This window comes from Candidatus Pristimantibacillus lignocellulolyticus (assembly GCA_023639215.1).
Taxonomy (GTDB): domain Bacteria; phylum Bacillota; class Bacilli; order Paenibacillales; family Paenibacillaceae; genus Pristimantibacillus; species Pristimantibacillus lignocellulolyticus.
Genome location: CP097899.1, coordinates 4,005,759 through 4,121,101 on the forward strand (window position 1 = coordinate 4,005,759; position 115,343 = coordinate 4,121,101).

Consider the following 115,343-nt stretch of genomic DNA (forward strand, 5'->3'; position numbering starts at 1 on the left):
TTGGAGTGAATTAGTTTTAACGTTGGCAGGTAAAGAACTATTCGAGAGGTTACAATTCTACTTCCGTGCAAAACTATTGGATGATGTCATTGATGTACTTGCTGACTACATTGAAGCAGAGGAAATACCTGAGCTGAAAGAAATAACTCAGAAGCGGGCTAAAGAGATTCATCTTCGTGCCTATTCAGAGTATAAGAAGCTATACTTGTAGCAACATCTTAAGCAAGTGAGATTTACTTTACATTAAATGTAAAAGCTAATTGTATCGCTTCGTCTTGGGGTTGATCATCATAAGTAACTGTTGCTGTAGCCACCCAAAGTCCAGACATAACAGGAATTCCTTCGCCGTGGTAGATACCTTGCTCATCGGGCGTCATCGTGAATTGAATCGTTCCACAATCCATTGTCAACATATTAAGATGAACCGTTACTTTCGTATTTGATGGTAGCGAATTACCGTTTAGTTGGTCTAAACTGTTAAGGGTTGCATCTGAATCTGAATTAAAACCAGAAGCTGAATCTGGCATTAGCTTTAATGTAAACGCACTATTAGTAAGAGCAACAGCGTCATTATGATTTATATTAAACTGTAACGTACCAATTGATGTTTCACTCGTTGTGGTTTGTTTCTGGAGTGATTGATCTAGTACATTCGTACCTTGTGCAACGATATAGCTATACCCTACACCAAATACTAGTACGAATATGAGCAGGATAAACAGTCTAGTTTTCCATTTGTTCACAAGATCCCTCCTAAAATAGTAGGTATGATTCTTTATCATTTTTAGAGATGAACAACGACGTCGAAAGCATTAATTTATTATTCATATGTTACATAGCTTTGGTTGAATCAATATTATAACTAATAAGTTATATGTAGCGGAGCTTGCTCTTTATGTATATAGGTGACATCTTATAGTAAAATCGTGTATAGTAAGACAGTAAAACAATTGAATAGCGTGTACTTAGGTTCTATGATGTAAATGACATCATAGATGAAAAGGGAAGCTGGTGTAATTCCAGCGCGGACCCGCCACTGTAAGAATGGATATACGTTGTATATCGAAGTAATATTAATTGTCACTGGATATCAATGATCTGGGAAGACGATATTACGATTCATTCAAGTCAGGAGACCTGCCTAAGGAAAGAATAAGCATATTCCTACGTGGATTTAGGAGATGTTGGATAGACTTAATTGGTATGTAAAAAATCATTTAAGTACAGGCGTCTCCAACATCGGAGGACGCTTTATTTTGTTGTACACGCTTATGAAATTGAATAAAGAAAAAGGGGATAGGAACAAATGATTTCGAATGTGAAGAAAGTTCTACAAAGCAATAAAGTTGTACTGGTATTGATGCTAGTTATGATGTTGGCACTTACTGCATGTGGTAACAATAATGCAGCAGAAAGTAATAAGCAGAATCAACAAGTTGAAGATACGAATGGCGCAACTACCGCCGAGTCAGCGTACCCGATAACATTAACTGATGCAACGAATACAGAAGTAACTCTTACAGAAAGTCCTAAAGCAATCGTATCGATTGTACCAAGTGAAACAGAAATTCTATTTGCGATCGGCTTAGGTGATAATGTTGTAGGTGTAGATGAATATAGCAATTATCCGGCAGCAACAGCAGATATTGAAAAAGTGGGCGATTTCATTACTAATATAGAAGCTGTAATGGCATTGCAACCGGATATCGTATTAGCTTCATCGGGAATGAATGGTGAAGCTATCACGAAATTACGTGAGCAAGGAGTCTTGGTGTATGCATCTAACCCAGCTACATACGACGAAGTAGTTGCTCATATTAATCAACTAGGCGTATTATTAGATGCACAGACTCAAGCTGGAGAAGTTACTGCTGAGATGAACAAAGTGAAAGAGGATATCGTTGCTAAAGTAGCAAATGTTGACCCGCGTAAAGTGTACTTAGAATTTGACGCAGGATATACTATGGGTTCTGGCACATTTCTAGATGATCTTGTAACGATTGCGGGTGGTATTAATGTAGTAAATAGCCAACCAGGTTGGTTCGAGGTTGATGCTGAAGCAGTTATTACTGAAAATCCAGCAGTTATTATTTATCCTGATTTTGGAGAGGAGCAAAGCTCTATTCTAGCAGGTATTCAGGCACGCCCTGGTTGGGATGCGATTGATGCTGTGAAAAATAATGAGATGGTTATGGTTACTAATGATCCTTTAGTTCGTGTAGGTCCACGTGTAGCGCAAGGATTATCTGAAATTGCCGCAGCCATTCATCCAGAGCTATTTCAATAATATGAATAAGAAATTAATCGGATACGGAGGAGCAGCAATGCTCCTTCTTTTTATAACGATCATTACAGCGATTTCCCTCGGCTCATCAAACATCTCGTTTGCCGATGTATGGGGGATTTTGTGGCATTCACTTCCATTTAATGCTGATGCGCAAGATTTCTATTCCAAAGGCGAGATAGCGATTGTCACGCAAGTTAGGCTTTCTCGTGTACTACTAGCAACGTTAGTAGGAGCATGCTTAGCATTGGCAGGTGTCGGCTTCCAAGGGGTTCTTCGTAACCCACTAGCTGATCCTTATACACTTGGTGTCGCTTCAGGAAGTTCAGTAGGTGCTGCATTTATTATTTTAATGGGTTATCAGATGTTACTTGGTCTATGGACAATCCCACTTGTTGCTTTTGGGACGGGGATTGTAACTCTATTTGGTGTCATTGCATTAGCCAAATCTCAAGGCGCAATGCAGATTCAGACACTGGTTCTAGCAGGAGTTATTATACAATCGTTCCTTGGCTCATTTGTCTCATTAATGGTGTCGATGTCTAACGGCGTCGTGAATGAAATCCTGTTTTGGATTATGGGTTCTATTTCTATGAAAAGCTGGGAGCATGTCTACATACTATTCCCATTTTTAATTATTACTTTGCCGATTATTATGTACTTTGGGCAAATTTTGAATTTATTAGCTCTTGGCGAACGTGAAGCTGCATATATGGGCGTCAATGTTGAACGAAGTAAGATTATTGTGCTTATTGTATGTACATTATTAACTGCTGCGGCTGTATCTGTGTCAGGCGTTATAGGATTTGTAGGGCTTGTTGTGCCGCATCTCATAAGATTGATGGTTGGTCCAGATTATCGGATTCTTATTCCACTATCTGCTATCGGCGGTGGAATTTATATGATTATGGCAGATACGATCGCTAGATTAGCGCTAAGTCCGAAGGAATTGCCTTTAGGCGTTGTTACGGCATTACTTGGAGCGCCAATCTTCGCATATTTATTAACTAAGAAAAACCATAAGCAAGGCGGTGTTCAATCCTTATGATTAAAGCACATTCACTAAGCTACTCTTATGAATCGATTGATATTTTTCAAGATTTAAACTTTTCTTTTGAAATGAATCAATTTTATGGCATTATTGGTCCTAATGGAGCTGGTAAATCAACATTACTTCAACTTTTAGCTGGAATTAGAAAGCCAACAACGGGTTCTGTTCTGTTTCAAGATCAACCTATTCATCGCTTTCCACGTAAAACGATTGCTCAGAAAATTGCTGTGTTACAGCAGGGAGGTCTTCCGCCGCTTGGTTTTACAGTGCGCGAAGTGCTTGAGATGGGGCGATTCCCATATCAAAGTTGGCTTGGTGGTGAAAAGACTAATATAGATGGTATTATTGAAGAAGCGATTCAATTAACGGGATTAACTAATCTTGTTTGTCGTACATTAGATCAATTGAGCGGTGGAGAACGTCAGCGTGTAGCTCTGGCCAAATTAATTGTACAGCAACCGGAGATTATATTACTTGACGAGCCTACAACCTATCTGGATATTGGTTATCAGCAAATCATTATGGATGTCGTGAAAAGTTGGCAGCAACAAAAGCAGTTATTAGTTATCGCGGTTATGCATGATCTGAATTTATCTGCTCTATACTGCGATCATTTATTAGCTTTGTACGATGGACAAATTATAGCATCAGGTAAAGCTGAGCTTGTGCTAACTTCAGAAAGATTAAAAGAAATGTACAATGCATCTACCGTTATCATTCAGCATCCAATCAACCAATCACCACAGTTATTGTTAACGCAAACAAAAGGAGAATGATTATTATGGAAAAGTGGACAGAGCAACAACTACAACAATATATTTCACATATTGAGTTACCTGAGGAACATTATGCAGAGCAAGCAAGACAACATTCAGATCAATTAACGAAACCACCAGGAAGTCTAGGAAAGCTAGAAGTTATTACGGCACAACTAGCCGCTATAACTGGACAGTTATGGCCAGATCTTAGTAAACGAACGGTCATTATTATGGCTGGTGATCATGGTGTGTGTGACGAAGGAGTTAGCGCATTTCCACAATCGGTTACTCCGCAAATGGTACATAACTTCTTAAGTGGTGGAGCTGCAGTTAATGTGCTTGCAAGAGGCGCTCATGCTAATGTTGTATGTGTAGATATTGGTGTAGCAGCTGAGCTTGAACATCCTCAATTACGTTCTCACAAAATCAGGTATGGAACAGCAAACATGGCAATAGGTGCTGCAATGTCGCGTGAGGAAGCAATTCAGGCTATTCAAGTAGGAATCGACGTAGTAGAAGAACAATATGGACAAGGCGTCCGCATGTTTGCTACTGGTGAGATGGGAATTGGTAATACGACGGCCAGTGCTGCGATCGTAAGTGTACTAGCTAATATTGATGCTACCGCAGCAGCAGGTAGAGGGACAGGCATTAATGATGCGATGCTAATGCACAAAATTAATATTATTGAACGTTCTATAGCAGTGAATGCACCTAATGAGCAGGATCCTCTAGATGTACTCGCTAAAATAGGAGGTTTAGAAATAGCCGGCTTAGTTGGTGTAATGATCGGAGCAGCTAAACACCGTTGTCCAGTCATTATTGATGGTTATATTTCAACGGCAGCAGCATTAATTGCTGCGAAGTTAAGTGGAAATACTGCTCGATATATGATTGCTTCACATCAATCCCAAGAGCAAGGTCATGTTCATGCGCTTGCTTCGATAGGCTTGCAACCGATGATTCAATTAGATCTTCGAGTTGGTGAAGGAACAGGAGCTGTATTATGTTTTCACTTCATCGATGCTGCTTTAAGCTTAATGCAAGAGATGGCAACATTCGCGAGTGCTGGAATTGATGGTCGGGAGGACTAAGCAGATGATCACACTCGTAACAGGCGGCGCGCGTAGTGGCAAAAGTCAATTTGCAGAACAATTTGCAAGATCGTTATCAACACATGGCATCTATATTGCAACCGCGCAAGCATTTGATCAAGAGATGGTTGATCGTATCGCATTACATCGCAAACAACGCAACAATGAATCTTTTCAATGGGCAACTTGGGAAGCACCATTACAACTTACACAATGTCTAGAAAGCATTCGTAATCATACGGTAGATAGTAATCCAGTTCAAGAGCCCGTCATATTGATTGATTGTATGACATTATGGCTAAGTAATTGGTTTATGGAGTTAGATGTGGAACATGAGGGAAATGATAAGTTACTCGAAGTGATCCATTCATTTCTTCAATATTTACAAGATTATCCTTACGCTGTTGTTATTGTTAGTAATGAGGTTGGTAATGGCATTGTACCGATGAATAAATTAAGCAGAATGTACCGCGATGAAGCAGGTCGCCTTAATCAACGGATTGCTGCATTAGCAGATAAAGTATTTCTCGTTACTGCAGGTATTCCGATTGATTTGAAAACGTTGGCTTACAAGCTGGAGGAATAGTCATGTGGTATAGCTTGCAAGAATGGCTACTTATTATTATTGCCGCCATTGTCATTGATTGGGTAATCGGAGATCCGAAATGGCCAACTCACCCTGTTATTTGGATGGGAAGATGGATTAAGTGGCTACAAGGGAAACTATATCATCCTGAGCGCAACTATAGTAATCGCTCTCTTCTGTATAGAGGGATGTTACTTACTGGTAGTACAGTAGTACTCGTGGCAAGTATAATGGTCAGCATTCATGTAATCACTTATGCAGTACATCCTTGGCTAGCTTATATTGTGTCAGCGTGGTTATTATCAACAACGATTGCAGTGAAAGGTTTAAGGGATGCAGGTCATCTAGTCTATGAACCATTGATAAGTGGAGATATGGACAATGCTCGCAAATATGTTGGTTACATTGTTAGTCGAGATAGTGAAGTAATGGATGAAAGCGATATGACGAGAGCAACTGTTGAAACGATTGCAGAAAATATTGTAGATGCTTTTATTTCCCCTATCTTTTGGGCGTTAATTGGTGGTGCACCTCTTGCGATGGTCTACCGTGCATGTAATACGCTAGATTCCATGGTTGGTTACCGAAATGAGAAGTATGAATATTTTGGAAAGTGTTCTGCACGACTAGATGATATACTTAATTATATTCCAGCTCGAATAACGGGACTAATTATTGTTACGATTGCATGGTTGCATCCAAAGCTTGATGGAAGAAAAAGCTATCAGGCAATTGTTACTTTTGCAAAAAAACATCCTAGTCCTAACAGTGGTATTCCTGAATCAGCGGTTGCGGGAGCACTTCATATTGAATTAGGTGGACGCAATCGTTACTTTGGAGAGTGGCATGAACGTGCTCGACTAGGTTGGCCAACTCGGCAACTACAAGCGATTCATATTAAGATGAGTATTAACGTATTATACGGTGTACGGATTTGGATTTTAATAGGAGTGATCGCAGTTTGGTTAATGATGAGCGTGAACAAGTAAAACAATATGTATATGGATGTGTAGCAGCAATACAGTTTCTCACGATATTGCCTATTCGTATGCAAATCGAATTCGAAAAAAACATTCTACATAAAAGTGTTATCTTTTTCCCTGTTGTTGGTGCATTGATAGGGTTAATCGTTAGTATTTGTGGATGGGGAATCGGCTATGTAGCTCCGCCAATGCTGGGTGCGTTATTGTTAGTCATATTATGGATTGCTTTGACCGGCGGATTGCATTTAGATGGGCTTATGGATAGTGCGGATGGATTATTAAGTCGTAGAAGTAAAGATCAGATGTTAGAGATTATGAAAGATAGTAGAGTAGGAGCATTTGGCGTCATAAGTGCAATTATCAATATAGCGCTAAAATGGGCAGCTCTAGTTTATCTGTTGCAAGAAGTTGCAAATAAGCAACTTTCTATCGTTTGGTTAGTATTAATTATAGTAGGGACATCGATGTGGAGCAGATGGTGGATGGTCATAGCAGTTTCGAGTTGGAAGCCTGCGCGCAGCAATGGGTTAGCATCTATGTTTCATGGCATAAAGCGTCAGTATGTTAGTGCAGCCACGACAACGTCTTTATTTTTATATTTAATGCCATTAATGTTTTATGTTATTAACATTTCTGGTTACAAAGACTTTCTCTGGTTAGCGCTACTATTACCAATGATATCTGCAATTGTCGGCTGGGTCGTAGCGAAGTGGATGAAAGCTAAATTGGATGGATTAACAGGGGATACGTATGGAGCGATGACAGAGATTATTGAAAGTATTAATTTAGTGATCGCTGTTATGTTTATCTACACCATTATATAATTGCATTTGATTATGATCATTGTCATTCAATATCGAAATAGATAGAAAAAGTCAGAAACGATATCACATAGTATGTTTACGTAACGACTAGGAAATAAAGGGAGGAGGAATACAATTGCTTGAAAGATACGGACACGGTGGTGATTTGCAATCTGCTTCCGAACTATATGATATTGAACAAGATCAATTATTAGATTTCAGCTCCAATATGAATCCGTTAGGACCACCTCAAGTCGTAGCTGATATCTTATCGCAGTATATGCAACATATTACGAACTATCCTGATCCAGCCAACCGCCAGCTTAGAGAAACAATTGCAAAAAAGCATCTAGTTCACACTGATCAAGTGATCGTAGGTAATGGAGCAGCAGAATTAATTGATCTTATCATTCGTTATATTAAGCCGAAAACTGCAGCAATTGTTGCGCCTTCTTTCATCGAATATGAACAAGCATTACAGAAGATTGATTGCAAAATCACTTATATCGAAAGTCATGCAGATCATGGATTTTCTCCGAATGAACAACAAGTAGAACAATTAATTGAACAACAAATGGTTGAACTCTACATGCTAGGCCATCCAAATAATCCTACAGGGCAATTACTTAGTGAAAAGATGGTAACGAATTTACTTCAATCAGGTGCTATTGTTGTACTAGACGAAGCATTTTTAGATTTTCATCTAGATGAAGATGGGCTGAGCTGGATTTCCAAAGTTAACACATACCGTAATCTCTTTGTTATTCGTTCGATGACGAAATTTTACTCGATACCAGGTATACGACTAGGCTATATGATTGGCGCGGCAGAGCAATTGGAACTTATGAAGCAAATGCAGTATCCATGGAGTGTAAACTCATTAGCCCAATTTATTGGTCATGCTGTTTTACAAGATCATTCATTTGCTAACCAATCAAAATCTTGGCTAGTTGAAGAAGTAAATTGGATGTACGAGCAACTTGTCGCCTTACATGTTAAACCTTTTCGAACGGTCACCAATTATATATTAGTTGATCTCTCCTACGGTTACGATATCTCCGCGTCTGAGTTGCAACAGTTAATGGGTATGCAAGGTGTACTAATTCGTGATGCAAGCACATTCAAAGGATTAGAATCTTCATATATACGTTTAGCGATTAAGTCGCGGCAACAAAACATCCAATGTCTAACTGTTTTATCCACAATTCTATCAAAGTATAGAAAGGATGTTGTTGATGAATTGTAATGATATGGAAAGTAACACGTTGCAGTATACGATTACTCAGCCGTTCAGACAGGGCATTCATCAGTTTTCTTCACAGTTTCAGCAACATTTGTCCGCTAAATATCGTCATAATAGTGTTGTGATCGAAAGTGACCTGCCTTTGAAAGTGATCAGTAGTAGTGTATGGAATGGTGGAGTACATATCGCTAATGCCTTTGTCAATTACCGAGTACCACTTTATTATGAAAGCAATGATCCTATCAATGACATGCTTGAATTCATTGCTAGTGAGCAACTTTCAAAAGAATATACGATAGGTTTAATGACAGCGGCGAATTTAGCTGATGCAGTAATTGGAGAATGGCGTCAAGAGGATTATAGTTTATTTGTTCTCGTAACATCTGGTACGTCCAATGCGGCACGAGCAGGAACACCTCGTCAAACTTATCCAGCATATCATGCGGGTACGATTAACATATTTGTCATAATTGATGGGCGATTAAGTGAATCTGCAATCATTAATAGTCTCATAACGGCAACAGAAGCCAAATGTGCCGCGCTTGCTGACTATGGAATTATAGAGCAAAGCAATGGACTAATTGCTACAGGAACAACTACGGATGCTTTAGTCATTGCTTCATCACAACAACAAAGTTATGTTCACGAGCATTTGTATGCAGGAACAGCTACAGATATAGGCTGTCAGCTTGCAGAGCTTGTGTACAATTCGGTTTACAAGGCAGTTTCATCACAACATGAGCAATAACAAAACATAATTTACTTCAAATACGACTTTCACATATGTGAAGAGTGTAGCGAAGTTAAAGGAAAGCATCAGGAGGCTAACAATGCGTAAAAAATGGGTAGCATTAGTTCTTAGTACTAGTATTCTAGCAAGTTCGGCATTTGTCATTCCACAGCAAAATATCGCAAGTGCCATCGCAACAAGTACAGCTCAAGTCGTTCTCTATTTGGACAAGAAGGAAGCTTTTCGTAATGGCCAGCAAGTAACTTTAGATTCACCTGCTACGGCAATCTCAGGAAAAACATATTTACCTGCCAAATTTTTAGGTGATACATTTGGGATGGATGTAACTTATAATGCAGCGTCTCGTTCTGTCAAAATGGTTACAGAAGACCATGTTATTGTTCTAGATACTAATAAAAATATTATTACGCTTGATGGTGTGAAGCAGCCTAACAATAATATCGCTCGTATGATTAATGGTAGAATAATGGTGCAATTAACTTGGCTTTGCGATGTTATGGGGGCAACGTATACTTATAATAATGAGCAGAAAAAAGTTACAGTAACTTATGTACCTAAAGCTAAAGATAATTATGATAAAGAACTTGGTTCAACTCCAGTTGCGAAGTTCGCTGTAGATAAAGAAAAGTATGAGATTGGTGAAACGATTAATTATACGAATCTAAGCTACGATCCAGATTCAGAGTCTGTTGCTTTATCTTGGACAGGGAAAAAAGATGCTTTCTTTGAAGCGGGTACGTATGAAGTTTCTCTTGTAGCTACTGATAAAAGCGGAAATAAAAGCAAACCATATACAAGAAAAATCGTTGTAACGGATAGCGTCATGTTTGATGAGTTTGAATACGGTGTATACACTGGTAAAGCAGGTTCATACATTAAAGCAACAGATTCCGAATTTAATTCGCAAATTTTAAAATTCCCACAAACTTCTAAAAAATCAACATATGATACTTCTCGTAAATTGCTTGTAAGCGATAGTCCGGAGAATATTAGAACTTCAGGGATTTTATATCAAGATAATATTAATGGTAAAGCTCGTTTGTATGCTAACCATGTTAATAAATCAGGGAAAAACATGCAGTTCGCGATTTTAGCGACGAATAATGGATCTGAGCCAGTAACATTGAAAACGACAAATGCTGGCGAAGTATTCCCATCGAAATATGCAATGCTACTAGGCAGTGAAGCTCCGATTGATTTCTTAATGAATAATAAGATCACTGAAGAATTTGTTGTAAAACCAGGTGAGACAATCATTTACCGTCAGTTCCCTACATTTTTCCCTGAGTACGGAATTAATACGATGTATGATGTTGAAGCGACAGGTCCGCTACAAATTACATTTGCGGCAGATACAACAGCTAGTTCCAAAATGCTTTCACTTAATAAATTAGCTTATGATGGTCATGTTAGAGGAACATTTGAAGCTTCTGATATTCAATTAGATCTTGATTTGTCTAAAGTAGGCACGAATAAATTACAAAGACTTGTTATCGGTGATGGTAATGCTGATCCGTTCATTAGTGGATATGATGTGCAACGTGATGTTCCGACTACTTTATCCGGTAATTATGGTGCAGTTTATCGCATTACGATCAATAATCCAGGCAATATGACGGTATTATTAAATGCAAGAGGAGGCTCTTTCAAAGGTGCTTTCAAAGTGAACGGACAGTTTGTTCGTGTACCATCGTCTGGTGTGTTAACACCATTTGACGGATTTGTATCACTTGGACAAACATCGACGAAAGATAAAAAACTAACGATTGAATTTAGTCCTCCAGCAGGATCTTCATTCCCGATTAATCTTATCTTCTATCCGTTAGATTCAAGAATTGATCAATTGAAGTAGCTTTACTAGACGATTTGATTTAACGAAATAATTTTTTACAACAAGAAACACCTTTAAGTAGGTAGCGAGTGGGTAAACCAATCGTCCAACGTAAAGGTGTTTTTACTTTTTATAAATCTGCAGTGATTAGAATGATAGCAATCGTCTAATATATGGTGAGGAGGAGAACAACATAGTTTGCAGCAATGGATGATTAATATTGCGGCAATTATTAATATCCAGACAACAGGAAATAAGATGTTATTCTACGATCTTCTATTCCAGGAGCATAAGTAGGTTCCTGACCTATAACTAAGTCGGACACAAATGATCCTTTGTCATCGATGTAAAGTCTATACAATCGATCACCTATAGTTGCAGACGCACCAAATTCTTTATTATAACTTTCTAAAATATTAAATTTATCTCCTTCAAAAATACCAATCGAAAGTGACTCATTATTAATCTCTTGGTGAGTGGCACAGTGAATTTCATTATGACTTAGGAAGTTCCAATGGTCAGATATTCGGATAACGCCTTCAGGTTTGTATCCCCAATCTACTTCTTTGTTATAGAAGCTTTTGCTATAAGGTGACTTATGTACTTCCTTAAAGTTCAGATTAATGAATTCACATAATGCAAAAATATCTTCTTTATTTGCATTTTTCATAGTTCATCAATCTCCTTCAGTATATAAATTCATTTTTTGAATAAGCCCATCATCGCGGTGCTGAAATTCAGCATTATTTAACTTGTTCATATAATAAATTATACCTTATTACTAACTATAATCCTAATGTCCGAACGGTCAGAACAGCATCCATATCTATTTAGCAGTAATGGAAGAGAGGATCAGTTTCAATTTAGGTGCAAATTGAGTATGGACTGTAGTAGAATATAGATACTGTCGTCTAATTGTAATTAATAGATGACAGGTTGCTAAGTTGATACTACTGATTTTTTTATATACATATCTAGTTAGGTCTGTTTATAGATTTTTTGAAAAATCGTAGCGCTAATTTAATAGAATGGGGAGGCAACAAAGTGGATACTATATACTGGATCGTAGGTTATATTCTATTTTTAAATGTGTACTTATATTGGGTTATGGGTAAGGATAAAGAAAATGCTCGTCGCAATCAACCACGCATTCCAGAGCGTCATATTTTTCTGTTTAGCGCTTTAGGAGGAGCAGTAGGTACTTATACAGCCATGTATCATTTTCGTCATAAAACAAAACATCGTAGCTTTAAAATAGGTATTCCAGTTATAATCATAATTCATTTCATACTTGCTATTTTAGTCGTAGGAGCGTTGAACTAATGGATTTTCGAATGAATTACTTATCATTTTTCGTCATACAATCGGAAAGTGATAAAGGCTCTGTTGGTAGCTATAAAGCTTTCAAACATTATCAAACAATGGACGGTGACGAATACTCAGATAGTGCTCTGAAACAATTTCTTGACGAGGAATTTATAAAAATTGTTAAGCGTAAAGTAGAACGTCATCCCAACACACCTAATGCTCCAACGAAGGTCGGAATGTTTATGGTGGAGCCAGGATATGAGTTAGCCAGCAATGGAAACTACAATTTGTTTCAACGTATTCGTGAAGCCGATCATAAAGAAAGATTTCATAGTTTATCTGATGAGCTTGTGCGCGTCTATATGGATACTTCAGCTGTTCGAGGCGGTGCATTTATCGTTGCATCATGTACTTTGAATACGTTTTTTGATGAGCCTTTTCTATTCATTTTAAAATGTGACTTCGAACCCAAAATTGCTCGCATCTCCGATGAGAAAAGTTTGATTGCACAAGTGGAGATGGCATTTAGTGCGCGTAGCATTAAGTCAATCCAGTATCCGCATATGGAGCAAGAGGGTATTCTTGAGCGCTGGGAACTGAAAATTCATCAAGCATCGCATGCCAGATATTTTGAAGATTTTTTGAAGTATGTGAGTTATGAAAAGCCTATTCCAGAAGTTGTTAGTGAGCAAGTCGTTGAGATGGTTCATCAGTATATTGAAGAGAAATGGCAAGATAATGTAAGCAGTGAACGTTCTCAGGAAGAAAATGCGGTAGAGGTATGGGCTGCAAGTGAGAAGCGGGAATTACAAGAATGGTGGACACCACAACAAGTAGAAGAAGCTAATTATTCCCTCATTCAACAGAAGGAAGATTTAACGATGGCTTTTAAAGTAGGTAATGTATCTATTAAAGGGCTATTAGCAGATTATGGGGTTAGCGTACATATCGCCAAGCACAATGGGCGTTATGTAGCAGTGATTGAGGGTGATGCGTTACAATTCGAGAAAGGAATGTCTCCTGTTGAATTACTTGCGCCACCACCACTTGAAGACATTATGGAGATCATTGGTACAAAAGTAACAGACACAGCCAGTGAGACTGATTCATTCGATTCATCTGATGCATTTGCAGAAAATGTTCAGCCGATTCAATCTAATGATGATACTCCGCCTTGGTAATGACATCAGAATGCATAATAACTCATCTCTAAGGAGAATCTATTTCGGTATATTGTAATCGAGAGGAGTCCTGCATAGATGATTGTGAACATAATTGTTTTTCTTATATTATTGATTCTAACTGCATTTTTCGTTGCTACGGAATTTTCCATTATTCGTGTCCGGCCGAGCCGAGTTCAGCAAATGGTTGCTGAAAACGTCAAAAATGCAAAAGCAGTGGAAATTGTAACGAAAGAGCTTGATGGATATCTTTCAGCATGCCAACTTGGAATTACTATTACTGCATTAGGACTAGGATGGTTAGGTGAACCAACGGTAGCAAAATTACTGCACCCTTTATTTGTTCATTTGCCACTATCTACTGAGATTAGTGATATTATTGCATTCATTGTTGCTTTTCTATTTGTAACTTTTCTACATGTGGTTTTTGGAGAACTTGCACCGAAAAGTGTAGCGATTATTAAATCAGAAGAGATGGCGATAAAGCTTTCACCGCCAATTATTTGGTTTCATAAAATCGCGTACCCATTTATATGGGTGCTCAATGGATCTGCTAATGCGCTTGTTAAGCTAATGGGATATAAGATGATGAGCGAAACTGATGCTCATAGTGAAGAAGAGATTCGCCTAATATTGAACGATAGCTATGAGAATGGCAAGATCAATAAAAGCGAGTTAGGGTTTATGACTAATATTTTTGACTTTGAAGATACATTAGCAAGAGATATTATGGTACCTCGGACTGATATGGTATGTGTTTTTGTAGAGAATAGTACAGAAGCTAACATTGAAACAATTATGCAGGAACGATATACTCGTTTCCCAGTTGCTCAAGGTGATAAAGATAATATTATTGGGTTACTTAATACAAAAGTTTATTTATTCCAACATATTACTAAAGCAGAAGAGCATCCCGATCTTACGAAATTGATGCAAACGGTATTGTCTGTACCAGATACGATGCCAATCCGAAAATTACTTACGATGATGCAACGTGATCAGATTCATATGGCGATTTTGCTTGATGAATATGGTGGTACATCAGGATTAATTACGATTGAAGACATTATCGAAGAAATCGTTGGGGAAATACGCGATGAGTTCGATACGGATGAACGAGAAGAAATTGTTCGCATCGACGATAGACGTTTTCTTGTGGAAGGTCGCGCACTAATTACAGATGTGAATGAGATGACAGGCTTGGATTTGGATGTAGGAGAAACGCATACCATTGGAGGTTGGTTGTATCAATTACAACCTAATCTAGATGAAAATATTGAGTGGAAGTATGCAGACGCTACTTTTATTGTTCGTGAGCGAGATGAAAATCGAATTCGCAGTTTAGAAATTATTGTTGAGGCACAAGAACCAGAAATGTCTGGACTCGGTCATGCATAGAATAGAGAATGTACAAGCAGATGGTGTGTGCAGATTCTCATTCTAAAGACGAGAAGGAGTGTGTCAAAGTGTTAGATTTATTAAAAGCAATGATAATGGGTATTGTGGAGGGACTGACGGAGTTTTTACCGGTTTCCTCCACAGGCCATTTGATTTTAGTTGGTCATTTGTTAGGATTCGAGGGAGAGCGTGCTAAGACGTTTGAAGTTGTCATTCAATTCGGTGCCGTATTGGCAGTACTCGTACTATATTTCAAAACATTTATGAAAATATTGCAATTTAAATTAAATAAAGGTATGAACTTCATACATATACTACTTGCGATGTTACCTGCAAGCATTATTGGCTTGGTACTACATTCCGTCATTAAGCAATATTTGTTCGGACCATCAACGGTATTAATTGGTCTAGTGCTTGGTGGGATTTTGATGATTGTCGCAGAAAGAAGCAAGCGAGAAGTAACAGCAGAAGAATTAGATGATATTAGCTACAAACAAGCTTTCATTATCGGATGTTTTCAAATCTTAGCGTTATGGCCTGGATTTTCACGTTCTGGATCTACGATTTCAGGTGGTATTTTAGCAGGTACAAGTCAAAAAGCAGCTGCAGAATTTACTTTTATCGTATCAGTACCAATTATGGGTGCAGCGAGCTTACTTGATCTAATTGACAATCGTGCGGGTCTGACAACGACAGATTTGCCTTTATTTTTAGTTGGATTATGTGCATCATTCATCGTAGGTATGTTAGCAGTAGTAACATTCGTTAACTTGATGAAAAAATTAAAACTATCCTATTTTGCTTACTATCGTTTCGTACTAGCAGCAGTATTCGCCATTATCATTTTATAAGTTGAGTTCGCATCATCTTTGATGTCGAACATACTACGAAGCCAATCATCGCTATCAAAATCTGCAAAAGAGGGACAATCTTTGGGTCTATTACATAGACCCATCAGATTGTCCCTCTTTTTGTATGCCCATCCACAGTATATCAATCATCTGCGCTACTAGTTGTTCCACAGGAATTTCTTGCTGTTTAAGATTAAGATGGTTTTTCATTGTCAATAATGCGACAAAGGTATGTGCTAATACGACTGGTGAGTGATGATTCGTTATTTCACCATTAGCAATACCATTTTGAAAAGCATCATGGACGATATCATGAAGTTTTTTCTCAGCTTTTCGAATATTTTCGGTTTGTTCATCACATAATTCAACAGCGGCATCACGCATCATCGATTCAAAATCAAGATGTGCGTTACTCATTTGACGAATAGCAATTTTAATTAATTTATCTTTCAAAGATATGGGTTCGCTTAATATTTTGGCGGTTGCTTGATAAGCGATCGTCATCACCGCTACTAGACACTCCGTAAAAAGTTCCGATTTATTGTTGAAGTAGTAATAGACACTTGCTTTCGTAATCCCACATGCTTTCGCAACGGATTCTAATGATACTTTTTCATATCCGACCTCCATAAATAAAAAAGCACCAGTTCTTAAAATGCTCATTTTCGTAGGTGAATGTTCGACTTTTGGTCTACCTGGTTTTCGCTTTGGTATCGAGTTAGGTTGGTTTTCGTTCATAACGAGCTTCCCTTCATCAAAAATTCATAAATAACATATTGATTTATTTACTATCTAGTATATATAATTAATTAACTGAACGGTATAGTAAATTAATTGGTGAATACGAAATGGAGGAAAATTTCATGATTCAACGTATTGCAGCTTGCTTTACTGGCAAGATCAGCAAATGGGTTACACTAGTAGTATGGATATTAATTGCACTTATCTTAACCTTAACATTACCTAGTGTAGGGGACAAGGAGCAAAATAATGCTGCTAACTTGCCGAGTGATGCACAATCGGTGTTAGCAGATCAAGTTATTCAACAATATTTCCCTAATTCCACAGGTGTTCCAGCTTTATTAGTATGGCATCGCGACGCAGGATTAACCGAGGAAGACTTCTCTATTGTACGTCAATTATCTGAGGAACTAACGAACAACCCATTACCTTCACAGGAATCCATTATTCCTTTGCACATGGGTATTCCGATAGAAGTGTTAACATCTGAAGATGGCAGTACACTTATTTTACCGATTACATTTACAGATGAGACAGAAACAGAAGTGTTGAAAGAAAATCTAGTTCAGATGAAAGAATTCATTAATGAAAAAGCTGGTGCTAATATATTCGAAGGTGAGCTAACCGATGGCTTGTCAGCACGATTCACAGGGCCAGTAGGGATTTCTGTTGATGCTACGGATCTGTTCTTAGACGCAGACATAGTGTTGTTAATTGCAACGGTGTTACTTGTGCTCGTTCTATTATTAGTAATCTATCGTTCGCCGATTCTGGCGATCATTCCGTTAGTTGGTGTAGGATTTGCATACCTTGTAACAAGTCCGATACTTGGTTGGTTAGCAGGAAATGGTTGGATTACTGTAGATTCCCAAGCAATAAGCATTATGACTGTGCTATTGTTTGGTGCTGGTACCGATTATTGTCTATTCCTAATTACTCGCTATCGCGATGATTTACGACATGAGAAAAATCCGAGAACCGCATTAATTCATGCTTTCCAAAATGCTTCAGGTGCAATTGCGATGAGTGGATTTACTGTAGTAATGGCATTACTTGTATTGTTATTTGCACAGTATGGTTCATCACACCGTTTTGCTATTCCATTCTCACTTTCGATTTTAATTATGGGAATTGCTAGCTTAACGCTTGTTCCGGCTATACTAGCCATTTTAGGCCGATCTTCATTCTACCCATTTATCCCAAGAACTGTGGAGATGGAAGAAGAAAGAGCAATAAAACGGAATAAACCAGTGAAGAAACAAAAAGATCAACATCGCCTATGGGGTAAGATCGGTAGTTTCGTGACTGAAAAACCATGGTTAGTTATCTCCATTACAATGATTATATTAATTGTTCTTGCTTCATTCTCAACACAATTGAAATATAAATACGATCTGTTATCTTCATTCCCTGACGACATGGAATCTAGAGAAGGATTTACTATTATCGGACAGACGTATACTCCAGGTGAACTTGCTCCCATTACAGTTATTGTAAAAGATAATAGTGATGTTAATGCATTAGCTAATAAAGTTGCATCACATGAACTTGTTAACAATGTGACTGAAGCAGTTGTCAGTGAAGTAGATTCATCATATAGCTCATTCGAAGTGGTCCTTGATATTGATCCTTATTCTAATGATGCGATGGACTATATCCCTGTATTGGAAGAGCAGTTAACTGCAGAGTTAGGAAATACTGAGAGCTTCTGGATTGCAGGTCAGACAGCAGGTCAATATGATACCCAACAAATTAATGATCGAGATAATAGTGTCATAATGCCAATTGTCATTTTGTTGATTGTTATTTTACTATTAGTTTATCTTCGTTCTATCATTGCCACCATATATCTTGTTGTGACCGTTCTAGTGTCATTCTTAGCGGCTCTTGGACTTGGTTGGATTATTCTTCACTATGGACTTGGTATTGATGCAATACAAGCGGCAATTCCGTTGTACGCTTTCGTATTCTTAATCGCACTTGGTGAAGATTATAATATCTTTATGATCTCAGGTATTTGGAAAAAAGCGAAAACAATGCCGCTTAAACAAGCTGTCAAAGAAGGAGTAGCTGAGACAGGTGAAGTCATTTCATCTGCTGGACTAATTCTTGCAGGAACATTCTTTGTCTTAACCCAAGTGCCGATTACAATACTATTGCAGTTCGGAGTAATTACAGCAATTGGAGTACTACTAGATACATTTATCGTTCGACCGTTCCTTGTACCAGCGCTTACGGTGGTGTGTGGGAAGTGGGCTTTCTGGCCAAGCAAGCATACTACTAAGAAGTAGTTCAAACAGCAGAATTTGATAACGATGAGTATGCTAAAGAAGTATAATCAACATATCGAATATGAATAATAACTCTTCTTAACAGTTATAAATTTATATGGAAATGTAACATTTTTCCTCTTAATACCGTTCTATTTATTAGAGAACGGTGTTAGGGGGATTTTTCATGTTAATCAATCGAAAGTCAATCATCCAGATTGTGATTGTATTTTGTTTGTTTCTTAGTATGATTATGCTCACTGAATCTAAAACTACATTTGCTTGCGATTGTGCGATGCCAAGTAACTTTACGGAAAGTTTAGATAATAAAGATGTCGTTTTTGACGGCGTAGTAATCGAATCATCTAAGGACAAGCGTACATCGATCAGTAAAAAATTGGAAATAAACTCAGCCGATCAAGTGGAATGGACATTTCTAGTAAATGGAGCGTGGAAGGGCAAGGTTACTGAAGTAATAACCATTGTGTCCAAAGCAAGTTCTGTAAGCTGTGGCTATGAATTCGAGGTTGGTAAGAGGTATGCTGTATTCGCAACAAGCAACGTTAACGATATTACTGTCTCATCGTGTAGTGGAACGACTACGATCGCAGATAATTCTAAAATTTTCGAAGAGCTGGGCGATTATACCGTTAAGTTGACAGCCGTTACAGATAATCTAGAGACAACAGATAATGAGGGAGCTACTCAAATAGAACCTCTACAAAGCGATGGAACTAATCCAATTGATTCAGTAGAGAAATCCAACACCACTGTAATAAATATAATCGTTATTGTAATGATTGTGGTCGTTTTATTTATTGTTGTTGCTGGACTACTAGCAAATAAAAAAACTAGGAAATAAATTAATGAACTGTAGATTAAGGAAGTAGAAGAATAGATTCGATTAAAGAAGATCAGGTGATGATTAAAAGATGGAGGCTTTAATTATGAAACGAAGACAGGTTGTGCATCTGTTTATAATTGTAATAATACTGCTAAGTGGATTGATGGTTGGTGAGCAAAAAAGTGCATATGCATGTAGTTGTGCTATGGCCCCTGGGAGTTATGAAAAAGAACTAGCCGATAGCGACTATGTATTTGATGGAGTTGTTACGAACAAGAAAGAAAAAAAATCGTTACTAGGAACAATAAGTTCAGATGATCCAGTGGAATGGACATTTCAAGTGAATGGATCATGGAAAGGTGAAGTTACTGAGGTGGCGACTGTTTATTCAGCGTTATCTTCTGTTAGTTGTGGTTATGAGTTTAAAGTGGGAAAACGATATGCAGTATTTGCAAATGGCACAAACGATCTAATCAAAGTCTCCTTATGTAGTAAAACGATGCAAATTGCAGATAACTCAGATATATTCACCGAGTTAGGATTATACAAAGATGAAAACAGTGTGCGACCAATAGATGAGGTTACAGATGACAAAGTGAATAATCCGGTTTCATCTATCGAGGACAATTCAACAAAAATTAAAGAATTAAGTGAAAATCGGGGGACAGTTATTATGGTTACCGATCAATACGGGTCATCTTCTAGCAAGATTACTATTCAAGAAGATTCTATAGAAAAAGTAAGCCCAAACGGTATAGTTGCAGTTGTTATTATCTTTATTCTATTATTTCTTTTTAGTGCAATGCTAATTTACAAGAGAAGAAGGAAAACGTAATACGATTATTTTTTTTGAAAATAATTTGAAAGAACTAATCATGTGAGGAGTAGCAATTGGAGGAGTTTGAAAGTGAATAAGAAAAATAGTGTACATGTATTTGTCATTGTAGTGTTACTGCTAAGTGGATTAATGGTTAGTGAACAAAAAAGTGCATATGCATGTACTTGTATAGAATCTGGAAGCTATGAAGAGGCTTTAGAATTAAATGATTGGGTATTTGACGGTGTTGTTATAAATAAGAAAGTAAAGACCTCACTACTAGGATTACAAAAATCATCTAACTCAGTTGAATGGACTTTCCAAGTGAATGGTTCTTGGAAAGGCGAAGTGACCGAATCTATTACAGTCTCTTCATCCCAATCATCCGCTAGCTGTGGTTTTGAATTTAAGGATGGAAAACGTTACGCAGTATTTGCAAGAGATGTGGACGGCTTAATAGTAGTCTCCTTATGTAGCAATACATCTATTATTGCTGATAACTCTGACATTTTCACAGAATTAGGTCCATATAAATTCGAAGTTAATGTCCCACCTGCAGCTGATCTCGTAGATAATGTAATAATTGATCCTAGTTCACCAGATGCTATCGTGAATCTTACATCAGAAGAAGAACTAAAGAAAAATATTCAGGATAGAAAAAATATACTATTATTTGTGTTCATATGTATTGGATTATTATCTATCATTGGTGCTATTGTGCTTATGTTTAGAATTAGAAGGAGATAATGAATAGTATGTACTAATTAAGCTACTATTCTTGCTATTCTTGTGTATATAACAGTTGAAATATACATTGAAGTAAGTGTATGCTGTTGTATACAGTGTTATCTACTGCAGAAACAAAAAGTTTAGCTCATGCTTCCGAAGTGACTTTTTGTTACTTAGAAGTAAAGTAATCAGCTACAAAAAGTTTAGGAGGATTAATAATGAACGTACAAATATTACATGCAAAAATGACACACACGAAAGAAGATGGACATGTAGGGGCTGTTCACTTTCAAGTAGAGGGTCATCCCAAACCATATGAGATGGCATTACATAAAAGTAGAAAAGCTAAAGAGTGGGGCTATGGACTGTTCTTCTTAGCTGGTTCAGGCGATGAAGATCTATTGCTTGAAGTGGAAGATGAAATCGAAGATAATGATGAATTGTATGAGCAATTAGTCGAAGCGGCTTTAGCTGCTTTAGAACAAGAATAACGGTGTAGGCAATGTTACAAAAAAGAAGCCGTATCAAAGGATTACCTTTTGATACGGCTTCTTATTGTCAAAACTATAGATGCTGTTCTTTACTAAAATGATAGGTCGTTATTTCGATTCATTTCCATTTGATTGCTTCAATTTGTATCGACGGAACCCACGTAATAAAAGTATACTTAAAATAATGGCACCTAGAGTGAAAAATAAAGCCTCATATTGACTAATAAGTACAATAAATTCGGGAATACGGTCACCAACGAAATGTCCAACTGTGTAATAAATTGATGTCCATAATGTCGCAGCAGGAAAAGCAATAAGTGAAAATTTCGAAAATCTCATTTTGTTCATTCCCATAACATAAGGCGTTGCATGTCTAACAAATGGGAAAAACACACTTATGGGAATTGCATATAAACCATATTTATCAATGAGATCATCCGATTTCTGAATAAATTTTCCGAATTGTTGTTTCTTTGAAAACCATTTCCCTAGTCGACTACTTGTAAAGCGGCCTAAGCTATAGTTGAAAGTCATCGCTGAGCAAATACCGAGTGTCACCATGGCAAAGGCAATCGTTGAATCTATTACTTTTGCTTCAGAAAGTGCCCCTGCCGTTAACACAACAGCTTCATTTGGTATTGGTAAACCGATTAATCCGAGACAAAGAACTAGAAAAAGTGCGATAGGTCCTATGGTCTCGATAATCTCTAGTAGTAAATCATAACCCACATTCATTCTCCTTGATTCAAAATCTATATCAATTAATTGTATCATATCCATCAATTTAAAAGCTTAATCTAACATTAAAGTTTCGTGACGAAAGGGAGTTTGATGCTTTGAAATCGTCTAGCCTAAAAGTAGTATTAGCTCTGTATCTCACTACTTTCTTAGCAGCTATAGAAGGTACAATAGTCTCAACAGCAATGCCTATTATTATTAATAATTTAGAAGGTGCCGAATTGTATAGTTGGGTCAATACGATCTATTTGTTAGCAATGGTCGTTGCTACACCGCTTTATGGTAAGCTCTCTGATATTTATGGTCGTAAGTTATTAATTAGTATAGGTATTATTATCTTCATTATCGGATCAGCTTTATCAGGAATTGCTTGGAGTATGCCAAGTCTAATCGTGTTCAGAGCTATACAAGGTATAGGTGGAGCGAGTTTGCTAACATTACCAATGGTTATCATTACAGACCTGTTTCAAGATCAACAACGTTATAAGATTCAAGGTTGGCTCTCGAGTATATGGGGGGTAGCGGGAATATTAGGTCCATTAACAGGTGGTTTATTAGTTGATTATGTATCGTGGCGTTCTATCTTCTATTTGAACGTACCATTTGCTTTCATAGCGCTTGTACTTATCTATAAATTTCTGCCTAATCACTATAAGAAAACAGCACGTAGCATTGATGCTAAAGGGATTACAACGTTTTCTGTCGGTATCTTATTGCTACTCTACGGATTAAACGGATTTGTTGAGAATGATGAGATTACTGCAAAATGGATTTATACACTGTTGATGGTTATAGCGATTATTTGTCTTTATGCATTTGTGAGAGTAGAGAAGCACGCGAATGATCCTTTCATTCCGTTAGAGATTTTCACGAACAGAATGTTCAGATTTACACTCATCTCAGGATTTGTATTATCCGCAATTACGGTAGCTATTATTTTCTATATTCCTTTGTGGATGCAACATGTAAAAGGACTCTCTGCAACGGGATCAGGTTTAGTAATGATTCCTTTGTCCATTACATGGCCACTTGGTTCAATACTTGCTGGTCAATTTGCGTTTCGCTATGGTATGAGAACAATGGGGTTCATAGGTTCGATATGTTTATTACTAGGTAGCGGGGCTATGGCGACGATTACAGTAGATACTTCACCAATCCTAATTATGTTCTATATCTTAATTTCGGGAATGGCATTTGGTATTTTACTATCTTCATTCTCGTTCCTTGCTTCAGCCGTTGCTAGTGAAAAGGTTAGGGGAGCTGGATTATCAGCGGTGCAGCTGTTCCGTTCGCTTGGACAGGCTGTAGGTCTTGTACTTTTTGGAATGTTGCTTTATAGTCAGACCAATTCGCCACAATATGTCAGCTTACTTGAAATTAGCATACGTCAAATTTTTGGAGCAATTGCTTTTATATCACTCTTGTTAGTAATCTATATTATATGGGCTTTACGTAACAAGGCATTATTAGCGTCATATAATTTTGCAGGGGAATCAAAATCAACTAAAGTTAAGCAGGTAGCTCAAGTATCAGCAGATGGAAGTTGAGGGTATTAGGTTGATATGTTAATCTGATAGATAACAGTAATAGCGGAAGTTCAAAATATCCGCATGTGATCACGATGTAACGCCTAGTAGCTTAGTCGACGGCGAATATGGAGCGAACATACATACTATAGATATAGAATAGGAGAATATAACTTGAAATTCAGACCTTGTATTGATTTGCATGATGGAAAAGTGAAACAAATCGTGGGAGAAACATTAAACAATCAACTTGTTGAAAATTTTGTATCTGAATATTCCTCTAGCTACTATGCAAAGTTATTCCAGAAGGATCAGTTACGCGGAGGGCATGTTATTATGCTCGGCCCTAATAATGAAGCAGCAGCTAAGGAGGCGTTAAGTGCTTATCCGGGCGGCTTACAAGTTGGTGGAGGAATTACTTCAAGTAATGCACTACAATACTTGGAGGCAGGAGCTTCTCATATTATCGTTACTTCTTATATTTTCAAAGATGGTGCTTTGAATTGGGATCACTTACATGCAATCGTTGACGTAGTAGGCAAAGATCGTTTAGTCATCGATTTGAGTTGTAAATCTAAAGACGGTAAGTGGTACGTCGTTACGAATCAGTGGCAGCAATTCAGTGACTTTGAAGTGAATCAACAAAATATTACTGAGCTTGAGAAGTACTGTGATGAATTTTTAGTTCATGCGGTTGATGTTGAAGGTAAGCAGTCAGGTATTCAACAAAGTCTAGTTCGCGATCTTGCGGAGTGGACGACAATACCAACTACTTATGCTGGTGGTGCTAGATCACTCGAAGATATCCAGTTATTTGAGCAAATCAGTCAGTCCAAACTAGATTTGACGATTGGAAGTGCATTATCAATCTTTGGAGGCGCTTTGCCTTATGAATCGGCACTTGCAGCATTCAAATAATTATGAATCTAAGTAAGTAGCTATAATATAGTAATTAGAAAGCCATGATTGTCATTTCAGCGATATGAATATGACAATCATGGCTTTTATTGTTGACAAATTTAATCGTAATGATTACTATTAAATTAAACGTAAGTATTACGAATAAGAAAAGAGGATGTTTGTGGGCAAATTACCTGTTACCGTATTGAGTGGTTATCTTGGTTCTGGGAAGACGACGATATTAAATCATGTGTTAAATAACCGTGAGGGATTAAGAGTTGCAGTTATAGTAAATGATCTGAGTGAAGTGAACATAGATGCAACATTAGTTCGCGATGGTGGAGGATTATCTCGCACAGAGGAAACTCTAATTGAAATGTCTAATGGATGCATATGCTGTACATTACGGGAAGATTTATTGCGTGAAGTAGAGATACTGGCAAAAGAAGATAGGTTTGATTACATACTAATTGAATCTACAGGTGTGGGTGAGCCAGTGCCAGTAGCGCAAACTTTCTGTTACATTGACGATGAACTTGGAATTGATCTAACAAAGCTATGTACATTAGATACGATGGTAACAGTTGTTGATGCATATAGATTCTGGAAGGATTTATCTTCGGGTGAATCATTACTAGATCGCAAGCAAGAGGTTGATGAGACAGATCATAGAGAAATAGCAGATTTGTTAATTGACCAGATAGAGTGTTGCGATGTGTTAATTCTAAATAAATGTGATCTTGTATCGGAAGTTGAGGTAGAGAAATTAAAGCATATGTTACATCATCTTCAGCCTAAAGCTAAAATCATCCAGTCGATTCATGGGGAAATTGACGCAAATGAAATATTGAATACGGGTCTATTCAACTTTGATGAAGCTAGCCAGTCTACGACTTGGCAGTTCGAACTTGCCGATGAACATCATACGCCTGAAACAGAAGAATATGGAATAAGTTCTTTTGTGTATAATCGTTCAAAGCCTTTTCATCCAGAACGACTAATGTATTGGATGGAATGTTGGAGAGAAGAGATTGTTAGAGCAAAAGGGATTATATGGTTAGCCTCAAGAAATGATATGGCACAAAGTATTAGTCAAGCGGGACCATCAATTGCTTTTGGAGGAGCGGGAAAGTGGCTTGCCACACTTTCTGAACAAGAGAGAGAAGATATATACAAAGAAGAACCCGAGCTCCTTCAGCAGTGGATAGAACCTTACGGAGACCGTGTGAATAACATTGTATTTATTGGATTATCGCTTGATGTTGCGACTATTACGAATGAACTAGATGAATGTTTACTTACTGATGAAGAGATGATGCAAGATTGGGATAAATGGATAGATAACTTTCCAGCTGAAGTAGTACATTGATAAGCTGTGATTACAGTAGCCGCTATGCATAGCAAGTTAATATGTCTATACATTAAAAATGCATCCGATAAGGGTGCATTTTGTTTTTAATGTGAAAAATTATAGTGCAACACTACTGTTATTTTAATGAGTTTATAGTAAACAATATTGACAAACTTAATGATTTGCTACAACATAATAAGATATATTTATTTAGTAAGTGTACATAATAAACAATATTTATAATAATCGTTATGAGTTACATAAAGGAGATCACGTATTATGCTCAGTGCATTGATAGGAAGTTTCATATCTGCAATGGCGACAGTACTAGGTGCAGTGCCGTTATTATTCGTCAAAAAATTATCTGAAAAGTGGAAAGATATATTAATTGCATTTACAGCAGGTATTATGGTTTCAGCAACAACTTTTGGCTTAATCCCACAAGCTTTAAAAGAATCGAATTTGCTCGTTATAACATTAGGTTTGCTATTCGGTATTGTTGTACTTGATTTATTGGAAAAAAATATACCGCATATCGATGTCGAGCGAGGAAAAAGTGTTAAATCATTTGATTCTAAATCTTTACTTATCATTATAGCGTTAATGTTACACAACATTCCTGAAGGACTAAGTACAGGTTTTAGTTATGCTAGTTTGAATGAAGGACTTGGACCGTTAATAGCTATTGCCATTGGGGCGCAGAATGTTCCTGAAGGGCTAATACTGGGAGTCTTCCTGATGCGATCTAACGTTAGCAAGTGGAAGACATTAGCCATTGTAACGATTACCGGATTAGTTGAAGTAGTGTCTGCTATTATTGGTTATTTCACAGCAACGTACATTCAATGGTTAATAGGATTTGGGTTATCATTTGCAGCCGGTGCGATGTTATTTATCGTGTATAAAGAATTGATACCTGAAACACATGGTCATGGGTACGAAAGACCAGCTACATATTCTTTTATTATTGGACTTCTTGTTATGATATATCTTAGTTATTTCGTTGGCTAAATACATCTGTTCATTATAAGCATCTTATCCAAAAGAGGCGTTAAAAAGCCTACAGGATAAGATGTTTTTTTGTGTAAATATAACAATTACGTAAATATAGTTATGTAAAATTATTTCATATGAAAACATATGGTCATAACAGCAAAACATAAACCCAAAATAATTAAACCTAAAATACTAAATCTTAGTGCATGAAATCTTAAACTCTAAGTCAAGAAATAGGCACAACCTTTAATAGAAAAAGTGATACAATTTCGCAAATAATACTTACCTTAGATCGTTGCACATTTAATTTATGTATTATTATTTTGTTGGAGAAAGATAATAAGTGAGAGCAACGTTGAGAACAAGTCATATGCAGTTTACGGTCTAAAATACTGATAAAAATGTAAGTTCTACTACAATATTTCGATAAAAAATTATTGACGCTTACAAAAAAGGATGATATATTTCTGTTAATTAGTTTACTAAACTAATTAATTAACGAGGAATAATAAGTTTATTTTTTATTTCTCAATATTCATCAGGGGGAATGAAAATGTCTGCACAGCATGATCAGTCAATTAGTCAAAACAGACAACATCGGGCGTTTGGCATGAAAGACAAACTCGGATATATGTTTGGTGATTTTGGAAACGATTTCTTTTTTCTTTTTGTTTCATCTTTCCTTATGGTGTATTACACCGATATTTTTCATCTTAATGCAGCTCATGTAGGTATCCTATTCCTAATTGCGAGAGTGTGGGATGCATTTGCTGATGTAGCATGGGGAAGATTTATTGATTCTCGGAAAGCAGGAAAGCATGGCAAGTTCAAACCATGGATTTTAAGAATGTCCTTTCCGTTAGTTCTATCTGGCGTATTAATGTTTATTCATATCCCTGGCATGGGAAACACATTTTATCTTGTGTATGCATTTGTTACTTATCTATTGTGGGGAACATTATATAGTACTGTAAATATTCCTTACGGATCTATGGCATCCGTTATTACCGGTGATATTATGGAACGAACAACACTTTCAACTTATCGTACAATGGGCTCCATGCTTGCGAGTCTAATTATTACAGTAGGCGGACCATTTATTATTTTTGTTGATAATCAAGCGGTAGCAGGGCGATTTACACTTGCTGCAATATTATTTGGTATATTATCAATCGCTTGTTACATTGGTTGTTACAGTCTATCCACAGAACGTATTACGCAAGAGAAAAATCCAGAGGTAAAAGCTGATTTCAAAAAAACATTAAAAAGTTTCTTGAAAAATAAGCCATTGCTCTCAATGCTAGCTGCTTCATTATTATTTATGATGTGTGCAATGTTACTAAGCGCGGTTAACGTATATTTATTCAAAGATTATTTCAACAGTGCTGCTAAAGCGTTGAGTATAAGCGGATTTATGCAAGTAGCGACTGTATTTATAGCAATACCTATATCCAAGCCATTAATCCATCGTTTTGGTAAAAAAGAAGTTGCATCGGTAGGGATGTTACTTGCATCAATTGTATACTTTATTTTGTTCCTGTTGCCTGATATATCTGTAATGCAGTACATTGGAATTGCAGCAATTGGTATGTTCGGATATTCTTTCTTCAACTTAGTGGTATGGGCGTTTGTAACAGATGTCATTGATTATCATGAATATCTAATGGATATGAGGGAAGATGGCACAGTTTATTCGGTATATTCTTTCTCAAGAAAAATTGGTCAAGCCATTGCTGGTGGTATTGGTGGATTTGCATTAACGTATGTTGGATATCAGTCTGACGCCGCTGTTCAAAGTGAAGAAGCACTGAAAGGTATTCATAATCTTGCAACTTTGGTTCCGTCGATAATATATTTTGTTATTTTCTTAGTCATGTTATCTTTGTACCCTCTAACTAAACAGCGTACAAAGAAATTAGCTGAGGATCTAGCAGAGCGGAGAAAAAACAAGAGAAACATATAGCACAGCAAAAAACAGTAGCACATCAACATTGTTGAAGGTGCTACTGTTTTTTTACAATCGTGATAATATATTTTAGTTGACTTACAGGGTGGCTTCAGCACCGAAACATCTACATTGGTACAACCGCGTTCGTTAAGTAACGAGGTCCATTTAGCCCATCTGAACAGCAAACTTCGGTAGACCAACAGAGCTTAGAGGACGACTAGCTCTGCGAAATTCGTCGCATCCAATATAAAATTTCCATAGTCTACCACATAAAATTTCCATAGTCTATTACGACAATTCTTCCTTCGTACATTGCTGAATTGGCACGTTTCATATCATAAGGCAGAATTCCTGCTTTCCTAAACTTCTTACTAAGTAGCTTCAGCTTAAGATGTTTGCCTGTACCAGCGACTTTCATTTTTTTCATAATGATCCAACCATGTCCGAATCCGGCAACCGGACAGAGATGCTGTTTTATATGCTTCGTACACGAAGCATACAGCCTATATTCCAATTCATTGCACCTCATTCCGCTCGAGGAGATCGCTACCTTAAGGACATATCCGTTACCCAGATCGTACACGAGGCGATAGAAGCCATGTCCCAAGCTACGGTATGGCAGTCGCAGCTCGGCTCTCGCTATTTTTGCTCTACGATTAGGCGTCAGTCGGTCATATTGTCCCAACCAGTTATATCGTTCCAGCTTAGCTATCCAACGACTGATCGATCTCCGAACATCGCCGGAGACTCTTTTAACCATAAGCACCCCCCTTTCCTCATCCTTCTAACGTTACATCAGGTCACGCCGATACGGCTGAAAATAAGCGATCGTAAGACCCGTACCTGTAAACCAGACACAGTAGTAAAGTAGAAAAAGTAATAGAAGCATCTGTTACAGGGGAAAAGGTGTTGCCTAATGCATTTATACTAAATAATTGTGACCACTACTTTCACCTAACCCTTTTGGTTTTATACTATGTGTATTCACTATTAACTGTGTGGGTATATGCTTACCTAAATTCACGAACTAAGCATAATCATATTCTTCACGAGGCTACCACGGAAACGCTCGTCGGCCCCGTTACACAAAAAGGAAAAAGATAGACTAACGATCAGTTTAACGCATTCTAAATATGTAGCGTTTCTGGTTCAAGTACCCGCAAGGATTTGCCAATCCATACTATAATTGCGATATATTGTAATGGAATACATACTTGTACGTAACAATAGTTATGTAAACTAAGTATATTTAAAAACAAATCGGTAAAAGAGAAAAAACAGAAATTCAAAAAATAATCAACCCAAAAATGATAAAAAAAAGGAGCGACTCCAATAATAATGAAGTTGCTCCTGTAAACATCTATTCTGTTTGTTTATTTAGTAATCGTCTCGTAGGGTAAGTTCAACACAGGTACATCTAAAAATTGTTGAATAGCAAGAGCACAGGCACCTAACACACATGATTTTCTGCCGATCAATGAAATGGATAATTCATTGCAATGACTAATTTTTGAATGTAAATTGTCTTGAATGGCTTTGGTAGCATTAGGGTATAGCTGTAATAACTCGCTATCAATAACAATGACTTCTGGGTTGTAGATATTAATCATATTATTTAACCCGATGGATACATAAAGTATAAATTGCTGCAATATTTCCATCACTTGATCATCATCATCCGCAATCCACTCGGCTACTTGTCCATAAGTAACGTTAGAAATTTCTTTGACCTTTGCAAGTCGATCCAAAATAATTAGATCGGAAGCATATCGTTCAAAGCAACCATGATTTCCACAGGCACATTCGTTACCCTGCGGAACAATAATCATATGACCGATTTCACCTGCAAACCCATCATGACCTCGAACGAATTTGTTATTCATAATCATGCCAAGACCTATACCAGAGTAGAACGTTGCAGACAACAAATTCTCAGTATCATGATGTGTAAAGATCCGTTCGGCAAAAGCACTTAAATTCGCATTGTTCTCAATATGGATAGATAAATTGATTAATTTCTCCAAATCATGTTTAAGCCCAACATCATTCCATCCGAATTGAGGGACGAAGTGAACAATTTCTTCATTGCTCACAAGACCGTGCACAGCTATACAAACGCCAACAATGCCATATCGAGCATCATCATATTGATTAGCGTAGCGATTAATGTTTTCAGCAAGTAGTACTACAATTTCATCATAGTTGGTAGTATGAAGAGCAATTTCTTCATGTGCAATAATCGCACCTAATAAATTCGTAAGCGTATAAGTAATTTGTTTATTATCTAGATCGATACCAAGTGCATAGCCAGCATCTGCATTAAGCGATAGCATAATTGGTTTACGGCCGACGGCATTATGCTCAAGATGAGTTTCAATGACTAATCCCTCATCTAACAAATCAGCAACTTGCACAGATATGGTCGCTCTAGTCAAATCAACTTCTTTGGCAAGATCTGCTCGAGAGATCATTCCTTTATTAACGATTTCTTTAATAATTAAAGAACGATTAATTTTTTTAATATACGAAGCATCGCCTGTAATCATGAATAGCCCCCTAATTGATTTACATATGCCGTTCAAGTGTATAGATATCAATCATTATACAGTTGAAACATTCATTTGACAAAAAGAAATAGAATTGATAAATTGATTATATAATTAATTAGGTTACTAAACAAACTAATTATCTTCACCTCTGCATTATATATTAAATTACTTAAGGGGGATACAAAAATGGAGAAATTTATGAACGATTATTTTATGTTATCTAACGAAACTGCAAAACAATTGTACGATGACGCTGCAAAAAACGCTCCGATTTTCGACTTTCATTGTCATCTTGATCCTGAGCAGGTTTGGGAAAATAAATCATATAGCAATATGACTGAGGTATGGCTAGCTGGTGATCATTACAAATGGCGTGCTATGCGTATGCATGGTATCGGTGAAAGATATATTACAGGTGATGCTTCTGACTGGGAAAAATTCCAAGCATGGGCTGAGACAGTTCCATATTTGTTAGGAAACCCGTTGTATCATTGGACGCATTTAGAATTGAAAAAATATTTTGATATTGAATTGTTGCTTAGCCCTGAAACCGCAGAGCAAATTTGGAACGATTGTAATGCAAAACTTCAACAAGATGATTATCGCGCAAGATCATTTATTGAAAAATCCAACGTGAAGTTTATTGGAACTACTGATGATCCATTATCAGATCTTAAGTATCATAAATTGTTAGCTGCAGATGCTTCATTTGATACGATTATTGCCCCAACATTCAGACCCGATGGCGCTTTGAATATTGATGCTCCTACATTCTCTACATGGGTTGAGCAACTAGAGCAATTGACAGGCGATGCGATTACTTCATTAAAAGACTTTGTGAATGCCTTAAAAGAACGTGTGAATTATTTCCATGAAAATGGTGGGAGAGCATCAGATCACGATATGCCATTTTTAATCTATCGTGCTGTCGAGGAAACAGAAGCTGAAGCTATTTTCTTGAAAAGATTGCAAGGGTTAACTTTAGATGAACAGGAAATTATCTCATATCGCGCTTACTTGATCACTGAACTTGGCAAGATGTATGCAGAGAAACAATGGGTTATGCAACTTCATATGGGTGCTATTCGCAATAATAACACGAAGTTATTCCGTCAAATTGGTAAGGACGCTGGATTCGATTCTGTAGGTGAAAGCAATTTTGCTGAGGGAGTATCTAAATTACTCGACGGCTTAGAATTACAAGATGCATTGCCTAGAACGATTCTATATAACTTAAATCCGAAAGATAATGCCGTTCTAACAGGAATGTTAGGTAATTTCTATGAGGAAGGTGTTCCAGGAAAGCTTCAATTTGGTTCAGGCTGGTGGTTTAACGATCATATTGATGGTATGGAGAAACAAATGCGAGATCTAGCAAATGTTGGTCTATTAGCTCACTTTGTCGGAATGTTGACTGATTCTCGTAGCTTCCTATCGTATACCAGACATGAGTATTTCCGTAGAATATTGTGTAATATGTTTGGACAATGGGTGGAGAGTGGATTAATCCCTAATAATAAGGAATTTAACAATAAAATCATAGCTGATATATGCTACGGTAATGCTCATCGTTATTTCCTAAACAGATAGATAAAAAGCACAAATAGATATGAAGTATGATTCGATAAGCGGCATACATCGCTACGCAGCATTAATCGAAATAAATATGGTTTAAGGAGAGAAAGATGATGTCAAAACAACAAATTGGTGTAATTGGATTAGCAGTGATGGGGAAAAATTTAGCGTTAAATATTGAGAGCAGAGGATATACTGTTGCTGTATTTAATCGTTCATACGATAAAACAGAGCAATTTTTACAAGAAGAAGCAAAAGGCAAACAATTTATTGGTGCAAAAACAATGGAAGAGTTTGTTGCGTCATTAGAATCGCCACGTAAGATTCTTTTAATGGTGCAAGCTGGTAAAGCGACAGATGCAACCATTGATGCATTGAAGCCATTACTTGATAAAGGTGATATTATTATCGATGGTGGTAATACTTATTTCCAAGATACAATTAGACGTAACGCGGAATTGCAAGAACTAGGATTCAACTTTATCGGAACAGGGGTTTCTGGCGGTGAAGAAGGTGCATTGAAAGGTCCTTCTATTATGCCAGGGGGTAAGGAAGAAGCTTATGAATTGGTACGTCCGATTCTAGAAGCGATTTCTGCTAAAGTAGGTTCTGATGCTTGTTGTACGTATATCGGACCTAATGGTGCTGGTCATTATGTGAAAATGGTGCATAACGGAATTGAGTACGGCGATATGCAGCTTATTTCTGAAGCCTATTACATTTTGAAAAATGTGCTGAACTTGAATGCTGATGAACTTGCAGAAGTGTTTCAAGAGTGGAACAAAGGTGAACTAGACAGCTATCTTATTGAAATTACAGCTGATATCTTCCGCAAAAAAGATGAAGAGACAGGACAACCGTTGGTGGATGTTATTCTTGATAAGGCTGGACAAAAAGGAACAGGTAAATGGACAAGTCAAAATGCGCTTGATCTAGGTGTCCCGCTTCCGATTATTACGGAGTCCGTATTTGCTCGTTACATTTCAGCCCTTAAAGATGAGCGTATTGTAGCTAGTCAAAAACTTACTGGACCAGAAGCTACTCCATTTGACGGAGATCGCAATTCATTGATTGAACAAGTTCGTAAAGCATTGTTCTTAAGTAAAATTTGTTCCTATGCACAAGGTTTTGCTCAAATGCGCACAGCGTCTGAAGAATATGATTGGAACCTTCGTTATGGGGATATTGCGATGATCTTCCGTGGTGGATGTATTATTCGTGCACAATTCTTGCAACAAATCAAAGATGCGTATGATGTTGAGCCAGAACTAGCAAACTTGCTTCTTGATCCGTACTTCAATAATATCGCGGCAAATTATCAATCAGCTTTGCGTGATGTTGTTTCAATTGCAATCCAAAAAGGTATTCCAGTACCAGGATTCGCTAGTGCGATCAACTACTATGATAGTTACCGTGCAGAGACATTACCAGCAAACTTAATTCAAGCACAACGTGATTACTTTGGTGCTCATACGTATGAGCGTACAGATAAAGCAGGTACTTTCCATACGCAATGGATGGTATAAAAATTATATAAAGATACATTTGGATTGATAGTGAGAAATCTTTATCAGTACGGGAAGAAACATAAATTTAAATAAAGTAATAGAGCCGTCTCATAAGATTGTCAAAAATCTTGAGATGGCTCTATTTTTGTAAACAGTCTACCTTCATTGCCGATATTGGTGTGGTGTAACGCCATGGTGCTTCTTAAATACTTTAATAAAGTAATTCACATCATTATAGCCAACCAGGTGCGAGATATCTGTAATATTGAGATTCTCATTGTTCATCAAAATTAGTGCTTCCTTCAGTCTTATATGGTGAATGTAATCAGGGAAAGTTAGACCGGTTTCCTTCTTAAATGATCTAGAAAGTTCATACTTGTTGATTCCTATCTCCTGAGCAACGTTATCAAGTGTTAATTCCTCGGCAAGATTCCATCTTATAAATTCAAGTGCCTTCCGTATATATGTAGAATATGTGATTAGTGATAATTGTTTAACTAATTTGCAGTATTCGATACACATCTCATTTTGAAGTAATTCGAGTTGTTTAATGGTCGTTGTTTTTTCAATTTGAATAGCAAATTTTTCTGAAATGCTATCGATATATATTGGATGTACCCCACCGTTTTCGGTTGCTTTGCGAAGTAGAGTATTCCTCACAAAACTTAAGTTCTTCCTTGATCGAAGAGGATCATTAGGAAATCGATCAGGCAATGGATATTTGGGATGTTTGCCGTTAATCAATAATTGCTCCACTAATGTTAAATTACCTTGTTGGACAGCACTAATCAATTTATTCTCATTGCGGTATCGCTCTTCCACCATATGTTTTTTCTCGATGTTTTCAATTGGTGGTGATAATGAATGATTGAATTGTTTATAGTTTTTGTTGTCGATCGTGATATGTGTATTAGAAAACAGCGTTGAATGCTGGAACATGTATAGGATGAACTCGATAATATGATTAAGTTTTTCCATGCTTATTAAAGGTAAAGACAAATAATATTGCTGAACGAGTGGTAATAACGAAAGTGGCCACTGATGCTGGAACAGTATGTCTTGTACTTGAATCATCGAGGGATCTGTTTGTAAAAAAGGACCGACGATCATCGTACCTTCTTCGTGATCATTAAGGTGTATGGATACTGTAATATATAGCAATTGCTGTGTGGTTGTATGTACTTGAATCTGATGCTTAGTTTGATCCAATTGAAGCAATATATTGGAACGTACAGCTTCAAATAGATGCTGTAGCGGTTCAGGTACATGCATAGGTCCATAAGCAAATAACATATTATGAACGGTATTCATATAGATTGTTTCCATACCGGAAAATGTATATGTAAATTTAAGTATTTGTGTTAATTGTTGTTCTTGATCATAGTTCATTAGCAACAATCCTTTCAAAGTATTTTTTATTTATATCAATATATTACTATTTTCCGCAATAATATGCGAGTAATAGAAAGCGTTTTCTTTTATACTGAACTTGTTCAACAAAAAAGTTAGCTAATGCTTTCGAAGTACTTTTTATTTTGAAGTACATCCAGTCGCAGTTTCAATAAAAATAAAAAGTTAGCTAATGCTTTCGAAGTTACTTTTTATTTTGATGTACATCCAGTAGCAATTTCAATAAAAATAAAAAGTTTTAGGAGAGATGGAGTTGTATAATGACAAGCTACACATATCTGGTTTCTCGGATGAAATCTCATCTGACTTTGTAACTCAATTGCAAGCTGTTAGAAAGCTTAATATGAATTATTTATCATTACGTGGTATTGATGGACGAAATATTGGTGATTACTCGCTTGAAGAGATTGAAGAAAAAGTGTTACCGCTATTAAAGGAATATCAAATCACTGTATCTTCAATAGGGTCACCTATTGGGAAAATCTTTATTAATGATGATATAGGATTTTTGAAACAACTTAATTTATTAGATCGTTTATGTCAAATTGCGAATTTGCTAGAGTGTAAATACATTCGTATTTTCAGCTTCTACATTCCTAAAGGTGACGAAGTAGATCAATACAATCATAGAGTTATTTCGCAAATCTGCCAGTTTACGGAGATTGCCGCTAAGTATAATGTAATCTTGCTTCATGAGAATGAAAAAGATATTTTTGGTGACATCGCTAGACGTTGCAACGAGATGTTTGAGGCAGTTCGTTCACCTTATTTCAAAGCGATTTTTGATTTTGCGAACTTTGTGCAATGTGGCGAAGATACATGGGATTGTTATCAGTTATTAAAACCACATATTGAGTACATTCATATTAAAGACGCAGTCTCAACTAGTCAACAGAACGTATTATGTGGTACTGGGGAGGGGAAGATTAAAACTATTTTAGCTGATCTTATTAATAACGGCTATGAAGGATTCCTAACGTTAGAGCCGCATCTCGTATTATTCGATTCATTAAAAGACTTAGAGCTAGAAGCTGCTGAACATATCATTAAAGAAGACAAAGGTTTAACTGGGGAAGAAGCTTACGCATTACAGTTCCATGCTTTAGTTGAATTATTACAATCCATTGAGAGAGAGGCTGTATAACATGACAAATGTAAGAATGGGAATTATCGGTATCGGTGCGCAAGGTGCATTTTATGCTAAATTTATTACTGAAGGCAAAGTGAAAAACATGGTGGTAGGTGCAATAAGTGATGCTGACCCTGCGAGAAAGCAATGGGCAGCTGAAAACTACCCAGATGTTCCATTTTTCGATAATTATATCGATATGCTCGATAGCGGCACAGTTGATGCAGTCGTTACATGTGTACCTCATTACTTACATCCTGAGATCGGAATTGCCGCATTGCAACGTGATATTCATGCATTACTCGAGAAACCTGCAGGCGTATATACGAAGCAAGTAAGAGAATTGAATGAATATGCAAAAACTAAACCAGAAGTTGCATTTGGAATTGTGTTCAACCAACGTACTAATCCTTTATATCAAAAATTAAAACAATTAATTGATGATGGTGAGATTGGAGATATCCGTCGTACGAACTGGATGATCACTACTTGGTGGAGACCACAAGGTTATTATGATCAAAGTGCATGGAGAGCAACGTGGAAAGGTGAAGGTGGTGGAGTACTTGTGAATCAAGCACCACATCAACTTGATCTCCTTCAATGGATTACTGGTATGCCTGCAAAAGTATACTCTAATGTGAAGTATGGCTACCAACGTAATATATCCGTTGAAGATGAAGTAACCGTTATGATGGAATATGCTAATGGTGCAACTGGTGTATTCGTAACATGTACACATGATATTGTCGGAACGGATCGTTTCGAGATTTTAGGCGACAAAGGTAAAATTGTTGTTGACGATAGTAAGAAAATTACGATTAAACGTCTAACTAAACCAGAGCGCGAGATGAGTGATACGATGAGTATGGCTGACGTGATGAACATCTTTATGGGTGGGAAGTCCGATGATATCTACTCTGAGGAAGTTATTGAATTTGAAAGTGTATGGGGAGCACAGCATATCGCTGTATTCGAAAACTTTGCTGCACATATTGTTGAAGGTGCACCACTGTTAGCTCCAGGTAGCGATGGTATTCATGGTGTGGCATTAGCTAATGCTATTCATCTTTCTAGCTGGCTGAATAAAGAAATAGAGTTACCTATCGATGAAGAATTGTATTTGTCAGAATTGAATAAGAAGATCGCAGCTGAACAATAATCAGAATGGAGTGAGTATGTGATGACGAAACAATCAAAGATCGGTGTGCAAATGTTCAATTTGAAACAAAAAGTTGCAGAGCTAGGTGCATATGCGACACTTGAGAAGTTACATGAATTAGGATTTCATTCTGTTGAAGTGACGCAAATTGCGATGACATCAGAAAATGTAGCACAATTGAAAAAAGCTAGCGAAGATTTTGGTATTCAAATCGCAGCAGTATCTGCTCCATTGAACAAAGGTGTCAATGATCCCGGAGAGTCATTAGAAACTCATTTTGATAAAATAGTCAACGATTGTAAGGAATTAGACTGTAAATATATTCGAATTGGTATGATGCCACTTGCGATTATGGGTCATAAAGATCAAGTGATGCAATATATCGCTGAAGCAGAAGCGATGGCTAATCGTCTAGCAGAACACGGATTGGAACTTTATTATCATAATCATCATGTTGAGTTTGAAAAATATGATGGAGAGTATCTAATTGATATGATGCGTAATCATACAACTAAGCTAGGGTTTGAACTTGATGTTCATTGGATTCAGCGTGGAGGAGAAAACCCAGTTGCAGTGATTAATCGCTTTAAAGGTCGTATCGGATTATTGCATTTGAAAGATTATCGTATCGGAAGACTAGAAGTAGGAGAAGATGATCTTAAAGATATGTCTAAATTCATGCGAAAATTCACAAACATCATTCAGTTCGCTGAGTTGGGACAAGGGTCTTTAGATATACCAGCAATAATCGATGCGGGACTAGATAGTGGTGTCAAACACTTCTTCATCGAACAAGATGATACGAACGGTAGAGATCCATTTGATTGTCTTCAAGATTCTAAACTATATTTAGTTAGACAAGGGTATGGAGATTGGATTTAATAGATAGTAAAGCATAAAAGTATGTGGGAGCTGATAAACTAGCTCTCATATACTTTTTGCTATATGGACACGAAAAAAATAATTAAAACGAGTAATTATCGCGTTGACGTATAAGGTATCCAATGATATTATTTAATTAATTAGTTTACTAAACTAATTAATATAGATAGTCATTATTTGCTTTCTCACATGAAATCTAATTATTTGGTAAAATACTATACAAAATATACGAATTGGAGTGATATGTTAATGGGTATTCTTCAAGAGCTTGTAAAAAATATTCCCGTTCCAAAAATGGCAAAAGTAAAGGTTACTTTTGATAATAGTCATATTGAGCATTTGAGTGAACAATTGTTACTAAAATTAGATCGTCCTGAAATAGTTGATCAGATTAAACCTGGCATGGAAATTGCTATTGCAGTTGGTAGTCGTGGTCTTGATCGTCTAGTGGAATTAACGAAATGCACGGTGCAATTTCTACAAGATCATGGAGCAAAACCTTTCATCGTTCCTAGTATGGGAAGTCATGGCGGTGCTACAGCTGAAGGTCAAAGCGAGGTTCTTGCACACCTAGGCGTAACAGAAGAGAGCGTTGGTTGTGAAATCCGATCTTCAATGGAAGTTGTGAAGTTAGGCGAATTGCCTAATGGACTTCCTGTCTATGTAGACCAATATGCTGCTAATGCCGATGGAATTGTTGTTATCAATCGTATTAAACCACATACTGCTTTCCGTGGTCCAGTTGAGAGCGGCATTATGAAAATGATTAGTATCGGACTTGGAAAACAAAAAGGTGCCGAAGCTTGTCATCAACTTGGCTTCAAGTATATGGCTGAAAATGTTCCTGCAATGGCGAAAATGATTATGGCAGAAAAACCTATTCTCTTTGGGGTTGCTACAGTTGAAAATGCTTTCGATAAAGTGGCGGTTGTTGAAACGTTAACTCCTTCTGAAATTATCGAGAAAGAAGCTAGCTTGCAAGAACAAGCGAAAGCATTATTACCAAAACTGTTTTTCGAACAATTAGAAGTGCTAGTCATTGATCAAATTGGTAAAAACATCAGTGGTGATGGAATGGACCCTAATATTACAGGTCGCTATCCTACTCCTTATGCCCATGGCGGTCCTGACGTTAATAAAATGGTTGTACTTGATCTTACACATGAGACAGAAGGTAATGCAAATGGTGTAGGTACTGCAGATTTCACAACGCAACGCCTAGTAGACAAGATGAATCTTGAAGTAACGTATGCCAATGGACTTACTTCTACTGTAGTGGCGCCTACTAAGATTGCTACTACATTAGCCAATGACAAAGAAACAATTCAAGCTGCGATTAAAACTAGTAACATTCTTGATTTTACAGAAGTGAAAATGGTTCGCATCAAAAATACATTAGTATTAAGTGAAATTGAAGTATCTGAAGCACTGATTGAATATGTAAATCAACATCCACAGATGGAAGTAGTATCGCCATTGTTTGACTTACCTTTCGATGATAACGGGAATTTGTGGTAGTAAATATAACAATCAAAGTTCAAAAAGCGGGCTTTCAGAACCAAGAAGATGGAGCGCTACTTAAGAAAGATGGAAGCGCAAGTGTACATGATTACGTACACGCGAACCGTACTTTCCAAGTTCACTTCATATTCGATGCCGACTGAGCTACGTTAGCATTACATCGTTATCAAAGTTTGCATAATGAAATATCATTACAACTAAGGGAGAGATAATTATGAGTAAATTATTCGACTTAACAGGTAAAACAGCAGTAGCTATTGGTGGTAATAGTGTATTAGGTTCATCAATCGCTCATGGATTGGCAGAGCATGGAGCTAAAGTAGCTATCGTTGGTCGTAATATGGAAAAAGCTGAAGAAGTAGTAAAAGCTATCGTTGACAATGGTGGAGAAGCGAAAGCTTTCCAAGCAAATGTTAGTCAGCGTGAATCATTACTGCAAGTAGCTACTGATATTGAAGCTTGGTCTGGCGGTTGGGATATTTTATTGAATGCACCAGGTAAGAACAGTAGTACACCATTTCTTGAACTAGAAATGGATGAATACGATGATATAATGGATGTAAATTTGAAAGGTATCGTTCAAGCTTGTCAAATTTTTGCGCAGAAGAATATTGAGCAGCAACGTTCAGGTAGCATTATCAATATTTCATCTGTATCATCAACAACACCGCTTTCTAGAGTGTTTACGTATTCCGTTTCTAAAGCAGCATTGAACAGTGCTACACAATATTTGGCAAGAGAGTTTGCACTTCATAATATTCGTGTTAATGCCATTATTCCTGGTTTCTTCCCAGCGGAACAAAATCGTAAAATTTTGAGCCCTGACCGCATAGAATCAATCATGAAGCACACTCCAATGCAACGCTTTGGAACACCTGAAGAATTACAAGGTGCAGCAATATGGCTTGCTTCAGAACAAGCATCTAGCTTTGTTACAGGGGCATTGATTCGAGTAGATGGCGGTTTTGGAAGCATGACCATTTAAGATTGTTAGAAATAAATGAAAAGTTTGAGATTATGCTTTCGAAGTACTTTTCATTGCATAGTCACTATTCAAGAAGTATATGAAAAGTTTGGGGAGGATGACAAATGATGCTGACAGCGAAATATGAAAAGCTACAATCTATTTTAAGAGAAATGCAAAGTGTTGTAGTTGCTTTTTCTGGTGGAGTAGATAGTACATTTTTGTTAAAGGCAGCCGTAGACACTTTAGGTAGCGATCATGTTATTGCTGTTACGGCGGATTCAGAGACATATCCTTCGAGTGAATTAGAAGAAGCGAGAGAACTAGCGTCTCTTATTGGTGCTACACATGTAGTTATTGAAACTTCCGAGTTAGCGATTCCAGGGTATTCAGAGAACAATAAAAATAGATGTTACTTCTGTAAAAGTAGTCTATTCGATCATATATTGCCAATTCTTGAAGAGAAAAATTACAAAAATATTATATACGGCGTAATCGCTGATGATCAGAATGAACATCGTCCAGGTATGCAAGCTGCGAAGGAACGTGGCGTCAGAGGTCCACTTCTGGAAGCAGAACTTTATAAAACAGAAATAAGAGAGTTATCTCAATCCGTTAATCTTCCTACTTGGTCGAAGCCTTCATTTGCTTGCTTATCATCACGTATCGCATATGGTGAACAGATTACGAATGAGAAGTTACAAAAAATTGATGCATCTGAACGTTATCTAAAATCATTAGGTATTCGTCAAGTAAGAGTTCGTACTCATGGAGAAATCGCAAGGATTGAAGTTGAATTATCGGATATGCCAATTCTTCTAGAAAATCATGAGGTAATTGTTGCACAATTACAGTATTATGGATATAAATATGTCACAATGGATCTATTAGGATACCAAAGTGGCAGTATGAACAAAGTACTTGCTCTTTAATGTTAAAATAAGTATTGAATAATAAAAACCACTGTTCGCTGTGGTTTTTATTATTCATGTTCATAAACATATATCTGAAGGGAAGATCAGCAATGGGTAGGCAACTTGTAATAGGAATTGATCTAGGAACAACGAGTGTAAAAGCATGTGCATTTCAAACCGACGGTCATGTTATAGCCGAAGTGGAAGAGATGAATAAGACGGAGTACCCAAAGCAAGGTTATGCAGAGCAAGATGTTGAACGTATTGAACGCTCTTCTGTGTTAGCACTTAAACGATTGATCGAGGAGGCTAATATTGTTGAAGGGGAGCTTTTAGCTATTTCTTTCTCTGCAGCAATGCACTCTCTAGTATGTATTAATGAAACAGGTGTACCGATTTCACCACTGCTTACATGGGCAGATGGTCGTAGCACAGATCAAGTTAATGCTTTAACAGATGAGGACAAACGACATTACTATGAAATAACAGGTACTCCTGTACACCCTATGACTCCATTTACTAAGTTACTTTGGATGAAAGAAACTAACTATGCTCCTTATCTTGCAGCAACTTACTTCATGTCTGCAAAGGAATATATTATTTATAAATGGTTTGGTAAGCGCTTGATTGATTATGCAATGGCTTCGGCGACAGGTCTTTTTAATCCTAATACGATGCAATGGGAACCAACATTACTACAACTAACTAATATCGTTAGTGATCAATTATCATCGATCGTTGAACCGACAACTATTCTTACTGAATTGTGTGCAGATGTTGCGAAAGAAGTTGGAATCTCAGCATCAGTTCCTTTTGTTATTGGCTCAGCAGATGGTCAACTTGCTAATCTAGGTAGTGGCGCGATATTACCTGGCGAAGTTGCAATTTCTGTAGGTACGAGTGGTGCTATTCGTCAATTCACTTCATCTTTCCAAGTAAGTGAGACACAATCTACTTTCTGTTATTCATTTAGTAGTGATTCTTTCATTGTAGGTGGTCCGACAAACAATGGTGGCGTTGTCTTACAATGGGCAAAAGATCTATTGCAATATGACGGTGATTTCGCTGCATTTATATCCGAGTCTGAGAAATCAGAGATTGGTTCAGAAGGTCTTGTATTTCTGCCTTATTTGAATGGAGAACGAGCACCATTATGGGATCAAGCTGCGAAAGGTAATTTCTATGGTTTATCAATATCGCATCGTCGTGAACATCTCATTAGAGCGGTATTAGAAGGGATTACTCTAAATCTATATCAAATAGGTAACGCTCTTGAACAATCGATTGGGCCAGCTCATAAAGTATTTGTTAATGGTGGATTATCGAGATCACCAGTATGGTTGCAAATGTTAGCAGATATATTTAATGCAGAGATATACGTTTCTGAAAGTCACAATGGTGCTGCTTGGGGAGCTTCATGGACAGCTCTAGTTGCCCTTGGATATGCATCATCTTTCGAAGATATTAAAAACTATACACCTATGAACAAACCAGTGATTCCGATTGCTGAAAATAGTGAGAAATATAGAGCGATTTATGAAAAATACATTTCTGTACAGCAAGTCGTTGCGCAACTATTTTAATGTCAATACTATGGTAATGCTTCCGAAGTACTTTTCATTAACACGAAGTATCATTGAAAGCGATATGAAAAGTTTTAGGAGTGATGATGATGTTAGAAGATATATTGAAACAAGTACAAAATGGACAATTAACTGTAGATGCAGCTAAGCAACAATTAAGTGCATTTGAAGATTTGGGTTTTGCTAAAGTTGATCATGACCGCAAGAAGAGACAAGGGTTTCCGGAAATCATTTATGGGGAGGGCAAAACTTCAGAGCAGATTATTGCAATAGCTAATGCGATGCTGCTTAGAAAAGATCAAGTGCTTATAACGCGCATTCCAGCAGATAAAGCAAATGAAGTTCAGCAATCCATTCCTCATCTGGTCTATCATGCTCAGGCACGAATTTTATATTGGGTGCAAGATTTCAGTAAAAAAGATCAATCCAAACAATATATTGCTATAGTAGCAGCTGGTACATCTGATATAGCTGTAGCAGAAGAAGCAGCGGTTACTGCTGAGGTACTAGGATGCCGTGTACATCGGATATATGATGTAGGCGTTGCAGGCATTCATCGCTTATTATTCCATGCAGAAGAAATTCAAAATGCGGTAGCCTCAGTTGTTGTTGCAGGTATGGAAGGTGCTTTACCTAGTGTTGTTGGAGGACTAGTGTCTCATCCAGTTATAGCTGTACCAACAAGTGTTGGCTATGGTGCTAATTTTAATGGTTTATCAGCATTGTTAACGATGTTAAATTCTTGCGCTTCTGGTATTAGCGTAGTAAATATAGATAACGGGTTTGGCGGAGGATATAATGCCGCGTTAATTCATAAACTCAGCGAGAGAGGTCAACATAATGAAAACACTTTATCTTGATTGTATAAATGGCATAAGTGGCGATATGTTTATCGGAGCATTAATTGATGCTGGCGCTGATGCAACCCTAATGCAAGAAGAATTGAAAAAACTTAATATACATGAAGAGTATACCTTATCGTGGGTAAAAGTTATTAAGAACGGTATTTCTAGCACGAAATTTGATGTTCATTTGGCAAATGGGCATAGTCATGATCACTCACACGGACATAGTCATGATCATGGACATAGCCACAGTCACGATTACGATCATTCACATGGACATAGTCATGAGCATAGTCATGATCACGACCACGGACATAATCACAGTCATGAGCATGCGGAAGGTCAAAGTCACTCACATGAACATGCTCATAGCCACAGCCATGATCATGAACACGGTCACAGTCACTCACATATGCATGAACATGAGCACAGCCATGAGCACGATCATGTTCATAGCCACAGTCATACACACGATCATGGACTCGATCACGAACATACGCATGAACATGAGCATAGTCATAGTCACAGTCATACACATGATCACGATCATGGTCATAGTCACTCTCATACGCATGATCATTCTCATGACCATCGATCATACAAAGATATTGTAAGTATGATTGAAAACTCACAATTGTCTGAAGGCGTTAAAGATACGTCGTTGCGTTTGTTCCGCAAAATTGGCGAGGCGGAGGGATTAATTCATGGTCTTCCTCTAGACAAAGTTCATTTTCATGAAGTAGGGGCTGTCGATTCGATCATTGATATCGTTGGAGCAGCAATTTTACTTGAACAACTTCAAATTGATGTTATCAAATCATCATCAGTTCCGGTTGGCAATGGAAAGATTCATATCGATCATGGTATTTATCCTGTTCCTGCTCCCGCTACATTAGAGATTATGCGAGGCGTTCCTATCGAACAGTCAGAACTTCGTTCTGAATTGACGACTCCGACTGGTGCTGCTTTTGTTGCCGTTCTTGTCAAAGAGTTCGGTAATCTACCATCAATGAAAGTTCAATCTATTGGTTATGGAGCGGGTACAAAAACATTCCCTAAACATCCTAATGTAATTAGAGTCATTATTGGTGAGTAATGTTTTAATAGGAGGGAGTGAAACGGATGGAGAAAAATCATCCACCATCGCATGAGCATGTCGATGATCAAATGTATAAGTTAGAAGTTAACCTAGATGATATTCCAGGTGAATGGCTAGGCTATGTGATGGATTTACTTCTGAATAGTGGAGCGAATGATGTATATTATACGCCGATATATATGAAGAAAAATAGGCCGGGGACATTATTGCAATTACTTTGTTCTATAGACAAATTAGAAGCTGTAAAAGCTATTTTGTTCCGTGAAACAACAACTCTTGGCATCAGATATTACCCATTGACAGTTCATCGCTTAGAACGTGAGTATGAACAAGTGGAAACGGAATGGGGAATAGTTACGGTGAAGAAAGGATTCCATAATGGACAACTTGTTCAGTGGGCTCCTGAGTACGAAGATTGTAAAGCAATCGCGACATCATATCAAATTCCGCTTAAAGAAGTATACTCAGCTGTTAGAAGGTATGAAACTCGTTAAAAGGTAAAGCATGAGTATTCATCATATGCTTGAAAAATTTGACTAAATAAAAAAATTAGAGTGAAGTAAACCACTATTTCAAACTCATCTTGTTGAGGAAAAAATAGTGGTTTTTTCTATATTTACCAATGCGTAAATATGATGGTACGGTAATTTTGAGTTATCTTACATACTCTTCTCTTTATTAATGAGATTTCTTCCAATAAAATTTGAGTTAGCTGGTGTTACGCCAAGTTCCCTTGCCCAAATTGATAATTGGCCAATATGGTGAATTTCATGAACTAATAAATGTTTGAATATTTCCTCTTTGCTATACGACTCTTGCATCCAGGTAGGATAAATTTTTTCATCAATGTCTTCATACTTCCACTGATTTAAATATCCTTTTATTTCTTCTCTCAAATGATTAGATAAGATTGAAATTGATTGAAGATCAATATAATTATTAAAATCTAGTGGTATATCGGGTTTATTAAATATCGCTCTAAACCAACTATATTCAACATCGATGATATGAAGGAATGTCTTTAGTATTGAGCCTATTCCTGCATCACGATCTTTAATAAGCTCATCATTTGACACTAATTCAAAATTCTTAATACATTCATCTCGAACTTCCCAGTTGTATAGGATAAGACTTATCATCATTTCATTCCTTTCAAAATTGTTTGTAATGTACTTCCGAAATTTGACTTAACCTAATGTTATCGAAGTGGCTTATACAATTGACGAATGCGTTCTTCATCTATAGGAAGATGTAATGATAAGTCTAAGAAATAGGGCAATTGCCATTTCTGTGTATTACGTGCATGACGACTAGTAGGAACATCCCAAGGTGGATAGATCCGTATTGCTCTTTTACCACCGACTCCTTGATCTGCTAATATGTCCTGATCACGTAATACAGATGATGGAAACACAAATTGACCAAAATTGTTGCCTTCGCGAGCACAAATGACATAATAATCTATTGGTTCTGATATGTCATACGGCTGTATTGCTCCATTTTCATTACGCTCCCATATCGTTACAAATTGACCAACCTTAGTAGGCGTAATTTTCGCTACACGAAATCTAATGTTATATAAGTTAAGTTTAACGAAATACGAGCCATAATCGGCGTTATGTGGTTCTTCTAGGAGTAGAGTACAATGTCGTTCAGGTGTTGAGTAAATACGTTTTATCACTTCAATAAGATCACCTTGCAATGGAGTAGGAGAAGTTTCGATAATATGAACGTAAGTGTTAGGATTAGATAATGTTGAGTCTTGCTTAATCATTTGATGCATTCCTCCAAATGTACATATCAATTGATTTGTAAATGTTTAAAAATAACTATATTAAACATTATAGAATGTATGTTCGCGGTTTTCAATTCAATATAATAATAAGAAAATTCAATATCGTAGTGAAAATTCAGATGATTACTAAGTAGGGATTGACAAACGAATAAAGTTATATTAATATTATCTTAAAGTTAAGATAATAACTTGATGAAAGTTACACCGCAGTAGTAGCCAGATGAATGATAAACACATTAACATCGATTGTTCATTAATATATTTAATTTTCAATAAGTAATGAACAGCATGAATCGTTAAACAGACCATATATCTTAAAATTAAGATTAATGGCATCTACTTATACTTAGAAGAAATATTTTTAACAAGACTCAACAAAATTAAATTATTGGAGGAATTAATTATGAATCATCTAAAAGGGATCCACCACGTAACGGCAATTACAAGCAGCGCTGAGAAAAACTACGAGTTTTTCACTTATGTATTAGGAATGAGACTTGTTAAAAAAACAGTTAACCAAGATGATATTCAAACGTACCATCTATTCTTTGCTGACGATAAAGGATCTGCTGGTACTGATATGACTTTCTTTGATTTTCCAAACATTCAAAAGGGAGTTCACGGTAACAATGAAATTTTTAAAACATCTTTTCGTGTCCCAACAGATGCAGCGATTGACTATTGGGTGAAACGTTTTGATCGGTTGAATGTGAAACACACCGGAATTTCTGAACAATTTGGCAAAAAGACTTTATCATTTGTAGATTTTGATGATCAACAGTATCAATTGATCTCAGATGAGCATAATAGCGGAGTTGAGTCTGGCACTCCTTGGTTAAAGGGACCAATTCCTTTAGAATTCGCAATCACAGGATTAGGACCAATCTTCGTGAGAATTAACGATTTCGATTACTTTAAGCAAATGTTAGAAAAAGTTATGTTGTTTGAGGAAATTGCTTCAGAGGAATCCAATCACTTATTTGAAGTAGGCGAGGGTGGTAATGGAGCTCAAGTTATTGTTGAGCATAACGTAATGCTTCCACCATCTCGTCAAGGTTTTGGTACAGTCCATCATGCTGCTTTCCGTGTGGCGGATCGTGATGTGCTTGATGAATGGACAGAACGTTTTGCTGATTTCAATTTCCACACATCCGGATATGTTGATCGTCATTTCTTCGAATCATTGTACGTACGTGTAGCACCGCAAATCTTGTTCGAATTTGCGACAGATGGTCCTGGATTTATGGGGGATGAAGAGTATGAAACAGTAGGAGAGAAACTATCTCTACCACCATTCCTTGAAGGTAGACGTGAGCAGATTGAAGGTTTGGTAAGACCGATCAATACAGTAAGAAGCACTATTGAATTTACGAAAGAATATGAGGGCTAATGGAGCATATCTTCTCGTTGTAACACAATTTAATCTATCGTTCACAATATAGAGGAGTGTAAGTATGATTTCTATACATCCGCATGATCAAACTGAGCGTGACAACTATAAACTGTTAGTTGGCACGATTATACCAAGACCTATCGCATTTGTAACGACCATCTCAGATCAAGGGATAATCAATGGAGCTCCATTTAGCTATTTCAATATCGTATCATCCAATCCTCCAATGGTGTCTTTATCTGTACAAAGACCTGAAGGAAGAATGAAAGATACTGCTCGAAATATTTATGATAGTAAAGAGTTTGTCGTTCATATTGTCGATGAAGACAATGTAGCGTCAATCAATAAGACGGCAGCTTCTTTACCTCCAGATGAGAGTGAAATAGAACTTGCTGGATTATGTAAGATGGATAGTGCAGTCATCCAAGTTCCAGGCATTAAGGAAGCAAAAGTTCGTATGGAGTGTAAGCTCGTTCATGCAATTCCACTTGGAGGTACTCAAGAAGGGCTAGCAGGTTCTGATCTATTCATTGGGGAAGTCGTTATGTTCCATATCGATGAATCAATTTATGAGGAAGGTCGAATCGATGCTAGTGAGTTAAAGGCTGTTAGTCGATTAGCAGGCAATAACTACGCAAAAATCGGAGAAACCTTCACGATAGAACGACCGAAGTGATCAATTAAATCAGATAATGATTCATAATTTTACCCAAGAACTAATGTAACATTAATAAAGAAGCTCTTACTATTCGCGAGAGCTTCTTTTTTGCAAACTAATAGGCAATATAACTAATACTAATTGATATCCTTATTACCGAGATGTAAATGGTTCATAAACGTTTCTGCGGCAAGAGATAACTTCGTATGTTCACGTACAGCAAAACCAATACTACGAGAAGGTAATATACTATTGATGTTAAGCTCGAATAACGTACCATTTTTCAACTCATCTTGAACAAATGAACGACTAATAAAGGTAGCGCCATAACCTAATCTTGCAAATTCAGATAATAACTCAATACTACCTAATTCAATATCTGGTGTTACAGAAATACCCTTAGCGGCAAACCACTGATCAATAAATACTCTAGTGCTACTTCCAGGGGAAAGCAGTATTAAAGGAATTTCAGCCAGCTCTTGTATTGTGATTGAGCGAGTCGACCATTGACGATAAGCTTCGCCAACTACAAAAATATCCTCAAGTTCCACCAATGTTTGAATATTCAAGTCAGGATCATCGATCGGCATATGTACGAGCGCAAAATCAATCTCACCTTCTTTTACCCGCTTCGTGATTTCAGGAGTTTTACCACGTGACAATCGAATTCTAATTGAAGGATGTTCACTATGAAACGTATTCAGTTGTGGTAGGAGAAGGTGCTTAATAAGGGAATCACTTGCACCAATGCGAATTTCACCTACATTAAGCTGTTTTAGATTTTGTAAATGTTTTTGACCAGAATCAAGCATATCGAATGATTGCTCTACATACTTCAGTAAAGCTTGACCTTCTTCGGTTAACTCTACTCCTTTAGAAAGCCGATGAAACAATTGAACATCTAATGCCTCTTCCATCTGCTTTATTGCATAGCTAACTGATGGTTGCGTAATATGAAGTTGCTGTGCAGCTTTCGTTAGATTTTTATGCTGTGCAGTGTACATGAAAATTCGATACCATTCTAAATTAATCATTTGATATAGAACACCTCTATGGCAAATTAGTAAAATTTCAATTTCACTTATTGCAAGTATCTCATTATAATAAGGATATATCAACATAACTTAAGCTAATTTAAGTAGATACAAAAGATGTCAACCAAGAAGCTATACACAAGAAATTTTAGTACATGCTTTCGAAGTGACTTTTTGATTTCGCAGAAAGTCAATCTAGAAATTAATCAAAAAGTTAAGTGAATGCTTTCGAAGTGACTTTTTGATATCACAGAAAGTCAATCAAGTTGTTAATCAAAAAGTTTTAGGAGGAATAAAAATGGCAGGTAACACATTTGGAGAAAATTTTAGAATTACAACTTTTGGTGAATCACATGGTAAATCAGTAGGGGTAATCGTAGACGGCGTAACGCCAGGCGTTGAAATAGACGAAGCATATATTCAAAAACAAATGGATAGAAGAAAGCCAGGTCAATCTTCAGTAACAACTCCACGCAAAGAATACGATATTATTCAAATTCAATCGGGTGTTTTTGAAGGTAAAACAACAGGCGCTCCACTTGCAATTATGCTTCACAATCATGATATGAAATCAGAAGCATACAGTGAGATTCAACATTCATTCCGTCCAGGACACGCAGACTTTACATACTTGCAAAAGTACGGGATTCGTGATCATCGTGGAAGCGGGAGAGCATCGGGTAGAGAAACAGCTGGTCGCGTAGCGGGTGGTGCAGTGGCTCGTAAACTACTTGAAAATCGTGGTGTACAAGTTGTAGCATTCACCAAGCAAATTGGTGATATTAAAGCAAATTCATTCCATGAAGAGTTTATCGAACAAAACCCAGTACGTACTTGTGATCCTGAAGCAGCTCAGCAAATGATTAGTAAAATTGAGCATCTTGCTTCAGTTGGAGATAGCTGTGGTGGTATCGTAGAATGTCGTATCCGCGGTGTAGATCCAGGACTTGGTGAGCCTGCATTTGATAAATTAGATGCAGAACTAGCTAAAGCAATGCTTTCTATCGGTGCTGTTAAAGGAATCGAGTTCGGTGCAGGTTTTGCTGCTGCCAGCATGTTAGGTAGTCAACATAACGATGCAATGAACAAAGATGGTTTCTTGTCTAACAATGCCGGAGGTATTGTCGGAGGAATTAGCACTGGCCAAGAAATAGTTTTCCGTATTAGTGTTAAGCCGACATCATCTATCTCTGTAGCACAACAAACAATGAATGAACGTGGTGAAGAGATCGAGATTAAAACTGAAGGTAGACATGATCCATGTATTTGTCCGAGAATCGTACCTGTCGTTGAAGCTATGGCTTGTCTAGTAGTAGAAGATCTTTACAAACGACATGCAGCAGTACGCTTCTAGGTTATTAGTAATAGTTAAGTATAGAAGTTACAATTAGAATTTAAGAAGAATCCTTTCCTCAATTTATGGGTGAAGGATTCTTTTTTGTACATATACATAAGAATAAATGAGGGGGTTAAGATCAATGGATGCGATTTTGGCGAGTAATTAATTGATGGGCCTACTATCAAAAAATAGAATAAGACACAAGGAATTTTGCGGGTGGTCATTGTCACGATTAGTCCTGCAATTGAATCAAGACGGCTTTCATACGAAGATAGGTAAAGCTTTTACTGATGTACAAGTGAAGCGCATGCTAGATACGAATGTGTTTAATAATCCGTTGAGGTATGTTGACCCTAGTGGAAATTATTGTGTGTTATTGATGGAGATGGCATTATTGGTTCACCGGAAACTACTAGTTATCAACAAGGAAAATCAAAGACGGAATAGACAATATACTTTAATAATTAGGATAGTGCAAAATTTCTTGGCTTGTTGAAGATCTAGTTTCACATGGATTAATGGTATCGAATTGGAGGGAATAAATTACTCTTCGATATATTTTTGCGTCAACACTATTAAACGAAATGGTTAGTAATGGGTTTTTGGTATACTGTTATAAGGATGGGAAGTTAACACATAATTTATCGAAAAATGATACTGATTCCATTAATGATGCGATGCTTAATTTTATGATGAAAACTGGTGCATATGAAAATAAAGGAGACTATTAAGGAGGAAAGAATGGATCAGACGTTCACCATTATTTTTGTTTGGATTATTGCTAACTTTTTAGCCGTTTTTCGATTCGTAATGTTTTCTGGTATGAATAAAAAAATAGTGATTTTTACATTGATTATGATAAATTTAATTTTGGGCGGGATCTATACTGTTTATCAAGTAGGCATAGAAAATGTAAATAAATCGAGTTTGATTGTAATTGCTGTTATTGTTTCTGTTGTTATGCTTTTTGTATATTATAAGCACCATACTAGAAAATGAGGTAATAAGGAAGAGCGACTACAGGTTTACTTTCTAAATTGATGGATAATTATAATATTCTGATGTAGATACCTTCATTTATGCTAGTTTAGCCACATGCGAGTGAAAAACCTCCATGTGGTTTTCTTAATAATAATGATTATTGACATAAACATTATTAATATAAAAGTAAGAAAGGGAATCGAGCATTACATTACAGGTTATGGGCATATTGGGAGGAGTTTAAGTATGGTGTGCGACATCAGCTTCGGTGGTGGGGACTATGTTAGAGGTGTTCCGCCTCGTTATATAGAATATGTGCTAAGTAGTGTTTCAGGTGTTAAGCAAGCAAACGGAAATTACTCGTATATTTCATGCACACTAGAGGTAGTAATTAATGTTTTTGGAGCGTAGTGACAGTAATAACAAAGTAGGTGAAGTATGGACAATATAAAGAGGATGATTGAACGGTGTGAGTTTTTTCTGGAAGGAAAATGTTCAATTGAAGAATTTCAACAAAGATTACTAACCTTTACTATGAGCGAACTATCAAGCGATCTTTATGAGTTTATTCCTACTCTGGAAAATGAATTGGCAGAAATTAGGTTTTGTTATGATGAAATCGAACATCTGAGATTATCAACACCTTATGTTATAGGATTTCGTGAAATCTTGTTTAACTATGCTTCTAGATCTTAATTATTTCAAGCCACATGCGAGTGTAATAACTCCAAGTGGTTTCTTTTGAGTAACCTTAGTATTGCATTCGTGACTTGGGTCGGTGGTAATGCAGTACTTGGTCAAACGCTAGAATTTGGTGTGTTATATGCATTCATTACATATATCCGCCAGTTCTTCCAACCTATCAATGGCATTACTCAACAGTGGAATACATTGCAATCTGCAACGGTTGCTGTGAATAGGATATGGGGAGTGCTTGAACTGAAGCCAGAAATAATGGATCATACAAAGTCTAAAAAAGTTGAAGTTGAATCAGTACAAGGTCGTATTGATTTCAATCATATCACTTTTGCATATGGAAACGGTTCGCCGGTCTTTAGAGGGCTTGATCTACACATTAGACCGAGCGAGATGATAGGCATCGTTGGTACAACCGGTGCGAGGGAGTGGATTGTCAGCAGGTGAACGGCAATTATTATCATTTACTCGTATTATTGTTTTTCGTCCGAAGATCCTTATTCTGGATGAAGCGACAGCCAATCTTGATTCACAGACAGAGCAACTGATTCAACGTGCATTGCATATTGTCTCTGAAGGGCGAACAACGATGGTTATAGCACATCGTTTATTTACGATTATGCATGCTGATCGGATTATCGTTATGCATCATGGCGAGATCGTTGAGTCAAGGACACATTCTCAGCTACTTGAGCTAAATGGTTTCTATGAGGAATATCGTCATTCACAAAGTGAAACGACGGAGCGGGATGTTAATAATGCAACTAAAGAGCTTATAGAAGTTGTTAGATAGGGAGATGGACAAGTAAAGATGTTAACACTAGAAATCCTTTTGTCAGTATATTGATGAAAGGATTTTTTCATATGGAGGTATCTACTAAGTAATTAAAATACAACATCTATTAATGTGAATCATTAATTCTAAGTGAATCGATACAGAACATATGTTCTGTATGGTTAAAAGTGGCACTTTTCTTGAAGCTAAAATCGAAAAAGTCATCGAAAATATACGGTGATAGAATGAAAATGATGTAATATTAAGGTTATTTGGTGTATTATGGTAATAATGCGATAAATGTAGAAGTTAGAAATTTGAGAACATACGTTCTATTCTGGTGTATATAATTGCATCAGAGATAGATTGTATATCTATAATAAAGGTGGAATAATATTTGCAAAAGAACTGGAATGACGCGAGTATTCATTTATCTGACTTATTAAAGCGTGAAAAAATACATAGTTGCCTAATAAGTAAAGACGACACACTCGTATTTCAATATTATAAAAATAATAAATTAGAGAAGAAGATGCATAAGATTAATTCATGCACAAAAAGCATAACTTCAAGTCTTGTTGGCATAGCACTAGAGCAGCACTTAATACCTGACCTTTCAACTCCAATATCTGAGTACTTTCCTTCAATAATTCGTGATACCGACTCAAGAAAGCAGAGCATAACTATTAATCATTTACTTTCAATGAGTGCAGGTTTCAATTGGCCAGAGATGAGCGAATGGGGAGGGTGGCCACAAATGATACATAGTCCTAATTGGGTTAAGTATGTATTAGAGCGACCCCTTATAAGTTCTCCAGGTGAATCAATGAATTATAACTCTGGTTGTAGTCAGTTATTATCAGCTATCATTCAAATAACAGCTAACATGAGTGCAAAAGAATTTGCTGATCAATACTTATTCAACCACTTGAAATTTAACGATTATATTTGGCATGAAGATCCACAAGGAATCAATATCGGTGGATTCGGAATACATCTAACAACTCAAGACATGCATAAATTTGGTGAGTTACATTTAAAGAATGGCAAATGGGAAAAAAAACAGTTAATAAGCGAGCAGTGGATTGCTTATATTTCTGAGCCTCAATATCTAACTTATGAGCACTTTGGACATTATGGGGGACATTGGTGGATTTCTGAAACATCTAATTCAGAAAGGTTTTATTATGCAATGGGGATGGGTGGTAACTATATTTGTGTAGCACCCACTAAAGGAATGGTAATTACAATAACGAATGATACATACGGAGACACACTTAAGCCTCTTCAATTTATTAGAAGTATATTGGGGTAAACAAACGTTGATTCAAAAAGAAATATACATGTAGTGAAACCACCTACCATTCGACCACCTAAGAATGTCTACTGATTAACATTTGTTAGGTATCGGGGTAGGTGGCAGTACACTACTGACTGATATGTATTGAGTTATTAATTTTACTCAATAGAAGTACGTATCGAAAGTGTACCCGTTTTTCCCGTAGAATGTTACATTACCGAATGTAACTTCCTCAGGAATGTCAAAAAACATGCCTTGTTTACCTGTGATATCATAGGTAACTTTGACTCTCTCTCCATCAGCGATGTAATCTACCTCAAAATGTGTGTATTCCATATCAAGTCCTTGTTCAAACATACCAACACTAACGTGATGTCCAAACCTTTGGACGGCTACGTCTGGTCCGTCATACTCATCTATGACCATTGACATGCTCGAGTCCAGTTTTCCGTTTTTCAAACGGTCGATGTAATTCCTACAGAGAAATTTTTTGTCATCTTCCTCTTCGATAAGTAGCACTACTGCTGTATATTTATCGAGTATAATCTTGTCTAAAACATGAAGGCCATTCGAAGTGATATAATCAGACAATTCTTCTTCGGTTATTACTTTTCCTGAGGGGTCATCATACTCGAGAGGTTGCTCGCCTAGCCACATTTCCCATTCCTCTGGTGATTGGAGTTCAGCGCGATAGTGATCATCTGTTGTGAGGATCGCTGTTCGAGTCGCTACATCCCAATCAATGGAAATCCCAATTCGTTCTGCAGTGGCACGCAACGGAACCATGATATCATCCTCTAAGAGATAAGGCGGGGGACTTTGCCAATCGATCATGATATCAGCAACATCTACGCTAGAATCAATGAACATGTAATTACTTTTATCTGCATAAATTTTAAGATTGCCATTGAAATGTGAAATAAGAACGCTCGAATCATCTTCATATAGAAACTCTGTAATATCTGCTTGAATGTCTGGATGCTCAAAAAGTTGGGCGGGAACGTAAGTTTTTCCTTTTACTAGCGTCGGTTGAGGACCTTGAAGCGTAATTAACTGTCCATTAATTGTAACGGAAGGTTGACTGACTGTACGTTGACTAAAATCGAAAGGATTAGGTGATGCAGAAGCAGCATAGAACGGAGTCGAATAAGAAGCCAATAGCAACAGAATAAGCAATGAGTATGTATAGCAACTTTTGGGCATGTGTTAACTCTCCTTTTATTGTTTCTTATTGTAACAATTAACTAGATTAATAACCTGATAATACCATATCGACGTAGATATACTAAAAAAATTAAGAATTGAAGCGGGAATAAATTGAGGTAGATAGGATTCAAAATAAAAGTATTTTTAAAAAGGAGTCAATGAAACTATGCAGTTATTTAAGAAATTAAGAAACGATTATGTAATCTGGCATGCAAATAAGGTTAAGATACCCCAATTCACGCCAAACTGTATCATTAGACAAAAGATCACTTTTTCTGGAAGAGTACAAAAGGTAGGGTTTCGCTTAGAAATATATTGTATTGCTAGAAGAATGAACTTAACCGGATGGGTGAAAAATTTAATAGATGGAAGTGTAGAGGCAGAATTCCAAGGAGAAGCGTCCCAAATAGATTTTCTGGTCAATAGCATGAAGTCATTGAAGCGGGCCTCAATAAAGAATATAACTACTATTGATCTCTCTATTAGAGAGGATAATGAAGGCTTTACAATAGTAGAATAAGTGAAACAATTATGTAAAGTAAAATAAAGTTCAACAATCATGTAAACCCAAAGGAGATGAGATTGTAGTGAAGAAAATAATTGTTGGAGGCATCTTATTATTCTGTGGTGTTATTTTGTATTTAGGCATACATATCCCAGCATCACACCATGCTTTAAAGTTAAGTGGATGGACAACTCCACCTGGAAGAATAGGAACTGCATTAAATGAAATGGGACTAGCTTCAGCTGCAAACTATTCAGTAATCCTAATAATTGTTGGCATTATTTTATTACTATGGGGTTGTTTTGTTGATGAGATCATTAGTAGATATAAGAAATATAAAAAATAAACCTATCAACCTAACAACCCTTTACATTTAATTCAATCTAGGAGGAATATGCAAGTCGATAATAACAAAGAGCGAGTGGAGAGGGAAGGCTGGCAATACAAGCAGCTTTACCATCCCTATTTCCAGCCCTTTAACCCTTATTATTTACTATTCATTTGAGCGATCCAATCCTCTATAGATTGAACAACCTTTTGTAATTGCTCCTCATCATCAATATCTGGATTATTATCACCTTTTTGCTTTCCATATGATCCAAATTGTCCATGATTTGCTCCGTCTATACTGACATACAAAGTGTCTGCAGGTAGGTTGTTTTTGGCAGTTTCCCAATCTTCTCTATTGAGAACTCCATCTGCTGTACCTGTAATTTGCAAAACAGATAGATCAGTATCTTTTATTGATCCAGTCTTATCGGCATAAGAAGCCAAGAAATATACACCTTTAAGCTTCTCACTGTGTTCAGAAGCATATCTGGCAGCAAATGAACCTCCTAATGAGTGTCCCCCAATAACAAATGATTCGTCTGGGTGTTCGTTAATAAAGGAGTCAGCTTTATTTTGACCGAAAATCGCTAAATTCAGCGGCATTTCTGCAATATATACACGATGTCCTAGTTTGGCTAGTTCTCTCGCAAAGAGGGAGTAGCTTTCCGGTTCTACAAGACCTCCAGGATAAAAAATAATATTCGGTTCGATTACCGTCCCATTTTGAGGTTCATATTTGTAACCGTCTTTAACCGCTGTTACTGTTACCTGATTATTGTTCTGAAAAGCGAGTTCCGCTTGACTGGAAGGACTGTAGGTCATCGAATTGAGGAATATCCATAAGCCAATTGCAACAATTACAATAAATGAACATCCCCATAATAGTATTTTAGTCCATTTGTTTTTTTTCTTTGTTTTTGCCATAGTAAAATCTCCTTCTCAATAATTTACTTTTATATTGAATATTTAATACTTTTCAGGCTTTGTTAGTCTCCAAACGATATAGCTCATGTATGATAGGAGTCCGAAAAGAACAGCGATGCTCGTCATATGAGCAAGTACAACAAACATATACACCTCAGGGCGATGAATTGTAAGCATTAAACCAGCGCCGGAAAGGACTTGAAACAGAATAAGGATAACTGAGATATTTCCTAAAATTTTCAGCTCTCTATTATTATTGTATTTTCTGAAAATTATAAACGAAAGAACCACGATAAGAAAAACAAGAATAAATCCTGCTAAGCGGTGAATGAATACGATCCACTCTCCGGATAGATCTGGTAGCAGCGATCCATTGCACAGAGGGAATCCAGAGCATGCGCCTGCTGAATCGGTATGACTTACAAATGCTCCACTATAAACAACCACATATGAGTAAATCGTCACTATCCATACGAAATTACGAAACTTTCTACTCGTTCTTGGCATTCTGCGAAACTCCTCAAGACCACCCAGCTTTTCCTCCGCCCTCGCTCCAAGACTCGTCATCAAAGAACTGGCAAGAGAAATGAAGGCAAAACCTAGATGCAGCGCCATAACTGGAGGAGACTGCGAGAATACAACTGCTAACGCACCCATTACACCTTGAATACTTACAAATATGAACGTAAGTAAAGAGAAGAATTGTAAATCTCTCCGTTTTTGACTGTACAAAATAAATAACAAGAGAGTAGCTACTGCTAAAATTCCCGCAGTCGTACTCACCAGTCGATGCGTGTATTCAATGACCGAAGCAATGGTATGAGCAGGAACGAATTTACCGTGACATAACGGCCATTCGGTTCCACAACCCAGCCCGGACTCAGTTCGTGTAACAATTCCTCCGCCAAAGGTGGCAAAGAACATAAAAATTGTGGTTACATAACTGAACCTTTTCAAAAGTGTACTATTTTTCAACTCAAATTCACCTGCTCGCTTTATTATTTATATTGAATAACTGCTTCAATTCTAGTAAATTATATATACCGGTAAGTAAAATAACAAGGTTAGTTTGTTCAAATGGATAACTTGTCACAAAATATTCACGGAGGTAATGAAGATGAATAAAGATTTACAACGCTCACCAGGAAGACCGAAACAAGCTGAGAATGATTTACCCATACAAGATATAATTCTTCGAACGGCCGCCAAACTGTTTATGGAGCATGGATATGAACCCGTGTCGCTCCAGCAAATCGCTAAAGCTTGCAATGTAACTAAACCTTCGATATATTATCATTTCACTAGTAAACCGGAACTTTTTAAAATCGCGGTCACGACAATGTTTAAGAATGTACAACAAGCTACGTCACGATTATTAAGAGAAGCAGACCATCTAGAGGCAGGACTGCTAAATGTGGCAAAAGTAAGATTGGCTAATCCTCATTCGGACATTGAGACAATTCTAAGAGATGCGGAGAGATATTTGAGTGAGATACAGATACAGGAAATTAGAGAAGCTGAAAATAAGATTTACGAAGAGCTGGCTAATTATTTTGAAGCTGCAATGGATAAAAACATTCTTCGTAGGAATAATTCGATGCTTCTTGCCCAAATTTTCTCGACTATGATGGTAATTGGTAATAAGGGAGATATAATAAGAAAATCTGATCCAACATTAGATTTATCAAAGGAGATTGTCGGATTATTTTTGAGAGGTACTTTGGTAAAGTAAATGGTCATTAGCGTATTGAAAAAGGGAGCAGCTGCAGCTTCGATATACTGCTCCTAGATGCTGATCTAACTTTTCCCATTAGCTATACAATTATTTGATTCATCTTTTTGAGTAAATAGTAAATATACCAAAACACAGAACGTTTTGGTAAATAATAAGCTATCTAGAAGAAGGAGATGAGCAACTACATTTAAAAACGCTTTCATAAATAATCCATTGTTAAGTGTGAAAGCAACATGTGACTATATGATAATGAAGTCTAGGCGATGAAAATTATGTGATTATTGAGGAATATTAAAGTACATTATGAGGAATTATGCGGCTTATTATTAATGAATAGAATTTATAAAATTTAGATTATGACGATTAATTTTTTTCATCATATTAGAACCGCGCTATGAAGATGTGTGACATACATGATTACATAACATAAGCAAAACCTAACAACTTGTTATTAACTTAATTCAATATATTATTAATAGAACAAGAGACAAATAACAAAGTTGATCATTAACAATCTGAGATCATATTTGTTATACAAACAGAACAAGACTAACGTATTCAAATTATTTAGTAGAATATATGAAATTTGTGTCTAAGGACACAAAAATACCAACATAACTTAACCAAGAAAAGCCTGCTAACTCTGGCTTTTCCTTTTTTATGTAGGAACATTTGTGTCACTAAAAAATGCACAAATGTCCCTACATAATCGTGTTTTGACACAAAGTTACCTACATTGTTGTAGGAGAACAATAAAATATGTAGATAACAATACGTCCCTAGCACGTTTTTTTATTTTAACTATATAAGTTGTTGTCTTTTGTTCGGGACAAGAACTTATATTGCTAACCGAAAATGGACAAGAACTTGTATTATTAGCGCTGAGTTTGTTTCTTAAGCCATTAATGGTGATTGTGGGGCTGAATGAAAGGTTGTTCGAATTACTCAATTGATAAAATATTATGTTTAATCAACATATCTGTAGCTGCATTCAGCTACAGTCCTTCTAGATCTCAAAAATAAAAAGATTGTTCTTCTCTCATAAGATCCCAAAACATTAGACGATACAACCCTTAATCATTGTCCATTGTACTTGGAATTGTTCATCTAACAAGACAAGATCTGCATCATAACCTTTGGAGATACTACCTATAGTATCAAGACCTAGTATTCGTGCAGGCGATTTTGAAGCCATTTTCACAGCGTCTTCTAAAGAAATTCCAGTTTTTACTGTTAGATGCAGTGCCTCATTCATCGTAACCGTACTGGAGGCCAAAGTCCCATCCTGTAGACGTGCGACACCTTTGGAAACCGTAACATGCTGGCCACCAAACATATAATTTCCGTCTCCAAGCCCCATGGCTTGCAAAGCATCTGTGATAAGTACCATGCCATCAGCTCCTTTCAGACGATGCATCATTCGAACGATCGCAGGATGCAAATGAATTCCATCTACAATCGCTTGGAGACTTACATTTTCTTCTTCAAAAGCAGCTACAACTAATCCGGGATCTCGATGATGAATCGGACGCATTCCATTAAAACAATGCGTAACATGACTTGCTCCTGCTGCAAAGGCTTGCTTAGCCACCTCATATGTGGCATCAGAATGTGCGACGGCTATAACTATTCCCATTTCCTTCAGAAATGAGATGAGTTCCATACCACCAGGTAATTCGGGGGCTATTGTAACCATCTTAATCAATCCATCTGCTTCGTTGAAAATTTCTTTCATTTCAGTTAGATTCGGATGTCGTAAAAAGCGTTCATTTTGCATGCCTTTACGTTTCGGATTCAGGTAAGGACCCTCTAAATGAATCCCTGCAATTCTGGCGCCGACTTCATGCCCTATGACATTTTTCACACTACGAATCATGGTTAATAATTCTTCAATTGAAGAGCTGACAGAAGTGACTAGAAACGAAGTGCAGCCAGTTTTTGCACAAGCCCGCGAAACCTCCTGAATACTTACCTGACTCCCATCCATCATATCGAACCCGTTAGCACCGTGAATATGGACATCAATCATGCCTGGTATTATTAAATGTCCTTGACCATCGATAAATTCATATTCGCCCTCAGGAAGAGAAGGTAGATCACTTTCTATCTTTTCAATAATTCCGTCTCTTATCCAGAGTCTGGCAGATAGACCAGGGTTATCTTCTTGAATCACTTTTACATTGTGTAAAATTTTAAGACCCATCACTGTGTTCCTCCTCGTATTTATCTTTCTCCTCATATTGAATAATCGTTATATTTTTATTATGAAGTACTTCTCTTATTTCGATAGGCACCTCTTGATCGGTAATCAAAATATCTACAAAGTCAAAATCTAAACGATAAGCCGACTTGCTTGTAAATTTCGTGAAATCTGCCACAACAATTACCTGATCCGATCTGCGGGCCATCTCTTTTTTAACAGAAACATCATCTTCGTAAGGAAAGTAAAGCCCATCGGCTCGTATAGCTGTAGCTCCGATAAATGCCTTATCAGCTCTTAATTCTTTTAGCTTATCGATGACGGAGGGACCAAATAATAACCGACTTTTTGTATTTAAGTAACCTCCGAGCACATAAACCTGCAGATCTTCCCGACCTGACAGAATCCCTACAATGTCTATGGAGTGTGTGATTGCCATAATATTTTTAGCTGATATTTGCTCTGCTACAAACAGTACCGTAGTTGATACGTCCAATATGACTGTTTCCCGATCTCGAACTAGTTTAGCAGCTAACTTTCCGATTTTTCTTTTACTGTCTGTTTCGTCAATTAATCGTTCCCGATAGGTGAGTATTTCCTTCTGCAATTGAGGTAGAGCAACCCCACCATGTGTACGAATAACGCCCCCTTCTTGAACTAATTTAACAATATCTCTTCGGGCTGTGTCCCTAGATACATGAAGTAGAGAACATATATCCATTACACTCATTGAGTGATGTTTATTAATATAGTCTAGTATTTTCAGCAATCGGTCTTCTTGATACATCCACATCACCTCTAGTAAGTAATTTTATCATAAATGTAAGTAATTATCAGTAATATTAAGTATTTATAAGTATTTAGTTGAATTTCCTTAACAAAAAATATCGTCATTCGAACAAGACCAGTGCGTGGGAGAGAAGATACCTTCGAAACGTAAGTTATTGGTTGCAGTAGATTAACAAATATTTCATCGTGAAAGCAGAAGGCACTCAAGTGTTTCGTCAACTTATTCTGCTTAACGTAAGCCATAATTATCACAGCAAAGTGTAATAAACAAAGATCGGAATCTATCCGATTTAAGTTCAACACTAAGATTGTATAAAAAAATATGATTCGCTACTTGAATACGCTACATTATTTATACGATGTGATTCGATGGATGAAGCAGAGGAAATTATAAATCAATTAAGAAATAAAATAACTGAATTAAAGACTCGGTATTCAAATCCACTTCTTTAGACAATTTCAATATTCCTTTGGATATTACATGAGATTTTTAAAAAAAGAACACCACAATAAGGTAGCTAATGAACCAATTGGAGTGATTTTAGGACCTAATTCAGAACCAATCACATTTGCATAAATTAGTGCTTCTCTTATCACGCCACTTGTGTTTGTGCCCTGAATAGCTAAAGCATCAATCATAACCGTAGGCATATTGTTCATAAGAGAAGAGATTAGGGCAGCAAGGAACCCCGTTCCAATGGTTGCCACGAATAAACCTTGATCCGCTGTCCATTGAAACACTTTTTCAAGATTATCCGTAAGACCAACATTTCGAAGCCCATAAACCACAACATGCCTACCGATCTTAGCTCTATATATTCCACACCATCATCTACTAGTTCTTGTAAAGGGTTTAATCCTTTCGCTGTTTTTAAACGAACAGGACAGTAGAACTCCTTCGCACTCAGTAGTTCTTCCTGCTTAATCAACATGCTTAAATCTTGTACATAGTTATATGTTTTGATTGATCTAAACCCACTTTATAAGATTGGGATCAGCAAGGATACCTTGCATTTTATTCACTTATTCATCCTATATATGTTTCTAAAAGAAGATGAGCCCTTTAATAAAGAAGAACAGAAGATTGCTGATTCCAATTGATCAGATGATTACGCAGGGCATAGATGGCGTCATAAAAGATTCTAAGGGCGTCAGTGGAACAATGAGGGAGAAGGCGCTTGCTTGTATCGACGAGATGAAAGCAATGGTGAAGCTCTTGATGCCGCATAAAGAATCGTTGAGATTCCTATAGCACGGTATTAATTATGGAAAATAAAATTGTAACAAAAGTAGTCTTGAAAGATCATGGCATTCGCGTAACGACTGGGGAGGCTTTTCCGAATTTGGAGGAGGCAATGCTTGCTTACGAATTGTATCAAGACAAAGCTATCGTGATTAAACCGAAATCCACAAACTTTGGACTCGGTATTACTATCTTTAATCGCACATTCTCAAGAGAGGATTATCAAAAGGCTTTTGAGATGGCGTTTAGGCATGACCAGACAGTTCTCCTTGAGGAATTTATGACAGGGAAGGAATATCGTTTTCTAGTCATGGGGGAAGAGGTTGTGGGAGTCCTGCATCGTGTTCCTGCTAATATAGTGGGTGACGGTATCCACACCATCGAATAGCTTGTACATGAGAAAAATAAAGATCCTCCTCGAGGTCGTGGCTATAAGACACCTCTAGAAAAAATACTTTTAGGCGAAGCAGAGGCAATGTTTTTGAAAAATCATGATCATCATTGGGGAGAGATCCCTTCAGTAGGTCAAGTCGTTTATTTAAGGGAAAACTCTAATATTAGTACAGGTGGTGATAGTCTTGACTTTACTGACAATATTCCAGAAAGCTATAAGAAATTAGCCATTGAATCGGCTAAAGCTGCAAGAGCTACTATTTGCGGAGTAGACATGATGATTGATGACTTAGCAGTAGAGGCTTCTGATTCCAACTATAGCATTATAGAGATTAACTTTAATCCTGCAATTCATATTCACTGCTATCCATACAAAGGGAGAAATCGTAAGGCAGATGAGAAAATTCTTGACTTATTGTTTGGTGAATTGAGTTCATAATGAAGAATAGCCGATCTATTTGTAGTAGGATCGGCTATTTCTGTTTTAGGAGATTATCTTGTTATGAAGTATTCCATTATTTATAGTTGCAAAATGTAAGTATATAGCATGAAATAAGCTTTTGAGGTATAAATGTGAAGGATACAAGAGAGTCATCTAATCTTAAAGAAATAGCTACTATACTAAGAAAAGTTGCTAATACTAACGAAGCTCCGTAAAGCCATATCTGATTAGGTTCAAGGTTCTCTCTATTGGAAAAATTATGTTTTTATAAAATATCGAAAAGAAGGTAAATTGATATCTTATTCATTAAACGATGAACATATCAAACAGTTATCTACCATTGCATTTGTAAATAAGAAGGAGGTAAAAGTAGATGATAGATTGGTAAAACGAATTATTCAAAGATGATATGAAAACCTACAGAGTACAGGGGTTTATCTTAACAAATTGCGGACCGATATTTGAAAATAATATAAAGAGAATTTCAGGTGTTAAGCTTGCTATTTCGTTACTTTATTCTTGAGGGTTTGACGGTTTGTAAATCAAAAAACCGAGCGGATGTAATACAATCAGTCTAATAATTTATTTTCATTCAACACTAAACTATAAGCCGCTAAAGAAAAGAACATTACTCATATTTGAGTAATGTTCTTTTCTTTATTAACTTTAATTAGAAAGTTGAAAATAATTTCAGTTTAATATGAGATGGAGAGCACTTATAAAATACAAATATAATTCAGACATATATATTGTGTAACAATATATATGTCGGAGGACAACAACATATATAGATACAGATCCGTGCCCAGCACGGTTTTTTTATTTTAACGATATAAGTTCTTGTCTTTTGCTCAGGACAAGAACTTATATCGTTAGCCAAAGATGGACAAGAACATGTATGGTTAACCTATTTGTTCAATTTTATCACCTCCGGTAACCACATTTTAATAAAATCTCATTTTTTAAGACAAATATAATAAACCTCTAAAAATGTCACAAATGATGTGGTTATTTCGTTATAAGGTAAAGGAGGCAGAAAAATGAAACATATTGTTGTATTGGGTGGAGGCTTCGCAGGAATCAATTTGGTAAATGGCCTAATAAAAGAATTTGGTCATTCGATTGGAAAAGATGTGAAAATAACTTTAGTGGATAAAAACTCATTCCATTTTCGAAAAGTGTTACTATTTAAAATGATTATTGAGGATGTCGATTTAAAAGTACCTTTAACAAGGTATTGTACAAATGGTGTGGAATTTTTAAGGGGAGAAGTTACTACATTTCATTACACCGAGAAAGAAATTATACTAAAAATGGAGAGTGAACAAAACATCACCTTACATTATGACTATCTTGTGGTAGCACTCGGTAGTGTTGTTCAGGAGGTTCCTAGTAGACTTGGCGGGATCACTTTAAGTGGAATGAAGGACGCGCTAGATATCAGACAAAAATTACAATCGCTCATTCTACTAGCTAAAGCCGAAGAAAACAATGAAGTGAGGAAAGCTTTATTGTGCGTTGCTATTGTCGGTGGAGGCATTACAGGTATTGAAACAGCTGCAGAACTAACTGCTTGGTTTAAAGAAGAAGTTTGAGAAGCAGGACTCGATTCTAATGAGGTAGAGGTCATATTATTTGATTCAAAGGAGCATTTATTGCTTGAGGTTCCAGTAAAGGTAAGTGAAAAACTAGTAAAAGAACTTAATAGACTAGGAATTACAATTTGTGCTAAAACAAAAGTAAAGAAGTTTGAAGATGGTCAAATCCTGTGCGCTGATGGAACTACTTATAAAGTAGGAGAGTGCATTTGGACACCAGGTGTTAGAGTAAATCCATTGATTCAAGCACTCCAATTTACTTTGACTAAAGAGCATCAGATAATAGTGACTGATACTTATAGTATACAAGGCTATCCAAATATATTTGCAATCGGTGATTGTGCAAGTATTATTGATAGAAAGACAAATCAAGTGGACGGCATGACTTGCAAGGAAGCGATTCCTCAGGCATCAAGATTAAGCAAGATACTAAAAAATGAGGTATATGGCAATTCCCATTCTATAACGCACAAAGCATTTCCGATAAAATTGTATTGTATTAGTCTCGGTCCTGATAATGGTTTTATTTGGGCTCAGAAGTGGGGATTAGATTTTACAATATCGGGGAAGATGGGTGCACGTATTCGAGAAAAAACATGGAATCAAGCGAGTTTACTTGTGTAATAGTGTAATGTGCAAAAGAAAGTGAGGGTCTTTACTATGGAACAAACTGAACTAAGCCGGCTATATGTCGAATACAAATCACTTTTATTTTCGCTTGCTTATAAGATGACAGGCAGTGTAGCTGATGCAGAAGATGTGATTCAAGATGTGTTTATCAAACTAAATGGATATGAGGTAAAGCACAACCGAAATATCAAAGCATTTCTATGTAAAATGGTGACTAACCAATGTTTAGATTTGTTGAGATCATCTAAAAATAAAAGAGAACAATATGTTGGAGCGTGGCTACCAGAACCGATAGCTTATATAGAAAAGGATCCATTACATGAAATGATGGTGAAAAGTGACGTTACTTATGCTTTAATGGTATTATTCGAACAACTAAATCCAATTGAAAGAGCGATCTTTATCCTTCGTGTAGTATTGAAATATGATTATGAAATAATTTCTGAAATTGTACAAAAGAAGGAAGACAATTGCCGGAAAATTTTAAGCAGGATAAAAAAGATGCTTCCTGAGCTTGAAAAGAAAATGGCGATTGAACAAGTGAAAACAGTTCATGAACAGGTGATTACTAGTTTTATTCGTGCATTTCAGCAAGGTAACACAGCGCAGGTGATAGAATTTCTTCAAGAAGACGTAGTTTATTATGCAGATGGAGGCGGTAAAGTAACTGCTGCAGTAAAACCTATCTACGGTGCTTCACGCGTAAAACAACTTCTTATTTCATTAGCAACTAAATTTCTTGCGAATCAAGAAATTTACTCCATTAAGCAAGTAGAGGTCAATGGTAGTACTGGTGTTGCGATCATGAATGAGGAAAAAGTTAGTGCTGTCATGAGTTTCGAAATTGAAGAGAATAAAATCAAATCCATATTTTCTATTCTAAATCCTGATAAGTTGAGTTTTTATCATACACATGCTAGTTATAAGAAGTAAAATAGGTCAACTAAAGGAAATTCAATATTGTTATCAGATAGAAACGGAATATGTTCTGAGTAACACTAAGCTATCGGATACTTTAGTATAATAATCGAACAAGCATGGAGGAAGAGGTAAGCGAATGATTCATTTGTCTAGAGAATATTTGTAGCAGATAGTTCAAAACCGTTTTGAAATTATACCTAAAGTTAATAATTATCAGATTCTTCAGATGCCGATGAATAAAGACTTTTCGTATTTCCATTAAAAGAGTGGAAAGTTGGTTGGAATTTGAAAGCCAATGAGATATGCAAGAATATTACAAAAAGACTTGTAAAATATAACAAAGGCTGATGTTCAGATTGTTGATGATTGGCCTTTGTTATATGATAAATGAAGGGAGGATTCGGTTAACTATATAAGTTCTCGTCTTTTAACCATATAAGTTGTTGTCCTTCGACAATATTGAGACAGAGAATTTAATAGTTTACTATTTAGCGACACTACTTTTACACAAAACTCGTATTTTGTACATATGTCATAGAGATTGTATAATGCTCCTGTTTTATGGATTATATTAATATGGTGTTGTATATCATATAAAGGTTTTTATCTGATATCTAATTATAAGTTTGTTATTCATCCCTCCGATTAATAGTACATATATGTTTTTATATGGTGTATAACACATATATAAAGTGCGTGAAAATTGTATTAAAGCAACTGCTCCAATATGCACGGTCATTTGCGATACTGAAGCTGCCCTTATCGTTATTTTGAATAACATACACATAGTAGCCTTGTATGATGAATTTCCAATAAAATGAACGTTTAAATTAATAGATGATTAAGTTAATGCTCCACTTTGTTTTGTATGGATCTGACCATACGTGTCACCATCTTGCGTGGCATTAACCTCGGTATGAACGCCATGAATCGATTACGAGCACCTGGCATGATAACGTCTTACGTTTAACACTATCAGGTAAGAACAACTTCGTCATAAAAGTCAATGCTTTGATGTTGACATCACTCATATTCGTCTCTATCTCCAACTTTGTTTCCAATAACACGCCGTACAATCCAAAGCCAGCATTATTGACAAGATAATCGACGATGATCCCCTTCTTCTTCAGCTCCGCAAAGATCTCTTCTGGCACACCTGGGGAAGCGACATCCTTGGCTATAACAGTTGCTTGAATGCCATACTTCTTTCGATATTCCTTCGCGAGATCCAATAGCTTAACCTCGCTACACGCCACGAGTACAAAATTATGACCACCCTTGGCGAAACGATCCGCTAACTCTTTACCAATGCCACCTGATGCTCCTGTGATAAGAACAGTCTTCCCCATCTTATTACGCACCCCTATGTTTAAGGTAATCTGTAATATATTATACTTTTAAGCCCTTCTCGTTCAATTGAATAGCATACATTCAATGTGCGTTTTCTATATCAATTAACTAAATACGAAATGTACTCTGCTTTCGCATCTTCGTGTTGTAAACAGCAGCTTGCGTTCACTTCCGGTGATCTCTGGTTCGCATCTACTCTTATGAAAATCTACTTAAAAGGTTACAATAACTTTACCTTGGGAGTGACCAGTAGCTACTTTTTTTAATGCCTTGTTTATGTCAGTAAATGTATAAGTTGAGTCTATAGAGGGTTTAATATCTTGTTTTTCAACAAGTGTAGTGATTTCTTGTAATTGACTTCTATTGGCTTGCACAAATAAAAAATGATATTCATTTTTATTTTTACGTGCTAAAGAATCAATACGTGCACCGACCAAACCAAACATTGTTTTTTTCCACATGGGAAAATTATTGTCGACCGCAAAGCGATAATTAGGTACTGCTTTCAATGAAACTAATTTCCCATGGGGTTTTAAAATACCTAGTTCAGCTTTTATTTCTTTCGTTCCCAAGGTATCGATCACATAATCTATATCAGATAAAATATCAGCATAGTTTTCCTCATGATAATTGATGAATTGATCTGCACCTATTGACAATGTACGTGATCTACCTCGTTCACTTCCACTTGTAATGACATATAACCCCATTGATTTAGCGATAGGGATTGCCATAGCACCAAAGCCGCCAGTACCTCCGGGAATAAATAGCTTTTGGTTAGGCTGAGCATGGAGTACCTCATTTAATGCTTGATACGCAGTCAGAGCAGTGAGTGGTACAGCAGCAGCTTCATTAAACGATAGATTTTTAGGCATGATGGATATCGCATCTTCATTGACCGCCGTATATTCAGCAAAAGCACCTATTTGATTAACTGGTAACCTCGTATATATGTTGTCACCAACTTGAAAATTAACAACATCTTTTCCAACAGCCGCAATAACACCAGATAGTTCATTCCCTAAGGTTAATGGGAAATCATAATCAGTTAACATTCGAATACTGCCATTTAGAATAAGAATATCTAATGGATTTACACCAGCAGCTTTTACTTTTACGAGAACCTGATGCTTTTTGATTTCCGGAATTTTAACCTCATTTATTTCCAATTGTATTCCTTTGGAGTATTTTATTATTTGAGCTGCTTTCATGTTTTCATCCTCTTTCACTACAGTTTTGTGTTCTCGCTTTATAAAGTATAATGATTATTCCAGATAAATTTATGGCGTACAATCATTTAGATGTACGCCAACTTTTCCATACAAGCTATTTATTCTCTTGATTTTTCAAATCTATCATCGTCGGATAATCCGTATAACCTTTGCTTCCGCCACCGAAGAATGTTGTAGGATCTACTAAATTTAATGGAGTACCTATTTTAAGTCGTTCTACTAAATCCGGATTAGCTAATGACCAGGCACCGACAGGTACTAGGTCAGCAAGACCATTATCAAGATCGATACTTAAATCTTCTAGAGCTCGTCCAGCACGATTGACTAACATAGGATTCGTCCAGATTAAGCGGATGTCTTGGAGCAACTCTTCGTTCCCGAGATGCATGATATGGAGGTAAGCTAAATTCAAATGAGCTAGTTCTTTTACAAGATAACGATAAAGTTCAGGACCATGTTCACCATCTTGTATCCCACCAAGAGGTGTTCCTGGTGAGATACGGAAACCTGTTCTATCTGCTCCAATTTCTTCGACGATTGCTTTCGTTACTTCAATCGCGAAGCGAGTACGATTTTCTATAGATCCGCCATATTCATCTGTCCGTGTATTCGAATTTTCACCGATAAATTGATTAATCAAATAACCATTTGCTCCATGAATTTCAACGCCATCCGCACCTGCTTTAATTGCTGCAGCTGCTGCTTTTCGGAAGTCGGCAATGGTCGTTTGAATATCCCCTTTACTTAACTCACGCGGAACAGGGATTTCCTGCATACCTTTAGCGGTAAACATTTCAGTACCTGGCGCGATTGCGGATGGCGCAACAGGTTGACGATGATGTGGTGTATTGTCTGGGTGCGACATGCGACCAGCATGCATTAATTGAATATATATATATCCACCTGCTTCATGCACTGCATTGGTAACCTTTTTCCATCCTTCAATATGCTTATCCGTATAAATTCCAGGTGACCATAAGTAACCTTGACCATCATCAGAAGGTTGTGTACCTTCTGTAATTATGAGTCCCATTGACGCTCGTTGAGCATAGTAAAGGGCTGTTAATTCTCCCGGTGTACCATCTTCATTCGATCTACTACGTGTCATTGGTGCCATTGCTAGGCGATGAGATAATTCCAAATTCCCAACTTTTGTTTTGCTCCATATTTTATCCATTTATTACACTCCTCTTTTAAATTTGTTGTCCGTGGTGTGGATTTTTCTATTACGGATTGGTTTGATGTCATGGGCGAATTGTTTGTCATTTGTATTAAGATAAATGTGGGTATATCGCAGAAACACCACCTGCAAGTGCGCTTTGTATGTGACGGCTTAAGTCATCAGCAATAATTTCAAAGCGATCAGCTTCTATGCCATCAATAGCTATTTTGGCGATATCCGTTGGATTGGATTTGGAAGCTACTAACCCCTTCGTCATATCTGTGTCCATATAGCCCACATGTAATCCAATTACTTTCACATTTTGAGGATACAGATTTAAACGCAGGTCGTTCGTCAATGCCCATTCAGCCGCTTTTGCAGCAGCATATGCTCCAACAGTTCCGGAACTAACCCAAGATAACGCGGAAAGAATATTGAGAATTGATCCCCCACCGTTATTCGCAAGAATTGGTGCGAAGGAACGAACCATGGAAAGCGTGCCAAAGAAATGAGTATTAAACTCCAATTGTATTTTTTCAAGATCACCATCTAGTAAAGATACGCCTGTAGACGATCCTGCATTGTTGATTAAAAGTGTAGTATCCTTAGCAATCTTAGCCGCAGCAACTACTTCTTGAGGGTTCGTAATGTCTAGCTTCACAGGTATTACACCTGGAATGTCAATGGTTTCCGGATTTCTTGCACCACCATAAACCTTAGCCCCTCTTGCTAGAAGTTCAAGAGCTAGTTGGCGGCCTAAGCCGCGGTTTGCTCCAGTGACAAATGCGACTTGTTCAGAAATTTTCAATGTTATCATCTCCTATTATTCATTTATAATTTTTTGTGCAACACCTATTTGGGAATGATCATTCTAATATGCGTAATAGAATGGGTCACATGGTGAAAACTTTAAGCGAGATCAGAAACAAATTCGAGAACGATCATTCTAAAATGTACATAGTAAACAATATCCTTATGTCTTTTTTAAGATAAGTCACTATAGGCTCAAGCTTGCTAATAAAAGAATTGGAACAGTCATTCTAAATAAATAATAACTATTTAACTATAAGTTGGATAGACAAACTGGCTATCTGATGTAATTTTTCCTTGGGCATCGAGGTTCTTGCCATTACCCTCAACCCAACACCTACAGCATGTAATTGTTCCGCAAGTTTGTTCGCATTGCAATCTGAGTTAAATTCCCCATTCTGCTGTCCCCACAGAATAATATCAGTGAATAGTTGCTCTGATAATGTGAACGATTCAGTTAACTTTGAATCTACATCGGTATCGCGCATTGCCAACTCCACCGCTGAATTCACCATTAAACAGCCTGAAGGTGAGTCCCCTTCACCATTTATCATGAAATCAAAAATAAATTGAAGTGCCTCTGTTGCAGTCTTGGAGCGTTTAACTTGTCCAGTAATCTCGGCATTCACCTTATCGCGGAATCGATCCATAGCTTTCAAAAACAGCGTATGTTTGTCTCCAAATGTGTCATACAAACTTCTGCGATGGATACCCATATGCTCAACCAAATCTGTCATAGATGACTTCTCATATCCTTGTTCCCAAAAGAGTTTCATCGCTTTATCTAATACTACGTTTTCTTCGAATTCTTTGCTTCTTGCCATTATGTTTTCCTCCTCCCATCGATAATATAACATATTGAGAACGATCAGTAAAGAAACTGAAATCATTATATATATTTCAGTTGTTATCCATTACGCATCCATTACGCTATACCAATTAGTGAAATGGATTACAGTTATCGAGATTTAATCTGTTCCATGATTACGGAAAACTATACATGTTCTTGTCCATTTTCGGCTACAGATATAAGTTCTTGTCTTTTGCTCGGGACAAGAACTTATATCGTTAAAATAAAAAAAGCCGCGTTGGGCGCTTGTTGTCCTTCGACATTTATATTTTTCTTGATCCAGCGTCCGTGAGACTACGTACTTAACAAGATGTAGCCAGCAAACATTTATCGGCTGCTGCTTTTTAATTATAAAGAGTTGATTGGTTGTTATCATTCATGTACTGATACTGCTCGCCATAATGATAAGCAATGAACTGTACAACCTCTTCCCACCGCAATATGTCTCGTACTTTTACCTCTGTTACATCCATTCCGCTCTCTCGGTCTAAAACCCGCCCCAAGACGGGGGCTAAATATTCAGTTTTACCTTATACTTGTCAAAGTGCTTTCTGGTAATAAATTGAAATTAAAAGGCGGATCATCCATGAAAAAAAACAGTTCAAATACTCAAACGGAAGTTATAAGTAGAGCGTTATCTAGGCTTCCTCTATTGCGCGTGCCCTCCCTTCATGCAGGTTGGAAGGGAGCTATTCTCGTGTTATCTTTTGTTACGATATGCTTAGTATTTGTGCAAGCATACTATTATCTTGGGTCGCGGGGTAGCATAATGGACTACTTCGCTGGGACTGTCCTGTCCGTTGTTGCAATTTTAATGATAACGGGTATCATTGCGGGATTATTGCATTGGGCGAAAAAAATGCCTTCCCGATATATTTGGTTCATGCTTGCCTCATTTTGTTTACTACTAATCAGTTTTTTGGGAGCGGTCCAGCTAGCGTTAATTGTTACGTTCTCCATCATCCTTTCTTCTTCGTTATTTGGAGCCTTGCTTTATTTCTTTATCAAGGGAGGCTACCGCAAGGCTACAACATGGGTGAAAGTAACGGTAGGCACAAGCACTGCTGCAGTCTTTATTTTTATCTGCGTGTTGGGATACTGGATTACCAGCAACGGTCAAGCGCAATTAGAGGTACCTCACCCCCTGCAAAAGACTAAGACAGCGGAGCAATACCAAACGACGATGGTTAATCCCGCAGAAATCGGGACATTCCGCGTAAACTCTATAACCTATGCTAGCGAATCAACTTATCGCCACGACCTTGACGTTGAAGGACGACTGATAACACAGTCCGTCGACGGATCGGATTTTGTCGGCAACTGGAGTTCCCGGCGCACAAACACTTTCGGGTTTGGATCTGAAGCCATGCCTTTAAACGGTACGGTTTGGTATCCTGAAGGAGATGGTCCCTTCCCACTCATTCTAATCGTGCACGGTAACCATATGGCGACGGATTTTTCCGATCCAGGGTATGCCTATTTGGGAAAATTGCTGGCAAGTCGCGGATATATTTTGGCTTCCATCGATGAGAACTTCCTGAATAGTTCACCTTACGATGACCTTTTCGTTATTGATGGTTTAAAAGATGAGAATCGTGCAAGAGGTTGGTTAATGCTGGAGCATTTGAAGACGTGGGACACATGGAACATCACAGAAGGAAATCCGTTCTATGGCAAAGTGGACATGCAGAATATTGCGTTGATTGGACATTCACGGGGAGGCGAAGCCATAACTGTGGCTGCAACTTATAATGAGTTAACGGCTTACCCTGAGGACGCCAACATCAAGTTTGATTACGACTTCAACATTCGTTCCCTCATCTCGATTGCAGGAACCGACATGCAATATAAACCGAGCGGGCAGCCCATTGAACTGCAGAATATCAACTATTTGGCCCTGCACGGCTCCCACGATATGGATGTTTCTTCTTTTGCCGGAGCCAATCAATACTATCGTACGCAATTTACAGAGAACAGCAATTTTTTCAAATCACAGGTATATATCTATGGGGCAAATCACGGACAGTTCAACACAGCATGGGGTAGACACGATTCTGTAGGCATTGGCAATCTTCTGTTGAACAACACCGAACTTCTGTCTGGTGAAGAACAATCCCGTGCGGCAGAAGTTCTAATCTCAGCGTTTTTAGAAGCTACACTCAAGGGTAATGGCCAGTACCGTATGATGTTTGAAGATTTGGGATACGCCAGAGAATGGCTCCCAGAAACGATGTATATTAGTAATTATTGGGATGGGAACACAACCTTGATCAGTAACTATGAAGAGGATCACGATCCGGGGACAACGACATTGCCTGGTGGACGAATGGAAGGCGAGTCTCTTAAGGTCTGGAAGGAAGGCAAGGTGCAAATGGAATTTAAAGATGACCAGTACAGCGCGGTTTCATTGGAATGGGATCATGCAGTTGCTCCATCAACTCCTATATACGAAGTCATATTGCCTGAGTCCGGGATCGAAACGTCCGAAGATAGTACCATCTTATTTTCCATTGCAAATAATGATGCAGGTGGTAAGATAGCGGAAACGAATGCATTGGTGGACTTAACCATAGCTATAGAAGATGAGAGTGGAAATGTCAGTCGATTACCGCTTAGTCATGTCTCTCCACTTCTACCCATGTTTGAAGGAGTTCTTGCCAAACGGCCGCTTGGTTTCCTTCGAACGATCAAGGAACCGGTTTTCCAAAATTTTTCCTTCGAAATGGCTGACTTTATAGATGTTAATTCCAATCTTATGCCTCAGCGGATCAGGAAAATCAGCTTTATATTTGATCAAACCACGCAGGGCAGCATCTTGATAAAAGACTTTGGCATTCGCAGTAACAAGTTCTAACAGTTTAGAAAAATAAAATCATATTCTAAATCTTATTCGCTTAAAAGCCAATTTAAATCGACGCGTGAAGGTTTCATTGGGAAGTAGATCTATAGCGGTATGACCATTGATTTGACTCTCATTTTCGCTATGATCTTCGGTTTCCTGTTTTGGAGGAGATTTTGAACGAGGTTGGCCAATATGTTTATTCGTACTTCCCATATTATACATTGTAAAACTGTACCACACATAAATTTCCGTAAGCAGGGAATTAAATTGTGCACATATTGGAATTGGGTAACGATATACAAAGGCTGATCTTCAACAATCTCAAGATCAGCCACATATCCTTCTGAAATATTCTAGCGTATTTCATTGGCATTTCTGAAGTTACGTTCGCAATTCTACTGTCGACATTTGTTAACTCAAAAGTAACGCTGATAGTAACATCACTTCTTTTTCTGATTGAATTACGATTTCAATCCCAAACACCTTCTGCCCTACTTGAAAACGTGAGAGTTTCTACTTAATTGAAAAAACTACTGATTATCCTTATTCGACCTTTGGGTTTAAATGTTGTAATTTATCCGGATTTACAATCAGATAAACCCTTTGAATGGTCATCGTCTGAATCTCCCAATCAAAACTAATGATCCCAGTTGAAATCCCATCTTTGGTTATCAATATACCAGGCTGACAATTGACCTCGACAATCTGTGCTTTTGATGCAGGAAATTGGCTTGACGAAAAAGCGTTCAATATGGTGAGCACTCGCTCCTTATTGTATACAGCATTAATCGCGGCAGATACTTTCCCTCCGCCATCAGCAATGAAAATGACATCCTCAGTTAACATGTTCACTAGGGATTGAATGTTACCGTTCGAAAGAGCAGTAACGAAACGGATTACCATTTCCTTTTCCACGTGAAGATGCGATGAAAGCGTTTCATCTTTATTATTTGATGCGTCTAATTTTTTCTTGACGCGGCTGTAGATCTTGCGGCAATTGACTTCTGTTTTGTTGACCATTTCTCCAATTTCACGATGTTCATAGGCAAACACTTCTTTTAATATGAACACAGCTCGCTCCAGTGGCGTAAGTTTATCCATAAGAATAAGAACCGCATATGAAATTGTATGTCGCTCAACGCTATCTAACGGACTATGTTCTTCAAATTGCACTGTTGGTTCTGGTAGCCAATTACCTACGTAGCTTATTCGCTTTTTTCGTGCAGATTTTAATTCGTTTAAACATCTATTAATTATCATTTTGTTTAAGTACGATTTGATATTATTAATATTGTCAATTTGATATCCATACATGCTAATAAACAAATCTTGAACCATATCCTCAGCATCTGAACTTGAACCAAGCATATTATGAGCAATTGAAAATAAATGAGGCTTGTAGGTTTTATATAAATCTTCAATGTTATCAGATGATGGATCAATTGTATAACTTTGCATAATTTACATCCTTTCTGTTCGAACGCCTGATTACTGAGTACGTTTCCTATTACAACATAGAACGGTTCCAAAAAAAAATTGGCGAGCGATTCCCCGGTTTAATTAAGGAAAAAGCTCGCCGTTTAAGTTAACACTTTTTTAGCTTTATACTTGACAGAAATATGACTAGGTCTACTTCTCTGTTCATAAAGTATTTATGAACATGTAGGTAATTATATCTGACTCGTGGAGCGGTCCAACCAATCCGCAAAACGAGTTGGGGCAATGCGTGCTTTACCGCGAGGGACTAGAGAATGATCTTTATCGTCTATCTCAACACCATAGTATCGTGCTTTGTCGTCTGTAACTACCTGTCTTGTGTCTTTTTTGGCGGTCAGGTATTGGCGAACGATTTCATCGAGACCAAGACGTTCTGGACCAGCCAAATCAACGATACCATTCACAGGCGCCTCAACAGTGAAATCCACTAGTATTGCGGCGACATCATCCGATACGATCGGTTGTATAGGGGCAGATGGCATACGAACGATTTGCCCTTCTGTGGAGGATTGTGCAATGATTTCAATGAACTCGAAGAACTGTGTCGCTCGAACGATTGTATAGGGAACAGTGGAAGCTTTAATCAATTCTTCTTGTGCCATCTTCGCTCGGAAATAACCACTTTCAAACAGACCATCCGTACCAACAATCGACAACGCTACGTGATGGTTTACGCCAGCGGCAACTTCAGCCTCAAGTAGATTTCGAGTAGATGTTTCAAAGAATTCTAGAACTTCTTTGTCTTCCCACGTAGGAGCGTTCGTAACATCTACAACCACTAGTGCTCCACTAATCGCCAATCCCTCTCCCGTAACGGAGTTTATACCTAAAGAAGGTGATGCTGCCACAACCTCATGTCCTAGCTCACGAAGGTTGTTTCCTAGTTTTTTTCCAATGAGCCCACTACCGCCAATAACTACAATTTTCATATTAATCATCCTAGTTTTATAGCCTCTTATTTAAGGCTTTTGTTGTTGTTTATAACACTATTAAGACAATTGGCGACTACAATACGTGACATCAATCGTTTATTATTTTTAATTTGATTGCAATAGTTGCACTTTGATTTCAAAATTTCCAATATAGTGTGCTCTTGGCCGTAATAAATAATCCAGCGACTTCTATAAATTACCGATGAAATTATCTCCTTAAGTGTTTACATTTATGGCTAACTATACATGTTCTTGTCCATTTTCGGCTAACGATATAAGTTCTTTTCCCGAGCAAAGGTCAAGAACTTATATCGTTAAAATAAAAAGCCGTGCTAGGCACGGATTAATATCTATATATATTGTTGTCCTCCGACAATTTGCCCTGCAATTCTAAGAGTATCAAGATTATCTTGATACTCTTTTCTTTTCTATAGAAGATTTGTAGGTTTTATTTCATTGTAATCTCTTTGTGATACGATTGGTTCGCAGTACCTACACAGCTAATCGTTAATGTAAGATTTTGTGCATCACTTTTAAAGGTAACGGTACCTACTGCTTCTGTTGAGTCTACTGAATGATCTGAAGTTCTGACAGAGATGTTAAACCCATTAGATATAGTCCAGTTTAACAGATAGACGTTTCCGTTAGGTATAATTTTATATTCAACTAAAAGAAGATCTGTGCAAGTAATAGCAATAGATTCGGAAATAAGTCCCTCCTTTGTCTTACACATCAAATCATATTTCGTGATTTCTAAGATAGGTGAAAATATATGTTCTATCACGTTACTATTGGTTAACCCTATTCCTTGATTCATATAAACTTGATCAGTGCCACTGACATCATATTTGAACGTAATAGTGTCCCCGAATTTATATTCACCTGAATCTGTTGGATTTGTAGTAAACGAATGGATAGTTGGCTTATTGACTTCAATATTAATAGGCTGTGACACTTGTTTATTATCACCTATCGCATACAACCGAATAGTAGTATCATTATAGATTTCCATTGATAATTCTCCATTAGAAGTTCTTAATTCAAAATCTCCTGGTGTAAGCAAAAGCCTTTGAGGCTGCCCTACGACTTTCCACTGTAGGACAATCGTGTCCCCGTAACTAACAATGGTCTTATTACTTGAGAAGTCAACAATGCGATATTCCCCTTTAGTTTTAAAATAGGGTAAGAAATCTGTATCGTTAGTGTAGCCTACCGTTAAGCGATCGGATAATGAGCTTGATTCGGGGGTGATGTTTATAAACTTAACTGCCACATAGACTAACTTTTCAGAAGTTCCAGTTGCAATAATGTTATTTAAACCGATAAATGTACACTCCCGAGCTTTTAAGTAATCATCTGATATTGGAGCAAGCTTAAAATATGTGCCATATTCCGGGTGGAATGCTTTTTTTACTTTCCAATTGAATGGAGGATAACACTCAATCAACTTTGCATAAGCTTCAGTCGTTAAGTGCGCTTCAGTATCACCAATAGGATAATAAATATAAATAACGGAGACTTTAGTTTGCTCTTCATCTATGTCAGGAATTTCTTCGTCTTCTTCCAAGTTATTGTATATGAGAAGATTGTTATTATTACTTACGTTGTTGATTTGAATTTGTATCTGGTTTACTTGCTCAAGTATAACCTTTGATACTCTTTTCTCACTTAAGTTAATAAATTTATTTCCATATACCGATGCTTGTATAAATCGCTCCACTAGTACTCCCCCCTTATGCTCTCCAAATCTAACTTAAACGCTCCTTCTTTTGACTCGCAAAAAAGGGATGAATTGAGAAGGAGGTTTTTTGAAACATATTCAAAAGAGCCGTTTAAGTCAGTTGAAGCACAGTACAAAGTCGTAAACGAATCGGTTTCTTCAGAAAATTGAAAAGTAAGACTATTTACTGCAGTAGTATGCCAGTTCCAAGCCGTAATGACGAACCTTTCAAACGTCTTAATGTTCATTTCAAATGAACATTGATTAAACTTTAATAACCCCTCAAGCTGGATGACAACATATTCAGAATATTCATATCCCGTAACCTTTAAAGCTATTTGCTTATTAGCTGGTATAGTAATGATTTTTGTGCCTGATTGCTCTAGTAATACTTCCTTTTTATCTGTATACAAAGTAATAGTCGATGCATATTTGGTCGACCAACTTACATTGCTCGTTTTAGGATCATAGCTAAATCCTTCAATCTTTGGTGGGGAAATATATACATTTACACTGGCACTATCGTGATTCATCCCACTATATACTGATAGTTGATACTCAGTATTTTTGTTGACATCAACAGTTAATTGATTTAATTTAGCACGCTCAGATACATATATATTGCCAGGTTGAAGCACAGCATAGTTATCGTTTGATATTTTCCATGCTAACTCAGTTTGCTGATCTGGCTTAAACGTCGTTTTTTCGCTTAAAAACTTATGAACCTTTGGTAAAGAAACTCTTTTGCTTATAGAAAATACTTTTGTTGTTTCAGTTATACCAATAACATTTACAATATTCACATAAACACAGGTTTGACCGATTTTTGCATATGAGATAATATTGTCAAATCTAAAATATACACTAAGCAATTCATTGAGCTCTGTTTTATCTAAGCAGCTTACTACTATATTAAAGAAACCTGCAGTTACGGTACCTTGGGATACCGACCATTTATCATTCTCAGTATGAACGTTAATTTTCTTTGCGTTACTCATATCAATAAAATCCTGTTCATTCTCCCCTATTGGAAAAAAAAAGTTTATATATGAGGTTCCTTTTACCTTCTCTTTCTTTTGAAGCAGCTCTAGAATCTTCACTGAATCATAATTATTTATATTTTCAAAAACGATTTTATTAAATCTCGACGGGTTTAATAATTGAAATGAAAAATTACTCTCTGTTACATTAATTTGATCGATTTGATTTCTTTCATTGACAGAAATTTCATTATGATCTAAATCCAATACAAATTGGTGATCCTCACTCATCTCTTTTCTCCTCATTCAAATTAATTTTAAACCAACCTTCCACGATTGATATAGGATATTTCGCTAGAAAAGCATTTCCATTTGCAGGTTCAATATTGTTTGTTTCAACCCATTCTTGCTTCTCATTAGAATGGATATAGGACCACGTTCTATTCTCGATAATAGAAATGGGTGTAACAAAATTTTCAACACCAATAAGTAAAGGTCCAGCAAAAAAGGTTAAATAAAGCTTGTTCAGCTGCTTCTCAACCAACTGTTGCGGTAAACTCACGTCATATATAGGAAGCATGCCGCTAATAAAATGAACTGATGATAGAGGATTTGAAAGGATTGAAATCGTACAGCCTTCTGATACTTCTTCTACTTGTAAAAGCACTTGATTATTACTTTTAAAATAATCTGAGGTTAAATTATCTTCTTCAACACAGATGTGTAAGGTTGAATAAGTATCCTTTTCGTTGTTAATAAAAAATCCGACAGTTCCATCATTAAGATGACTGTTCTCCCCAATTATTAATGGCATATTAAAGTGCTTCACTGGAGAAGGCTTAATAGGATTAGGTTTTTTTATATTATGATCAATTGAAATATACGCTGACATAGCTCCTGCTTGTTGTAATGCAATATGAGCACGAGTTAAAACTAGTGGCTGACCAATAAATAAACTTAACCCGCTACTTTCAACTGCTTCATAGGGGTGTTCATATCCGTTAGCCTTGTCCATTATTTTTAGCAAGGGTGTAAGGACATCTTCTTTACTTTCGATATTTCTTTTTAATATTTCTTGGATAAATTTTTTCATTTCTTTATCCATCTCAGCTGGCAGCGCTTCAGCGTGTACACCATAATATTTTTGACTATGTTCAGATGAACCTGGTCGATTACGCCACTGGATTTTTTCATCCTCGAAACCTGTTACGACTAAAGAACCAAGCATCTCTCCATTTTTGTCATAGATTAATAAGCTTTGGTCTAAATAATTTGGAATAATCCATCCACAAACAGGTGAATCTGATAGATTAAAGTTACAGTGTTCACCCGTGATAGCATCGAGCCAATTAATATCTAATTTTGTAGGCTGTATAAATCTCGGAGGCATCATAATTAAATTTGCTTCTGCAAATTTCTTGCAATACATATTCTCAGCTATTGCAACCTTATTGATATCAATATCAAAACATTGTCCATAGGTATCAATCAATCTAAGTTCATCTAAACGCATAAAGCCCGCACGTATAGGTGAATAAAATTCATTAAATAAAGGTCTCCTGTAGTGAAAATGGTCTAATTGCTTGGCAACCTTTTCTGCAAGCCGTGGATCACCTTCATTAATAACAAACGGAGGAAACCTAATACTTAACTCATTCATTAAGAAGATCTCATTAAAACTATTGATAGATTGTGAAATAATATTCAAATCGTTTATTTCACCTAAATGATCTAATGTATCATCTCCTAATTGTGTTTTAATCATGAATTGTAAGTGGTCAGTTATTAATGGAGTTGTAATTATTTTACTAGTTATAATAGCCTTGTTTGAATCAGTATACATCTCTCCAATGTATTCATAATCAATATAACTAAGCTTCCAATTATCAAGTGAAGGATATTCATCGAGAAGGTGTTCGTCAGGATAGAATGCTACTTCACAGGCTAAAACAAGTGGATTCCAAGGGTATTCATATGAAGTAAAAGTAGTAGGTGCTGGGTAATTAAGTTCATTTTCAGTACAACTTTGACGTATAGTTAGATGAAATGCTGTAACTTGATCTTTAATTGATTGATACGCAGTCGGTGAAATGTCTGATAGATTAAGCTCTGCAATTACAAATTGAGTTATAGCGTGTATAGATAACGATGAAAACAGGAGTGCCTCTAGCAATATATCCAAATAGAGCGTATTTTTATCTATACTTGGAATAATTGAACTTAGATTGATAGGGAAAGTATAATCGATATCTTTATACTTTATTCTAAAATCGATTGATGTTAATACATCGCTCAGAACTCGGGTTTTTAGTCGGTCCTCATCTTGAAACGTTTGTAGTGTTTTAAATTGAGCACCTTTACTCACATTTTTCAGTAAGACAACAGGTTCATTTGGTTCATAATAATGGTCGCTAACCGTTTGGAAAATCTCATACTGATCACTTAGTTTATCCTTGAGCTCAGTTTCAGTTTGCTTCCATACTTGCTCAACATGATGAAACGATTCGATGATAGCATCAATATCAGAAAAGCTTGCTTCAATATCTAATCGATATCGCTCTATTAATTTTTCTCGATCAACAGGTTTAATTATGACTTTATTTACTATGGTTAACATGTATTTATTCCAGTTTATATATAAATTTTTTCGAATGTCCTCTAGCTTGAAGAACAGCTGTTTTAGCTCGTTATGATGATGCTGTAACGCACGAAATAAGTGCTGTTCATTTTGAGAAAGATCTTTTTGATCGGACACAGCTAATAATGCTTTAAGCTCGTAACGCTTCTGCTCAATCGACTTTTCAAATCTCAGCTCATGTTTTTTATATTCGCTATTCAACACACCATTAATTTGAGTCCAATCATATATTTGATTATGTAATAGAATGGTGAATAGGTCTTCACTATTTGGAATGGATTGGTTCGATATGGCCGCTAAAGCCTCTGCTGATGTATTGCCAACTGCAATTTTAGGCTGTGTTAATTTATTGTAAGTTGATTCACTGTAATCCGTGTCGAAATTAATCCACTTAATTGATTCAAGTAAGCCATGAAGTACAATTGTAGCAGGAAAAACGGCATCCTTTGGTGCGAGCCAGCCAAATCTATCTATGCATTCATCAACTGAATCTAGAAGTAAGTTCTGGTCGGCATAATATCCCCGAACAACATAATTTATACTTGCATTTTCAAGCTTTGTACCATCATCTAATACCAAATTATCGTAAAATCCAAAGACATTTCGATGATAAGGGTACATCACTGGGAATAAGGGGTCACCATAACCTATTGCAGTTAAATCTTCTACATATTCATTCGCTTTCTCAACTGCGGTTCCAACGGCATATGAACGTCCAAGAAAACGATACGGCGTTAAAGGGTCTTCCTTATATGGAAATGTTAAGCTTTGTTGATTGTGTGATTCTTTATCACATTCCTCTAGTAATACATTACTTTCGACAATCCATTGCTTCATATTAACAGCTGTATCTGCATGAAGTGAACTCCAAAGACGCGTGACAACCCAACGATTAGGAACCTTGGGATAAACAGGCTCTTCGTTTTGATTCTTTTGAATGCCCTTCCTCAAGCTATGAGGCAATAACCAATTTAGGTGAATACCAGCACTTATCGTATCGCTAGTAGCGAAAATGTCTCCTTGTACTTTATCACCTAATGGATTATTTTCTATAAGAGCAAAATTATCATTTATGTTTGAGAATTTAGCTTTACTTGTAGGGCTACCTACAAGTAAAGCTTGGGTGAATATAGGAACACATAGAACGTTGTCAGTTTGTATCGTTTTTATATTCAAACAAAATCCTCACCTTTACTCATTAACTATATATTTTATACTCACATGTTTATCTGGTCCTGAAATATTTATTGTGCGATACCCTTCTTCTTTTTCTGAATACACATTTAGAGTAAGATCATATTTTAATTCAAAAATGGAATCAAGGCATTTAACTGGAATTTGATTTTTCCATTCATCAGATGTCTTCAAACTTACGGTACCCGTTCTTTTATCTTGTGAAATTGTAGTGTATCTATCGTTGTTAGAATATGAATAGTTAGTAGTTTTATCTGAGGATACGATATATAAATTAAATTTATAATCGTTTAAAAGCTTTACTTCTTTGTCGAGATCGATATTTAAATGAAACGGTGTAAAAATATCTAAATATTTCCCTTTTAATTGCTCAGAAATATATACTGCATTCAAAGGATAGCTATAATTGAGAGAGTTTGATCCATTATAAATATTGATGATCTTATCATCAGCATGTGGGGCAATAAGTGTAGTATCCTTGATAAGTGAGTTATTTCCAATGAGTTCGACGCTAAAGTTAATATTAAAATGTGTAGCACTATCTGGACTTTTTATATAAAACTCTAGTTGTGAATCGTTATCTATTGTTTCTAACACAATAGATTGCTGTATATCCTTTATATTAATATATCTATAAAAATCTTCCCGTAGCAAAATATCTTCCTGATAGATTGAAATAATGACTGAATCATCACCAATATTCTTTTGGATATTATCAATACTTAATATAAATTCAACTTTAGATCCAAAATAACAAGGCGTAGACAAACGGCAAAAGTTATTTTCGTTATCTTTAATCTCTAAATCTGAAATAGGCTTTAATACTGGTTTTGGGTTTGGGTTTGTAATAATTATAGAATTAGCTTTTTTCCTCACATCATCAATAAACAGAATATAATCAAAAATAGCATCTTTATCAGTTATCTCTTGAACGACTTGTATAAAGTCATATTCATACCTTAAACTGGTTTGCTCATTCCAATGTTTACATATTGCTTCTTGGTCATTACTGTCTATAGACCAGCAAAGACGTAAGTTGGGCAAATAGTTTTCTTTCCAGTCGGCATATGCAGGTTGTTTACCAAAAAAAGAACAAGTGAAATCATATATCGCTTCAGCAATCACTTCAAACTGAAGCGCGGTAACTTGGTTATAGTTAACATTTTCTGTTTTATTTAGCTTTAGGTAAAATTGTCGATTATAGTCTTCAGTTAGAGTGCCAACCTTATATTTCCCTACATTTGGCATACTTGCTCCCTGGTCACTATAAAATTTAGTTAGATCACTATAATTTTTACTGTTTTGAGCTGAAACGATAGTCCAATCATTATATTTTGATTCATAACCATTAAATCTTTGATAGCTAATACTATCAGTTACGATATGAAGTAATACACCAAATTTTCTTAATGCTTGCTTAATTGCTACATCATTTTTGGCTCCTACAGCTTCTGAATATTGTGTTCGTATGTGGTCAAGAAATTCTTCGATGTCTTTATGAGAATTTATTTTTGTGATAGGTTTCACTTCATATTCATTTTTAATACCCGAATATTCAGCGGGAAAATAAGAAAAAGGAATTAATCGACTCTCTTGAACTTTTGTATCTAATAGTAGATCGTTAATATCTGGACTATTTATGTCTACACTAGTAGGTGTGATTGATACTTGTGCCTCATTTCCATTAATTTTACATAGTTTACGGCTTTTAATAACTTCTGGTACTTGATTGAGGGGATAAGTGCATGTAACCTGTTCAAAAATATCGTTCATAAGTTGACAGTTAGTTGCAAGGGTTTGAGCATATGAGTCATTCTGAATTACCTTTGTTGCTATATATTTGATCGTTGCATAGTGTACATTAAACTTCAAGTAATTCGACCTCCTTATTTTGTAGAGAATAATCTCCTACAATAAATCCATCACCGATAATTAATGAATCCGTATCAAACTTGAAATTATAAACAGTATCATGATAGTCAATTGAAGCTACATGAATGACTTCCTCTAACCCATCTACAGTTTGCATCATCATTCCCTTTTTAATTTGATATGCTCGCTTAATCCCATCATTTGTTGACATCGTATGTCCTGGAGATAAGCGTGTAGTTTTTGTAGACGTTTTTATTTCTATCAGATTAGACTGATATCCTGAGTAAATATTTTCAACTTTTTTACTACTACCATCATGAAGGAGTATTTCATCACCAATACTAATCTCGTCTGCACGTTTTAAGCTCTTATCAGCCATTAATAACATTGAATCCTTAGAGAAACAGCCCCATTGAATTTTTATTTTTTTTACGAGAATACTATTAATGCCTCCTGCTTGTGCATAGCTTTTGGCTGCAAACGTTAAGGAATTAACTGATATACCAGTGTAAACCCGTAAATTAAACTGCAAATAAATATCTAACTTAACATTAGGACTATAGCCTACTTCTTCCATATTAATAATGGTATTCCAAAACTCTGGAAATGTAAGCTTAAGCTTGGTGCATCTACCCTCTGTATCCGTTTCTAACACTTTTTGTTTTATATCCTCAATTCTTCCATAATGATATACTGACCCTTTTCTTGGACTCGTATCTCGATCATATATAAAATTTGTTATCCATAATTTGTACCCGTTATATGGATCAATAGCCCCAAAAGGAGTATCAGTCATATCAATATACTTACCTTTTTTTACTGTTATAGTGGCTGATACTGGAATATTGACTTTTACTTTTTCTTTTTTATTATCAATAAAAGGATATTCGGTTATAGAGTAATCATAGTCAGGTAAATTACCGTCTCGAAGATAGGAAATAAATACCTCATCATGAGTATGTCCGTTTTTAATTATTGGATCATCTAAAGTGAACTTTTCGACAATATCTTCAGGCTTGATCGTTACAAATGATACATTAGCAATAGCTATTGGCCTTGGTTCAAATAGTCCATTCACATTTTGAGATACAGGAGTAATGGTAGAGTAAATAGAGTATTCATAAATAGTATTGTTCACATACTCGATGGGGTATGTATCGCTTCTTTCGTTAATTTCATTTGTATCTTGCACTTCTACATAACTACTGCCGATATATACATCATCTTCTCTATAGAGATTAATAGTTGCGAATATTGAATGTTGCTTTTCTGCAAATTGACATTTTAGTAACACTGACGGAATTACGGCACATTCGCCATTTTCGTTAAGTTTAAGTACGTTTGGCTCATTAGGTGAAATAAACTCTAAGTCATTTAACGAATATAGGTTTGAAAAGCCTTCTTTTACCTCGCCTCTTAATTGACTATTTGATTGTTGTGGATTAGCCTGTAGCGCTTGAATGGATTCCACTAGGTGTGGAAACCTCTGGAAATATTGTTGTTCTCCACCGAATCCATCCATATAGTAGGCATAGTGATCGGGGTTGTTAAGATTTAACTCCAAATAATGTTGATTGTCCCTAATTTCGGTTAATACTCTCTTTCTCGCTTCAGCTGAACAATTACTCATTAAATAACACCTCGTTTTCTTTTTCTGCAATAATTGATATTTCCGCTTTATAAGGAGACTTAATCATTTGTAAAGCAAATTCAGCCGATGTAATTTTTTGTGATTTTTTATCGAATTCAAAACATTTTTCAATATTAGTAGCTGTAGCTACGACGTCAATTGTTCTATATGTGTTATTTTTCATCGGTACAACAATCATTTTTTGTGGCATAAATATTTTTCCGTCTTCAAAATTCCGCATAGCCTTTTCATTGTGATCTTTACCGAGATTTATGCCAAAATGCATGCCTTCTGGAGGCTGAGCGATTTCTAATTTAGATGGCATCTCTTCATATATACCTATAAGAACATCGTCTGCAATCGTTTCAATTCGAAGTGCTGTGATAACTTTATCATTCTGGTTTTCGTCACTTGATTTGGCAATAAATTCTAGTCCTCTCCATCCTCTTACAAGAGGAGAACGCAATAAAAAACCACCATAGTGCTCTATTTGCTTAGATAAATCTTCTGAATGGATTTTTTTGCTTTGCAATAAAGGTCTAATGGATTGACTTGATTTATTTGCTCTATCAAATAAATCATTAATCATAGCTTTATCATGTGTTAAATCCATACTACTCGTTCTCCCCAAGCTGTATGCTCCATCAATTAATGCCATTAACCAATTAGGATTTATGTGAAAAAAACGAATGGTGTTTTCAGGTAGCATATTAGGTGATGGAATTAAGTACTGAAAAGGTATATTTACGAGTAGTAGACGCTGACTCAACCATTTTGCAATAGCATCGTCAGAATCATAGGGATCAATTTCTTCCTTGTTATAGAGTGTTGAGAGTTCGTCGAAGATTAAGGGCTCTTGCTGCTTTATTTTTTTTATATGCTCCTTCCACATTTCAATAGCTTTTATTTTTCATCATCTCCTTTATAAGCATTTTAAAGTTATCTTGAATCTTTCGATTATGTTGAGGGTTTTGTTGTAATACGCTATTTTGCTTAGAAGGATAATGTTTCTTAATATACTCAAGTAAAGGTGCAATTTTGTCATCTTGATTCATATCTTTATCTCTAGTAAGTAACTGTACTTGATACAACTGATTTTGAATAAAGCTAGTGTGAAGAGATTTGAAATATAGCTCTTGATGCATTTTCCTCCAAGCCATAATTTGAGTAGCAAATGCTAAATCAGCTAATGCCAGTGAACGTCCAAGCTGCCAAGCACCAGCATAGGTTATATCCATCATGCCTATTTTTGGATCATAGCTTAATAGTTGATCGGAAAACATCGCACATTCATAAGTGGCTCTAACTTCAATATATGGAATGAATGGCGATTGATACCATGAGACAAGCCTACTGCCATCTCGAAAATGGTGGTTCATTGGAAAATATGCTAGCTTTCTTAATGCTTCAACTCGTTGCTCTGCTTCATTTGATAATACATCTTCTTTTAATCTCATCTGGAATGTAGAAATCACATCTACATCTAATTTCTCGACTGTGCTTTTAAAGTCAAATGTTTTCTTAGCTATATAGTAGTTCCAGCTACTGAGTACAATAAATCTAATCTGTTTAAATGCAGCTAGATGTTTCTCACGTGATGAAGAGTCAATGATTAAATTGTCATATCCCTCTAATGAAACTAAACAAGCCAGATGTTTAATAGAATCCTCCTCGTCAACAGGTGTGCGACTTAAACGATTGGTTACTACCGTAGAAAAGTAACTGTCTGTTACATTTGAATCTGTTACTTTATCATCCAAACTTACTCCCTTTACATGTGTAAGCAAAGAGAGCTCGTCCTGATAAGGGAGAATGTGTAATGCTAATTCCACTGGTATGTCTATAACATTGCATGAAAGGTTAAGTTGTTCTTTGTAAATGTTTTTCAGCTTAGGTGTTAACGTCGTTTCATCGCTAATGTTTAAATTATTTACGGTCTGTTGAATAACTTCAATTCCTTCACTTTGATCGAATACAAGTAATGCCATCCAAGGCACTGAGCTATCTGTTTGAAGGACATCTATTTCCCACGGCAAGGTCCGTCGATTTAGTACGATATGAGGTAAGCTTTCGTTATACTCTCCTATTGCATTTTGTTGAGGATACACACTATACACATCATCAGGTTTTAGCTGAAAACGATTGGATGTTACAACAATCTCTTTTGATATTGCTTTAAATTGTGCAGGAATTGTACTACTAGTATTCACGTTAATGGTATATTTGCCCGCTTTAATTGAAGGTTGAGATTGCTGCGAAAAGGTGATTTTGTTATCCATAGCTATATCTCCTACTAGGCATAAGTTTGTTTGCTACCAATTGTTCTAAGTTTAGGAACTGCAAATAAAACAGATTTAGCGTTTTTATCCAATGAAGTTAGCTTCATCGTTGATTCTGTATCAAATATGTCATGTGTTAACAATAGTATATTTTTTTGATAATCATTATTTATAATCGTCTCTTCTAATGCTTCAATTATACGTTTTGGATCATCAGGAAAAGTTTCTTCTGGAATATGGTCAGGAACGGTATAGTTACAGCCACGTGGTATTATTTCATGATCAAGTAGATCACTTTCACTATATTTCCCTTCTTTTGGTATCGTATTTTTATTTGATTTATCGGTATTTGAAGAGATGGTTATTCCAAAAGGTAGGTTCATTAAAGATGAATTAAGTGTAATGGGAGAATTTCCCCATAATGCGGCTGGTGCATTTTTTACTATGGGCTGAATAATAAAATTACTGCTTGTATCCTCCTCTTTGCTATCTAATGAAATCACATCATTTGAATCAGCTTTACTGAGCGTAACCTCTAACTCTATATTGACATCCTGCAATCCCATTGGTGGTATTCCAAATTTATTTCCTTCTAATCCATATGAATCATCCTCATGAACAAAGGACATTTTTGAAAATGGAAGCTGTGATTCAATATTAATGAGTAAGCGAAAACCATCTACAATATCAATAATATGTTGATCAGCATCATGTTCCTCTAATATCTGCATAATTAATCCATTTGAAATGGATATTTTGTTTACATCTGCACTAAATTGATTATGAATAGATGTAGAATTTGACTGTACATTCTTCTTATCTACTGCGTCTGGAATAAAGCTTTCTACAAACTCATTCCACTGGATATTAGGTCTAGTTTGTGAGCTATTAGCACCGAAACTAATAGTAAATGAAATAATAAACCAACTAATTCTTGCAGTGCCAGAAAACTCAGGTCCCCAAATATGTAGATTTGCACCAAGTTCAATTTTAAAGGTAACTCTAGACCATAATATCTTTAGTGAATAAGATGCACCGACACTCACGTATAAATTTACATCGTAAAAGAAGGGTTTCCAAGCTATTAAAAATTGAGCCCCTGCCGATAACCAGGCTCTAAGATTTCCCAGCTCAAATGTCAATGCGATATCAATACCAGCCATAATACAGGAAGGAGTTAATGCAAAATAGCCTGAACCTTTTACCGAAGTATTATTATTAATAATCCAAGATATGCCGAGCTTAGGTATTGTTGGGTAATGTATATTGATAAAATCAGGATGATGTACTCCACCTATCGTAACGATGAAGTCTCCACTATAATCGCCCTTATACCAAAAACCTACTGCAAACCCTCCTGTTAGCTTACAGTCTGGATGAAATAAGAATGAACGATCGGTCAAAGCAGCCATTATTAGTAACTCACCTTGTTCAGGATCAAATGTCGCTTTTAGTGCTAATTCTGCAAAAATAATAGATTGATCATATTTTGACAGTGGTGGCATGGTAGCAGTAGATAATCCTAATAATGAAACCTTAGTAGAGTTACCAAACTCAATGCTAAGTAAGGCAAAACTTTCTAATATCCCAAAAGTTAGAAACTTTATCCCTGCTGTTGCAAAATATTGACCTGATTCAGGTTTAATATATTGATTTAGTGTCGTTAACACTTTATTAGGCTCTGATTTAGCTGATATTTCCTTGCTTTCACCTCTAGCTGCAGCTACAAGTGGGAATTGTGCAATTTTGTTTAACTCTGGTAGCACGATAGAGCGATTAATCCCAAAACCTAACGCGAATCCGTTCACATAAAAAAATGGTGGTCCACCAATTGGAACTGAAATCATACAAAAGGCAAAGAAAGATTTCTCGTTACTTCCCTTTAGTTCACCGTAAGATGCTAAAGCATCTAAACTAAATGTACCTATTTTTAATGATAACGTACCATTATAGAAATCATCATTCGTTTTATATAATCCACCTGATAAGCTAAAAGCTGAGGTATTAAGCGAAACTAATAAGCCACTTAGACCAAAGCTAATATCCTTAAGATTTTTTAAAGAGGTTGATATGTATAATTCATAAAAGTCAAAGCGTACCTTAGAGATGGAAAAACTAGCATCTAAAAATAAATAAATACGTGAATCACCATCAGAGCCGTCTAGCATTACTCCAATTCTTGACAAATACAAAACACTAAAGGCTTTATTTACATCAAGCCAACATATTGTTTTGTCTTGTTGTTCATTCATAAGCCTCTCAGTAAGTCTCTTCTCATATTTTGCATTGATCGGAAGTTCAGTATTCATAATTATCAACTTTGAGAGAAACTTAAACACTACATTTTGATGAGGTAGATAATCCAAAGCTATCGATTCAAAATGAAAACCGTCAGTATCATAACAAAACTGACCTATAATTGGAATCTGTTTCAAATATAACGTTTGATTAAAATCTAATGAAATAGAGTAACGACGTTGATTGATGTCACTTAAGAGGGATGAATCTAACTTTAAATCACCAAAGCCTTTTATTCGGGCGAAAAATGCTAATTCACTTTGATTACTGGCATAGCTTAATTCAACTTTTTTAATAAATAACTCAAAATCGAAAAACTTAGGAAGCTCAATATCAAAATAACGTGCTAGTTTACTAAATACAAAGGTATAGTCCGTATTGACCCAATGTCCAGATACTTTTACGCCAACTTCTTTATTCTTTTGAAGCACGATTCGGAATCGTGCTTCATAAACTTCAAACTCTGCAAACAGCTCTACTTTATTTTCAAGTGCAGATTCAGCATCATTTTTCATAGTTATTCTCCTGTTTTTACGCTATATTAAGGAGTCAATATCTTCAAGTTCCATTTTGTCGATTACAAATTTGCGGTTTGTTTTATAGATGGCTATACCGAATCTCGTAATACGAAAGATTTGAAGGTCAGCAGGTGTTTCAACATTATTTGTAATAACTAGATTAAATGCATATTCCAGTTTCTTTGTTGAATCATCAGCTTCTGATTTAGGTATTTTTGTTGTCTTATCCATGTACAGAAATAATTGTTTAATTTCGATTTTAATATTCTTTAAATCTAGACCAAACTCTTTCAATTTGGCTGTAACTGCTACAACATCAATATTTACTCCACTAAATGACTTAATTAAGTTATTCGCTTCAATGAGAAAATCTTCGATTGAAAATTCATTAGATTTAGGACTAGTTGGCATGACTAAAATTGATTTTTGTGTTTCAGTTGTCGTTTCTTTTGATGAGTAAATCCCCTTTAGTTCACAATTAAATAGCGTTAATTCAACAAACGCCTGCAGATTATAGTCGATATTTTCATCTTTCAAAACAACTTCATTACTCATTTAATCTCCTCCATTATATAAAATAAAAGCTGCGACGCTGAATCGCTAATGGCGACATGAACATAGGTGTCTGAAAGTCTTTGTGGAATACAAGCTAAGTTGATTAAAACTGACGAAGAGAATTTGAGGTAGGAGTAAAACTGTAGGGTTATATTTGTGGATGGGCTTATCATACCCTTACTTACATAAAATGACAATAGCGAATAATGTCGATTATACCCAATCTACATTACCTTCTAATAAACCTTTAAGTGGAATATTGGTATCGCGAGTCTTGCATGGTAGGAGCATCGGCGATTGGGGCTATTTAATGTAAATATTGTATCAATGTTCTTGTCCAGAGCAAATGACAAGAACTTGTATAGTTAAATAAAAAAAGCCTTGCTATGCAAGACTTCTAAACTATATATGTTGTTGTCCTCCGACACATATCTGCATTAATATTACCCATAACGTGTGGTAGTCTCATGTTGTTTTCGTTAGGGCTTCTGACATAGTCATATAGAACATATAAATAAGGCTCTGTTATACGTTTTTATGGTTTTTGCTCATTGAGTTAACTGGCAGAATAGTTTAGTTATACCTGTTATTTACCTTACACAATAGAAGTTTTTAGTGGTAAATTTGTTTGAAGGTGTAAGAAATAAACTCCAACGGATCAATATTATGTTACTATGTAAAAAGATTCAATTATTCAAATGCTTGAACGAGATAATATAAAGACCAAACAAAATTAGTCGATTAACATAGTAATCTGAAAGGAACTCAAACATGAAAAATCATAATACACCAACTATAGAAACAGAAAGATTGATATTGCGAAAATTCAATGAAAATGACATAGAAGCTCTATTTGCTATCTACAAAGATGAAGCTGTGAATACCTATTTGCCGTGGTTTCCTTTGAAATCATTGGAGGAGGCGGGAAATTTCCTCAAAGACAAATATATCGAAGCCTATAAGCAGTCAAGAGGATATGAATATGCAATCTGCTTAAAAACTGATAATATCCCAATAGGTTATGTAAAAGTAAGCATTGAGGAGAACCACGATTTAGGGTATGGGTTGAGAAAAGAATTTTGGCATAAAGGAATTGTAACAGAAGCAAGCAGAGCCATTGTTGAACAGGTAAAAAAAGATGGTTTTCTTTATATCACTGCTACACACGATATTAATAATCCTCGCAGTGGCGGAGTAATGAAGCAGTTAGGCATGAGCTATAAATATTCGTTTGAAGAACAATGGCAACCTAAAGATATACTGGTTACTTTCCGAATGTATCAATTAAACTTTGACGGGCAAAATAATCGGGTGTATAAAGAATACTGGAATAAATATGCTGTTCATTTTATAGAAAATGATATATAGCTAGAAATAAAAGCGTTAAATTGATACAAAGTGGACAACGGACATTCAACTAACGGAAAACGATAGTTCAAAGAACATAGTACTTGTCGGAGGACAACAACATTTACGGTTAAAAGACAAAAACATATATGGTTAACCGTATCGTATCTTCCTCATTCCTCTCAATGACTAGGTACATCTTCTGGTGTATAGAAGATCGTTCCAATGGAGTTAAAAAATTATATAAACTACTACTTTTCTATTAATAAACATACAAAAAAAGCAACAATTATCATGTTTGAACTGAACCCCGAATAGTAGACACTTTGAAAAGTGTCTACTATTCGGGGTTCAGTTCGAAGTTACCCTTTCTTACCTTTTCCCTTTTTTAACCTATACCCTTGATAAACGAGATACAATACAAGTGCAATTACAGCCATCCAGATACAAGCGGACTGAAATATCCCTATGGAAAGCGAATTGGATCGATAGGAGGAAGCTGTGAAAGATAAACACGTCAAACCCATTATCATAAAAGTCAAAGCAATTAGCCAATCTGATCTCTTCACGAACATTCCTCCTTCTTCGTTGGAAGAAGGAATGCAACGCTAAAACAAGAACCATTTCCCATTTGACTACTTACCTGAATAGAGCCTCCTTGCAACTCCACCAGCTTCTTTACAATCGAAAGTCCAAGTCCTGTACCGCCAGTTTGACGGGATCTTGATTTTTCTATCCGATAAAAACGGTCAAAGATGTATAGGAGTTCCTCTTCTGGGATTCCGATCCCAGTATCCTCGATGGATAGAATTAGCGTCTTGGATGTACAATTCAGTCGAACATCAATACGTCCAACTTCTGTATAGCGAACGGCGTTCTCTACAAGATTCATCACAATTTGCTCTAACCTCATCGCGTCGCCGCGAATAAGTGGAAGGGATTCCGAGGGATGAACAACGAGATCTAACCCTTTCTCCTTCGCTTTAAGTGCAGCGGTCTGTACCGCCTGATTGACCACATCTAGCAAGTCTACCCATTCCATCGATAAATTGAATTTCACTTCTTCCATCTTCGCAAGTTCAAATAAGTCATCCACCAAGTTGTGCATACGCAATCCCTCTTGATAAATGATGTCCAAGTAACGATCCCTTTCTTCTTCGGTTGTATATAATCGGTTCTTTACAACCTTTGCATATCCTTCTAAGTAAGTGATAGGTGTTCGCAATTCATGAGAGATATTCGCGAAGAACTCCTGTCGTGTATCTCTGTAGCGCTGCAAATCCTCTGCTAAATTATTGATCGCCACTGCTAAATCACCGATTTCATCCTTACTCTGAATTTTAAGTCGTGTCTCTAACTCCCCAATTGCGATTCTTTTTGTTGCTTGCTGCATTATAATAAGCGGACGAGAAAAGAACAAAGCGATCATCCATATAATCCCCATCGCAAGTAGGAAAGCTCCTACAACAGAGAGAATCAATAAATTTCTAACAGCATCAAGAGACTGATCCATCCCTTGTGTCGATGCCATCACATAGATTGCTGAAGAAATTTGGTTATCTTGATAGATCGGTTGGCCAATGATCAGATAACGATTCCCCAGCGGATCTTTATGTTCTATGTTAATGGTATTCCCTGCAAATATACGCTTTAAGTCCTCGGATCGAATAAACGACTGATCGGTCGAATCATGTATACCCGAATGATTCGTAACCTTCCCAGCTATATCTATATAAAATAGACTAACGTTCGAAAAATCAGCGAACGTCTTAATCATTTCTTCGGAAGAAACATCAGTGGTTTCCGCCATGGAAATAAAATGAGAGGTCATCTCTGTGACCTCTGTCCTCATCTTGGCTTGAAAGAAGTTTGAGAACATCTGATACAGGCTTACCCCGAGAAAGAGAAGGACAATAATGAACATGGCTGCGATGATCGATCCCAGCTTTATCCCAATTCGATTGTTCCTCATCCTTCTTCTCCTTGGGCGATAAATTTATAGCCTACACCCCAAACCGTTTGAATCGGGTCATAGCCGAGTTCTGCACGTTGCATCTTTTCCCGTATATTCTTGATATGAGTATCCACGACACGAGCATCGCCTGCATACTCATATCCCCATAATCGTACAACCAACTCTTCTCTTGCAAATGAGCGCTGAGAATGTTGTGCCAAACACAGTAGCACTTCAAATTCTTTAGGTGTAAATTCAATCGCTTTATTATGAATACGAACTTCTCGTGTATCGGTATGGATATGAAGATGCTGAAAGAAGATAACCTGTTCCTGATCTTTCTGAAAGTGACTGATCATAGAGCGCCTTAACAATGAAAAAACACGCGCGAGTAATTCCTCAGGTTCAAACGGTTTTGTTAAATAATCGTCAGCTCCAATACCTAGCCCATGGACTTTATCTTTCGTTTCTGAACGAGCAGTGAGCATTAGGATGGGGAGGTTATTTGTTTCGCGAATGGTTTTGCAAACCTGCCATCCATCCATTCCAGGCATCATCACATCCAGTATCAATAGATCAAATGGTTGTTGTTTAATCATCGCTAATGCTTCGTAACCTGACGATGCTTCCTTTATTTCAAAGCCTTCTTTCATCAGATAAATACGAAGCAAGTTCCGCATATTCCATTCGTCATCCACTACTAATACGTTAATTTTTGCCATGACTTCACCTTCTTTACTGCAGTACTATCTTCAATATATACGATTCAATTATTCCTTTCAAGAATACGGACTTAGCGAGAAAGGTTTTGCTTTTGTTTAAGCTGTTCCAATAAGTCTTGCATCGCATTTTTTTGTTCTTTAAGCATATCCATTTCCATCTTCATTTTCTATTCTTGCTCACCCGAATCCAGCTTACTTCCTTTCATTATCAAGCAGAACAACGATAACTTCATGAGTGGGCACATCAGTGCAATTAACCATTCCATTGATGGAGAACCTTTGGTGGGCTACAGGCTACAACATCGTTGCGATCCCTCTTGCTGCAGATATCTTGTATCCGATTGGCATCGTACTAAATTCCGCGGTCGGTACAATTTTGATGTCGTTAAGCACCGTTATTGTAGCCATCAGCACCAAGTTATTACGACTTTAAATCTTCAAAAAAACTCCTGCAGATTGCTAGACCTCAGGAGTTTCTGTTTTATTCAGGTTTATTACCTACATGTGGATCTGGGGTGTAGCCATTCTTATAACCATTGTACATCACATCAGTGACCATTCCAGCAGAAGCATGGTGCAAGTCGTGGCAGTGGAACATCCAATCGCCTGGATTGTCCGCCTCGAACGCGATAATAAAGGTTTCACCTGGTCTTACATTCAGGGTATCCTTGATTACGGGTGCTCCATCTAGCGATTTGCCATTCTTGCTTAATACTTGGAAGAAGTGACCGTGTAAATGCATCGGGTGATCATCGGTTTTGGATTGATTTACAAAGGTGACTTTCACCTTTTCGCCTTTATCCACTTTTATGGTTTCGGTATCAGGGAATACCTTCCCATTTATGGTGTAAACCATTTTGCCGTCCTTCATCTCGGTATTCAGATTCATCAACACATCTTGGTCATAGGCTTGATTCACTGAAAATTTGGTCTTTGCTTGCTTTCCATATTTCATAAGGTCGAACTGTGGCAATTCCTCGGAAGTATTCGAAGCTACCGCTTGATCCGTGACACCCTCGTATTGAATAACCGCTCTCATGTTTTTCACACGCTCATCAGATCCATGCTCTTCAAGTAACCATGTTCCAGGATTATTTGCCGTAAATTCAATGTCGTAGCGCTCTCCAGGTGCAATAGCAATGCCTTGATCGGTGATCACCGCTGGACTATTCACGGGCTGACCATCGGATGCTATGATTTTGAATTCATGCCCATGTAGATGCATCGTATGCGTCAGATAGCCTGCATTGATGAGGCGAAGGCGAACTTTCTCTCCCTCTTTTACGACTAGTTTATCTATCGCTTCACCTGTCTTGCCATTCATAGTATACACATCATACATGCTCATGTCGTGACCTTCCATGCCTTCCATACCACCCATGTCCATTTGGCTGTGGTCCATGCCACTCATTTCGCCCATATCCATATTGCTATGATCCATGCCTGCCATATTGTTATCGGACTCACCTGAATCACTTTCATTAGTTTTCATATCCACACTGCCTGAACTCATCCACTCATCCATCATTAACGTGTAATCACGATCATAGCTATCCTTCGGATCTTCCACGATTAGCGAACCATAGAGCCCCTTATCCAACTGATTCACACTATCTTGGTGAGAATGATACCAGTACGTGCCTGGAATCGTAGCTTTGAACTCATACGTAAAGGACTTGCCTGCCACTACAGCATCCTGTGTTACGCCTGGAATCCCATCCATATCGTTAGGAACAGGGTAACCATGCCAATGAATCGAGACAGGATCTTCGAGCTCATTCTTTAAATTGATCTTGACGGTATCACCAACTTTAACACGAATCTCTGGACCGGGTACGGAATTATTAAATGTCCAAACAGGCAAGGTGAGCTGATCCGACACCTTCAAATTGCTTGCTTGTGCAGTAATAGTGAACTCCTTACCATCCACAATTGACATTTGCTTCGTCAGCACGAGTTCACCAGATAATACGTCATTACTACTTGAACAACCTGCAACCACAAGGCTAAGTATACCCATCGCAAGTAAAAGCTTATATTTACCTTTCATCCTCTGAACCCTCCACTTCATTTTTGATACTCTCTTACACTACACAAAAATTGTGTGGAAACGATGAAGAAATCTAAAATTTTAATTATCGATGTTTAATTATTTTACTTGGAGTAGTACATGAATTGAGGCTGCTTAGCTACTTTTATCGAGAGAAAGCACGCTACTACTATGCTGTTGAAATGTCTGAGCGTACAACTTTATCGATATAAAAAGCTATCGCTATGGTTCTAGAAGAACTAACTTTGCTTATGCTTACAGCTACCATTGATTGCGGAAAAGAGTTCGCTTGTCACCAAGCATTGTTTGAGGAACACGGTCTTCCCCTTTATTTTCTGATCCTTATTCTTCACAAATCGGCTAACGATATATGTTCTTGTCTATTTTCGGTTAACCTTACAAGTTCTTGTCTTTTACTCAGGACAAGGACTTGTATGGTTAAATAAAAAACCTGCGCTGGGCGCGAATTGTTATCTATATATGTTGTTGTCCTCCGACTTTTGTGTAATTGTTGGGGCTATTTCATAAATTGTTTTTTCCTCAAACTAATAAGTTTGTTATTACCAATTCTTTATTCACTTCTATGTTTTAATTTATTATTGTGATGAATTTGTTATGTTAGACACACTAGTTCTTGTAAATATCCACTGTAAGGCTAGCAACAATATTGATGCTGCTACGAGATCCGAAATCAACACCTAACTTATAATCGTCCCTGCTTTATTGTTTTGGGCTGCAAAATCAGAACCATTGATGTGTTACTGGTAACTTTAGCTCCACCTTCTCTGCTGCACTCCAGTCACATATCTTCTATACTGAATCCATAACATCGATGAGTCAGTTCAACGTTTAGTAGCCTTTTGCGTATTTTTTAATTAATGCATTCATTAAGATTAGACTTTCGTCACTTATTCGCTACAAAACTGGATCTCTTTAGGATATACCTCCCCCACCACTTGGACCGCACCGTCTAGACACTGACAGACGCTCCTCTTAAAGATGAAAAAGACGAAGAAAGAGATGATTTTATATGAAAACCATCCCAATATTCTACATTCATATTCATAAAGCTTTTTTGATTTAAGATTTTGTTTACAGTATTATTCACTAAACAACGATATTAGCCCTCGGTTAAAATATTTATTAAACTAAGCCTGCAACCCATGGAGATAACTCTAAACTTACATCACTTGTGTTTATGAGGTCACCAACCGTAATCCCTGTGAGATTTTGAGCTCTAAAATTGATTGGAAAGGCATCAGATACTGAGGCAGAACCAGTATTTCGACCACCTACTGATGTCCCATTTACTTGATTATACACAACGAAATAATATACTAAGTTACCCGAAAGAGTAACAGGTGCAGTTAACGGTAATATAAATAAACCTGCTGTCAAACTGTTTGATACAGTAGTTACAGCAATAACTGTAGATATAGTCATACTGATGGGTTGTAATACTGCCATCTGAAAAGTACCAGTGTTAATACTGGTTTGTGTAACATAGGTTGCAAGCCTACTAATCGTTGAATCTTGCCCATTAAAGGCAAGAGCTCCAATGGCTTGGTTATTTCCACTCCCAGCATTAAAATCGATAAATGTATCTATATCTCCCAATTTTAAGGTTTCAATAAATGGTGAACCATTACCCGTCGCCCCAGCTGTTCCGGTCGCTCCGGTTGCTCCATCTGCTCCATCTGCTCCAGTAGCGCCAGTTGCTCCAGTAACACCAGTCGCTCCAGTTGCGCCGGTTGCGCCAGTCGCTCCAGTAACGCCAGTCGCTCCAGTAACGCCGGTCGCGCCAGTTGCACCGGTTGCACCATCAGCTCCAGTTGCGCCGGTAACGCCAGTCGCGCCAGTTGTACCAGTAACGCCAGTCGCTCCAGTTGGGCCGGTAACGCCGGTCGCCCCGGTTGCGCCGGTTGCGCCAGTAACGCCAGTCGCTCCAGTAACGCCAGTTGCGCCGGTAACGCCGGTTGCTCCAGTTGTTCCAGTAACGCCAATCGCTCCGGTTGCGCCAGTAACGCCGGTTGCACCATCAGCGCCAGTAACTCCAGTTGGGCCGGTTGCTCCAATTGCTCCAGTTGTACCAGTAACGCCAGTCGCGCCAGTAGCGCCAGTTGGGCCGGTTGCGCCCGTCGCGCCAGCTGCCCCAGTTATTCCAGTAACGCCGGTCGCTCCAGTAACGCCAGTCGCTCCAGTAGCGCCAGTAGCGCCAGTAACGCCGGTTGCTCCAATTGCTCCAATTGCTCCAGTTGTTCCAGTAACGCCAGTTGGGCCGGTTGCGCCAGTCGCGCCAGCTGCCCCAGTTATTCCAGTAACGCCGGTCGCTCCAGTAACGCCAGTAGCGCCGGTTGCGCCAGTAACACCAGTAGCGCCGGTTGCGCCAGTAGCGCCGGTAGCGCCGGTAGCGCCGGTTGCGCCAGTTGTTCCAGTAACGCCAATCGCTCCGGTTGCGCCAGTAGCGCCGGTTGCTCCAATTGCTCCAGTTGTTCCAGTAACGCCAGTCGCTCCAGTAGCACCTTTTTCTCCTCTATACCCCCGAGGGCCTCTTTTGCCAGTAAATCCTCTTCTACAACACTTCTTGTGTTTCTTCTGATTATTTTTTTTGCATGAGATATCCCTATTACAACAACAATGAGTTCTTTTTTTACACTGGGTTATTTTATTATGTTTCCTATATGGTTTATATTTCCTCAGTTTCTTCTTACATGAACTACGATAAGGAAGTTTTTTTGATTGCTGACATGTACAGCATTTCATGCTATTATTCTTTTTTTTGATTAAAATAAAAGCCAACGTGTAACACCTCCGTATACCTATGATATGTTGTTGTATATAACTTGGATTGGGTAAAAAAAATAAATGCTGATCATCAACTTTCTGATAATCAGCATTTATTGCACTTCATAAGTTATTGATAGAGCCTCACTTGTTATTCATGAGTCAATTGGGCTATTGCTTTCGTTTCGTGAACAGTACCAAATGGATGCTTAGGCGGTGCATAGATTACGTATATTTTAAGTGGTGTATTACCTGTATTTGTTACATTATGCCATTTGCCAGCAGGTATCATGATCGCATAGTCATCATAAGCCATCTCTTGAAAATTTAATTCATCTTTACTATCCCCCATTTGAACAAGTCCCTGTCCTTCTTCGATTCGGATGAATTGATCAGTTGTGGGATGAACTTCTAAACCAATGTCTTCTCCAACATTAATACTCATAAGGGTCAACTGAAGATTCTCTCCTGTCCATAAAGCGGTACGATAATTATTGTTTTGCTTAGCGGCTTGGTCAATATTAACTACAAATGGTCTTGGTCCATAATCAGTTAACTTTATGCTTCTAATATAAGGATGCAAACTGTTTTGGCTATAATTATAATAGGTATGAATCCAATTAACCCATGATTGATCAATAAAAGAATTTCGATAATGATAACATGTATGACAGTACATATTATTTATTCTCCCTCATGATTTTATTGCTTACCTTATAACCTATGCAGTGCCTAAGTAAATGATTGCAAAATAGGCTATAGTGTGTTGAGCTTATTGCTTTACCCATATGTTAGAAGAAATAAGTGGAATGTATATAATTAAGAAGATGCCCTACCTCAAAAAATGAAGTAGGGCATCAATTATTCATACTGAAGATTATAATTATAGTTATGACATAAATTAGATTAAGTCAATCCATATTTTAATAGCCGTTGCCAAAATCAATACTGCTAAAATGGCTTGTAAAGCTTTCGTATTCAATGTTTTGCCGACTTTTGCTCCAAGTGGTGCTGCAAGAAGACTTGCAATAATCATAATAATTGCTGGTAAGTAATCAACTTGCCCAGTCATTAATTTACCAACACTTCCCCCGATTGAGGAGATAAATGTAATAGCTAAACTCGTAGCAATGGTCATTCGCGTTGGGATTTTAAGTACAACAAGCATAATGGGAACTAATAGAAATCCACCTGCAGCTCCAACAATGCCTGACCCTACACCAACAATGAGCGCCAGTACTACTGCTATCGTTTTATTAAAAGTAACTTTATCTAATGGAATATCATCGATTTGTTTTTTTGGTACAAACATCATAATAGCTGCTATTGTAGCTAGTATTCCATATACAACATTTACAGACTGCTCTGATAAATACGACGAGCCAAAGCTACCAATAAAGCTTCCGAGTAATATAGATCCACCCATGTAGATAATTAGTGACTTATTGAGGTAGCCACCTTTACGATAAGCCCAGACGCCCGCTATCGAGGCAAACAATACTTGTACAGCACTAATACCTGAAACCTGATGGGCTGTAAAGGCTGCTAGTCCAAATAGTGGCGGGATATATAAGAGCATGGGGTATTTTATAATTGATCCACCAACCCCAAGCATTCCTGATACGAAAGAACCGATAAAACCAATTAAAAATATTACGACAATAAATGTGATATCCATACTTTTCCCTTCTTTCTAATAACGATGGCGGGCTTCGATGATCGAAAACCCGCCAAATGAATGACATTAAGCTTTTTTAATATAGAATTTAAATACGCCAGCTTCTTCTGTTTGTTCTATAATGGTATGTCCACCTGCATTTGCCCACGCTGGAAAATCTGCACATGCACCTTTATCAGTCGCATGAATCTCTACGATTTCACCCGAAGCAACAGTATCCATTGCCTTTTTTGTTCTAACAATTGGCATAGGACATGCCAGTCCTTTTGCGTCTACAACTTTTTCTATTTTCATTATGAATAACCTCATTTCGTTTTTTGGATGTTATTTATTTCATATAAATCAATTAACGTACTGCACAACGGTTTGGACCAATTTCCATTTCGGTTTGTTCATCATGATCTGGAGTGATTTTCCCCATATTCACTTGACGTATTTGTTGATAAGCATTCGGTTGTGGTGGTAAATGATCAGTAACTATACTGCGGAATTCAAGCTCATCTTCAATATTCAAACCATGATTTTCAGCGAGTAAATCACCTAAACGTTTGGCAACAGTACCGTCTTCATTCAATTCATCGATGATCATAAAATGTGCGGGTAGAACAATTAAGTCCTCTGCAAGCTCTCTATAGCGACGATATAATGTTTCACGAAGATCGCCTACCCAATCCTCCGCAAGACCTGCTAAGTCAGGACGACCAATCGAATCGATGAATAGAATATCACCTGTTAATAGATACTTACCGTCTACTACAAATGAAGTTGACCCAATCGTATGACCCGGTGAGTAAAGTGCACCTACATCAATGTTAGATGCACCTATTTGAACGGTTAATCCATCCTCAAGTGGTGTATAATCGAATACCACTTCTGCCGCATCCTTCGAAGGCAAGTAGTATGTTGCACCTGTAGCCTCTGCAATAGAGCGTCCACCTGAAATATGATCGGCATGTAGATGCGTATCAAATACGTGTTTAATTTCCACATTTTTCTCTTTGGCAAAGCTTGTGAATACTTCAGTAAATCTTACCGCATCAATGAGTGCTGCCTCACCCTCAGAAATCACCATATAGGAAAGACATCCTTTTCCTAATCGAACAAATTGATATAATTCACCGTTGCCAGAAAGATCAGCTACTTTTATTGGCTCTAAATAACTGCTCCAAGATTTCATGCCACCTACTAAATAGCTTACAGATAGGGTCGCATCAGCTTCACTCAACATATCAGCCACCATGATCGAGGAACCTTCTTTAGCACAGACAACTAATATATCTTTGTCCTTTGGAAGTTGAGGTAATATTCCCTCAACACCATCTAATAATTCAAAATAAGGAATATTTACATAGTCGAATTGATGACCTTCAATTTTCCAGTCTTCAAATGCATCTGCATTACGTACATCCAAAATGAATAATGATTGATTGTCAATTACTTTACGAGCAACATCAGCTGCTGTCCATTTCGTTACTGTCATTCCTAATTACCCCCATAGGTATATTTTTATTATTTTTTTAGTGAGAGAATTAGCTCTCTCACTACATTTTTTGCTTATTGTCTAAAAAGTTAAGGTTGGAGCAGCATCTTTGGCAAATTCAAGGAATGTAACAGCTCCTCCAACTTCAATTCCTTCTACAAAGTCATCCTTAGTCAGACTCATAACATCCATAGTCATTTGGCATGCAATAAATTTCACACCCAACTCTTGTGCCATTTCAACCAATTGAGGAATCGCTGGAATATTAGCTTTTGCAAATCCTTCTGCCATAAATTCTTTTCCTGCTGGCATAGGAAGTCCATGCATACCTTGCTTATGAATTAAATTTAATCCTTCAAATGTAAAGAAAATAGCTACTTCTTTTTCAGAAGCTGCTGCTGCTGTTGCAATGTTAAAAACTTTATATGCATCGAACAGACCACCGTTACTTGCGATAATTGCTACTTTGTTTGACATGATGTACCCTCCATATATTAAATCGATTTTGTTAATTCGCCATTCCAGTTTGTCATACCTGGTAAGACGTTATACACTTTATTAAACCCATGGTTCGCAAGTTTTTGTGCAACAAGATCACTACGTTTGCCAGTACGACAAATGACATAAATTTCTTGATTTTTATCTAGCTCATTCATGCGTGATTCTAGTTCACCCATTGGTATTGATTTTGCACCTTCGATATGCCCAAATGCATATTCCGCCTCTTCACGTACATCTAGAATAAATCCACCATTTGCAGCACGCGAAACAATCTCTTGATTATCGATAGTCTGCTCATGTGTCTTTTCTACCATGGTGTCATTTGAACATTTACGAATGTAATGATATAACACATCACCATCTTCTGTTGTACCAATGTATTGATGACCAACTGTTTCTGACCAAGCTGCAAGATCGGCTTTTGATCCTTTATCTGTTGCTTGTACCTCTAAGATTTGACCTTCTTCTAATTCGTTCATTGCTTTTTTCGTTTTTACGATAGGCATTGGACAAGCTAGCCCTTTTGCATCTAACATAACATCTGCTTTAACTGCCATTTTTAAACCCTCCTAATACCCTATGGTGTATTATTTTCTGTAAATTTTTTTACTGTTCAACTTTACCTTCAAAGGCCAACATACCACCGACCATATTGGTAGCGTCATAGCCTTGGTAAGTTAAAAATTCAGTAGCTTGACCACTGCGTCCACCTGAACGACATATGATAATATATGGTGTGTTTTTATCTAGCTCATGTAATCGAAACTCGAGTAAGCCTAACGGAATATTCATCGCTCCAGCAATGTGACCTTCTTGTACTTCAGCCACCTCACGAACATCAATTAGATTTAGCTTTTTACCGTGTTCTATGCTTTGTTGAACTTCTTGAACGGTAATCTCTTTCATTGTTATCATCCTCTCCATGCATTCATGCCACCACGAACGTTAGTGACCTTATCATATCCTAATTTCTTTAATTGTTTACATGCTTGATTGCTTCGCATTCCACTTTGGCAAATGACGACGATTTCCTTACCTGTAGGTACCTTTGACAAGTCAGAACCGAGTGGAAGATTTTTGAACTGAGCAATATGACGACCATTGTATTCACCTGGAGTTCGAACATCGATAAATACTTTATTTTTGTCAGTTAACATCGTCTTCAGCTCATGGGCTGAAATCACCTTCACACCTTTTGTTGGTAACTTGCGCCAAATGATAAATAAAATGAGGATACCAATAACAATTGCCGCCTCCATATTTCTCCTCCTAAAACTTTTAGTTACTTCTTGATAGACTTCTACAATACAAAAAGTCTATTCGGAAGCAATGACTTATTAGATAAATAGATTGACATTACCATTTTCTGCGTCAGCAAGATAAGCTGCTACTCCTGCATAATGAACACCATCTAATAACTCATCTTTTTGTAAGCCTAATAAATCCATCGTCATCGTACAAGTTATTAACTTAATATCTTGCTCCTGTGCCATTTCAATAAGCTGTGTTAATGACAAGGCATTATGTTTCTTCATGACATGCTTTATCATCTTCGGACCCATACCAAGCATTTGCATATTGGAAAGACCTAGCTTTTCAGCACCACGTGGCATCATCTTACCAAACATTTTTTCTAAAAATCCCTTTTTCACTTCAACTGGAGCTTGTTTACGCACTGCATTAATTCCCCAGAAAGTGTGGAAGATGGTAACCTCATGATCATAAGCCGCAGCACCATTGGCAATAATATAAGCAGCCATCGCCTTATCATAGTCCCCACTGAATAATACAATCGTCGTTCTTTTCTTTTCCATTTCATTCTCCTTTTACCCATACCGGTAGGGGTATAATTTTATTAAAAATATAAAGCCGAAGATTATCGGCTTTTAACAAGTAGATTGACTGCTTCTTGGATGGACTCATTCATTTTTGATTGATCGCCTTCCGCATTTTTCACGCATTCTACTAGATTCTCACTAACAATGACCCCAATCGTACGATCTAAACCTGATCTTACAGCAGAAAGTTGTGTAATGACTTCTTTACAATTTTCTCCTACCTCCATCATACGTAAAATGCCTCTTAATTGACCTTCCATACGTTTGACACGATTTATGACTTTACTATCGTATGTCATACACATACTCCCTTCTTCAATGAGATTTGTTATTTTCCTTACAAACTCATAATATACCCATAGGGGTATAAAGTCAACAATTATTTTACTTAAAGTTGTATTTTGTCACAATTGGTTTACGCCCGGTAGTAGTATCATTGAAATACTCATACAAACAAATCCCAAGGAAAGAGCCTGAAACATTAATAACATTTTTGTATCCATTATTTCTTAAAGCCATTACTGCGTTATAGCTTCTTTGTGAGGAGCGACAGTGAACATATACCGGAACATCCGATGGGATTTCATTGATTCGATCGCGAAGTTCACTTAATGGAATGTTTTTCGCATTTCTTAAATGTCCATTAGCAAATTCTTGCTTTTCACGAACATCAATAAATACCGCATTGTTTTCAACTAATTCACGAACCTCTGAAACATGAATTTGCTCAAACCGATCGTACAGTACATTTAAAGCAACTAGTGCAGCCAAATTAACAACATCTTTTGCTGTACTGAACATAGGAGAGTACGTTAACTCTAGCTCTTTCAAATCTTCTAGTGTCCCACCCATCGTGATCATCGTTGCAATAACGTCGATGCGTTTGTCAGCATTTCCTTTTCCGATGGCTTGTGCTCCAAGTATTCTCCCCGTAGGTATTTCAAACACTAATTTAAAATGAAGTGGATTACTATTTGGCATAAGACCTACTTTATCAGGAGCAATAATATAGACACTATCTACTGCAATACCAGCTTGTCTTGCTGTTTTTTCATTGATTCCTGTAGAAGCACATACTAAATCAAAAATTTGAATACTTGATGAGCCTATGACTCCTTTATTTTGGTGTGGAATACCATATAGATGATCTGCTGCAGCTCGTGCTTGACGTTGAGCTGGACCTGCAAGCGCAAGCCTTGTCGGTTTTCGAAGCAATTGATGATACACCTCAATAGCATCACCTACTGCATATATAGAGGGATCACTTGTCACATAGTTAGCATTGACTTTTATTCCTCCGAGCTCACCCAATTCAAGTCCAGCTTCTTCTGCTAGGCTGGTTTCTGGACGAACACCTATAGCAAGCACAACTACTTGTGCCTGTACTTGTTTACCAGAATGTAACTCAACATAGCCCTCTGTTATTCTCTTTAGTCCATCACTAACAATGAGTTCTATCCCTTTATCAATCATTTCTTTATGTAAGATTTGCACCATATCATAATCGAACGGCATCATTATTTGGTCTGCGAATTCAACTAAAGATACGTTGCGACCTGCAATTCGTAGATTCTCTGCTACTTCTACACCTATAAAACCTCCACCAATGACTGCTATGTTTTCAATGTGACTTTTTTGTATATATTCATTCAAACGCTCTATATCCACAACGTTTCGTACTGTAAACACATGTGGCAGTTGGACCCCATCTAAATTCGGTACAATTGGACGTGCCCCAGGTGATAAAATTAGATGATCATAGCTTTCTTCGTAAATTTCACCGGTAGCTAGATGCTGAACGGTAATCGTTTTGTCCATACGATTAATCAAAATGACTTCTTGTTGCACTCGAGCTTCTATATTATATTTTGATTCAAAGCTATCCGGATTCATAAGTACGAGCTTGCTGCTATCTTCTACAATTCCACTCAAATGAAATGGTAGTGAACAATTAGAAAATGAAACGTGAGGCCCTTTTTCAAACATAATGATTTCTGCCGTTTCATCGATCCGACGAATACGTGCTGCTGCAGATGCCCCTCCTGCAACTCCACCAATGATTAATATTTTTTTCGCCATACGCCACATCTCCTTATTCTATAATTTAAAATATTTTTAATAATATAATACCTGAATACACATTATACCCTATAGGGTATAATGTCAAGTGAATTATTGAACTCTAGCCTGTCTTGCAATTCTAGATTTCAAAACACGATTATGCAGGCACATTTGTGCATTTTTTAGTGACACAAATGTGCCTACATAAAAAAGAAAAGCCAGAGTTATCAGGCTTTTCTTCGTTAAGTTATGAAAGAAAACCGAATCGTGCACTTTTAATAGTAGCTACAATTCGGAGTTAAGTTCAGATCACTATGCATCTGAAAAATTAAGCAGTACTTCATCCTTATAGAGCAACTTACCGTCTACATCAAAAAACTCTAATGAATGGCTATGCTTCATAATATTCTCATGTTCAAGAATATAATATTTTTCATTAAATGAGTATTCCATACTAGTACTATCGATCTTTAATATAAATGTTGTTGCTTGCTCCAATAGGTTCTTATTTGTAATGTATAGTGCAGTAGAACCGGGGTAACTACCTCCGTAATAAATACCATGATCATTTTTAGTAAGTGTTGTGTGTGAGGTGAGATTACCACCATTATCTTTACCATATAACACATAAAATTGAACGTTGTCTTCTGTTTCTAAGATAAAGTAATAATGCCCGTTTTTTTGGATTTGATAACTTGAATTAAGGTTGTTTTCCTGGATGTAAGTAGCTTTGTCTTGTTCGGTTAGCTGTTCATTTGAACATCCAGCTAAAAGAAGAATTAAGAAGGTTAGTGTAAAAATAATAAACTTTGGGAGATAAATGTTTGTAGCCTCCTATTCATAGTTATTAAGGTGATTATTGATATTTCTAATTGTATTTCAGTGAGTTTACTACATGTTCTTATCCATTATCGGCTAACCATATAAGTTCTTGTCCTCCGACATTTCACATAATTTGTCATTCAGCGATTACTCATTTAACAATAGGTAATAATCGATTCCATCACTGTCTTTACTATTGCTGCTATAAATACTCTTTGCTACCTTTTCAAAGGTCAATGTGTTGTCATTCGTTAAAATAGTATATTTTGATTCTTGAGAAGCGTTAGGCAATGTGCCAGTTAATTCTAATTTATATTTATATTCTTTTCCGTCAAGGACTGTATAGCTACTATTCTTTATATTACATGCTGTAAGTGTAACTAATAGTATTAATATCCCAAATGTCATCGTTATTTTTTTCATATACATTATCTCCTTTTAATATTAATACAGAACTAAATCCACCTTAACCAACACTAATAAGATAATTCAATAATATGGTGTGGTCAACAATTTTTTACATTATATATTGTTAACAAAACATGAATAAATCGTTTATCGAATCCTCCCTTATGTTGTAAAACAAATCAAAAGGTTGACCTTCTCCTTTGGAGATCAACCTTTTGTTAGGCGCTTTTCAGGATCGTAGTTAGATGGTATTAATCCATATTACTTTATTAACTACAATATATTGTACTAGTTTAATTACCATATAAATTAGTATGGAATTAGTTATTTCTATATCTCGTCTTATTAATCTATCCACATCGCGATTAATTCTTATAACCCCATTTATTCTGAAATGGAGCAATAAATAGCTACTTAGAGTCATTCAATCTTCTTTAGGGGGTATTTATAATAAATCAGTAGTAATTATTTCAGGAACGGAGTCGAAATTAATGAGTGCTGCACCTAATGTAAGTTCGAAGGATTCACTTGCTAGTAAGCGGAAGCCAACCAGATCTAGTTTACGTCAAGCGATTTATCAATCTATGTGGAGATGGCATTTCTACGCAGGGATCATCTTTGCCCCATTTTTAATCATTCTGGCTTTCAGTGGCGGAGTATATTTATTTAAACCGCAGATTGAAGGCTATCTGTACAAGGATATGCTGACTGTCCGAGAGGTCGGTGATTCTGCATTATCACCATCAAAGATTATGGAGAAAACTACACTTGCCTATCCTGGAACAACAATTTCATCAATAACACTTAGTGACTTACCCGAAGCTACGATTACAATGTCCGTCACCAACAATGGAACCCCGAGGATTATGTATGCTGATCCATATACAGGAAACATTCTCGGAATTATGAACAGTGATGAAACCTTCTCTGCTTTTTTCAAAAAAATGCACAGTGAACTTGTAATTGGCGGTACTTGGGCAAATAGACTCGTCGAGCTTGCTGCTTGCTGGGCTATTATCTTGCTCATTACAGGATTATTTCTGTGGTTGCCTCGCAATAAAGCTTCTATATGGGGAACGATTTTACCTAGATTAAGCAAGCCAGGTAGTCGGATATTTTGGCGAGACCTTCATGCGGTTCCAGCTTTCTGGTTATCTTTACTTCTTGTGATTGTGATTGCGACTGGTTTACCGTGGTCTGGTGTACTAGGCGGAAAGATTGATAGTTTAGCAAATTCAACAAATACAAATACTCCCCCCTATGCTTATAGCTTCGGAGATAAACCAGAATCGATTAAAGTAGCGAAAGATCTTGCTGAAGATTTGCCTTGGGCTACCCAGAATCTTCCTGTTCCAATCTCAGCAAGTAGTGACTATTTGCCATTAGACATTGATAACATCGTCAATACTGCAGCAAAACATAACGTATTATTGCCTTATACCATAACATTACCACAAGGGGAAACTGGTGTGTACACACTCTCCACCGCTCATATCAAGCCTGGTAAAAATGCAACACTACATATCGATCAATATAGTGGTGCAATTCTAACCGACGTACGTTATGCAGATTATGGTATTATGGCCAAAGCGATTTCGTTAGGCATTGCTTTTCATGAAGGGAAATTGTTTGGATTAGCCAATCAACTTCTAGGATTAATCGCTTGCATAGGCCTAATATTGGTAGCAATTAGCTCATATATGATGTGGAAAAAGAGAAAACCTGAAGGCAAGCTTGGGGCTCCTTCTCAGCCCAAAAATAAGAAAGTAACTTTGGGAATATTAATTATCATGTTAATCTGTGGAGTACTCATGCCGCTTGTTGGCTTGTCTATACTAATT

101 protein-coding genes, 5 pseudogenes and 1 riboswitch (2 of these 107 cut by a window edge) are annotated in these 115,343 nt (G+C 36.9%); of the genes and pseudogenes, 56 read left to right on the forward strand and 50 right to left on the reverse strand.

The features are described 5' to 3' along the window. Positions 1 to 211: the 3' portion of an aminoglycoside phosphotransferase family protein gene (locus NAG76_17080; protein ID URN93531.1), read on the forward strand. 833 nt of this gene lie to the left of the window's left edge; only the last 211 of its 1,044 coding nucleotides appear in the window; its start codon lies off the left edge, out of view; its stop codon occupies positions 209 to 211. A gap of 22 nt (positions 212 to 233) precedes the next feature. Here the strand turns inward: NAG76_17080 and NAG76_17085 are convergent, their stop codons facing one another. After that, a complete protein-coding gene (locus NAG76_17085; GenBank protein URN93532.1) occupies positions 234 to 743 on the reverse strand; it encodes a hypothetical protein in 510 nt (169 codons plus the stop codon). A gap of 207 nt (positions 744 to 950) precedes the next feature. Next, a riboswitch (cobalamin riboswitch) is annotated at positions 951 to 1,160 on the forward strand. Between the two features lie 146 nt (positions 1,161 to 1,306). Here NAG76_17085 and NAG76_17090 point away from each other — a divergent pair. The 10 genes from NAG76_17090 to NAG76_17135 all read left to right on the forward strand — a co-directional run bounded on the left by NAG76_17090 (position 1,307) and on the right by NAG76_17135 (position 11,405). Next, on the forward strand, positions 1,307 to 2,287 hold the full coding sequence (locus tag NAG76_17090; GenBank protein ID URN93533.1) for an ABC transporter substrate-binding protein: 981 nt from the start codon (positions 1,307 to 1,309) through the stop codon (positions 2,285 to 2,287). Between the two features lies 1 nt (position 2,288). Next, a complete protein-coding gene (locus tag NAG76_17095) occupies positions 2,289 to 3,332 on the forward strand; it encodes an iron ABC transporter permease (GenBank protein URN93534.1) in 1,044 nt (347 codons plus the stop codon). Beyond that, positions 3,329 to 4,111 (forward strand): ABC transporter ATP-binding protein, encoded by a 783-nt coding sequence (locus NAG76_17100; protein URN93535.1) that lies wholly within the window; start codon positions 3,329 to 3,331, stop codon positions 4,109 to 4,111. The genes NAG76_17095 and NAG76_17100 overlap by 4 nt, the downstream gene beginning before the upstream one ends. A 5-nt stretch (positions 4,112 to 4,116) precedes the next feature. After that, a complete protein-coding gene (cobT, locus tag NAG76_17105) occupies positions 4,117 to 5,187 on the forward strand; it encodes a nicotinate-nucleotide--dimethylbenzimidazole phosphoribosyltransferase (GenBank protein ID URN93536.1) in 1,071 nt (356 codons plus the stop codon). A gap of 4 nt (positions 5,188 to 5,191) precedes the next feature. Then, positions 5,192 to 5,773: a bifunctional adenosylcobinamide kinase/adenosylcobinamide-phosphate guanylyltransferase gene (cobU, locus tag NAG76_17110; protein ID URN93537.1), complete on the forward strand. Its 582-nt coding sequence runs from the start codon at positions 5,192 to 5,194 to the stop codon at positions 5,771 to 5,773. A gap of 2 nt (positions 5,774 to 5,775) precedes the next feature. Continuing rightward, positions 5,776 to 6,762, forward strand: coding sequence for an adenosylcobinamide-phosphate synthase CbiB (gene cbiB / locus NAG76_17115; protein ID URN93538.1), 987 nt, complete (start codon positions 5,776 to 5,778; stop codon positions 6,760 to 6,762). Further along, positions 6,735 to 7,580, forward strand: coding sequence for an adenosylcobinamide-GDP ribazoletransferase (cobS, locus tag NAG76_17120; GenBank protein URN93539.1), 846 nt, complete (start codon positions 6,735 to 6,737; stop codon positions 7,578 to 7,580). Before cbiB ends, cobS begins: the two co-directional genes overlap by 28 nt. A gap of 115 nt (positions 7,581 to 7,695) precedes the next feature. Next, positions 7,696 to 8,805, forward strand: a complete 1,110-nt coding sequence (gene cobD / locus NAG76_17125) for a threonine-phosphate decarboxylase CobD (protein URN93540.1) — start codon at positions 7,696 to 7,698, stop codon at positions 8,803 to 8,805. Continuing rightward, on the forward strand, positions 8,795 to 9,550 hold the full coding sequence (locus tag NAG76_17130; GenBank protein URN93541.1) for an adenosylcobinamide amidohydrolase: 756 nt from the start codon (positions 8,795 to 8,797) through the stop codon (positions 9,548 to 9,550). The genes cobD and NAG76_17130 overlap by 11 nt, the downstream gene beginning before the upstream one ends. 82 nt (positions 9,551 to 9,632) lie before the next feature. Then, on the forward strand, positions 9,633 to 11,405 hold the full coding sequence (locus NAG76_17135; protein ID URN93542.1) for a stalk domain-containing protein: 1,773 nt from the start codon (positions 9,633 to 9,635) through the stop codon (positions 11,403 to 11,405). Positions 11,406 to 11,616: 211 nt separating this feature from the next. On the opposite strand, the gene NAG76_17140 is transcribed toward NAG76_17135, so the two are convergent. Beyond that, positions 11,617 to 12,054 carry a hypothetical protein gene (locus tag NAG76_17140; protein URN93543.1) on the reverse strand — a complete coding sequence of 146 codons (438 nt, stop codon included), beginning with the start codon at positions 12,052 to 12,054 and terminating at the stop codon, positions 11,617 to 11,619. 374 nt (positions 12,055 to 12,428) lie between these two features. Here NAG76_17140 and NAG76_17145 point away from each other — a divergent pair, with 374 nt between their 5' ends. The 4 genes from NAG76_17145 to NAG76_17160 all read left to right on the forward strand — a co-directional run bounded on the left by NAG76_17145 (position 12,429) and on the right by NAG76_17160 (position 16,122). Beyond that, positions 12,429 to 12,707: a DUF1294 domain-containing protein gene (locus NAG76_17145; GenBank protein URN93544.1), complete on the forward strand. Its 279-nt coding sequence runs from the start codon at positions 12,429 to 12,431 to the stop codon at positions 12,705 to 12,707. Beyond that, entirely contained in the window at positions 12,707 to 13,873 is a 1,167-nt protein-coding gene (locus NAG76_17150; GenBank protein URN93545.1) for a DUF3900 domain-containing protein, read from the forward strand. Before NAG76_17145 ends, NAG76_17150 begins: the two co-directional genes overlap by 1 nt. Positions 13,874 to 13,951: 78 nt before the next feature. Next, a complete protein-coding gene (locus tag NAG76_17155) occupies positions 13,952 to 15,271 on the forward strand; it encodes a hemolysin family protein (GenBank protein ID URN93546.1) in 1,320 nt (439 codons plus the stop codon). 68 nt (positions 15,272 to 15,339) lie between these two features. Then, positions 15,340 to 16,122: an undecaprenyl-diphosphate phosphatase gene (locus NAG76_17160; protein URN93547.1), complete on the forward strand. Its 783-nt coding sequence runs from the start codon at positions 15,340 to 15,342 to the stop codon at positions 16,120 to 16,122. Between the two features lie 90 nt (positions 16,123 to 16,212). Here NAG76_17160 and NAG76_17165 read toward each other — a convergent pair whose 3' ends face one another. Further along, positions 16,213 to 16,860: a TetR/AcrR family transcriptional regulator gene (locus NAG76_17165; GenBank protein ID URN93548.1), complete on the reverse strand. Its 648-nt coding sequence runs from the start codon at positions 16,858 to 16,860 to the stop codon at positions 16,213 to 16,215. A gap of 125 nt (positions 16,861 to 16,985) precedes the next feature. Between NAG76_17165 and NAG76_17170 the strand changes: the two genes are divergently transcribed. The 5 genes from NAG76_17170 to NAG76_17190 all read left to right on the forward strand — a co-directional run bounded on the left by NAG76_17170 (position 16,986) and on the right by NAG76_17190 (position 22,014). Next, a complete protein-coding gene (locus NAG76_17170) occupies positions 16,986 to 19,154 on the forward strand; it encodes an MMPL family transporter (protein URN93549.1) in 2,169 nt (722 codons plus the stop codon). Between the two features lie 166 nt (positions 19,155 to 19,320). After that, entirely contained in the window at positions 19,321 to 19,995 is a 675-nt protein-coding gene (locus NAG76_17175) for a hypothetical protein (GenBank protein URN93550.1), read from the forward strand. A gap of 85 nt (positions 19,996 to 20,080) precedes the next feature. After that, positions 20,081 to 20,812 carry a hypothetical protein gene (locus NAG76_17180; protein ID URN93551.1) on the forward strand — a complete coding sequence of 244 codons (732 nt, stop codon included), beginning with the start codon at positions 20,081 to 20,083 and terminating at the stop codon, positions 20,810 to 20,812. 72 nt (positions 20,813 to 20,884) lie between these two features. Then, on the forward strand, positions 20,885 to 21,541 hold the full coding sequence (locus NAG76_17185; protein URN93552.1) for a hypothetical protein: 657 nt from the start codon (positions 20,885 to 20,887) through the stop codon (positions 21,539 to 21,541). A 200-nt stretch (positions 21,542 to 21,741) separates the two neighbouring features. Next, the gene (locus tag NAG76_17190) at positions 21,742 to 22,014 is read left to right on the forward strand and encodes a hypothetical protein (GenBank protein ID URN93553.1); all 273 of its coding nucleotides are present in this window, start codon (positions 21,742 to 21,744) and stop codon (positions 22,012 to 22,014) included. Positions 22,015 to 22,122: 108 nt separating this feature from the next. On the opposite strand, the gene NAG76_17195 is transcribed toward NAG76_17190, so the two are convergent. After that, positions 22,123 to 22,743, reverse strand: coding sequence for a DedA family protein (locus tag NAG76_17195; protein ID URN93554.1), 621 nt, complete (start codon positions 22,741 to 22,743; stop codon positions 22,123 to 22,125). A gap of 107 nt (positions 22,744 to 22,850) precedes the next feature. Between NAG76_17195 and NAG76_17200 the strand changes: the two genes are divergently transcribed. The 5 genes from NAG76_17200 (at position 22,851) to NAG76_17220 (ending at position 29,488) form a co-directional block, all read left to right on the forward strand. Next, positions 22,851 to 24,299, forward strand: a complete 1,449-nt coding sequence (locus tag NAG76_17200; protein ID URN93555.1) for an MFS transporter — start codon at positions 22,851 to 22,853, stop codon at positions 24,297 to 24,299. Between the two features lie 153 nt (positions 24,300 to 24,452). Next, a complete protein-coding gene (gene hisA, locus NAG76_17205; protein ID URN93556.1) occupies positions 24,453 to 25,196 on the forward strand; it encodes a phosphoribosylformimino-5-aminoimidazole carboxamide ribotide isomerase in 744 nt (247 codons plus the stop codon). A gap of 163 nt (positions 25,197 to 25,359) precedes the next feature. Beyond that, complete coding sequence (locus tag NAG76_17210; protein ID URN93557.1) at positions 25,360 to 26,547, forward strand: GTP-binding protein; 1,188 nt, start codon at positions 25,360 to 25,362, stop codon at positions 26,545 to 26,547. A gap of 261 nt (positions 26,548 to 26,808) precedes the next feature. Then, positions 26,809 to 27,540: a ZIP family metal transporter gene (locus NAG76_17215; protein URN93558.1), complete on the forward strand. Its 732-nt coding sequence runs from the start codon at positions 26,809 to 26,811 to the stop codon at positions 27,538 to 27,540. 538 nt (positions 27,541 to 28,078) lie between these two features. Next, positions 28,079 to 29,488, forward strand: coding sequence for an MFS transporter (locus tag NAG76_17220; protein URN93559.1), 1,410 nt, complete (start codon positions 28,079 to 28,081; stop codon positions 29,486 to 29,488). Between the two features lie 247 nt (positions 29,489 to 29,735). On the opposite strand, the gene NAG76_17225 is transcribed toward NAG76_17220, so the two are convergent. Continuing rightward, complete coding sequence (locus NAG76_17225) at positions 29,736 to 30,233, reverse strand: hypothetical protein (protein URN93560.1); 498 nt, start codon at positions 30,231 to 30,233, stop codon at positions 29,736 to 29,738. 613 nt (positions 30,234 to 30,846) lie between these two features. Beyond that, positions 30,847 to 32,019 carry an ROK family transcriptional regulator gene (locus tag NAG76_17230; GenBank protein ID URN93561.1) on the reverse strand — a complete coding sequence of 391 codons (1,173 nt, stop codon included), beginning with the start codon at positions 32,017 to 32,019 and terminating at the stop codon, positions 30,847 to 30,849. Between the two features lie 189 nt (positions 32,020 to 32,208). Here NAG76_17230 and uxaC point away from each other — a divergent pair, with 189 nt between their 5' ends. Continuing rightward, a complete protein-coding gene (gene uxaC / locus NAG76_17235) occupies positions 32,209 to 33,612 on the forward strand; it encodes a glucuronate isomerase (GenBank protein URN93562.1) in 1,404 nt (467 codons plus the stop codon). A gap of 98 nt (positions 33,613 to 33,710) precedes the next feature. Continuing rightward, positions 33,711 to 35,123: an NADP-dependent phosphogluconate dehydrogenase gene (gndA, locus tag NAG76_17240; GenBank protein URN93563.1), complete on the forward strand. Its 1,413-nt coding sequence runs from the start codon at positions 33,711 to 33,713 to the stop codon at positions 35,121 to 35,123. A gap of 144 nt (positions 35,124 to 35,267) precedes the next feature. Here gndA and NAG76_17245 read toward each other — a convergent pair whose 3' ends face one another. After that, the gene (locus NAG76_17245; GenBank protein ID URN93564.1) at positions 35,268 to 36,494 is read right to left on the reverse strand and encodes a helix-turn-helix domain-containing protein; all 1,227 of its coding nucleotides are present in this window, start codon (positions 36,492 to 36,494) and stop codon (positions 35,268 to 35,270) included. 274 nt (positions 36,495 to 36,768) lie between these two features. Here NAG76_17245 and NAG76_17250 point away from each other — a divergent pair, with 274 nt between their 5' ends. From NAG76_17250 to larC, 9 genes and pseudogenes are all read left to right on the forward strand, one after another. After that, positions 36,769 to 37,659, forward strand: coding sequence for a sugar phosphate isomerase/epimerase (locus NAG76_17250; GenBank protein ID URN93565.1), 891 nt, complete (start codon positions 36,769 to 36,771; stop codon positions 37,657 to 37,659). 1 nt (position 37,660) lies between these two features. Beyond that, on the forward strand, positions 37,661 to 38,803 hold the full coding sequence (locus tag NAG76_17255) for a Gfo/Idh/MocA family oxidoreductase (GenBank protein ID URN93566.1): 1,143 nt from the start codon (positions 37,661 to 37,663) through the stop codon (positions 38,801 to 38,803). Between the two features lie 21 nt (positions 38,804 to 38,824). Then, the gene (locus NAG76_17260) at positions 38,825 to 39,685 is read left to right on the forward strand and encodes a sugar phosphate isomerase/epimerase (GenBank protein ID URN93567.1); all 861 of its coding nucleotides are present in this window, start codon (positions 38,825 to 38,827) and stop codon (positions 39,683 to 39,685) included. A 249-nt stretch (positions 39,686 to 39,934) separates the two neighbouring features. Continuing rightward, positions 39,935 to 41,203: a lactate racemase domain-containing protein gene (locus NAG76_17265; protein URN93568.1), complete on the forward strand. Its 1,269-nt coding sequence runs from the start codon at positions 39,935 to 39,937 to the stop codon at positions 41,201 to 41,203. Between the two features lie 217 nt (positions 41,204 to 41,420). Continuing rightward, a complete protein-coding gene (locus NAG76_17270; GenBank protein ID URN93569.1) occupies positions 41,421 to 42,191 on the forward strand; it encodes an SDR family oxidoreductase in 771 nt (256 codons plus the stop codon). A gap of 107 nt (positions 42,192 to 42,298) precedes the next feature. Then, positions 42,299 to 43,102, forward strand: coding sequence for an ATP-dependent sacrificial sulfur transferase LarE (gene larE, locus NAG76_17275; GenBank protein ID URN96870.1), 804 nt, complete (start codon positions 42,299 to 42,301; stop codon positions 43,100 to 43,102). Between the two features lie 92 nt (positions 43,103 to 43,194). Then, positions 43,195 to 44,667 carry a gluconokinase gene (locus NAG76_17280; GenBank protein URN93570.1) on the forward strand — a complete coding sequence of 491 codons (1,473 nt, stop codon included), beginning with the start codon at positions 43,195 to 43,197 and terminating at the stop codon, positions 44,665 to 44,667. An 89-nt stretch (positions 44,668 to 44,756) separates the two neighbouring features. Further along, entirely contained in the window at positions 44,757 to 45,527 is a 771-nt protein-coding gene (larB, locus tag NAG76_17285) for a nickel pincer cofactor biosynthesis protein LarB (protein URN93571.1), read from the forward strand. Positions 45,528 to 45,552: 25 nt separating this feature from the next. Beyond that, positions 45,553 to 47,105 (forward strand): annotated as a pseudogene (gene larC, locus NAG76_17290) (nickel pincer cofactor biosynthesis protein LarC). Positions 47,106 to 47,270: 165 nt separating this feature from the next. Here larC and NAG76_17295 read toward each other — a convergent pair. Next, positions 47,271 to 47,750 carry a DinB family protein gene (locus tag NAG76_17295; protein URN93572.1) on the reverse strand — a complete coding sequence of 160 codons (480 nt, stop codon included), beginning with the start codon at positions 47,748 to 47,750 and terminating at the stop codon, positions 47,271 to 47,273. A gap of 59 nt (positions 47,751 to 47,809) precedes the next feature. Further along, on the reverse strand, positions 47,810 to 48,385 hold the full coding sequence (locus NAG76_17300; GenBank protein ID URN93573.1) for a MepB family protein: 576 nt from the start codon (positions 48,383 to 48,385) through the stop codon (positions 47,810 to 47,812). 424 nt (positions 48,386 to 48,809) lie between these two features. Here NAG76_17300 and NAG76_17305 point away from each other — a divergent pair, with 424 nt between their 5' ends. Both NAG76_17305 and NAG76_17310 read left to right on the forward strand, forming a co-directional pair. Continuing rightward, a complete protein-coding gene (locus NAG76_17305) occupies positions 48,810 to 49,796 on the forward strand; it encodes a ring-cleaving dioxygenase (GenBank protein URN93574.1) in 987 nt (328 codons plus the stop codon). 64 nt (positions 49,797 to 49,860) lie between these two features. After that, positions 49,861 to 50,475 (forward strand): flavin reductase family protein, encoded by a 615-nt coding sequence (locus NAG76_17310; protein ID URN93575.1) that lies wholly within the window; start codon positions 49,861 to 49,863, stop codon positions 50,473 to 50,475. Between the two features lie 119 nt (positions 50,476 to 50,594). On the opposite strand, the gene NAG76_17315 is transcribed toward NAG76_17310, so the two are convergent. Beyond that, the gene (locus tag NAG76_17315; GenBank protein ID URN93576.1) at positions 50,595 to 51,491 is read right to left on the reverse strand and encodes a LysR family transcriptional regulator; all 897 of its coding nucleotides are present in this window, start codon (positions 51,489 to 51,491) and stop codon (positions 50,595 to 50,597) included. Between the two features lie 298 nt (positions 51,492 to 51,789). On the opposite strand from NAG76_17315, the gene aroC reads away from it, so the two are divergent. From aroC to NAG76_17345, 6 genes and pseudogenes are all read left to right on the forward strand, one after another. Next, positions 51,790 to 52,845, forward strand: a complete 1,056-nt coding sequence (gene aroC / locus NAG76_17320; protein URN93577.1) for a chorismate synthase — start codon at positions 51,790 to 51,792, stop codon at positions 52,843 to 52,845. A 726-nt stretch (positions 52,846 to 53,571) separates the two neighbouring features. Next, complete coding sequence (locus NAG76_17325; protein ID URN93578.1) at positions 53,572 to 53,829, forward strand: hypothetical protein; 258 nt, start codon at positions 53,572 to 53,574, stop codon at positions 53,827 to 53,829. A 228-nt stretch (positions 53,830 to 54,057) separates the two neighbouring features. Continuing rightward, complete coding sequence (locus NAG76_17330; GenBank protein ID URN93579.1) at positions 54,058 to 54,222, forward strand: hypothetical protein; 165 nt, start codon at positions 54,058 to 54,060, stop codon at positions 54,220 to 54,222. Positions 54,223 to 54,249: 27 nt separating this feature from the next. Next, positions 54,250 to 54,507 (forward strand): hypothetical protein, encoded by a 258-nt coding sequence (locus NAG76_17335; protein ID URN93580.1) that lies wholly within the window; start codon positions 54,250 to 54,252, stop codon positions 54,505 to 54,507. A 42-nt stretch (positions 54,508 to 54,549) separates the two neighbouring features. Continuing rightward, positions 54,550 to 55,300: pseudogene (locus NAG76_17340) on the forward strand (ABC transporter ATP-binding protein/permease). 379 nt (positions 55,301 to 55,679) lie between these two features. Next, on the forward strand, positions 55,680 to 56,597 hold the full coding sequence (locus tag NAG76_17345; protein URN93581.1) for a beta-lactamase family protein: 918 nt from the start codon (positions 55,680 to 55,682) through the stop codon (positions 56,595 to 56,597). Positions 56,598 to 56,744: 147 nt separating this feature from the next. Here NAG76_17345 and NAG76_17350 read toward each other — a convergent pair whose 3' ends face one another. Then, a complete protein-coding gene (locus tag NAG76_17350; protein URN93582.1) occupies positions 56,745 to 57,785 on the reverse strand; it encodes a copper amine oxidase N-terminal domain-containing protein in 1,041 nt (346 codons plus the stop codon). A gap of 169 nt (positions 57,786 to 57,954) precedes the next feature. Here NAG76_17350 and NAG76_17355 point away from each other — a divergent pair, with 169 nt between their 5' ends. After that, positions 57,955 to 58,308 (forward strand): acylphosphatase, encoded by a 354-nt coding sequence (locus NAG76_17355; protein ID URN93583.1) that lies wholly within the window; start codon positions 57,955 to 57,957, stop codon positions 58,306 to 58,308. A gap of 67 nt (positions 58,309 to 58,375) precedes the next feature. Beyond that, the gene (locus NAG76_17360; GenBank protein URN93584.1) at positions 58,376 to 58,639 is read left to right on the forward strand and encodes a hypothetical protein; all 264 of its coding nucleotides are present in this window, start codon (positions 58,376 to 58,378) and stop codon (positions 58,637 to 58,639) included. A 140-nt stretch (positions 58,640 to 58,779) separates the two neighbouring features. On the opposite strand, the gene NAG76_17365 is transcribed toward NAG76_17360, so the two are convergent. Continuing rightward, on the reverse strand, positions 58,780 to 59,547 hold the full coding sequence (locus NAG76_17365) for an alpha/beta hydrolase (GenBank protein ID URN93585.1): 768 nt from the start codon (positions 59,545 to 59,547) through the stop codon (positions 58,780 to 58,782). A gap of 42 nt (positions 59,548 to 59,589) precedes the next feature. Continuing rightward, positions 59,590 to 60,522 (reverse strand): heme A synthase, encoded by a 933-nt coding sequence (locus NAG76_17370; GenBank protein URN93586.1) that lies wholly within the window; start codon positions 60,520 to 60,522, stop codon positions 59,590 to 59,592. Between the two features lie 142 nt (positions 60,523 to 60,664). On the opposite strand from NAG76_17370, the gene NAG76_17375 reads away from it, so the two are divergent. Further along, positions 60,665 to 61,279, forward strand: coding sequence for a TetR/AcrR family transcriptional regulator (locus NAG76_17375; protein ID URN93587.1), 615 nt, complete (start codon positions 60,665 to 60,667; stop codon positions 61,277 to 61,279). Between the two features lie 1,060 nt (positions 61,280 to 62,339). Here NAG76_17375 and nagA read toward each other — a convergent pair. The 4 genes and pseudogenes from nagA to NAG76_17395 form a co-directional block, all read right to left on the reverse strand. Next, positions 62,340 to 63,485 (reverse strand): N-acetylglucosamine-6-phosphate deacetylase, encoded by a 1,146-nt coding sequence (gene nagA, locus NAG76_17380; GenBank protein ID URN93588.1) that lies wholly within the window; start codon positions 63,483 to 63,485, stop codon positions 62,340 to 62,342. Further along, the gene (locus NAG76_17385; GenBank protein URN93589.1) at positions 63,475 to 64,269 is read right to left on the reverse strand and encodes a DeoR/GlpR family DNA-binding transcription regulator; all 795 of its coding nucleotides are present in this window, start codon (positions 64,267 to 64,269) and stop codon (positions 63,475 to 63,477) included. Before NAG76_17385 ends, nagA begins: the two co-directional genes overlap by 11 nt. 506 nt (positions 64,270 to 64,775) lie before the next feature. Next, positions 64,776 to 65,075, reverse strand: a pseudogene (locus tag NAG76_17390) (arsenical efflux pump membrane protein ArsB). A gap of 50 nt (positions 65,076 to 65,125) precedes the next feature. Then, positions 65,126 to 65,203, reverse strand: a pseudogene (locus tag NAG76_17395) (hypothetical protein). 76 nt (positions 65,204 to 65,279) lie between these two features. Here NAG76_17395 and NAG76_17400 point away from each other — a divergent pair. The 5 genes and pseudogenes from NAG76_17400 (at position 65,280) to sigJ (ending at position 69,510) form a co-directional block, all read left to right on the forward strand. Then, positions 65,280 to 65,372 carry a hypothetical protein gene (locus tag NAG76_17400; GenBank protein URN93590.1) on the forward strand — a complete coding sequence of 31 codons (93 nt, stop codon included), beginning with the start codon at positions 65,280 to 65,282 and terminating at the stop codon, positions 65,370 to 65,372. 164 nt (positions 65,373 to 65,536) lie between these two features. Then, positions 65,537 to 65,902 carry a hypothetical protein gene (locus NAG76_17405; GenBank protein URN93591.1) on the forward strand — a complete coding sequence of 122 codons (366 nt, stop codon included), beginning with the start codon at positions 65,537 to 65,539 and terminating at the stop codon, positions 65,900 to 65,902. Positions 65,903 to 65,995: 93 nt separating this feature from the next. Next, positions 65,996 to 66,346, forward strand: coding sequence for a hypothetical protein (locus NAG76_17410; GenBank protein URN93592.1), 351 nt, complete (start codon positions 65,996 to 65,998; stop codon positions 66,344 to 66,346). A gap of 1,043 nt (positions 66,347 to 67,389) precedes the next feature. After that, positions 67,390 to 68,571: pseudogene (locus NAG76_17415) on the forward strand (FAD-dependent oxidoreductase). Positions 68,572 to 68,607: 36 nt separating this feature from the next. Further along, positions 68,608 to 69,510, forward strand: a complete 903-nt coding sequence (gene sigJ, locus NAG76_17420) for an RNA polymerase sigma factor SigJ (GenBank protein URN93593.1) — start codon at positions 68,608 to 68,610, stop codon at positions 69,508 to 69,510. A gap of 893 nt (positions 69,511 to 70,403) precedes the next feature. Here the strand turns inward: sigJ and NAG76_17425 are convergent. From NAG76_17425 to NAG76_17445, 5 genes are all read right to left on the reverse strand, one after another. Continuing rightward, positions 70,404 to 70,847 (reverse strand): SDR family NAD(P)-dependent oxidoreductase, encoded by a 444-nt coding sequence (locus NAG76_17425; protein ID URN93594.1) that lies wholly within the window; start codon positions 70,845 to 70,847, stop codon positions 70,404 to 70,406. Between the two features lie 213 nt (positions 70,848 to 71,060). Then, on the reverse strand, positions 71,061 to 72,059 hold the full coding sequence (locus tag NAG76_17430; protein ID URN93595.1) for an NADP-dependent oxidoreductase: 999 nt from the start codon (positions 72,057 to 72,059) through the stop codon (positions 71,061 to 71,063). A 115-nt stretch (positions 72,060 to 72,174) separates the two neighbouring features. Continuing rightward, positions 72,175 to 73,257, reverse strand: a complete 1,083-nt coding sequence (locus tag NAG76_17435) for an alkene reductase (protein URN93596.1) — start codon at positions 73,255 to 73,257, stop codon at positions 72,175 to 72,177. 94 nt (positions 73,258 to 73,351) lie between these two features. Then, positions 73,352 to 74,050, reverse strand: a complete 699-nt coding sequence (locus NAG76_17440) for an SDR family oxidoreductase (GenBank protein ID URN93597.1) — start codon at positions 74,048 to 74,050, stop codon at positions 73,352 to 73,354. 247 nt (positions 74,051 to 74,297) lie between these two features. Next, entirely contained in the window at positions 74,298 to 74,876 is a 579-nt protein-coding gene (locus NAG76_17445; GenBank protein ID URN93598.1) for a TetR/AcrR family transcriptional regulator, read from the reverse strand. A gap of 795 nt (positions 74,877 to 75,671) precedes the next feature. On the opposite strand from NAG76_17445, the gene NAG76_17450 reads away from it, so the two are divergent. Next, positions 75,672 to 77,756, forward strand: coding sequence for an MFS transporter (locus NAG76_17450; GenBank protein ID URN93599.1), 2,085 nt, complete (start codon positions 75,672 to 75,674; stop codon positions 77,754 to 77,756). Between the two features lie 531 nt (positions 77,757 to 78,287). Here the strand turns inward: NAG76_17450 and NAG76_17455 are convergent. The 11 genes from NAG76_17455 to NAG76_17505 form a co-directional block, all read right to left on the reverse strand. Next, positions 78,288 to 79,202, reverse strand: a complete 915-nt coding sequence (locus tag NAG76_17455; protein ID URN93600.1) for a sigma-70 family RNA polymerase sigma factor — start codon at positions 79,200 to 79,202, stop codon at positions 78,288 to 78,290. Positions 79,203 to 79,414: 212 nt separating this feature from the next. Beyond that, positions 79,415 to 80,170, reverse strand: a complete 756-nt coding sequence (locus tag NAG76_17460; protein ID URN93601.1) for an SDR family oxidoreductase — start codon at positions 80,168 to 80,170, stop codon at positions 79,415 to 79,417. Between the two features lie 451 nt (positions 80,171 to 80,621). Next, positions 80,622 to 81,893 (reverse strand): hypothetical protein, encoded by a 1,272-nt coding sequence (locus tag NAG76_17465; protein ID URN93602.1) that lies wholly within the window; start codon positions 81,891 to 81,893, stop codon positions 80,622 to 80,624. Beyond that, positions 81,893 to 83,164 (reverse strand): hypothetical protein, encoded by a 1,272-nt coding sequence (locus NAG76_17470; protein ID URN93603.1) that lies wholly within the window; start codon positions 83,162 to 83,164, stop codon positions 81,893 to 81,895. Before NAG76_17470 ends, NAG76_17465 begins: the two co-directional genes overlap by 1 nt. Next, complete coding sequence (locus NAG76_17475; GenBank protein URN93604.1) at positions 83,157 to 86,687, reverse strand: hypothetical protein; 3,531 nt, start codon at positions 86,685 to 86,687, stop codon at positions 83,157 to 83,159. Before NAG76_17475 ends, NAG76_17470 begins: the two co-directional genes overlap by 8 nt. Positions 86,688 to 86,702: 15 nt before the next feature. Further along, positions 86,703 to 88,577, reverse strand: a complete 1,875-nt coding sequence (locus NAG76_17480; protein URN93605.1) for a hypothetical protein — start codon at positions 88,575 to 88,577, stop codon at positions 86,703 to 86,705. After that, positions 88,567 to 90,207 carry a hypothetical protein gene (locus NAG76_17485; GenBank protein URN93606.1) on the reverse strand — a complete coding sequence of 547 codons (1,641 nt, stop codon included), beginning with the start codon at positions 90,205 to 90,207 and terminating at the stop codon, positions 88,567 to 88,569. Before NAG76_17485 ends, NAG76_17480 begins: the two co-directional genes overlap by 11 nt. Then, entirely contained in the window at positions 90,200 to 91,099 is a 900-nt protein-coding gene (locus tag NAG76_17490) for a hypothetical protein (GenBank protein ID URN93607.1), read from the reverse strand. The genes NAG76_17485 and NAG76_17490 overlap by 8 nt, the downstream gene beginning before the upstream one ends. A gap of 1 nt (position 91,100) precedes the next feature. Further along, positions 91,101 to 92,486: a hypothetical protein gene (locus NAG76_17495; protein URN93608.1), complete on the reverse strand. Its 1,386-nt coding sequence runs from the start codon at positions 92,484 to 92,486 to the stop codon at positions 91,101 to 91,103. A gap of 14 nt (positions 92,487 to 92,500) precedes the next feature. After that, positions 92,501 to 95,299 carry a hypothetical protein gene (locus tag NAG76_17500; GenBank protein ID URN93609.1) on the reverse strand — a complete coding sequence of 933 codons (2,799 nt, stop codon included), beginning with the start codon at positions 95,297 to 95,299 and terminating at the stop codon, positions 92,501 to 92,503. Positions 95,300 to 95,320: 21 nt separating this feature from the next. Then, complete coding sequence (locus NAG76_17505; GenBank protein URN93610.1) at positions 95,321 to 95,857, reverse strand: hypothetical protein; 537 nt, start codon at positions 95,855 to 95,857, stop codon at positions 95,321 to 95,323. A gap of 771 nt (positions 95,858 to 96,628) precedes the next feature. Between NAG76_17505 and NAG76_17510 the strand changes: the two genes are divergently transcribed. Continuing rightward, positions 96,629 to 97,225: a GNAT family N-acetyltransferase gene (locus NAG76_17510; GenBank protein URN93611.1), complete on the forward strand. Its 597-nt coding sequence runs from the start codon at positions 96,629 to 96,631 to the stop codon at positions 97,223 to 97,225. Between the two features lie 544 nt (positions 97,226 to 97,769). Here the strand turns inward: NAG76_17510 and NAG76_17515 are convergent. Both NAG76_17515 and NAG76_17520 read right to left on the reverse strand, forming a co-directional pair. Then, positions 97,770 to 99,176, reverse strand: coding sequence for a HAMP domain-containing histidine kinase (locus NAG76_17515; protein ID URN93612.1), 1,407 nt, complete (start codon positions 99,174 to 99,176; stop codon positions 97,770 to 97,772). Next, positions 99,173 to 99,880, reverse strand: coding sequence for a response regulator transcription factor (locus NAG76_17520; protein URN93613.1), 708 nt, complete (start codon positions 99,878 to 99,880; stop codon positions 99,173 to 99,175). Before NAG76_17520 ends, NAG76_17515 begins: the two co-directional genes overlap by 4 nt. Positions 99,881 to 100,115: 235 nt before the next feature. On the opposite strand from NAG76_17520, the gene NAG76_17525 reads away from it, so the two are divergent. Beyond that, positions 100,116 to 100,313, forward strand: a complete 198-nt coding sequence (locus tag NAG76_17525) for a hypothetical protein (protein URN96918.1) — start codon at positions 100,116 to 100,118, stop codon at positions 100,311 to 100,313. A gap of 48 nt (positions 100,314 to 100,361) precedes the next feature. Here NAG76_17525 and NAG76_17530 read toward each other — a convergent pair whose 3' ends face one another. From NAG76_17530 to NAG76_17600, 15 genes are all read right to left on the reverse strand, one after another. Further along, positions 100,362 to 101,930 carry a multicopper oxidase family protein gene (locus NAG76_17530; GenBank protein ID URN93614.1) on the reverse strand — a complete coding sequence of 523 codons (1,569 nt, stop codon included), beginning with the start codon at positions 101,928 to 101,930 and terminating at the stop codon, positions 100,362 to 100,364. A gap of 1,143 nt (positions 101,931 to 103,073) precedes the next feature. After that, on the reverse strand, positions 103,074 to 104,729 hold the full coding sequence (locus NAG76_17535) for a hypothetical protein (GenBank protein URN93615.1): 1,656 nt from the start codon (positions 104,727 to 104,729) through the stop codon (positions 103,074 to 103,076). A 136-nt stretch (positions 104,730 to 104,865) separates the two neighbouring features. Then, positions 104,866 to 105,393, reverse strand: a complete 528-nt coding sequence (locus NAG76_17540) for a cupin domain-containing protein (protein URN93616.1) — start codon at positions 105,391 to 105,393, stop codon at positions 104,866 to 104,868. Between the two features lie 222 nt (positions 105,394 to 105,615). Continuing rightward, positions 105,616 to 106,392, reverse strand: coding sequence for a sulfite exporter TauE/SafE family protein (locus NAG76_17545; GenBank protein URN93617.1), 777 nt, complete (start codon positions 106,390 to 106,392; stop codon positions 105,616 to 105,618). Positions 106,393 to 106,458: 66 nt separating this feature from the next. Beyond that, complete coding sequence (locus tag NAG76_17550; protein URN93618.1) at positions 106,459 to 106,686, reverse strand: sulfurtransferase TusA family protein; 228 nt, start codon at positions 106,684 to 106,686, stop codon at positions 106,459 to 106,461. A gap of 52 nt (positions 106,687 to 106,738) precedes the next feature. Continuing rightward, positions 106,739 to 107,872, reverse strand: coding sequence for an MBL fold metallo-hydrolase (locus NAG76_17555; protein ID URN93619.1), 1,134 nt, complete (start codon positions 107,870 to 107,872; stop codon positions 106,739 to 106,741). 81 nt (positions 107,873 to 107,953) lie between these two features. Further along, entirely contained in the window at positions 107,954 to 108,349 is a 396-nt protein-coding gene (locus NAG76_17560) for a DsrE/DsrF/DrsH-like family protein (GenBank protein ID URN93620.1), read from the reverse strand. A gap of 17 nt (positions 108,350 to 108,366) precedes the next feature. After that, positions 108,367 to 108,930 carry a sulfurtransferase TusA family protein gene (locus NAG76_17565; protein URN93621.1) on the reverse strand — a complete coding sequence of 188 codons (564 nt, stop codon included), beginning with the start codon at positions 108,928 to 108,930 and terminating at the stop codon, positions 108,367 to 108,369. 49 nt (positions 108,931 to 108,979) lie between these two features. Next, on the reverse strand, positions 108,980 to 109,279 hold the full coding sequence (locus NAG76_17570) for a rhodanese-like domain-containing protein (GenBank protein URN93622.1): 300 nt from the start codon (positions 109,277 to 109,279) through the stop codon (positions 108,980 to 108,982). A 5-nt stretch (positions 109,280 to 109,284) separates the two neighbouring features. After that, positions 109,285 to 109,632: a rhodanese-like domain-containing protein gene (locus tag NAG76_17575; protein ID URN93623.1), complete on the reverse strand. Its 348-nt coding sequence runs from the start codon at positions 109,630 to 109,632 to the stop codon at positions 109,285 to 109,287. Between the two features lie 78 nt (positions 109,633 to 109,710). Next, on the reverse strand, positions 109,711 to 110,187 hold the full coding sequence (locus NAG76_17580) for a DsrE/DsrF/DrsH-like family protein (protein URN93624.1): 477 nt from the start codon (positions 110,185 to 110,187) through the stop codon (positions 109,711 to 109,713). A 62-nt stretch (positions 110,188 to 110,249) separates the two neighbouring features. Continuing rightward, entirely contained in the window at positions 110,250 to 110,510 is a 261-nt protein-coding gene (locus tag NAG76_17585; protein ID URN93625.1) for a metal-sensitive transcriptional regulator, read from the reverse strand. 85 nt (positions 110,511 to 110,595) lie between these two features. Then, on the reverse strand, positions 110,596 to 112,290 hold the full coding sequence (locus tag NAG76_17590; protein URN93626.1) for an FAD-dependent oxidoreductase: 1,695 nt from the start codon (positions 112,288 to 112,290) through the stop codon (positions 110,596 to 110,598). A gap of 294 nt (positions 112,291 to 112,584) precedes the next feature. Continuing rightward, positions 112,585 to 112,899, reverse strand: coding sequence for a hypothetical protein (locus NAG76_17595; GenBank protein ID URN93627.1), 315 nt, complete (start codon positions 112,897 to 112,899; stop codon positions 112,585 to 112,587). A 342-nt stretch (positions 112,900 to 113,241) separates the two neighbouring features. Further along, positions 113,242 to 113,517, reverse strand: a complete 276-nt coding sequence (locus tag NAG76_17600) for a hypothetical protein (protein URN93628.1) — start codon at positions 113,515 to 113,517, stop codon at positions 113,242 to 113,244. A 476-nt stretch (positions 113,518 to 113,993) separates the two neighbouring features. Here NAG76_17600 and NAG76_17605 point away from each other — a divergent pair, with 476 nt between their 5' ends. Next, positions 113,994 to 115,343, forward strand: partial view of a PepSY domain-containing protein gene (locus NAG76_17605; protein URN93629.1) — the 5' portion only. 66 nt of this gene lie beyond the right edge of the window; 1,350 of the gene's 1,416 nt are visible here — the first part of the coding sequence; the start codon lies at positions 113,994 to 113,996; its stop codon lies beyond the right edge, outside the window.

Excerpts from the sequence above, each read along its gene's own strand:
- NAG76_17090 (URN93533.1), top strand. The coding sequence starts at position 1,307 with ATGATTTCGAATGTGAAGAAAGTTCTACAAAGCAATAAAGTTGTACTG.
- NAG76_17095 (URN93534.1), top strand. The coding sequence starts at position 2,289 with ATGAATAAGAAATTAATCGGATACGGAGGAGCAGCAATGCTCCTTCTT.
- NAG76_17100 (URN93535.1), top strand. The coding sequence starts at position 3,329 with ATGATTAAAGCACATTCACTAAGCTACTCTTATGAATCGATTGATATT.
- cobT (URN93536.1), top strand. The coding sequence starts at position 4,117 with ATGGAAAAGTGGACAGAGCAACAACTACAACAATATATTTCACATATT.
- cobU (URN93537.1), top strand. The coding sequence starts at position 5,192 with ATGATCACACTCGTAACAGGCGGCGCGCGTAGTGGCAAAAGTCAATTT.
- cbiB (URN93538.1), top strand. The coding sequence starts at position 5,776 with ATGTGGTATAGCTTGCAAGAATGGCTACTTATTATTATTGCCGCCATT.
- NAG76_17130 (URN93541.1), top strand. The coding sequence starts at position 8,795 with ATGAATTGTAATGATATGGAAAGTAACACGTTGCAGTATACGATTACT.
- NAG76_17135 (URN93542.1), top strand. The coding sequence starts at position 9,633 with ATGCGTAAAAAATGGGTAGCATTAGTTCTTAGTACTAGTATTCTAGCA.
- NAG76_17140 (URN93543.1), bottom strand. The coding sequence starts at position 12,054 with ATGAAAAATGCAAATAAAGAAGATATTTTTGCATTATGTGAATTCATT.
- NAG76_17150 (URN93545.1), top strand. The coding sequence starts at position 12,707 with ATGGATTTTCGAATGAATTACTTATCATTTTTCGTCATACAATCGGAA.
- NAG76_17155 (URN93546.1), top strand. The coding sequence starts at position 13,952 with ATGATTGTGAACATAATTGTTTTTCTTATATTATTGATTCTAACTGCA.
- NAG76_17165 (URN93548.1), bottom strand. The coding sequence starts at position 16,860 with ATGAACGAAAACCAACCTAACTCGATACCAAAGCGAAAACCAGGTAGA.
- NAG76_17170 (URN93549.1), top strand. The coding sequence starts at position 16,986 with ATGATTCAACGTATTGCAGCTTGCTTTACTGGCAAGATCAGCAAATGG.
- NAG76_17175 (URN93550.1), top strand. The coding sequence starts at position 19,321 with ATGTTAATCAATCGAAAGTCAATCATCCAGATTGTGATTGTATTTTGT.
- NAG76_17180 (URN93551.1), top strand. The coding sequence starts at position 20,081 with ATGAAACGAAGACAGGTTGTGCATCTGTTTATAATTGTAATAATACTG.
- NAG76_17190 (URN93553.1), top strand. The coding sequence starts at position 21,742 with ATGAACGTACAAATATTACATGCAAAAATGACACACACGAAAGAAGAT.
- NAG76_17215 (URN93558.1), top strand. The coding sequence starts at position 26,809 with ATGCTCAGTGCATTGATAGGAAGTTTCATATCTGCAATGGCGACAGTA.
- NAG76_17220 (URN93559.1), top strand. The coding sequence starts at position 28,079 with ATGTCTGCACAGCATGATCAGTCAATTAGTCAAAACAGACAACATCGG.
- NAG76_17225 (URN93560.1), bottom strand. The coding sequence starts at position 30,233 with ATGGTTAAAAGAGTCTCCGGCGATGTTCGGAGATCGATCAGTCGTTGG.
- NAG76_17230 (URN93561.1), bottom strand. The coding sequence starts at position 32,019 with ATGATTACAGGCGATGCTTCGTATATTAAAAAAATTAATCGTTCTTTA.
- uxaC (URN93562.1), top strand. The coding sequence starts at position 32,209 with ATGGAGAAATTTATGAACGATTATTTTATGTTATCTAACGAAACTGCA.
- gndA (URN93563.1), top strand. The coding sequence starts at position 33,711 with ATGTCAAAACAACAAATTGGTGTAATTGGATTAGCAGTGATGGGGAAA.
- NAG76_17245 (URN93564.1), bottom strand. The coding sequence starts at position 36,494 with ATGAACTATGATCAAGAACAACAATTAACACAAATACTTAAATTTACA.
- NAG76_17255 (URN93566.1), top strand. The coding sequence starts at position 37,661 with ATGACAAATGTAAGAATGGGAATTATCGGTATCGGTGCGCAAGGTGCA.
- NAG76_17260 (URN93567.1), top strand. The coding sequence starts at position 38,825 with ATGACGAAACAATCAAAGATCGGTGTGCAAATGTTCAATTTGAAACAA.
- NAG76_17265 (URN93568.1), top strand. The coding sequence starts at position 39,935 with ATGGGTATTCTTCAAGAGCTTGTAAAAAATATTCCCGTTCCAAAAATG.
- NAG76_17270 (URN93569.1), top strand. The coding sequence starts at position 41,421 with ATGAGTAAATTATTCGACTTAACAGGTAAAACAGCAGTAGCTATTGGT.
- larE (URN96870.1), top strand. The coding sequence starts at position 42,299 with ATGCTGACAGCGAAATATGAAAAGCTACAATCTATTTTAAGAGAAATG.
- NAG76_17280 (URN93570.1), top strand. The coding sequence starts at position 43,195 with ATGGGTAGGCAACTTGTAATAGGAATTGATCTAGGAACAACGAGTGTA.
- larB (URN93571.1), top strand. The coding sequence starts at position 44,757 with ATGTTAGAAGATATATTGAAACAAGTACAAAATGGACAATTAACTGTA.
- NAG76_17295 (URN93572.1), bottom strand. The coding sequence starts at position 47,750 with ATGATAAGTCTTATCCTATACAACTGGGAAGTTCGAGATGAATGTATT.
- NAG76_17300 (URN93573.1), bottom strand. The coding sequence starts at position 48,385 with ATGATTAAGCAAGACTCAACATTATCTAATCCTAACACTTACGTTCAT.
- NAG76_17305 (URN93574.1), top strand. The coding sequence starts at position 48,810 with ATGAATCATCTAAAAGGGATCCACCACGTAACGGCAATTACAAGCAGC.
- NAG76_17310 (URN93575.1), top strand. The coding sequence starts at position 49,861 with ATGATTTCTATACATCCGCATGATCAAACTGAGCGTGACAACTATAAA.
- NAG76_17315 (URN93576.1), bottom strand. The coding sequence starts at position 51,491 with ATGATTAATTTAGAATGGTATCGAATTTTCATGTACACTGCACAGCAT.
- aroC (URN93577.1), top strand. The coding sequence starts at position 51,790 with ATGGCAGGTAACACATTTGGAGAAAATTTTAGAATTACAACTTTTGGT.
- NAG76_17325 (URN93578.1), top strand. The coding sequence starts at position 53,572 with ATGGATCAGACGTTCACCATTATTTTTGTTTGGATTATTGCTAACTTT.
- NAG76_17330 (URN93579.1), top strand. The coding sequence starts at position 54,058 with ATGGTGTGCGACATCAGCTTCGGTGGTGGGGACTATGTTAGAGGTGTT.
- NAG76_17335 (URN93580.1), top strand. The coding sequence starts at position 54,250 with ATGGACAATATAAAGAGGATGATTGAACGGTGTGAGTTTTTTCTGGAA.
- NAG76_17350 (URN93582.1), bottom strand. The coding sequence starts at position 57,785 with ATGCCCAAAAGTTGCTATACATACTCATTGCTTATTCTGTTGCTATTG.
- NAG76_17355 (URN93583.1), top strand. The coding sequence starts at position 57,955 with ATGCAGTTATTTAAGAAATTAAGAAACGATTATGTAATCTGGCATGCA.
- NAG76_17365 (URN93585.1), bottom strand. The coding sequence starts at position 59,547 with ATGGCAAAAACAAAGAAAAAAAACAAATGGACTAAAATACTATTATGG.
- NAG76_17375 (URN93587.1), top strand. The coding sequence starts at position 60,665 with ATGAATAAAGATTTACAACGCTCACCAGGAAGACCGAAACAAGCTGAG.
- nagA (URN93588.1), bottom strand. The coding sequence starts at position 63,485 with ATGGGTCTTAAAATTTTACACAATGTAAAAGTGATTCAAGAAGATAAC.
- NAG76_17385 (URN93589.1), bottom strand. The coding sequence starts at position 64,269 with ATGTATCAAGAAGACCGATTGCTGAAAATACTAGACTATATTAATAAA.
- NAG76_17405 (URN93591.1), top strand. The coding sequence starts at position 65,537 with ATGGAAAATAAAATTGTAACAAAAGTAGTCTTGAAAGATCATGGCATT.
- sigJ (URN93593.1), top strand. The coding sequence starts at position 68,608 with ATGGAACAAACTGAACTAAGCCGGCTATATGTCGAATACAAATCACTT.
- NAG76_17425 (URN93594.1), bottom strand. The coding sequence starts at position 70,847 with ATGGGGAAGACTGTTCTTATCACAGGAGCATCAGGTGGCATTGGTAAA.
- NAG76_17430 (URN93595.1), bottom strand. The coding sequence starts at position 72,059 with ATGAAAGCAGCTCAAATAATAAAATACTCCAAAGGAATACAATTGGAA.
- NAG76_17435 (URN93596.1), bottom strand. The coding sequence starts at position 73,257 with ATGGATAAAATATGGAGCAAAACAAAAGTTGGGAATTTGGAATTATCT.
- NAG76_17445 (URN93598.1), bottom strand. The coding sequence starts at position 74,876 with ATGGCAAGAAGCAAAGAATTCGAAGAAAACGTAGTATTAGATAAAGCG.
- NAG76_17450 (URN93599.1), top strand. The coding sequence starts at position 75,672 with ATGGACTACTTCGCTGGGACTGTCCTGTCCGTTGTTGCAATTTTAATG.
- NAG76_17455 (URN93600.1), bottom strand. The coding sequence starts at position 79,202 with ATGCAAAGTTATACAATTGATCCATCATCTGATAACATTGAAGATTTA.
- NAG76_17460 (URN93601.1), bottom strand. The coding sequence starts at position 80,170 with ATGAAAATTGTAGTTATTGGCGGTAGTGGGCTCATTGGAAAAAAACTA.
- NAG76_17470 (URN93603.1), bottom strand. The coding sequence starts at position 83,164 with ATGAGTGAGGATCACCAATTTGTATTGGATTTAGATCATAATGAAATT.
- NAG76_17485 (URN93606.1), bottom strand. The coding sequence starts at position 90,207 with ATGAGTAATTGTTCAGCTGAAGCGAGAAAGAGAGTATTAACCGAAATT.
- NAG76_17490 (URN93607.1), bottom strand. The coding sequence starts at position 91,099 with ATGTGGAAGGAGCATATAAAAAAAATAAAGCAGCAAGAGCCCTTAATC.
- NAG76_17495 (URN93608.1), bottom strand. The coding sequence starts at position 92,486 with ATGGATAACAAAATCACCTTTTCGCAGCAATCTCAACCTTCAATTAAA.
- NAG76_17500 (URN93609.1), bottom strand. The coding sequence starts at position 95,299 with ATGAAAAATGATGCTGAATCTGCACTTGAAAATAAAGTAGAGCTGTTT.
- NAG76_17505 (URN93610.1), bottom strand. The coding sequence starts at position 95,857 with ATGAGTAATGAAGTTGTTTTGAAAGATGAAAATATCGACTATAATCTG.
- NAG76_17510 (URN93611.1), top strand. The coding sequence starts at position 96,629 with ATGAAAAATCATAATACACCAACTATAGAAACAGAAAGATTGATATTG.
- NAG76_17515 (URN93612.1), bottom strand. The coding sequence starts at position 99,176 with ATGAGGAACAATCGAATTGGGATAAAGCTGGGATCGATCATCGCAGCC.
- NAG76_17520 (URN93613.1), bottom strand. The coding sequence starts at position 99,880 with ATGGCAAAAATTAACGTATTAGTAGTGGATGACGAATGGAATATGCGG.
- NAG76_17530 (URN93614.1), bottom strand. The coding sequence starts at position 101,930 with ATGAAAGGTAAATATAAGCTTTTACTTGCGATGGGTATACTTAGCCTT.
- NAG76_17540 (URN93616.1), bottom strand. The coding sequence starts at position 105,393 with ATGTACTGTCATACATGTTATCATTATCGAAATTCTTTTATTGATCAA.
- NAG76_17545 (URN93617.1), bottom strand. The coding sequence starts at position 106,392 with ATGGATATCACATTTATTGTCGTAATATTTTTAATTGGTTTTATCGGT.
- NAG76_17550 (URN93618.1), bottom strand. The coding sequence starts at position 106,686 with ATGAAAATAGAAAAAGTTGTAGACGCAAAAGGACTGGCATGTCCTATG.
- NAG76_17555 (URN93619.1), bottom strand. The coding sequence starts at position 107,872 with ATGACAGTAACGAAATGGACAGCAGCTGATGTTGCTCGTAAAGTAATT.
- NAG76_17560 (URN93620.1), bottom strand. The coding sequence starts at position 108,349 with ATGTCAAACAAAGTAGCAATTATCGCAAGTAACGGTGGTCTGTTCGAT.
- NAG76_17565 (URN93621.1), bottom strand. The coding sequence starts at position 108,930 with ATGGCAGTTAAAGCAGATGTTATGTTAGATGCAAAAGGGCTAGCTTGT.
- NAG76_17570 (URN93622.1), bottom strand. The coding sequence starts at position 109,279 with ATGAAAGAGATTACCGTTCAAGAAGTTCAACAAAGCATAGAACACGGT.
- NAG76_17575 (URN93623.1), bottom strand. The coding sequence starts at position 109,632 with ATGGAGGCGGCAATTGTTATTGGTATCCTCATTTTATTTATCATTTGG.
- NAG76_17580 (URN93624.1), bottom strand. The coding sequence starts at position 110,187 with ATGGAAAAGAAAAGAACGACGATTGTATTATTCAGTGGGGACTATGAT.
- NAG76_17585 (URN93625.1), bottom strand. The coding sequence starts at position 110,510 with ATGACATACGATAGTAAAGTCATAAATCGTGTCAAACGTATGGAAGGT.
- NAG76_17590 (URN93626.1), bottom strand. The coding sequence starts at position 112,290 with ATGGCGAAAAAAATATTAATCATTGGTGGAGTTGCAGGAGGGGCATCT.
- NAG76_17600 (URN93628.1), bottom strand. The coding sequence starts at position 113,517 with ATGAAAAAAATAACGATGACATTTGGGATATTAATACTATTAGTTACA.